Raw genomic sequence first — 96,880 nt, forward strand, 5'->3', positions numbered from 1 at the left:
ATGGCACTGCCGATGCTGAGCGTTATGCGCGAGGGCACGATCATCCTTGGTGACAAAGCTTACGATACCAATGCATTGCGTGCACAAGCCAAGGAAAAGAAGGCCTGGGCCAATATCCCAGCCAAAAGCAATCGCAAGGACAGCTTTTCCTTCAGCCGATGGGTCTATCGGCAAAGAAATCTCGTCGAACGCTTATTCAATAAGCTCAAACAATATCGAGCTATGGCAACACGTTACGACAAGAACCCAGCCAATTTCCTTGCCGCCGCCAAAATCATTGCTACCCGCATCTGGATCAACGCGTTATGAGTCTACGGCCTAGTCTCGACCAGTCCTTCGGCCCCCCATAAGGTGGACAGGGGCTTTGTCATATGCAATTGCCCTGCCCTCAAGGGGGAGATTGCCGCAAGGGCGCATCCCGGACAAAACAGACGTCTTCGAAGGATGCGGCGGCGGCGATCGCGGATGTCAGGTCAGCACGACGATCTTTCCGCCGGAGAGGTTTTGTTCCATGACGCGGTGCGCCTCGACGATTTCATCGATCTTGAATACCCGGCCAATCGGCGGTTTGAACCGTCCGGCTTCGACCTCGCCGATGATGTCTTGCAAAGGCGTAGCGACAAAATCATCGGCTCCGCCGGAGTAAGTGGTCAGGTTGACGGTCGTCGGAATAATCTCCATGGGTGCGAAGCGCTGGTACTCCCAGGCATCTCCGACCATTCCTGCCATGCACACACTGCCGCCCCTGGCGGCACAGTTGAGGCTGTCCGTCAGGGTCGTCGTTCCAACGAGTTCAAATATCTTATGAACTCCGCTTTGGTGAAGGCGGCGCACATCTGCCGCGATTTCTCCTGGATCGATGATGACTTCGTCAGCGCCGTTTTCAAGAAGCATCGACCGACGATCTTGCCTCCGGGTGGTCGCAATCACATGAGCGCCAAGACGCTTGGCCAGGATCGCAGCTGTCAGGCCAACCGATGTCGTCCCGCCGCGTATGAGCAGGATCTCACCTGGCTTCAGGTGGAGCGCCGTTTCCAGGGCGCCCCACGCCGTCTGCACCATTTCGGGCAAAGCACCCAGAACATCCCAGGAGAGATTGGTTCTGAGCTTTTGAACATTCGCGGCTGGAACAAGTGTAAATTCTGCATAGCCGCCGTCGAAGGCACGGCCCATGCCGCCCATCGCAGTCGCCACGATATCGCCCGCGTGGAATTCACCGCCCGGCGCGGAGACCACCGCGCCGACGGCTTCGATTCCCAGGATGCGGGGAAAGACGACGCTGGGAGAATGTCCCTGCCGCGTGAAAAGCTCGGACCTGTTCAAGCCGAATGCATGGACCTGGATCAGCACCCAACCCGACTTCGCGTCCGGCAGGGGTCTATCTTCAAGCTTCAAAACGTCTGCCGGCCCAGGCGCGTGAACGACAACTGCTTTCATGGAATAGATCAACTCCAGTTGGAGAACGAATGCTGCACACAGATGTGATCAAAAACAAATTCGTGATAAATGGCGCTGCCTAATCAACACCTGCAACAGAATGTTTCCAATGGATCGCTTCTCAAGCATGCGTATTTTCGTCAAAGCCGTGGAAATGGGCTCTTTCAGCGCGGCAGCCGAGGCGCTCGGCACCTCGCCGCAGCTCGTGGGAAAGCACGTGCAGGCGCTCGAGAATTATCTGGGTGTCAAGCTTCTCAACCGAACCACACGCCGTCAGCATCTGACGGACATTGGCAAACAGTATTACGAGCGCTCGCAAAATATCCTTGCAGAGGTCGAAGCCGCGGAAGCCCTGGCAGAGGAGACCCGCATCATACCGCGGGGTAGGCTGAGAATAAGTGCCCCCGTCACATTCGGCATCCATCTGCTTGCTCCGAAACTTCCAGGGTTCATGCGCACCTATCCCCAGATTTCGGTTGAACTGTCTTTGTCAAACCGTCTCATCGATTTGATTGACGAGGGCTATGACGCCGTGTTCCGCGTGGGGGACTTGTCCGACAGCGCTTTGATCGCCAAACGACTCAACCCCTATCGCTTGGGTATCTGCGCTTCGCCGGACTATCTGAAACTGCATGGTATCCCGCAAACGCCTGCCGATCTGAGCCAACACGAATGTCTGATTTTCTCGCATACCAGCTTGAGGACGGAATGGACTTTCGACGGACCCGACGGACGAAGCAGCGTCGCCATTGCGGGAAAGTTGATGATGGACAGCGGCGAAGCCCTTTTGAGCGCGGCGCTGTCCGGACAAGGGGTCATTCTTCAGCCGCTTGAGCTGTTGCGCCAAGGAATAGAGACTGGGAAACTTGTCCCTCTATTGCCTGGCTATCAGGTGCCGACGCGTCACTTGCACGTACTTTACGCGCCCGACAGAAGGGTCACACCCAAACTGCGCAGTTTCCTTGATTTCGCGGCAACCGAGTTCGGAAGTGAGAAGGTAAAGTGACTCCGACATGCTGCAGCACGGTCCCGGTATACGATTTCTCGGCGTGACTATCCTGGAATGGCGCCGATTTGCCGCATGAGACCCAAGAAATCAGGTTGACCATATTCCCCAACGATCTGGCCATCACGCAGATAATAGATGTTGATTGCAGTGACCGAAATGGCCTTTCCAGTCGGCGAAACACCAAGGAAGCTTCCGTTGTGGGTGCCATGCATTGTAAAGCGAGCAGCGATCTTGTCTGGACCGAACACTGCATCCTCGAGTGTCCACTGGATATCGGGAAAGCCGCTTCGCATCATGCCTATGATCTGCATGTAACCGGGTGGACCCATCAATGGCTCGATGCGGCCGGGAACGAAAAATGTTGCGCTTGGCGATACGAGGCGGTTGGCCTTGCCTTCGTCAGCAGTGTTGATGAAGTCAACAAACGCGTCCAGGAGCCGTCGGTTAGTGTCGGTCACAGCCGACGGCTGGGTGACGGATGACGCTGCTGAGTGGGAGGATTCAATCAAGGGAGCTTCCTTTTTTCAAATGGGTCCGGCGGGCCAAGGAACCAGCCCGGCCAGTGAAGTCGCCGCGCTGTTGACCGCCGGATAAACAATAGGTTTTTGCAAAAACTCGATAAACTGGCGGTGTTGATCGAGACTAGAAACAAAATTTTTCAAGTACTGGGATTGCGGGCCACTGCGGGGTAATCGGGTAAGGTCCCTTCCCCGCCGCCATTCGCTTCTGGAAGGAAGGTAAGTGTCCGCACCGCGCGTATCAGGCGGGCGGCCTCCTCACCATTGTCGAAGGCGCCCCATCGGGTCGCTCGGTGGTGGCCGAGTATATCGTCAGCGGGCATGCGGTGGCGCAGTGCCGACACTTGTACCGGCAGTTCAACACCTGAACCGGCTTGTGCCGCGGACCGAGGCTTGCTTATGCTACGGCTGGAAGTCCGAACTGAGAGGCAAGAATGTCCGAAATACCACACGTCAGGCTACCGGATGGCCGCGAGGTCGCAGCCCTTGGCCAGGGCACCTGGAACATGGGCGAGCGCAAGGCCGATGCCGCGCGCGAGATCGACAGCCTCAATGCCGGCATCGACCTCGGCATGACGCTGATCGACACCGCCGAAATGTATGCCGAGGGCGGCGCAGAGGAGATCGTCGGCGAGGCGATCCCAGGGCGTCGTCCGGATATCTTCCTGGTCAGCAAGGTCTATCCCTGGAATGCCAGCCGCGACGGCACGATCGCGGCCTGCGAGCGCAGCCTGAAGCGCATGGGTGTCGACACGATCGATCTCTACCTGCTGCATTGGCGCGGCGAGCATCCGCTGGCCGAGACGATCGAGGCCTTCGAGACCCTCAAACAGGCCGGCAAGATCGGCGCCTGGGGCGTGTCGAATTTCGACACCGACGACATGGAGGAACTGTTCGACATTCCGGGCGGCGAACGATGCGCGACCAACCAGATTCTCTACAATCTCTCCCGCCGCGGCCCGGAATATGATCTGCTGCCCTGGTGCCGGCAACGCAATGTGCCCATCATGGCCTATTCGCCGATCGAACAGGGCAAGCTTCTCAGCCACCCCGAACTGATCCGCATCGCCAAAGCCAATCAGGCCACGCCAGCGCAACTCGCGCTGGCTTTCCTGCTCAGGCAAGGCGACATCATCGCCATCCCGAAGACGTCGGAGCGCGCCCGTACCGCCGAGAACCGCGGCGCGGTGGAACTCTCTGTCAGCGACGCCGACTGGAAGGCTCTGGACGAGGCCTTCTCGCCGCCAGCGCGGAAGCGACCGTTGGAGATGTTGTAGAGTTGGGCGCATTGCTGCGCAGGGCAATCATATAAGTGCAACGCTGCTTGTGGCAGGGCGTCAAAGGCAGATTCCCTCTCCCCCCGGGGAGAAGGTCCGCCGTTCCGCGCACCGCCCACCAAATCCATCTGTGGTACCATCCATCATGACGATCCTGATTCTCGGTGCAAACGGCTTCATCGGTTCGGCGGTACTCGCGCGGCTCGCCCGCGCCGGCTGCAATGTCACCGGCCTCGGCCGCGACATCGGCCATGCGCAGAACCGGTTCCCCACCGCGCGCTGGATCAAGGCCGACCTCGCCAGCCTGACCGAACCCGAACGCTGGATGCCGCTGCTCGAAGGCATCGAGGCCGTGGTCAATTGCGCCGGCGCTCTGCAGGATGGCCTGCGCGACAATCTTGCGGCCACCCAGCAAGACGCGATGCTGGCGCTCTACGACGCCTGCAAGGCAGCCGGCGTCGGCCAGGTCGTGCAGATCTCCGCCCGCCTCGACCTCGCCGCCGACCTGCCCTTTCTCGTCACCAAGGCGAGCGCCGACGCAGCGCTGAAGCGGTCCGGCCTCCCCCATGTCATCCTGCGCCCGGCTTTGGTTCTTGGCCGCAATGCGCATGGCGGGTCGGCATTGTTGAGAGCGCTTGCCTCGATGCCGCTCACTATGCCGCTCGTCTATGCCGACCAGGCGGTGCATACCGTGGCGCTCGACGACGTGGTCGAGGCGGTGGCTGCGGCGCTGAGCGGCAGGCTGGCGCCCGGCACCGATACGGAACTTGCCGGCGACGCGCTCGATCTCGCCGCACTTGTCCGGCTGCACCGCGCCTGGCTGGGACTGGCGCCGGCCCGCATCCTGCCGCTGGCGCCGGCGATCGGTGCGGCGATCTCCCGGCTTGCAGATCTTTCCGGCCTGCTCGGCTGGCGCTCGCCGCTGCGCACGACGGCGATGCGGGTGATGTCGGCCGGCATCGAGGCGGCCGAGCCGATGGTCGCCGTTCCGCTTCGCTCGACGCGCGACACGCTCGCCGCCTACCCTGCCGGCGTCCAGGACCTGTGGTTCGCCCGGCTCTATCTGATGAAGCCGGTCATGGTCGTTGCACTGGCGCTGTTCTGGTTCCTGTCCGGTACGATCGCCCTGATCGATATCGCACCGGCGTCGGCGCATTTCCTGCCCTTCATGCCGACGGCCGCTGCCGATGCCGTGACGATCATCACCTCGCTCCTCGATATCGGGCTTGGGCTTGGCGTGCTCTACCGGCCACTGTCGCGCTTGGCGCTGATCGGGCAGATCGCACTGGCCTGCCTCTATCTCATCGGCGGCAGCATTCTCGAAACATCGCTTTGGCTCGATCCGCTCGGCCCATACGTCAAGGTATTGCCGGCGATCATCCTGTCGCTGGCGACACTGGCCATCCTGGATGAACGTTGATGGATCTCGAAGTCATTCTACGCCTACTGCACGTCATCGGCGCGACCGTGCTTTTCGGAACCGGCGCCGGCATTGCCTTTTTCATGGTCATGGCCCGGCGCACCGAAAAGCCTGACCTGATCGCCCATGTCGCCGACACGGTGGTGGTCGCCGACACGCTGTTTACCGCCACCGCCGTCATCGCCCAGCCGATCACCGGCTATTTTCTCGCCCGCAGCGTCGGCTGGTCGCTGTCCGACGGCTGGCTCTTGCTGTCGCTGGCGCTCTATATCCTCACCGGCCTGTTCTGGCTGCCGGTCGTCTGGATCCAGACGCGGCTGAGGGACATGGCGCGCGAGGCGGTCGCACAAAGTACGCCCYTGCCGCCCGAATGGTTCAGGCTCTACCGGATCTGGTTCGCCTGCGGCTTCCCCGCCTTCGCCGCCGTGCTCGCCATTGTCTGGCTGATGCTGGCCAAGCCAGATATCCGGCTCTTCTGAATTTATTATTATTCGCTATGTCATGCGGCATTGCTGGGGTCAGGGCCGTCGCCGCTCCTGCCCCGCGCAACCGCGCGCCGGCCTGAAAAGGCAGCGTGCCAGACGAGCAGAACCGGCTGCAGCAACACCACGCCGAGAATGATACCGAGCAGCCGCTCATAGACCGGATCGATCGCCACGCGGGAATAATTGTCGGGCACGAGCACGACAAGCAGAGCCAGCGTGAACTGAACGCCGGAATAGGCAAACCTGCCCTTGCCGTTTTCGATATGCCGGCCGATCGGCACACCGATCGCCAGGCCGAGCAACAGCAGCGCCAACCCGCCGCCGCCCAGGACGACGAAGACAAAGGCGAAACCCGCGCCTGCCAGGCAACCGGCAACACGCAGGCCCATGCGATAGGTGACTGGCATGAAGCCGCTGACCTCGATCGTACTCAGTGGCAGCAGCATCACCGCCATGATCGTCACCGCCGCCTGCGCCAGGTCCGGCCGCGGCCACAGCCAGCCGATCAACGGCAGGAGCAGCAGTGCCGAGGCACCTTCCGCCGCATGTAGCGCCGCATGCGGATGCCAGCCGGCCTCGCGCGCCGGCGGCCCGGGTACACCAGGCCAGGTGCGGCGCACGGTCACTGTCGAGATAGCGCTCACCAGCACGCAGGCACTGGTGCCGGCAACGATTTCGAGGATACGCGTCCGAGCGAAGCCGCTCAGCATCGCATCCGGATGCTGAGCTTTGTCGAACAGGATCATCACGAAGGTGAGGCCGACAAACAGCCAGGCATAGGAATGCTTGGCGGTCAGGCTGCGATAGAGCGCAAGCCCACCGACGATCCCGGCCGATAGTGCGACCAGGATCGGCTGGCTATAGACGAAGGGAACGACCGCCAGGCCAATCGCCGCACCGACCACAGTGCCGACGATCCTGAGCGCGCCGCGCGGAAAAGTCTCGGATACATGGCCGCGCATGACCATGTATCCGGAAAACGCGGCCCAGGACACATTCCTGGCATCAAGCAGATGGGCAAAGGCGATGGCCAGAAGCACCGAGACGACGCATTCGATCTCATCAATCGTTCGTGTGGTGACTTTCGGCCAGCGCATCGACCAATCACATGCCCTGAGGACCACGGTTCATCGCGGCGACGCCGGTGCGGCAGACCTCGATCAGCCCGAGCGGCTGCATGATGGTGATGAACTGGTCGATCTTCGAGGACTTGCCGGTGATCTCGAAGATGAAATGATCGACCGTCGCGTCAGTCACCTTGGCGTTGAACGCTTCGCCCAGACGCAGTGCTTCACCCCGCGCCTCGCCATGACCGGTGACCTTGACCAGCGCCAGTTCGCGCTCGATCGCCCGATCCTGGCCCATTTCGCGTGCCCGGTTGGTCAGGTCGACGACCCGGTGCACCGGCACGATGCGCTCGAGCTGCGACTTGATCTGCTCGAGCACATGCGGCGTGCCACGCGTGACGATGGTGATGCGCGACAGGTGCGAGCGATGCTCGGTCTCTGAAACCGTGAGGCTCTCGATATTATAGCCGCGGCCGGAGAACAGGCCGATCACCCGCGCGAGTACGCCCGGCTCGTTGGAGACGAGGATGGAAAGCGTGTGGCTTTCCGCAAGCTCGGTCTCCTTGGGGATGAAATAGGCCGACCCGGTCGGCTGAAGATGCGCTGCATTCATGGTGTTTCCTCTGGATCTCTTATTAAACGAGCTGCCGGCCCTTGGCGTCGATGGCGTTGGCCACCGCCTCGTCCGTTGCCTCGTCAGGCAGGAGCATTTCGTTATGCGCCTTGCCCGACGGGATCATCGGGAAGCAATTGGCCAGGTTGGCGACGCGGCAGTCGAACAGGACCGGCTTCTTCACATCGATCATTTCCTGGATCGCATCGTCGAGGTCACCCGGCTTTTCGCAGCGGATGCCATGCGCGCCATAGGCCTCGGCCAGCTTGACGAAGTCCGGCATGGCCTCGGTATAGGAATGCGACAGCCGGTTGCCGTGCAGCAACTGCTGCCACTGGCGTACCATGCCCATATACTGGTTGTTCAAGATGAAGATCTTGATCGGCGCGTCGTGCTGCACCGCACAGGACATTTCCTGCATCGTCATTTGGACCGAGGCGTCGCCGGCAATGTCGATGACCAGCGCATCGCGATGGGCGATCTGCACGCCCAAAGCCGCCGGCAGGCCATAGCCCATCGTGCCGAGGCCGCCCGAGGTCATCCAGCGGTTCGGCTCCTCGAAGTGATAGAACTGCGCCGCCCACATCTGATGCTGGCCGACTTCGGTGGTGATATAGGTGTCGCGGTTCTTGGTGTGTTCATAGAGCCGCTCGATAGCATATTGCGGCATGATCACGTCGTTGGACATGGTATAGGCCAGCGAATTGCGGCCGCGCCAGCGCTTGATCTGTTCCCACCAGTCGCTCATCCGGCTTTTGTCGGCGGTCTTGGCCGAAGACCGCCAGGTGCGCAGCATGTCTTCAAGCACCGAAGTCGCATCGCCGACGATGCGGATATCGGTACGGACATTCTTGTTGATCGAGGACGGATCGATGTCGATATGGATCTTGATCGAATTCGGCGAGAAGGCATTGAGGCGACCGGTGATGCGGTCGTCGAAACGGGCGCCGACGCACAGCATGACATCGCAGTCATGCATCGCCATGTTGGCCTCGTAAGTGCCGTGCATGCCGAGCATGCCGAGCCAGGCCGGACCGGAGGCCGGATAGGCACCGAGGCCCATCAGTGTCGAGGTGATCGGAAAGCCGGTGACTTCGACCAGTTCGCGCAGCAATGTCGAGGCAGCCGTCCCCGAATTGACGACGCCACCGCCGGAATAGATGATGCCCCGCCGCGCCCCGGCCATTGCCTGGACGGCCTTTTCGATCTCGGCAGGATCGCCCTGGATCTTCGGCTGGTAATTGGTCTCGACCGGAACGGCAGACGGCGGCGTATAGGTGCCGGTGGCAAACTGAACATCCTTGGGGATATCGACGAGGACTGGACCCGGCCGGCCTGACTGGGCGATGCGGAAGGCCTCATGGATGATCCGCGCCAGATCGTTGACGTCCTTGACCAGCCAGTTGTGCTTGGTGCAGGGCCGGGTGATGCCGACGGTATCGCATTCCTGGAAGGCGTCGGAGCCGATCAGCGGTGTCGGCACCTGGCCGCTCAGGCAGACGATCGGGATCGAATCCATCAGCGCGTCCTGCAGCGGCGTGACGGCATTCGTCGCGCCGGGACCGGAGGTGACGAGCATGACGCCCACCTTGCCGGTGGAGCGAGCATAGCCTTCGGCGGCATGGCCGGCGCCCTGCTCGTGCCGCACAAGGATATGCTCGACGTCGTCCTGCTGGAAAATCTCGTCATAGATCGGCAGCACAGCGCCGCCCGGATAGCCGAATATATGCTTGACGCCGTTGTCCTTCAGCGCCCTCAGAACGATTTCCGCTCCAGTCATTCGATTGTCGTCGCTCGCCATTGTCCTCAAGTCCTTCCCTTCGTGTATCGCGCGGATTACCAAGTTTGCGGGCATAAAAAAAGGCCCCCGGAGGAGCCTCGTTCAGCGCATGGGTGGCTAACGCCGGATGGTTACACCATCCTGCCCATGCGCCTTCCCACTACAAGAATGTTTGCAATCTTGATCATCATGGCGCTGTGGTAACCGCAAATTCGCCCGCCGTCAATTGGACAATTGCAGAGTCCGGCACCATTTAACCCTTGGATGGGCCGGTTGCCCGCCGAAAGCTTCCTGCTACAATGCGCCGATGACCAAGGTTCACGAACACCATTCCGAAGATTGCCGCCCCGTCGCCCATATCCTTTCCCGGGTCGGCGACAAGTGGACGATCCTGCTCCTGCGGGCGCTGAACGACAAACCCTTGCGCTTCAAGGAATTGCATCGCGCGCTTCCCGGCATTTCGCAGCGCATGCTGACGGTGACGCTGCGCAATCTCGAGCGCGACGGCCTGGTCATCCGCACCGTCTACCCGACGATCCCGCCGCGCGTCGACTACGAGCTTTCCGTTCTTGGTCAATCGCTGAAAGGCGCACTGGAGCCGATCGGCCGGTGGGTCATGGACAATCGTGCCGCCATCGTGCAAGCCCAGGTCAATTTCGATCTGACAAGCAAATCAATCGGCTCGCGCTGATCGCACAGATCCGGGATGAGCCCGCTCTCTAATCCACAAACTCTATGTCCACGGTTGCTCCGTCGGGAAGGTGACCGACCTGACGGTGCAAATCCCGCATGAAGGGCATCCATTCATCCAAGACCGCCACGCAAATATTCTCGATACGATATTCACCGCCAAGTAGGGTTGGCAGTCTAAACCCGTAACATTGTCCTTCCTTCAGACCGAGGCCGGCATGACGACAGGCATCCACCAGTGGCTGAAGCAGCCATCCATCGCGATCGTCGGATATCAAGGATAGAAATTCATCCCGGTCTTCTGCAATTTTTGAAAGCTCCGACAACGAAATATCAAAAAAATAGACCTGCCCAATCTCATCAAGAAGAAAGACGTCGGCAAAGCAGTTGCGCGCGAACGGCACGAAGCCGGAAAGTTCAGGCCAAGGATCGATGTCGAGCGGGAACTGAACGAAAGGGATGAGATATTCGGTTGCGTGGTCCATATGTGGAGCATGGCCGAGATTATTATCGGCCGCAAGCTTTGCATGGTCGTTTTAGAAGTACCGATCGCAGCCGTTTCGCCGGTTCCCAAAAGGTAAGTCACTTCCCAAAAAGTGCCGTCTTGCAGCCTCATTCGGTTACTCCTAATTCATTGCTTACCATTCGTAAGCATAAGGAGCGAACATGGCTACGAAACCCCGGATCGGCATCGTCATCTCCACCACGCGTCAGGGTCGCTTTGCCGACAACCCGACGAACTGGCTGATGGATATTGCCCGTCAGCGCGACGACGCGGATTTCGAAATCGTCGATCTGCGCGACTTCCCCTTGCCGTTTTTCGAGGAAAAGGCGTCGCCGTTGTTCGTGCCGCCGGCAAACGAGGTGGCGCGCAAATGGGGCGAGAAGATCGCCAGCCTCGACGGCTTCGTCTTCATCACCGCCGAATACAATCATTCGATCAGCGGCGTCCTGAAGAACGCGCTCGATTACGCCTACAAGGAATATAACCGCAAGCCGGCGAGCTTCGTCGCCTATGGCGGCTCGGGTGGCGCCCGCGCCGTCGAGCATCTGCGCGGCATCCTCGCCGAATTGCAGGTCGCCTCGCTGAAATACCCGGTCCATATTGGCATGGCCGAGCTGCTCGGCATCATGCGCGAAGGCAAGACCATGGCCGACTATCCCTACCTGATCGATACAGCCAAGACGATGCTGGACGAGCTCCTCTGGTGGACGAATGCGCTGAAGGCTGCGCGCGAAAAATAAGCGCCGCACCAATGGGTTGCCGTCCGAACGAGACGGCGACCCATCCTGCCTGCACCATTTTGGATCAACTGGCCCGAAACAGGATTTTAACCCGCGCTGTATAGGCTTGCGACTTCACACTTCCCCCTGGAGTGACGCCTTGTACAGCAAGGATCTGCAAAATTCACCCAGCGCCGGCGTCCAGGAGCGTCGCGGGCTGGAGCAGCCGACCAGCCGATCGCTCGGGCATGTCATTGCCTGCGATGGCGGCAATGCGACCGTCGCGGCCGATCTTCCGCCCGGCGCGGGCGAAGCGGCCGCGATCTGGGGTGTCGGCAAGCTGATGACCATCGCAGTTGGTGTCAACCGCGTGGTGGCACTGACCCGCTCGATCCAGGCGACATCGCCGGTCTGGTCGGATGAAATCATCAACAGCTTCCAGATCCAGGTGGAGCTCGTCGGCGAGGTCCGCCAGTTTCCCGACGGCTCGGAAAAATTCTCCTCGGGCATCTCGAACTATCCCTATCTCGGCGCCCCGGCGCACCAGATCCGTTCGTCCGACCTCATGCGCATCTATGACCACGGCAAACGCGAGAGCTGCATCGTCGGCAAGCTCAGCCAGGATGACAGCATCGATGCCGCGATCCACATGCCGTCGATGCTGTCAAAACACTTCGCTGTCGTCGGCTCCACCGGTTCGGGCAAATCGACCGCGGTGTCGCTGCTGCTGCGCGAAGCGGTGGCTTCCGATCCCAAGCTCAGAGTGCTGATCCTCGATCCGCACAACGAATTTGCCGCCGCCTTCCCCGACACGGCCGTCGTCATCGAAACGGGCTCGCTCGACCTGCCTTTCTGGCTTTTCCGGCTGGAAGAATTCGCCGAGGTGATTTTCCGCGGCCGCCCGCCGGTTCCGGACGAGCTCGACGTGCTGCGCGACCTGATTCCCGAGGCCAAGCGTGCCTTTCGCGGCCTTGAGCCCGGCCAGGGCCGCCGCGCCTCCGAACGCAACGGCGTTACCGCCGACACGCCCGTCCCTTACCGCATCGCCGATCTGATGGCGTTCATCGACGAACGCATCGGCAAGCTTGAAGGCCGCACGGAAAAGCCGCATCTGCGCTCATTGAAACTTCGCCTTGCCGCAGTGATCAACGATCCGCGCTACCGCTTCATGTTCTCCTCGAACACGATCACCGACACGATCCACGAAACCATCGCCTCGATCTTCCGCATCCCTGGCGGCGACCGGCCGATCACCACGTTCCAGCTTGCCGGCATCCCGTCGGAAGTCGTCAATTCCGTCGCCTCGGTGCTCTGCCGCATGGCCTTTGAAATCGCGCTGTGGAGCAAAGGCGCGATCCATATCCTCGTCGTCTGCGAAGAGGCGCACCGCTATGTGCCCGCCGATCCCAATCTCGGCTTCCTGCCGACACGACAGGCCATCGCCCGGATCGCCAAGGAAGGCCGCAAATACGGCGTATCGCTCGGCATCATCACCCAGCGTCCGGGCGAACTCGACCAGACCATCCTGTCGCAATGCTCGACGATCTTTTCGCTGCGCCTTGCCAATGAGCGCGACCAGGACATTATCGGCAAAGCCTTGCCGGATTCCTCGGCCTCGGCGTTGAGTTTCATTTCCTCGCTCGCCAATGGCGAGGCGATCGCCTTCGGCGAGGCCGTGCCGGTGCCGATGCGGCTGAAGTTCAACCGCGTCAGGGAGGCGATCCTGCCCACGGCACACGGCGCCGACGCGCAGGAAAGCGATCTCGATCCGAACTCGATCAATCTCGGTACGATCGTCGAGCGCCTGCGCTCGACCGCCGGGCCTGACATTTCAGACTTCCAGTCGCGCGTTTCGTCAGCCGAAGCATCCGTCTTCGAAGCTGTAACTGCCGGCATCAGCGATGCGACGCGCGGCACGGACTTTCCGGTCCGCCAGCCGCCCGCCTCGGAATCGCCGCTGGAACCTTACTCGCCCGGCATGCTGCCCGGGCAGGCGCGTGTCGACGCCGAGTTCGGCGGCCGGCCGGACAACCATATCGATCGCTATTCGCGACTTGCCGGGGAAGCGAAAGCGCCACCGCCCGTATCTCCCAGACCGTCGCTTGCCGATCTCCAGGCACGCCGCGAAAGCCTTCTCCGCAAGCCGTTCGACAGTCCTCTGAAGCGTTGATCAGCTTGTCAGTCGTTCCCAATTCTCATCCATCTGGTTGCGGAACCAGGTCATCTGCCGCTTGGCATATTGACGCGTAGCGGCCGACGACTGTGCGATCACTTCTTCCGGCGTCAGTTCGCCCCGCAGCATCCGAGTGATCTGCGGCACACCGATCGCCTTCATCACCGGCATGTCGGCACCAAGCCCGAGCGCCAGAAGCGCCCTCACCTCCTCGACGGCACCCATTTCGAACATTTTACCGAAGCGCCGATTGATGCGGTCGTGCAGCACAGCCCGATCCGGCAGAACGATAATTTTCTTGGCACGATCGGCGTCGACCACTGGATGACCGGACTGCTCCTGGAAGTCGCCGATCGAGCGCCCGCTGGCGTCGAGCACTTCCAGCGCACGGACAATACGCTGCCCGTCGGCGAGGTTGAGTGTGGCGGCAACGGACGAATCCCGCCTTGCCAGTTCCGCATGCAGCGCGTCCGGCCCCTCGTTCCGCAGCCGCTCACGCCAATGTTCGCGGACATCAGGTGGAATGACGGGCATGTCCGAAAGACCGCCTGTCAGCGCCTTGAAATAAAGCCCGGTGCCGCCGACAAAGATCGGCATCTTGCCGCGTGCAACGATCTCGGCAACGACCTGTTCTGCATTGCGCAGCCAGTCCCCAGTCGAATAGGCCCGACCCGCCGGCACTGTGCCATAGAGATGGTGCGGAACGCCGCCCATCTCTGCCTCGAACGGCCGCGCGGTCAGGACCTGCAGCGTGTCGTAGACCTGCATGCTATCGGCATTGACGATCTCGCCATCGTGCCGGCGTGCCAGTTCAACGGCGAGCGCGGACTTGCCGCTGGCGGTCGGCCCGGTTATCAGGATTGCATCATTTGCCCTATCCAAGGAATTCTCCATGGCCCTCGTCGCCACGCTCATCGCCAGCCCCGCCCATCCTCTACTTGTTCCGTCGCTGGCTGAAAAGGCGGCCGAGGCGATTTCCGCCGCCGGACTCTACTGGCTGGCCGACGGCATCGCTGCCGACATCCCCGTCCGCGACGGTATGAGCGCATCGGAGGCCGAGGTCCTGCTCCGCGACGCGGTGGCCGGCCAACCGATCGACGTCGTGATCCAGGAAGCCGAGACGCGACGCAAGAAGCTGCTGCTTGCCGACATGGATTCGACCATGATCGGCCAGGAATGCATCGATGAACTGGCGGCCGAGGTCGGGCTCAAGGAGATGGTCGCGGCAATCACCGCCCGCGCCATGAACGGCGAGATCGCCTTCGAGCCGGCACTGCGCGAACGCGTCGCTCTGCTCAAGGACCTGCCGCTTTCGGTCGTCGGCGAAGTGATCACCAAGCGCATCACGCTCACCCCCGGCGGCATTGAGCTCGTCGGTACGATGAAGGCCAAGGGCTTTTACACTGCCCTCGTTTCCGGCGGTTTCACCGTCTTCACCGGACCGATCGCGCAAAAGATCGGCTTCGACGAAAACCGCGCCAATATCCTGCTCGAGCGCAGCGGCAAGCTGATCGGCGAGGTCGCCGAACCAATCCTCGGCAAGCAGGCCAAGGTCGACGCGCTGATCGACATCACGAAGGGGCTCGGCATTACCCCCGACGACGCCATCGTCGTTGGCGACGGCGCCAACGACCTCGGCATGATCAAGCTCGCTGGTTCTGGCGTGGCGCTGCATGCCAAACCGGTCGTTGCCGCCGAGGCGAAGATGCGTATCGATCACGGTGATCTGACCGCACTTCTCTACATCCAGGGCTACCGAAAGACGGACTTCGTCATCGCAGAATAACCGTCGATATATTTACCCTACACCACAGGATCGGTGGACAGAGCCTCCAATTTAAGTGAAATTGCTGAAACGGATGGTATCGCGTCCGAATAATGCTGAAGGTCAATTCGTCACTTCTTCAGGCGCGAAGAGGGAGTTGTTCGCGCCCATTTCAAAAATGGAGGCTGGAATGAAGAAGAATTGGAAATTCGCAATCATTGGTCTCATGGGTCTCGGTTTTGCTGCTTCGCTTCAGACGGAGGCATTTGCCTGGAGCTGCCTCGCCGGCGCCCGCGATGGCGCGTCTGGCTGGAGCTACAACTATCCGAACCGTCGCTCGGCGATGCGGCGGGCACTTTACGAATGCGCCATCCGCACCGGATACCGGTGCTATATCCGCTATTGCAATCCGAACGGCTGACCCCGATCATCATCGCTGAAATGGTGAGGCAGGCGGCGTGTCCGCCTGCCTCTCTTTATGTGGTCCCGAGCGCTTTCTGCTTGTAATTACATTTTTGTATGTACATTTGCGAGGATGTGGTAATATTCAATGCGTTTCGAATGGGATGACAACAAGAACAGGATCAACAAGAGCAAGCACGGCATCTCCTTCGAGACGGCGATAAAAGTCTGGGAAGACCCGTTCCACTGGACCTATTTCGATCGGATCGACAATGGCGAGAGGCGAATGCATTGCATCGGCACCGTTGGTGCAGCCACGCTTTTGTTGGTCGTCTACACGGAAAGAGACAGCAGTGGCGAAGAAATCATCCGCATCATTGGCGCGAGACGCGCAACACGACATGAAAAATATGCCTACGAGAATGGCTGAGTTGACCAGGAAAATGGAAGCCGAGCTTGAATTCGTCAATCGCCTCCCTGAGGACGAGATTGATACCAACGACATCCCCGAGGCGCCGCGAGACAATATGCTGGCCGGGGAGCGCGGCCGCTATTTCCGCCCCACCAAGACATCCGTGACCATCCGCCTCGATTCCGACCTGCTCGACTGGTTCAAGACACGGGCCGAAGCCGGCGGCTACCAGACGGAGATCAACCGCGTCCTGCGCCGGCACATGATCGAGGCGATCAAAAACAGCGGCTGAAACGTCTCCCTGGCAATCAACTCGCCAATCGAGGACACTATGACTGCGCGCCTGCCTACTCTTTTGCTTGTCGCCCTCATGGGTTCGACATCGCTCTCCGCACATGCCTTCGCCACCGTTGCGGCCGCCGACGCCATTACCGAATGCGACCAGCTCGCCGCCGATCCCGAGGATACGACCCGGCCGAAATCACTGGCCGGCGTCAATCTCGACGATATCGACACGGATGCGGCGATCGCCGCCTGCTCCGACGCACTGAAGGCAAAACCCGGCAATGCCCGCCTGCAACATCAGCTCGGCCGAGTCTATGACCACGCGGAAAAATACGGCCAGGCGATGGATCTCTATCGTAAGGCCGCAGCGCAGAACCATGCCGAGGCGGCAGATGCCATCGGCCTTCTCTATGACGACGGCGACGGGGTCAGTGTCGACCTCAAGGAAGCGGCGCGCTGGTACCTTGAGGCCGCGAAACTCGGCAGCCGCGAGGCGATGTACAATCTCGGCCTGTTGAGCGACGACGGCGAACACCATGTCATCGACTATGCCGCGGCAATGAACTGGTACCAGAAATCGGCGGCACTCGGCTATCCAGACGCGATGACCAATGCCGGCTTCCTTTATGAGAAGGGCCATGGTGTGCCGCAGGATTTTGCCTCCGCCGTTATCTGGTACAAGAAGGGCGCCGACGCCGGGAGCGTGGTCGGCACCAACAATCTCGCCGTCATGTATGAGGACGGCCGTGGCGACCTGCCGAAAGACATGGAGGAGGCCTACCGTCTCCACCGGAAAGCCGCCGACATGGGCGATGTCAGCGGCATGCACGACACCGGCGCCATGTTCGAAGACGGCCTCGGCGTCGACCGCAACTACGCACAGGCGGTCCACTACTACCAGCTGGCGGCCGACCAGAACGATGGCGATTCAATCAGCGATCTCGGCCGGATGTACGAGCGCGGCTTCGGCGTCGCCCAGGACTACAAAAAGGCTCTGGAACTCTATCTCCGCGCCGCCGATCTCGGTGTCGCCGATGCAAACTACAATATCGGCCATCTCTATGAACATGGCCTGGGCGTCGACAAGAACAACGAAGAGGCACTGCACTACTACCGATACGCCGCCGATCACGGCTCCGCTCCGGGCATGAACGCCCTGGGGACGTTTTACGCGCGTGGCATCGTCGTGGCGAAGAATTACGAAAAGGCAGCCGAGTGGCTGAACAATGCGGCCAACGCCGACAACGACGATGCCGCCTACAGCCTTGGTCACATGTATGAGAATGGTCTTGGCGTCCCGAAGGATGCCGAGACGGCGCTGTTCTGGTATCGCAAGGCCTCCGACAATGGCAACGATACGGCCACCCTGAAACTAGCCGAGCTTCTCGATCACGGCGCAGGCATCAAGCACGACCCGAACAATGCTGCCGCAAATATGCTGACGGCCCTGAAAGACGGCGAGCCGTCGGCAATGGAGGCCCTGCTCGGCAACTGGAACACATGGTCGCCCGCCTTCCGCTCCGGCCTGCAGCAAAGCCTGAAGGGCCTGGGCTACTACAAGGGCGACGCGTCAGGCGCGATGACGGCAGACTTTACCGATGCGCTGAAGAAGGTCTATGGCGTGGAGGAGTAGTGCGGCAGGCAATTGCTTGTGGCGCGAAGCCCCTCCCCAACTTACAGGGGCGAGCCACTGGTCTCGACCCGTCCTTCGAACCCCCACGAGGGGCCGGGCTTAAGCTGCGGCTCCGCTGCACCCCAATTGAGGCAAGGAGCGTGCCGCGAGCTTTCTCCCCCTTGTGCGGAGCGGGGGATGGCCGGCAGGCCAGAGAGGGTCTTTGCGGCATATTCGACGGCGCCCCGTTACACGGCAAACACCCCTTTGCCGCGTCATCACTCCAGCGGCACCGCCACGAGCCTGAGCTCGCCCTTGGCATTGGCGACCATCAGATAGGCGTTGCGGCGGTCGTTCTGCTTGAGCTCGACGAGCTTGCGCGCCACATCCTCGGCCGTCTGGACGACGTCCTGCGCCACTTCGACGATGACATCGCCCGGGCGCAGGCCCTTCTCATACGACGCCGTGTTCTCCGGCACCTTGGTGACCAGAACGCCTTCGACATTGCTCTGGATGCCGAACTGCTTGCGGTTGGCGACGGTGAGCTGCGAGAGCGTCAGGCCCAGCGTATCGGACGGGGCATCCGGCACGGTGGCTTCCGGCTGGTTGGGATTATCCGGCGTCTGATCGTCGTCCGGATTGTCCTCGTCGTCATTGTTGTCGCTCTGCTGCGGCTGGGCGGCCGTATCGGCAGGCTTCTTCGGCTCTTCCGGCTGGCGGCCGAGCGTCACCGATACGGTGATCTCCTTGCCATCGCGCAGGATCACCGCTTCCAGCGGCTTGCCGATCGGGCTTTCGGCGACCACGCGTGTCAGGTCACGCATCTCGCCGATATCGACGCCGTCGAGCTTGAGGATGATGTCGCCGGATTTGATCGAGCCGTTGTCGACCGGTCCGCCCTTGATCACGCCGGAGACCAGAGCGCCCTTCGGCGCGTCCATCTTGAGATCGGCGATCATGTCATCCGTCACCGGCTGGACGCGCACGCCGAGCCAGCCGCGGCGCGTCTCGCCATATTCCCTGAGTTGGGCGACGACCGTGCTGGCAATCTCGGTCGGCACGGCAAAGCCGATACCGATCGAACCGCCCGACGGCGAAATGATCGCCGTGTTGATGCCGATCACCTCGCCATACATGTTGAACAGCGGACCGCCGGAATTGCCGCGATTAATCGCCGCGTCGGTCTGGATGAAATTGTCATAGGGGCCGGCATTGATATTGCGATTGCGGGCCGAGACGATGCCGACCGAGACCGAGCCGCCTAGGCCGAACGGATTGCCGATCGCCATCACCCAGTCGCCGATGCGCATTTTGCGGGAATCGCCCAGACGCACGAATTTCAGCGGCTTCTTCGATTCGACCTTCAAGAGTGCGATATCGGTCTTGGTGTCGGTGCCGATCAGCTTGGCCTTGAGCTTCATGCCATTGGCGAAGTTGACCTCGATATCGGAGGCGCCTTCGATGACGTGGTTGTTGGTGACGATATAGCCAGCCGGATCGATGACGAAGCCCGACCCCAGCGAGCTCACCTTGCGGGCCGTGTTGGCGCCGTTATTGCCCTTGTCCTTGAAATAATCGTCGAACAGGTCCTTGAACGGTGCGTCATTCGGCAGATTGGGCGAAGGATTGCCCTCGTCGCCTTCCGGCTTGACGTTCTGGGTAATGGCGATGTTGACGACTGCGTCAATGAGGCCCTCGGCGAGATCGGCGACCGATTCCGGCCCATGCTGGGTGCGGTGCTCCGTGGCGACTTCTTCCGCCGCCAGGATCGGCTGGGCCGACAACGAGGCTGCGACAAGCACGGCAAGCCCCGTCTTCAGGGTGGCCCCGCTCGCCAATCGATGCAATCTCATTTTAGCCTCCACAGACCGACCTTAGCCAGTCACTTCGAAATTCATCACGCCAGCCTGAGGTACCAGACGCCGGCAACGCCGATCGCCATGGCCACGAGACCGGACAATCGCAACTGCTCTTCCGGAATCGTGGGCAATAAAGCCGCCAGATTTTTGACGAAAGAAGGGACTGCTGCATAGAGCAGTCCCTCAATTACCAGGAAAAAAGCGATTCCGGTGAGGAAATCGGTCATTTGCTGGCGGGTGTCGTCGTCTGGGCCGGGTTCTTCGGCAGCTCACTGTTGAAATATTGGAAGAACTCCGAATCCGGCGGCAGCACCAGAGTCGTGTTCGGTGTGCTGAACGCGTCCGCATAGGCGGTCATCGACCGGTAAAATGCGTAGAATTCCGGATCCTGGGAGAAAGCCTCGCCAAAAACCCGGTTGCGCTCGGCGTCGCCTTGGCCGCGCAGGATCTGCGCGTCCTTTTCTGCGGCGGCAATGATTTCCACCTTGCCGCGGTCGGCGACGGCCTGACGGCGTTGCGCGCCTTCATTGCCGCGGGCGCGGATCGCTTCGGCTTCGGCGAGACGCTCGGCCTTCATGCGGTCATAGGTCTGCTGCGACACTTCCTTGGTGAGGTCGGTGCGGCGGATGCGGACATCGGTGATCGTCAGGCCAAGGGACTGGGCGTCCTTGGTGATGTCGTTGCGCACTTCCTTCATCATCGAGGCGCGCTCGTTGGAAAGCGCCGCTTCGAAGCCGCGCAGACCGTAGACGCGGCGCAGCGCCGAATCGAGGCGGGTGCGCAGCCGCGATTCCGCCTGGTCGACATCGCCGCCGGCGATCTCGCGGAAGAGCCGCGGATTGGAGATCTTGTAGACCACGAAGGCGTCGACCTCGTAGAACTTGCCGCCCGAAACCTGAACGCGCATGTTGTCGAGGTCGAGCCTCAGTTCCTGGTTCGAGACGAACTGGACACGGTCGGCATCGAGGAAGGCGAAGGGCAGCTTGAAATAGACGCCCGGCTCGGTCTTGACGTCGGTGATCTGACCGAAGCGGATGACGATCGCCTGCTGGCGGGCATTGACCACGAAGAAGGACGAGAAGGCGCCGATGATCACGAGAACCATGATGACAGCGCCAATGGCGAGGCGATTGGTGTTGATCATTTCTGAGCTCCCTTGTCTTCGGGCTTGGCAGGGAGGTCGTTGAGCGGCAACAGCGGCAGCACGCCGGTGGTGCCCGGCTTGGTGTCGGTGATCACCTTCTTGGAATTCTCGAACACTTTTTCCATCGTCTCGAGATAGATCCGCTTGCGGGTGATCTCGGGCGCCTTCTTGTACTGTTCATAGACCGCGAGGAAGCGGGCCGCTTCACCTTCGGCTTCCTTGACGATCCGGTTCTTGTAGGCCGCCGCGTCTTCGCGGATCTTGGCCGCTTCACCATTGGCCTGACCGCGCACCTTGTTGGCGTACTGGTTGGCCTGCTCGATCATCTTGTCTTCGTCCTGCTCGGCGCGCTGGACTTCATCGAAGGCGCTTGAAACTTCCTTCGGCGGGGAGACGTCCTCGATCGACACGGTGTTGACGGCAATGCCGGCATGATAGTTGTCGATCGTCTTCTGGATCTGGTCTTTGACCTCCTGGGCGATCGCCTGGCGATTGTCGCGGAAAATGTCCTGCGCCGGACGGCGGCCGACGACTTCTCGCATCACCGAATCCGCCACCTGCGCCAGCGTCTTGCCGGGCTCGGCAACGTTATAGAGATAGGAGCGCGGATCGGTGACGGAGAACAGCACCGAGAACTGCACGTTGACGATATTCTGGTCGCCGGTCAGCATCAGCCCTTCGCCTTGCTCGCCGGTGCCACTGCCGATCTTGAGCTGCTGCTCGGTGACGTTGACCAGTTCGACGGTCTCGATCGGCCAGAGCATGAAGTGCAGGCCGGGACCGGCAACCTCTTCCTTCGGCCGACCGAAGACGGATTCGACACCGCGCTCGTCGGGCTGGACGGTGTAGATCGACTGCATCAGCCAGACGGCGATCACGAGGATCACGACGATGAGGCCGATGCCCCCGTTGAAACCGCCCGGCAGAATGGCCTTGAGCCGATCCTGGCTGCGGCGGATGATCTCATCGAGATCGGGGGGAGTATTGCCTCCGCGCGGCCGGTTCGGCCCCTGGTTCCAGGGGCCCTGGTTCTTGCCGCCACCGCCCCCCCAGGGGCCGCCGCCATTCTGATTGCTCCAGGGCATTCACACCTCTTCTTGACAAACCGATATCCGCCGGAAGCCCGGCGGGATTCCCGAACCCGTTATAGGTATCCGAATTGCGGGATTCAACGTGGACGCTGAGAGATCAGCCGTTTTTGATGAAAATATGTCTAACCTTGGGGACGGCGCCGCCAAGTCGTGAAGCGAGTCGGATAATCATCCTTCTCGCCCTTCGGCACGTCTTCCTGGTGCGAGATTTCCCAGACATTCCCGTCGATATCGGGAAACAGGGTATCACCTTCGACCTTTGCGGGGATGGTCGTGACATGCAGAATATCTGTGCGATCCATCGCCTGCCGGTAGATTTCGCCGCCGCCGATGACACAGACCTCGGCCACGCCAAGCATTCGCGCTTCATCCTCCGCCAGATCCAGCGCAGCGTCGAGCGAATGGGCGACCATCACGCCCTCGGCGGCAAAATCCGGATTACGGGTGATGACGATGTTCGGCCGGCCCGGCAGCGGCTTGCCGATCGACTCGAAGCATTTGCGGCCCATGACCACGGGTTTGCCGATGGTCAGCGCCTTGAACCGCTTGAGGTCGGACGACAATTTCCACGGCAGGCCATTGTCTCGTCCGATCACGTGGTTTTCCGCCATGGCGACGACTTGCGAGACGATCATTCCGCAGCTTCTTTCTTGCCGTGCAGCCCGGCGATCTCACCCGCGACCAGGTGCTGCAATGTCCAGAGATTGCGGTCGTGTATGCCGAGTTCCTCGAGATGATGCACCGTGTTGTAAAGGTATTCCGCACCCGATCCGACATGGCCGCAGGCCCGCGCCAAAATCCAGGCCACCTCCGGCAGCGGCAGTTTCGAGGCAATCCGCTGCCCTGAGGGGCCGATCCAGAAGCCAAGCGCCTCGACCGGGCCATCCGGCGTCATCATCTTGACCCAGCGCACGGCCGCCGCATTGTCGCGATAGGTCATTTCCCGCCGCAGCAATCGCTCGATCCTTTGAGCGGTATCGCCAGGCGGCATCCGATAGACGACGCCGTCACAACGTCCGCCACGCTCCAGCGCCATCATCAGCCCCGGCTGCGCGGGCGTGCCGCGCCAGGAATTGAGTTTGAGGCAAAAGGAGCGATGCCAGCCGAAGGCGGTCGCCCGCCGGCTTTCGACGAATTCGAAGGCGGGCTTCCAGATCAGCGAGCCATAGGCGAAGAGCCAGAGGTCGGCGCCCTCGTGCCGGCTGGCCAGGCGCCTGGACATATCGGCAAAATCGTCATCGGTCAGCACTTCGAACGAGGGATCGTGCGGCGTCTCGACTTCGACACGGTGGCAAAGCGCCACCATTTCCGCCGTCAACGTCATTTTCCGCACAGCCGGCATTCCGCCCGTCACCCTCTATACCGCGATCGGCGCCTTGATATTGGCATCCGCTTCATAGCCGACAAGCGCGAAATCCTCGTAGTGGAAGCCGAAAATATCCTTCACATCGGCATTGATCCGCATGACCGGCAATGTCTTCGGCTTGCGCTCAAGCTGCAACCGCGCCTGCTCGAAATGATTGGAATAGAGATGCGCGTCGCCGAGCGTCAGGATGAATTCACCTGGCTGCAGCCCGACGACCTGCGCCACCATCATGGTGAGAAGCGCGTAGGAGGCAATGTTGAAGGGAATCCCGAGAAAAATGTCCGCCGAGCGCTGGTAGAGTTGGCAGGACAGCTTGCCGCCCGCGACATAGAACTGGAACAGGCAATGGCACGGCGGCAGCGCCATCTCGTCGACCTCGGCGGGGTTCCAGGCGCTGACGATGTGCCGGCGCGACAGCGGATTGGTCTTCAGTCCCTCGATCAGGTTGGCGATCTGGTCGATATGGCGGCCATCCGGCGCAGGCCAGGAGCGCCATTGCGAACCGTAGACCGGGCCGAGATTGCCATTCTCGTCAGCCCATTCGTCCCAGATAGTGACGCCGTTCTCCTGCAGATAGCGGATATTGGTGTCGCCCTTCAGGAACCACAGGAGTTCATGGATGATTGAGCGGAGATGCAGCTTCTTGGTGGTGGTCACCGGAAAGCCGTTCGCGAGGTCGAAACGCATCTGGTAGCCGAACACCGAGCGCGTACCCGTACCCGTGCGGTCGCCGCGGTCATTGCCATGATCGAGCACATGGGAGAGCAGGTCGAGATATTGCTTCATGGTGTCCTCGTGATTCCGGAGCGCCCAATATAAGCGGTTGCGCGCTATCCTCCAAAGGAAAGGAACCATTCTCGACAGATTTATTGCCGGTCGCAGCAACCTCCCGCCTCGCCCTTTCTGACAATTCGCTGACACCAGCTCTCAGGTTCCTGTCAGCAAGTGGTGATATACTCCGCGAGGTTGTGCGGCATGGGAACGGGAGAGAGCCATGGCGAAGATCATCAAGGGAACACCGGGGCACGATGTCCTGACGGGCGGCAATAGTCCGGACATCATTCTTGGCCTCGATGGCAACGACGCGCTGTCCGGCAATGACGGCGGCGATACGCTCTCGGGCGGCAGCGGCAACGATGTCCTCAATGGCGGCGCAGGCGCCGATTTCATGGCCGGCGGCGATGGCAACGACACCTATTATGTCGATTCCCCGCACGACACCGTCTCCGAACGCAACAACCAAGGCAACGACCTGGTCTATGCGACAGTCCCCTACACACTCACCGCCCATGTGGAGCGCCTGGTGCTCGACGGCTCCGCCGACATCTACGGCACGGGAAATGAAGCCGACAACACGCTTGTCGGCAATCGCGGCGACAATATCCTCGATGGCGGCAAGGGTGCCGACCGGATGGTGGGCGGCGCCGGCGACGACACCTATTATATCAATCAAGCCGGCGACAAGGTTGTCGAAGCGTCGAACGGCGGCACGGATACGGTCATTTCGGACATCAGCTTCACGCTCGGGCACAATGTCGAAAATCTGACGCTCGCCGGCAATGACGATCTCAGCGCCACCGGCAATACGCTCAGGAACATCCTGACTGGCAATGACGGCAACAACACGCTCGATGGCGGCACCAATATCGACTGGATGCGCGGCGGGAAAGGCGACGACACCTACATGGTCGACAATTCGGCCGACAAGATCACCGAACTCGCCAATGGCGGCACCGATAGCGTCACCTCCTCCGCAAACTATGTGTTGAGCGCCAATGTCGAAAACCTGACGCTCACCGGAAACGGCGCCATCGACGGCCAGGGCAATGCGAGCGCCAACACCATCACCGGCAATGATGCGGCCAACAAGCTCTATGCCGATGACACGGTCGGCGACGGCCATGGCGGCGGCGACCAGCTGAACGGCGCCGGCGGCGATGACACCCTCTATTCCGGCGACGGCTCCAACACGCTCGACGGTGGCGACGGTACGTCCGACAGCGCCGACTATTCGCATTTCTCGACGTCGATCTCGGTGACCATGGACTCGTTCACCGCATCCGTGGTGAAGACCGGCGGCGGCACCGATAGCCTTGTCAATATCGAGAATGTCCGCGGCTCGTCCGCCGCCGATACGTTCAATGTCAGTAGTGCCGGCAGCTTTTACGGCGGCTCGGGCGACGACACGATGAGCGATAGCCTGACCGATGCCGTTGCACCCAAGCTCTACGGCGAAAGCGGCAATGACACGCTCACCCTCGTCGGCGATGGCGGCACGATGGACGGGGGCGCCAACGACGATGTGCTGATCGCCGCCGCCAGCTCGAAAAATGTCAAGATGACCGGCGGCACGGGCGCAGACCAGTTCTATATCCCTGTCCACACCAATGGCTCGGGAGGCAGCCTCGCCGACGGCACGCTCTCCGCCCCGCTGAACATCACCGATTTCGAGGATGGCGTCGACCACCTCGTCTTGCCGGCCTTTGGATCAATCCAGACCGCAACCGACTGGTTCAACCTGTTGAATTCCGCCAACGAAATCACCCAGGAAGGCAATTCGATCCATATCGATATCGACCACGGCGTGGGCGAAAGCTCGATCCGCGGTCTGACACTGGCGACCTTCAGCGCCGACGACATTCTCGTCATCTGAACCTGCCAGCAGGTAGTCGGTCACCCTGAATATGTCGATGCCCTGGCCGCGAACCAGGGCATCGGGCATTCGCGAACGTAGCGATCGACGCGGATCAGATGGTGACGAAATCGTTATAGTCGATCTTGCCGATATTGATGTGATCGATCGTCAGCGTGTCACCGCCACCGAAATTGATCACCACGTCTGCGCCGACCTGCTTGACGCTTAGCGCATCGAAGTCCGCCTGGCTTTTGACCATATCGGAATGGATGTAGTCGACATTGTCGGTGAAGCCTTGGATATGGTCCTTGCCGCCGCCATGGTTGAAGACGAAAGTGTCGAAGCCGTCGCCGCCGCGCAATGTGTCATTGCCATGGGCCCCGTCGAGCGTGTCATTCCCGGCGCCCCCGGAAAGCACGTTGTTGCCCTTGTTGCCGGTGATGACGTTGCCGTCATCATTGCCGGTGCCGTTGATGTCCTTCTTGCCGAGCAGGGTGAGATTTTCGATATTGGCGCCGAGCGTATAGGTCACGGTGCTCTCGACCGTATCGGTGCCGTGATTGGCGGTTTCGACGATCTTCTGTGCCGCATTGGAGATGATGAACGTATCGTCGCCGTCACCGCCGAAAATCTTGCCGCTGACCGTGCCATGGCGCGTATCGATCTGGTCGTCGCCGGCGCCGAGCTGTACCGCACCCTTGAGCGTGCCGGTATTGGTCAGGATGAGATTGTCCAGACCATCGGAGATCGCGATCTTGCCCGCATCTATGAGGCCCGCATTGTCGATCGTGGCTTTATCGCCATCCATGCCGCTGAGGGCGATGCCGATCTTGGCATGAATCTGGCCATGCACATCATTGACGATCAGGGTGTCGTCCGCGCCGCTGCTGATGCCTGTGTTCGTGACATCGATCGACTTTGAATTGGTGATGTCGGAACCGGCATCTTGGAACATCATGCCATTGTCGCCGGTGAGGCTGCCATTGTTCTTCACCACGGCCGAGATCGCGCCGTAGACGGCGGCATCGCCGCCCTTGACCAAGCCGTCGATGTTGATCTGGCCGCCGTTGCCTTCGTAGTAGATGCCATACGCGGCGTTGACGGCATTGATGACCGAGTCGACGCCGATATTCAGCACGGAGGTCGCGCCTTGGAAGCGGACGCCCGAGTTGGAATCGCCGGTGACATTAACGTCGCCCAGCACATTGATCGTGTTGCCGTCGCCCGATTCGAGCATGCCGGGCGAGCCTGCAACGGTGATCTTTGCGTTTTTGACCAAGGTCCAGATATCGTCGTTGGTATTGACCTGAATGGTCGTCGTCTGCTTGCCGCTGATAGTGTGGAGCATGATGGAGCCTCTGCGCTGTCCGAGATGTTTCAATTGATGTTCATCCGGGAACCGCGGCAGGTGTACCGCCCCCTATGCATCGACATAGAAGGCGGGTTTTTGGCGGTTGCGCAGTTCCCCCACGCAAGAGACGTTTCAAGCTGCGCCGAAATTCTCAGGCCGCTTTCGGCAGCGACGTCATGTCGATGACGAAGCGATATTTCACGTCGCTCTTCAGCATCCGCTCATAGGCTTCGTTGATCTTCTGGATCGGGATGATCTCGATTTCCGACAGCACGTTGTGCTCGGCGCAGAAATCCAGCATCTCCTGGGTCTCCGCAATACCGCCAATGCCGGAGCCGGCAAAGCTGCGGCGCTTGGCGAGCAGCGTGAAGGCGGCAATCGACAGCGGGTTTTCCGGCGCGCCGACCAGCACGATCGTGCCATCGCGCTTGAGAAGCCGCCCATAGGCGTCCATCGAATGATCGGCCGAGATGCAGTCTATGATCAGGTCGAGGTTGTTGGCGTTCGCCGACATGTCGTCGGTGCTCGTCGACAGGATCACCTCGTCGGCACCGAGCGCCTTGGCGTCCGCGATCTTGGACTGCGACGTGGTGATCATGGTGACATGTGCGCCCATGGCATGCGCGAGCTTGACGCCCATATGACCGAGGCCGCCGAGACCGGCAATGCCGACTTTCTTGCCGGGGCCGGCACCCCAGTGGCGCAGCGGCGAATAGGTGGTGATGCCGGCACAGAGCAGCGGTGCCGCGGCCGCCAGATCGAGGTTGTCGGGTATCCTGAGGACAAAATCCTGCTCGACGACGATATGGCTGGAATAGCCGCCTAAGGTATGGCCGAATTCCGCATCGGGACTGTTATAGGTGCCGGTATTGCCGACCTCGCAATATTGCTCGAGCCCTTCGACGCAGCTCGCGCAGCTGCGGCAGGAATCGACCATGCAGCCGACACCGACTTTGTCGCCGACCTTGTACTTGGTCACACTGCTTCCAACCTCGACGACACGGCCGACGATCTCATGGCCGGGAACGGCAGGGTAGACGGTGAAGTGCCATTCGTTGCGCGCGGTGTGCAGGTCGGAATGGCAGACGCCGCAAAAGAGGATTTCGATGCGCACATCGGTCGGCCCGGTGTCACGGCGGTGGAAGGAAAACGGCGCAAGTTGCGCGCTGGCGGCCTCGGCCGCATAGCCGGTGCAAGAGAACATGGTTAGCTCCTGACATGTCTGGTGAAAATTTGGGAGGAAGTGTTTGCGGAGACGACTATATCGCCTCCGCTTGACGTTTGTCTACCCGCCATGCCGGCATGAGGACGGTCAACCCGCCACCAACAGCCCATAAGGCCGTGTCATCGGCGGTGAAATGCGCTTGCCCCGATGTCGATGTCATTGTTGGCACCGGTAATCTTGAAGGCGTCGCCAGAATCGCTGGCGAGAGTGCCGAGCAGCGAATAGGTGTTCGCAGTGCCAAGGACATTGAGCGCCGTTCCGCTGGCGACGTGGACGGAAGACGCCTTGATGAATTCCCAGGTCTGGTTGTCGTTGGTCTGGTCGACTCCGACGGTCGTCACATCATCGAACACATGCTTTGCCATTCCGTCCTCCCTGCGGCGCGGAAACGCCTTGTAGCTTTGCTAGATACGGATTCCTACCGCGACCGCCTATATTAGCCAAGGACAAAATGCGCGTTCCCCGAGCGGGTGATGCCACTCGGGGAACGCGATATTCAGGAAGGCTTTGGGCGATGCTTCTATGCCGGAACAGAAGCCTTCAGTTCGACGAAACTTTCACCAGCACCGGATCGTCGCGATAATCTTTGGGGAACAGGTGCTTGAGATTCTCGATCTTCGGCAGGTCGTTATAGACGATATAAGGATAGGTCGGGTTCAGCGTCAGGAAGTTCTGGTGATAATCCTCGGCCGGGTAGAAGGTCTTGCCCGGCTCGACGGTGGTGGCGAGCTTGGTGCCAAACGTATTGGCCTTGTCGAGTTCGGCGATATAGGCCTTGGCGACCTTGGCCTGGTCCTCGCTCATCGGGAAGACTGTCGAGCGGTATTGCGTGCCGCCGTCCGGCCCCTGCCGGTTGAGTTCGGTCGGGTCATGGGCGACGGAGAAATAGATCTGCAGCAGATGGCCGTAGCTGATCTTCTTCGGGTCGAAGGTGACCTTGACCGACTCGGCATGCCCCGTGTCACCAGTGCCGACCACTTCATAGACCGCATCTTTCTCGGCGCCGCCGGTATAGCCGGATATCGCCTCGGTAACGCCGTTGACATGCTGGAACACGCCCTGCACGCCCCAGAAACAGCCACCGGCGAACACCGCCGTCTCCACGCTCTTGGTGGCCTTTTCGTCGACGCTCGGCGGCGGAATGGAAATGCCCTCTTCGGCAGCAGCCGTGCGGGAATAAAATGTGGCACCAGCGGCAATCAGGGCCGCGGCGAGAACGCCGCGCGAAACCCACGCGGACTTGGAAATTGTCTTGCTCATCGTTCTGTCCTTTCTGCCGGGGCTCACGAGGCCGCTGCGGCAATGAATTTCAGCGCCACGCCGTTCATGCAATAACGCAGGCCGGTCGGCTTCGGGCCGTCGTCGAAGACATGGCCGAGATGGCCTTCGCAGCGGCGGCATTCAACCTCGGTGCGGACCATGCCGAAGGAATCGTCTCCCTTATTGATCACCGCATTGTCGAGCGGCTGCCAGAAGCTCGGCCAACCGGTGCCGCTATCGAACTTGGTCTTGGACGAGAACAGCGGCAGGTTGCAGCCGGCGCAGGCGAACGTGCCGGTCCGGTGCTCATCGAGCAGCGGGCTGGTGAACGGCCGCTCGGTGCCGGCATGCCGGAGCACCTCGTACTGGTCCGGGGTGAGCAGCTTCTGCCATTCCGCATCGCTATGCGTGACCTTGTCGCTATCGGCGGCGAGCGCATTGTCGACCGCGGCAAACAGCATCGACGGAAACGCACCGGCCACGGCGAGCGCCGTACCGGTCTTGAGAATGTGTCTGCGTGTGAACATGGTGTTTCCTCCATTCATGGAACATCACACCAATTACGCAGTTGGTCATTCCATAGTTACAGGCCCGCTGTAAAATCACTTGCATTTGATCGGGTGTGAAGTCGCAGGCTTTCCGCCATCTGGCGCCAGGGCAGCGGGCTCCAGGCGCCACTTGCGGCACCCGAGGTCGACGGCAGAACCCAGATTGCCGTCTGATCGATCGCCGGCTGTGGGCCATAGTCGATCGCGGTGCGGCCATAAAACATCTGCGCTGCCTTCTTGCCGTTGAAGGCAAGCGCCACGGGCCGGAACTGCGCAATCACGCCACGCAGCCGCGCAGCATCGAAGGCATGCGCCGGCAGGTCGGCATCGCTGCCGAAATGCGCCTTCGCCATATCGGTAAAGCCGATGCCGTAGCGGCCGATCTCGCGCCAGTCGAGCGGCGCGAGCCGCTCCGGCGTCAGGCCGATCTCATGCATGATACGCCAGAACTTGTTGCCCGGCCCTGCATAATAAGACTTGAGCTCGGCTGAGCGCTTCCCGGCGGCGGTGCCGCAGATCACCAGCTTGAGACCCGGACGCAGCAGATCTTCGAGGATATCGCTATTCATATATGCCGACATCCCCTCGCCCGGCATTGGCCCCGACACCGCGCCATGCTATCGCTCCAATCACAACCCGAGGAGACTATTCATGAAAATCAGCGCCCGCAACCGCCTCAAGGGCCGCATCGTCGAAGTGACGCTCGGCGCCACCACCGCCCATGTCCGCATCGATGTCGGCGGCTCGATCGTCACCGCCTCGATCACCAACGAGGCTGTCGACGAGCTCGGCCTCGCCGTCGGCCATGAAGCCTACGCTGTCGTCAAAGCCTCCGACGTCATGGTCGCCGTCGACGATTAGACCTTTGTTTGCGCAGGTCTCTATCCCGAAGCCGGCAACCGTTTTCGGGAGACATGCGCCTTATGCCTTCTGGCAATAAGGCGCCGTTTCAGTCTGGAAATCGTCCGGCTGCGGCGGCGCGATCGGTTTGAACAGCGTTCGGTCCGGTTTGAGGTCGAGGAGCGGCGAGCCATCGAGGCAATCCATGCCGCGGACAAACAGACGATTGCCCTCAACGCGTTCCAGAAGCACGATCGACGTGCCGATCGGATTGGGCCTGACCGGCGAGCGCAGCGAAAACGTGCCGCGCACTTCGCCATTGCTGGCAGGGCTCTGCAACACGAGATCGCGCCGCGACCGGTCGAACCAATAGAGCACTTCCAGCCGCTCGAACGCTTCAACGCCCCGGAGCGCCGCCACCCAGGGCTCGAAGATTTCGATCGTGCAGAGCGGCCCGTCGTGCCGGCCCTGGCGCGGCGTCTCCATCCGCGACGTCCACGGCGTCAGGATACGGCCGATGAAGGTCAGGCCGGCATCCTGGGCTTCGGGCGGCGTCACCGCCACTTCATTCATCCGCAGTTCGTTTTCACGGACCATTAAATTCCCTTCCGCTCACGGCTCAATGCTGCTGCAGGCTGGTGTCCTGGAACATCTCGTCGATCTGCTCGTCGATCAGGTCGACCTGGTAGAACTCGTTGTAGAACTGGCGCAGTTTCGGCAGGATATCGCTATCGAACTTTTTCGGATAGAGCACGGCTTCCAACCACAGAATGCCCATCATCCGGTTGACGCCCGGCGGCCCGTCCAGCCAGCCATAGGGCGCCGACGGCACGATATAGACGCGCTTGTCCTTGACCGCCTTGATCCCCGCCCAGGCCGGATCCTTGGCCACCGAGGCAAAAAAGGCCGGGTCTTCAGCGATGATGATATCCGGGTTCCAGTCGACCACCTGCTTGACGGTGACATCGACGAGACCGTCCTCGCCTGCCTTGGCCGCCACGTTGACGGCGCCGACCGCGTCGATGAATTCGGTGTTGATCGAACCTTCCGGCCCGGTCTGCAGGCCATTCTTGCCACGGCCGTAATAGATACGCGCCCTATCTTTCAGCGGCAGCTTGGCGAATGTCGACGCAACCTCGTCCATCTCGTCCTTGACGGCGCCGGCCAGGCTGTCCTGGCGCATGTTGAGGCCAAGCAGGTCGCCGACCTGCTGCAGCGCTTTGCCGGTATTGGCGAGCCGGCCATCGATCAAGATATAGGGGATGCCGATCTCCTTCTGCATCTTGTCGGCAAGCGCCTTGTATTTTGGATTGACGTCGCCGACATCGATGATCAGGTCCGGCTTGGCCTTCTTGATCGCGGCAATCGCGGCATCGGCGTCCTTGCCGGTCAGCCGGCCCAGCACAGGCAGGCCGGTCGCCGAATCCGGCATGAAATCCTTTTGCTTGTCGGTCTTCGGACTGACCCAGCCCACCAGCTTGTCCGGCGCCAGCACGAAAAGCAGCGCCTCGGCCGGCGGCCCGGCGGCGGCCACCTTGTTGATCGTGTCAGGCACGGTGACCACCCTGCCGGCGGCGTCGGTGAACTTCGCGGCATCCGCCACGCCATGAGCGAAAAGAGCAATGAAAAGGGCTGACCAGATTAGGTTTCTCGGCATTCGATACACTCCCGAAGGCGACGAATTGGCAATACCGGGAGGACTTATAACCACGGCCTGCAACAGTTTCGAGGGAAAATCTGTCGCGGCCAATTTTCAAAAAAACGCCAATATTTTGTATAAACGGCGCCTATTTTCCGACTCCGGCAATGGACGGCCGCTCAATATCGTGTTCGGTCCATCACTCGTCAAACGGTTGCGGCATATGGAACCCCTCGGGCAATGGCCCGAAGGATTGCGGTTCCTCGGCAGGCCGCTTCGTCGCTTCCCGTTTGACAGCGCACCCAGCCAACACGGCTTTCAAGGCAAGCGGCTTGTAATTCTTGAGCAGCGGATCGGGCTCCGGCTCGCGGTCAGGAGATTTCATCATCTTGCTCTCGTTTGCGTCATGCGGCCGCGCGATCCTGCCGCGCGGCCGGCCTGATCTCAGCCGATCGTCATCAGGCTTGCATTGCCGCCGGCAGCAGCGGTGTTGATGGAGGTCGACACTTCCTCCAAGAGCCAGTTCAGGCAATAGGCCTCCTGATCGCTGGCAAGCTCTTCCGATGTGGCCGACTGTACCAGGACGAGCGGCCCCTTGAGCGTCGCGATCCGCTTGTTCACCGCAGCCACGCGGCTGGCGTCACCTTCGACCAGAGCGCCCGAGAATGGACCATCCGCATCCCAGTCGGATGTCCACGAAATCCGCGCCGACACCGATGCCGGAAGCCCAGCCAAGACGCTTTCGAGGTTCGCGGCGCGGTCGATCACGATCTCGTTTCCGGTCGCCAGCGCCGCCGCCACCTGGCGGAACAGGCCTTCGGCAGTCGCCGGGACCAGCAGGATGCGGCCGCGGGGATGCAGCGCATAGAGATTGCGCTCGCCCACCGGTCCATCCAGTTCCCGTTCGAGGCCGAGCGCTGACGTGCCGGCAAAATCGCGGGCTGCCTGTGCCGCAGCATTATGGCCCCTGCGGCCGAGCCAGGTCGCGAACTCGCGCACCGCCGGGTCGGTATGGACAGAACTATGCTGCGGCGGCACCGGTGCGCGCTGCACAAGGCGGCCGACATAGAGCGGCCCGCCCGCCTTCGGTCCGGTGCCGGACAGTCCGCGACCACCGAACGGCTGCACGCCGACCACCGCGCCGATGATGTTGCGGTTGACATAGAGATTGCCGGCCTTCACCCGTCCGGTCACATGCTCGATGGTTTCATCGAGGCGCGTGTGCAGGCCGAAGGTCAGGCCGTAGCCCGAATTGTTGATGTCATCGATCAGCCGGTCGAGATCGTCGCGACGGTAGCGGATGACATGCAGGACCGGGCCGAACACTTCGCGCGTCAAATCCGACATCTGCTTGAGTTCAACAATCGTCGGCGGCACGAACGTGCCGAGCTTGGCGCTATCAGGCAGCGGCAGTTGCTCCACCTTGCAGCCGAGCGCGCGCATCCGCTCGATATGCTTGTCGATCTCGGACTGGGCGGGTTCGTTGATCACCGGGCCGATATCGATGTTGAGACGGTCCGTGCGGCCGATGGTCAATTCCTTGAGCGCCCCCTTGAGCATGGCCAGCGTCCGGTCGGCAATGTCTTCCTGCAGGCAGAGCACGCGCAGCGCCGAGCAGCGCTGTCCGGCGCTGTCGAAAGCCGAGGCGATGACGTCGAACACGACCTGTTCGGCCAGCGCCGAGGAGTCGACGATCATGCCATTCTGGCCGCCGGTCTCGGCGATCAGCGGAATGGGCTTGCCGGCCGGAGACAGGCGCTCGCTGAGCTGCGCCTGGATCTGCCGCGCGACTTCAGTCGATCCGGTGAACATGACGCCCGCGGTCTCGGGCGCGGCGACAAGCGCCGCACCGACACGGCCGCTGCCCGGCACGAATTGCAGTGCCGCGCGCGGAACGCCCGCCTCATGCAGGATCCTGACGCTCTCATAGGCGATGATCGGCGTGACGCCCGCGGGCTTGGCCATCACCGAATTGCCCGCGACAAGGGCGGCGGCGACCTGGCCGGTAAAAATCGCCAGCGGGAAATTCCATGGGCTGATGCACAGCACTGCGCCGAGCGGCGCATGCGACACCCCGAGCGTCTTGCGCGCCTGCAGCGCATAATAGCGGAGGAAATCGATCGCCTCGCGCACTTCGCCGATCGCGTTCTGCGCGGATTTGCCGGCTTCGCGCATTGCAATCGCCATCAGAGTTTCGAGGCGCTCCTGCATCAGGTCGGCGGCGCGTTCGAGACAGGCGGCCCGTTCGGACGGCGGTTTTGCGGACCATTCGGCAACACCCTGAGCCGCCATGCGGGCGATCCGTGCGGCGTCATCAAGGCGAACCTCGGTCACCGAACCGACAGTGTCGCCATGATCGGCCGGGTTCAGGATCGGTCTTGTGTCGCCATCCTCATTGCCGTCGGCAAGCAGCGGCTTGGCATGCCAGTTCTGCGATAGCGTCGCTTCGAGATTGCCGGCAAGTTCCTTCAAGGTCGTTTCGTTGGAAAGATCGAGACCTCTGGAGTTCAGCCGTTCCCGGCCATAGAGTGCGGCGGGAAGCGCGATCTGGTCGTGCGGCATGCCGACGATCGGCATGGCCCGGACCACATCGCCCGGATCGGCGACGAGATCGTCGACCGACACATTGGGGTCGGAGATGCGATTGACGAAGGACGAATTCGCCCCGTTCTCCAGAAGGCGCCGGACGAGATAGGCGAGCAGCGTCTCGTGCGTGCCGACGGGTGCATAGATGCGGCAGGGACGATCGAGCTTATCCTTGCCTACGACTTCGTCATAGAGCGGCTCGCCCATGCCGTGCAGACATTGGAACTCGTATTTGCCGACCTRGAAATCGCTTCCCGCCAGATGGTAGATGGCCGCCAGCGTCTGGGCGTTGTGGGTGGCGAATTGCGGAAACACCGCGTCCGGAGCTGCCAGGAGCTTGCGAGCACAGGCGATATAGGCGACATCGGTGTGAATCTTGCGGGTGTAGACCGGGAAGCCTTCGAGGCCATCGAGCTGGGCACGCTTGATCTCGGCGTCCCAATAGGCACCCTTCACCAGGCGCACCATGATGCGGCGGCCTGAACGGCGGGCGAGATCGATGATGTAATCGAGCACAAAGGGGCAGCGCTTGCCATAGGCCTGGACAACGAAACCGAGGCCATTCCAGCCTTCCAGGTCCTTGTCGAGGCTGAGCTCCTCGAGCAGGTCGAGCGAAAGCTCCAGCCTGTCGGCCTCCTCGGCGTCGATATTGAGGCCGATATCGTATTTCTTGGACAGCAGAGCGAGTTGCTTAACCCGTGGCAGCAGTTCGCCCATCACCCGGTCGGCCTGGGCGCGGCTGTAGCGCGGATGCAGCGCCGAGAGCTTGATCGAGATGCCGGGGCCTTCATAGACGCCGCGTCCGTTCGATGCCTTGCCGATGGCGTTGATGGCGTTTTCATAGTCGCGCAGGTAGCGCTGAGCGTCCGCCGCCGTGGTCGCCGCCTCGCCTAGCATGTCGTAGGAATAGCGGAAACCGCGCGCTTCGAGCGATCTGGAGCGCTTGAGCGCCTCCTCGATCGTCTCGCCGGTGACGAACTGCTCGCCCATCATGCGCATGGCCATATCGACACCGCGCCGGATCACCGGTTCGCCGGCGCGCGCGATCAGCCTGGTTAGAGCGGCGCCGAGGCTGCGGTCGCTGACGGTCGACGTCAGCTTGCCGGTCACCACGAGGCCCCAGGTCGCAGCGTTGACGAACATGGATTTCGTGCCCCCGAGATGCGACCGCCAGTCGCCTTCCGAAATCTTGTCGCGGATCAGTGCGTCACGGGTTTCGTCGTCGGGGATGCGCAGCAGCGCCTCGGCAAGGCACATCAGCGCCACGCCTTCCTGGCTCGACAGAGAATATTCATGCACGAGGCCCTCGACGCCCGTGCCCTTGTGCTTGGCACGCAATGTCTCGATCAGGATACGGGCCGTATTGGCCACGTCAGCTTTCATCTTTTCCGGCAGTCTGGCGGCTTCGACCAGGGGCGGCAGGGCCTCCGGCTCCGGCCGGCGATAGGCGGCGGTGATTGCTTGCCTGAGCGGCGATTGGGCATGGATCGGCGGCGCAAAATCAGCAAACGGCTGGCCGGCCTCGGTGTCTTCGTTCATCTTCAATGAGGTCGGCATGGTCATACCTTTCGTGTGAAATCAGATGCCGAAGGCTTTGTCAGCCTCGGCGATGCTTTTGGGCGCCGTGCGGCAGGCAAGTGTTCGAAAATCGGTGATCTCTTAATGCCACAGGCACCGTCGCCATGGCTCTCCGCGCCCTCGAAGCCGAGCACGCTTTCGGTCGCAAGCGGGTGTTTTTTCACCGCATCCACGTCAAGACCATCCCTGTTGCAGATGTATCCATTGCACTCGACGATTGGGATCACCTTAACACGATCACCTGCTGCGGTATTCACGGGATTGGGCCTCTTGGAAACGTGAAATGAGGATATCACATTCGCGAAATCCGGACAGACTTGATTTGGTAGAAAATTGGTCTATTTGATTTTAAATCTCGGCAAAAGGAGAGCGAAATGGCCTACGATTCGACAAAGAATAGTGAAATTGACCATTTCGATCGGAAAATCCTCGAAGCGCTCTCGGAAGATGGCCGCATGTCGGTCACCGAATTGGCAGCGAAGGTCGGCCTGTCCAAAACACCTTGCCAGCTTCGGCTGAAACGCCTGACCTCCGACGGTTACATCGAGGGCTTCAGGGCAGTGATCAATCCCTCGAAGCTCGACCTCGAACATATTGCCTTTGCCGAGGTGAAGCTGTCGAACACTCAGGAAGACGCTCTTCGCGCCTTCAACGCGGCGGTCAAGAAGATCAAGGAAGTCGAAGAGTGCCACATGATCGCCGGCCGGTTCGATTACCTGCTCAAAATCAGGACGAAGGACATCCGCCGCTATCGCCAGGTCCTCGGCGAACGCATCTCCAACCTGCCCTACGTGTCGAGCACCTCGACCAATGTCGCGATGGAGACCGTCAAGGAAGCGTGGAGCGGCGCGGCGGCAGGCATCTGGTAGGGCGGCCCACCGAGCAACGCACCACATGGCATGGTTAATGCCGACGTTAATTCAAATGCCCTCGCGCGAAACTCATTAGACGCTTGAAAAGCTGCCGAAAATCCTTACATTGGTGTGGCTCCGCAAGGAGTCTATGGCGCTAAACCTCTTGTGCAATAGGTGTACAGGACGCGGCTTCGRAGCCGCCGCCTCCACCAAGAACCATCGGTTGACGATGGCTGTTGATGGGGGCGAAATGGGATCGACTGGCATTGAAAGACATGAGCTGTGCTCGGCATGATACCACCGTTATCGGGTCAAAAATGTAGTTGCAAACGACAACTATGCTGAAGYTCGTCTCGCTGCTTAATCGCAGTGCGACACTTCAAATCAAGCCCTTGCGGGTAGCACCGTAAGGCGGGGTTCGAAGGCACCTGGCAACAGAAGCCTTCACTTCCACCCCATTTTCGACACGCCCGTCTGATTTTCTGCCAAGCAGGTTCCGGAAAAGTGTCCCACGGTTTTCCGACCAGAACCTGCGACAAAACAAAGGACTAAGCGGATGAATCCTCGGCTTGCCAACGAAAGTCTGGTTAGCCGCCGAAAAACGAAAAGCTTTGCCAATTCAGCGAAAAATGGCATAGTCGGGGAAAAGAGTAAGTGAACACAGGAATCAACATGGGGCAGGATCACATCCGCTACGACATTCTGGCACAGGACGCGCTTCGCGGCGTGATCCGCAAAGTTCTGTCGGAAGTGGCGGCAACGGGTAGCCTGCCGGGCGACCATCATTTCTTCATCACTTTCCTCACCCAGGCGCCTGGCGTCCGCATCTCCCAGCACCTCAAGGCCAAATATCCGGAGCAGATGACGATCGTCGTCCAGCACCAGTTCTGGGAGCTCAAGATCCAGGAGACCTATTTCGAGATCGGCCTCTCCTTCTCCGACAAGCCGGAAAAGCTGACCGTTCCGTTCAGCGCGGTCCGCGGCTTCTATGACCCCTCCGTGAATTTTGAACTGGAATTCGACGTCGCCACGGCCGAGGAGGAGGACCAGGGCGCCGAGATCACCGCCATTCCCATCTCGACCGGCGACGAGGCGACGACCGACAAAGAAGAGCGCAAGGAAGGCGAGGCCAAGCCCGCCGGCTCGGTCGTGTCCCTCGACGCCTTCCGCAAAAAGAATTGACCGGAGAGCGGAACATGGGCGACGTCATCAACCTCCGCCAGTTCCGCAAGAAAAAAGAGCGTGCCGAAAAGCAGAAAGCGGCCGAGCAAAACCGCATCTCCTTCGGCCGCACCAAGACCGACAAGAACCTGACGCAAGCCCGCAACGAAAAGGCCGAAAAGCAGCTCGACCAGAGCAAGCTGGATAAGCCGGAACCGCCGAAGAAGCCGAAATAACGCTGGTGGTTCAGGGGTTTATGGGGTTTTTTGGATTCGGGTTCGTGACTGACTGAAACATTTTCTCAGGGCGCCAGGTGTTCAGAGCGGTCTTGGTCGCGAGTGTTGGCGCTTGCAGCTTGTTTCAGCGTCAAATGCTGATCGTCTCCGCTTGCTAACAGTTATCACTACATGTCATAAGGGCATGAGGAGCAAATGACATGGCAAGCAGCGCAAATCTAGGCGATAAACTTGAAGCCTACGTAGATGACTTGGTGAAGACAGGCCGCTACAATTCGCGCAGCGAAGTGCTGCGCGAGGGGGTGCGCCTGGTTGAAGAACGCGAAAAACGCTTGGCTGCTCTAGATGCGGCGATTGCGCGGGGCCTAGCCGACGCCGGACGGGGCAAACCCGTTGACCAAGTGGAGCGCGAACTGGTCGCCAAATTTGAACGCATGGCGGAAGAACGCGGCCTGTGATTGTCATTATCACCGACGAGGCCCAAGCCGACCTCCTCAGGATTGGCGAATATGTCGCAATGGATAACCCTCGCCGCTCCGTGACCTTCGCGCAGGAGTTGCTTGGCCGTTGCCGCGCCCTGGCCGAAATGTCCCGCGCCTACCCTTTGGTCCCGCGCTACGAGCATATCCGCGTCCGCCGCCGCCCCTATGGTGATTATCTTATTTTTTTGTCGTGTCGGCCCCGACATCGTGGACGTGCTTCATGTTCTCCACGGTGCCCAGAACTACGAGGCAATTCTGTTTCCCGAAGAGTAGGCCGGTCAAGTGCATCCCCGAGCAGCACTTGGTCAATCTTTATCGCAGCCAGTAACCCAAGAGCGTTCGAAGCCCTATTTCTCGCCGCGCCAATCAGAAGCCTTCCTTGGCTAGCTTCTTCGCCTTGGCATCGAGCGCCGCATCCAATTCGCTCTCACTGACATCGCCACCAGCCGCAATCGACGCGTTGAGGGTTTCGCGTAGCGCGGCCAACCTGCTCACCCGCCTTAACCCCATCACCCGCCCCACATATTTCGGCTTCGGCAAAACCTGATGCTCCCGCAGCATCGCCTGCACCGCCGCCCCGATCTCCACCGGAAACGCCACCACTTTCGGCCCCTCCAGATCCACATGCAGATAGATGCTCTCCGACGTCGCGGCCAGCCAGCCTTCGCGGTGATGGAGTTCCTGGTAGACGTGCATCCGCTTCGCATCGGCGTCGAGCAATTGGAACGTGGCGCGCACCACGGCGTCCGGCTTCAGTTCGCGCAGATAGGTGACATGCGTCTCGGCATTCATCAGCGTCCGGTCCGTCGTCCGGCGATAGGCTTCGCCGAGGGCCAGCAGTTCCACCGCCGTCTCCGCCGACCGATCGAACAGCACATTGTAATAAGCCATATTGAGATGGTCGTTGTAATCGATCCATTGCGGCTCGATCCGCATTTCGGGTGCGAAGATCGGCGTGCCGAATTTCTTGGAATCGTTGGGCAAGGCGGCTCTCAAGGCTGGACTTTGGCAAGTGCTTGGCACATTACTCGGGCGATTTCCAAACACAAGGTATTGGAATCGCTCCCGGTCTCGACGCACGGTTACTCCCATGGGCATTTCTCATATCCATCCCGGCCTTCGTAACGACGAAGGCATTGACGCCATGGCTGCCGCCCTTGCGGCACGCTTCGGCAACCGTTTCCAGACCGGTGAGGCGATCCGCGCCCAGCATGCCCACACCACCACCTGGGTGCCGGCGCAATTGCCCGACGGCGTGGTCTTCGTCGAGAGCGCTGGGGATGTACAGGCCGTCGTCCGGCTGGCCTCCGAGCACACGGTTCCACTGATCCCGTTCGGCACCGGCTCGTCGCTGGAAGGTCAGGTGAATGCTCCATCCGGTGGCTTCTCGCTGGATTTCTCGGGCATGAACAAGGTGCTCGAGGTCAATCCGGATGATCTCGACTGCACCGTCGAGCCCGGCATCACCCGCGAAGAACTCAACACCTATCTGCGCGACACCGGCCTGTTCTTCCCGATCGATCCCGGCGCCAATGCCTCGATCGGCGGCATGGCCTCGACGCGCGCCTCCGGCACCAATGCGGTGCGCTACGGCACGATGAAGGACAATGTGCTGGCGCTGACCGCCGTCATGGCCAATGGCGAGGAAATCCGCACCGCCCGCCGGGCGCGAAAATCTTCGGCCGGCTACGATCTCACCCGGCTTCTCGTCGGGGCCGAGGGTACGCTCGGCGTGCTGACCTCGGTGACGCTGCGCCTGCAGGGCATTCCGGAAGAAATCGCCGGCGGCTATTGCAACTTTCCGAGCCTCAGGCAGGCTTGCGAAACCGTGATCATGACCATCCAGCTCGGCATTCCCGTGGCGCGCATCGAACTGATGAACGCCGACCAAGTGCGGGCCTCCAACGCCTATTCCGGCCTCAGCCTGCCGGAAATGCCGTCGCTGTTTCTCGAATTCCACGGCTCGCCGGCCTCGGTGGCGCTGCAGTCGGAAGCGTTTCGCGACGTGGCACGTGAAAACGGTGCCGACGATTTCGTCTGGACCCGCGACAGCGCCGAACGCGCCAAGATCTGGAAGGCCCGGCATGATGTCTATTGGTCGGCCAAGGCGCTGAAACCCGGCTGGTCGGCGATCGCCACCGATGTTTGCCTGCCGATCTCGCGGCTCGCCGAATGCGTCACCGAAACCGAGGACGATATCCGCGCGCACGGCCTGATCGGCCCGATCGTCGGACATGCCGGCGACGGCAATTTCCACGTCTCGCTGGTCATCGACGATAAGGACCCGGCCGAGATCACCAAGGCCGAAGCCTTCATCGACCGTCTCAGCGCGCGGGCGCTCGCCATGGACGGCACCTGCACCGGCGAGCACGGCATCGGCCAGGGCAAGCAGGAATTCCTCAAGGCCGAACTCGGCGCCTCGGTCGATATCATGCGCAAGATCAAGCGCTCGCTCGACCCAAAGAACATCTTCAATCCGGGAAAAATTTTCGCCCTGGATTGAAAACTTCACCGCCGAATCTTCGTTCTGGATTAATGTCGCGCCGCCGCTTTCACGCTTGCGTCGGGGCCTAAATGCCCTAACCTAGTCCGTGCTTTGAGAGATGACGATGAGATTTGAGACCTTCGATACCGGAGCAGCCCGCTCCCCCGAATTGCCTTTGATTTCCGTATCTTCGGAGGTTGGCCGGTGCTAAGCCGCATCTTCGTCGTTGTCGGCGGCCTCCTGGTGATCGCGCTGTTTGCAGCGCTGTTCGCACCCTATTTCATCGACTGGACAGATTTCCGCCACGATTTCGAACAGCAGGCGAGCCGCATCATCGGCAAGAAGGTGGTGGTGCATGGCCGCGTCGACGCACGCCTGCTCCCCTTCCCCAGCGTGACGATGACCGACGTCCGCGTCGGCGAGGACGAGACCGGCGACGCGATCGTCGTTGCCGACAAGTTCTCGATGGAATCGGAGCTAGCGCCCTTCCTCAGCGGCGAAGCGCTGATCTACAACATGCATCTCGATCATCCGAAAGTGAAGCTGAGGTTGACCGAGGATGGCTCGCTCGACTGGGTCAAGACCGGCAATCCGCAGATCCCCGCTTCGACCGTGGTGCTGGAAAATGTCTCGATCACCAATGGCGAAGTGCTGTTCATCGACGACCAGACGGGTCACAACCGGCATGTCACCAACCTGAACCTGAAGCTTTCGGCCAAGACGCTGGCCGGCCCCTGGAAGGTCAATGGCCGCGGCGTCATCGATGGCCTGACCGGCGGCTTTGTCATGACCACCTCGGTGCCGGACCAGGGCAAGCTGTTCCTCAAGCTTCGCCTCCTGCCCGACGATCCCGGCATCGTCGCCGAGATGGATGGCTCGCTTGGTCTCAACGGCTTGCGCCCGGAATATGCCGGCAGCTTCCGTCTGCGCGAAAAATATCGCTCCGAGACCGCACTGGAGGAAGGCGAGGTCAACGAGGGCCAGAAATCGCCGGCACCGCGCATATCCGGCGAGTTCGCGCTCAGCAACGAGAAGCTGCGGATCAAAAAGTATGAATTCCAGATGGGCAATCCCGCCGACCCCTATGTGGTGACCGGCGAAGCAACCATCGATGCCGGCCGCAAGCCGGATTTCCTGTTGACCGCCGTCGGCCAGCAGATCGACATGAGCCGCTTCGGCCCGCAGGCCGACGACGGGAAATCGGCGATTTCGGTGCGCGACCGCCTCAAGGCGCTGATGACGCTGGCGCGTGACATCCCCATCCCACCCATGCCCGGCAAGGCGACGATCTCGCTGCCCGGGCTGGTGGCCGAGGACACGGTGATCCGTGACATCACCCTCAACATGCATCCGGCCGGCAATGGCTGGCAGATCGACAAGGCCGAAGCCCAGCTTCCCGGCCGCACGACCTTGTCGGCCAAAGGCAAGCTCACCGTGCTGGGCGATCCCTCCTTCGATGGCGAACTCATCCTCGCGTCCAACCAGCCCTCCGGCTTTGCCGAATGGGTGACGGGCAAGGTGCCGGAATCGGTGCGGCGGCTGAAGACCGCAGGCTTTGCCGCCGATGTCAGCATCACGCCGGACCTGCAGCGCTTCGAAAACCTCGAAATCGGCTTCGGCGGCGCCAGCCTCAAGGGACGGCTGGAGCACACATTGTCCGACAGTGCCCCACCGACACTGTCGGCCGAGCTGACCGGCAACGAGTTCGATCTCGATACGGTGATGGCGCTCGGCGGATTGCTGACCGGCGAGGCTTCGATCAACTCGATCTTCAATCACCAGATCGCCGCACGACTGAAATTCGACCATTTCAGCGCCTACGGGCTGAAGGCCGACGGCATCGACACGACCTTTTCGCTCGCCGATGGCGGCATCACCAATGCCCGCCTGTCAGCGAAGAACTTTTATGGCGCCGAAATCGGCCTGACGGGCAACTTCCCCCATCTCAGCGGCCAGCCCGTCGGGGACGCGAAGATCAAGATAAAATCCGCCGATCCGACGGCACTCTTCAACCTCGTGGCCGGCGCGCTGCCGGTGCATCCGGCGATCCGGCGGCTTGCGGCCAGCGCCAAATATTACCAAGGCAGCGATCTCTCCCTCAATCTCAAGCTGGGCGAAGGCGATTGGCCGATCGAGGCCGCCATGAGCGGCATTGCCCATGGCAGCCGGTTGAATGCCAGGCTCGCCGCACAATCGCTCGACCTGGTCAATTCCGGCGGCCTGTCGCTGGATGCCACGATCGAGAACCCGGATGCCTGGGTGATGCTCGGCCAGGCCGGCTTGCCCACCATCCCTGTCGACGCCGACCAGGACGGCATCCTGACGCTGCATGTCGAGCAGCCGGCCGACAGCGATCCGCAGGTCAATTTCTCCTTCGCCTCAGGCACGACCAATGTGAAGATTGCCGGCCAGACGGCGCTCGACACCGCCCATTTCCTCAACGGCTCCTATTCGCTGTCAGTCGATAGCGGCGATCTCGCCCCCTACCTGATCATGACCGGCGTGTCGCTGCCGCGCCTGGGCGAAGGCCTGCCGTTCACGGCCGCCGCCAATATCTACACCACGGCGGAAGCGATCGGCATCGAGAACATTGCCGGCGATACCGATGGCAACAAGTTCGGCGGCATCCTCAATCTCGACCGCCGCCAGCAGGCGCCGATCTTTGGCGGCGAACTGCATTTCGACAGCGCCGACCTGATGTGGCTCGCCGAAGCGATCTACGGCAATGTCTCCAATCCGTCCTCCCCTGGCCTGTCGCGCCTGCCGGTGCCGAAGAACACCGGCCTGCCTGCTTCTGCCACGGTAGCGCTCACCGTCAACCAGTTCCACCTCGGCGCGCTTGGCGCGGTCGAGCAATTCAAGGGCAAGCTGACCTCGGAGCCGGGCCGCATCGCGATCAGCGATGCCAGCGGCGCCTTCTTCCCACCCGGCCGGTTCACCGGCAATGTCGAGATGGGCGATACTGACGGCAATGCTTTCTTCCGCGCCCGGCTCGGCGTCACCGACGCGGCGATGAAAACCGCCTTCTGGCAGCATGCCGGCCTGCCGGTCGCCAGCGCCCGGTCCAACCTGTCGCTGGTGATCGATACGACCGGCACCAGCCCGCAGGCCATGCTCGATACGGCCACCGGTTCAGGCAGGCTCGAACTTTCGGATCTCCGCATCAGCGGCCTCAACAGCAAGGCGCTGGCACCGATCCTCAAGGCCGTCGACGCGGTGCCCACCGATGTCAACGACGCCATGGTGGCGCCGACCGTGCAGGCCTCGCTGTTCGACGGCACGCTCGATTTCGACAAGCTGAACATTCCCTTCGCCATCACCGGCGCAAAGCTGCGCGCCGACAAGGTCGAGGGTAAAAACGACGACATCCAGCTCGACGCCGAAGGCACGCTGGCGCTTGCCGATGCGACGCTCGACGCCACCGTTCAGACCACCTTCAACCCCGGCGAACAGGCCGTCACCGGTGCCGATCCGACCGTACGCCTGCTCTGGCAAGGCCCGTTCATCGCGCCGACCCGCACCGTCGATGTCGCGCAGATGACCAGCTTCCTGTCGCTGCGCCGCTTCGATCAGGAGCGCCGCCGCGTCGAGATCCTGCAAGCCAAGATGGCCGAGCAGCAGCGGCTGCGACGTGAATCGATGCTCTACCGCACCCGCGACGCCGAGCGCGAACAGCTGAAGCAAAAGGCCGCCGACGACGCCCGCCTGCTCGAACAGCAGCAGGAAGCGCTGAAGGCGCTGGCGCGCCAGGAGGAAGAGCAGCGTCGCGCGCAACAGGACGGCACCGTCAATCCCGAAGACGTGCCGGCACAATAGGCAGGGCGCGCTGGTATGCACAAGCCGATCCTCAGCGCCCCATTCCTGCGCCGCATCTGGATGAATCCGGAGAAACCGTTCGACGCCTCCGCCTATCCCTTCTTCCTGCCGCTTTACCGCAAAGGCGATTTCGAATTCCATTTCGAAAATGCCGTGACGATCTTCGTCGGCGAAAACGGCAGCGGTAAATCCACCCTGCTGGAGGCCATTGCCGGCCTGATCGGCTTCGACCAGGCCGGCGGCGGCAATGGCTATCGGCCGACGGATCACGCACGGGCGGTTGAGACATCCGGCGACCGGCTGTCGGCGCATCTGCGGGCCAGTTGGCTGCCAAAGGTCACCCATGGCTGGTTCTTCAAGGCCGAGACCTTCTTTACCGTGGCGCGCTATCTCGACGTCGCAGCCCTCGACTCCGACGCGCCGCCGCCGGACTTCCTGTCGCATTCGCATGGCGAAAGTTTCCTGCGCTTTTTCGAAGAACGCTGCCAATCCCGCGGCATCTATGTTTTCGACGAACCGGAATCCGCCCTCTCCCCCTCCCGCCAGGTCGAACTGCTGAAGCTCATCGCGCGCATCAAGAAGAGCGGCCAGGGCCAGGTGATCATGGCCACTCACTCGCCGCTGCTGATGGCGCTGCCGGGCGCTGCCCTGTTTTCGATGACGCGCGGCGACATCGTGCCGACGGCGCTACGCGAAACCAGTCATTTCGCCATCTACCGCGAATTCGCCGAGGCACCGGAAGCATTCATTGAAGAACAGCTGGATATAAGAGAGTGACAATACTCCAAAACCCTGCATCGCACGAAGCAAAGACTTCAACCAAAACAATGCGAACACCTTGTTAACCACCTTCATTTACTACGTTCCTCAACTCATCCCGTTCGTGGATGATATTTGCCAGCGAGGGGAACATGGGCATTTTCGGCAAGCATTCCAGCAAGGAATTCGAGGCATTGGCAGCGCGTCTGAAAGACGTGACCGAGCGGTCTGAGCTTCTTGACGAGGCCTGCGGCATCGGTCTCTGGGAAGCCGTGCTGCACAATGGCGACGCCATGCACCCCGAAAGCCGCTGGACCTGGTCTGCCGAGTTCCGCCGGCTGATCGGCTACAGCAACGCCAATGAATATCCCAATGTCGTGCAATCCTGGTCCGACCGCCTGCATCCCGATGATGTGGCGCCGACCTTCGCCGCCTTTGGCGGCCACCTGCAGGACAAGTCGGGCAAGAGTCGCTACGACGTCACCTATCGCCTCAAGGTCCGCGACGGCTCCTACCGCTGGTTCCGCGCCACGGGCGGCTGCAAGTTTCAATCCGATGGCGTCACTGTACGCGCTTGTGGTTCGCTGACCGACATCCACGAACAGGTCATGCTGCAGCAGGAAGGCAAGAAGAGCGCCGAGGAAAGCAAGGTTGCGATCAGCGCCATGCTGCAAGCCATTGCGGCCTTGGCCAATGGCGACCTCACCCACCGCATCACCGGCACGCTGCCGGAGTCGGCCGACGTGCTGAAGCGCGACTTCAACACCGCCACCGAAAAGCTGCAGAACATCCTCGCTCAAGTCGCCTCGACCATCGGCAGTATGCTCAACGGCGCCAACAATATCAGCCACGCCACAGACGATCTCGCCAAGCGCACCGAACAGCAGGCAAGCTCGCTGGAAGAGACAGCCGCAGCCCTCGAAGAGATCACCGCCACCGGACAGAAAACCGCGTCGAGCGCCAAGGAATTGACCGGCTTCACCTCCAAGGCGCGCTCCGCCGCCGAGGAATCCGGCGCCGTCGTCGGCAATGCCGTTCAGGCCATGTCGGAAATCGAAAAATCCTCCGGCCAGATCGGCCAGATCATCGGCGTCATCGACGAGATCGCCTTCCAGACCAACCTCTTGGCGCTCAATGCCGGCGTCGAGGCCGCGCGTGCCGGTGAAGCCGGCAAGGGCTTTGCCGTCGTCGCCCAGGAAGTGCGCGAACTGGCACAGCGTTCCGCCACCGCCGCCAAGGAAATCAAGGCGCTGGTCAGCACGTCTTCCCAGCATGTCGAGCGCGGCGTGGCCCTGGTCGATCGCACCGGCACAGCCTTGGAAAGCATCATCGTCGAAATCAACAACATCGCCCAGCTGATCGACAATATCGCCCATTCCGCCCAGGAACAGTCGACCGGCATCAACGAGATCAACAGCGCCGTCAGCCAGATGGACCGGATGACGCAGCAGAACACGACCATGGTGCAGGAGACCGCCAATTCCAGCGTCACCCTCTCCGACCAGGCCGCACAGCTTTCACAGCTTGTCGGCCTGTTCAAGCTGTCGTCTGCCGCGCCGGGCTATGCGCCGGCACGTCGCGCCGCTTAAAGCACAAGGACGCCGCCTCCACGACCGGAAGCGGCGTCCAACTTCAAACTTGCGGCTGTCAGGTCAGCCGGTCAGTGGCATTTCTTGAGATTGTAGTGGGTAGTTTCGGTGTCGCCGTCGCGGCTGGTAGTTCCCATGGAAATGTCGCAGGTGAAGCGGCGTCCGGCAAGGCGCGCGATCCTGTTATAGCCCGCGCGATCATCCTTCTCCCACACCAGGTTGCGGATCACGAAGTCCCCTGGACGATCCGACTTGTCGCATTTCAGCACCGCATATTTCTTGCCACCATGTGCGGAAGCCTCGATCATGCATCTGGCCGTCATCGTCTCAGCATGCGCCGCGCCGCTGAAAATGAAGGCACCGACCGTAACGGCGACACCAAACAGAAATTTCCGATACATATTCGCCCCTTAAGATATTGTCCCATGGCGAGATGTACTTGAAATGGTTGTGCTGTCAACCGCGGGTCATGTCTGGAAACCGCTGCAACCTGCGACAATATTACACAGGAACGACCGCCCTCACTGCCGAGGGAATGGTCCGAATTGCCTGGTTCACAGCGATCGCCGACCGCATCTAACCCGCAACGCGCTCACCAAAAAACAGCAGACAGCCGTCCGGGTCCTTCACATGGAATTCGCGCATGCCGTAGGACTGGTCGAAAGGCGGCCGCACCCTGCCCTCCGGCAGTTCTCCCAGCGCCGGCCTGAGCACGTCGAACAGCCGGTCGACCCCGTCGACCGTCAGATAGATCGAAATGTTGTTGGCCGTGGCGTTCAGCACGTCCGGATTGTCGGTGTGAATGAACTGGATCATCGCCTGGTCGCGTGAGACCCGCGCGAAGCTGCCATCGCCGGCGAGGAAGCACAGCTCGAAGCCGAGCACGTTGACATAAAAATCCGCGCTGCGACGGATATCGCTCACCGGCACGATCGTCGCCGCACTTTCAATGACGGTCTTGTCCACCCCGCCCATCCTCATGCAATTCCTCAGCACATGCACCCTAAGTGCCGAGGACAGGTTGTCGCGTTCGTCGCGCGTCTCGTCGACTTCGGCTATGACGGCCGCCAGAGAGCGCCCGCGCGCGGCCGCGAGCGCCCTGAGTTCGTTGTGGAACTCCTCCTCGAGCGAGAAGGAGGTTCTGTGTCCATGCAGCGTGATCGAATATTTCCGGATCATCGTGATTTATCTCGGACCTACTCGGATCATTCGGCGGCCTCGGCGAGCGGCGGCGGCAGGTCGCGCGCTTTCTCGTCCTCGCGGTCGAGCGCCTGCGCCTCCTCCATTTCCTGCGCCAGCCGACCTTCCTCATGTGCTTGCGGCTTGGTCAGGCCGGCGATCAGGAGATAGGCAACGGGCGTGATATAGAGCGTCACCAGCGTCGCCAGCCCAAGGCCGCCGACGATCACCCAGCCGAGCGCCACGCGCGCTTCCGCACCGGCGCCGGCCGCCAGCGTCAACGGCACGCCGCCAAGCACGGTGGCGATCATCGTCATCATCACAGGCCTCAGACGGATGCGGCAGGCATTGCCGATCGCATCCCGCACACTCTGGCCCTCGTCGCGCAGCTGGTTGGCGAAYTCSACGATCAGGATRCCGTTCTTAGCCATGATGCCGACCAGCATGACGAGGCCGATCTGGCTGTAGATGTTGATCGTCTGGCCGGTGAGCATCATCGCAAACACCGCACAGGCAAGCCCGAGCGGCACGGTCGACATGATGATCAGCGCCGAAAGGAAGCTTTCGAACTGCGCGGCCAGCACCAGAAGGATAATCACCAGCGCAAAGCCGAACACGCCGGTCATGCCCGACGAATTCTCATGGAGCGTCGCTGCTTCGCCGAGCGGCAGGATATGCACGCCCTGCGGCAGGATCGTCGCACCGGTGGTCTCCGCCAGCGCCAGCGCGTCACCCAAGCCAAAACCATCCTTCGGCACGGCGGTGATCGACACGGCCCGCGTCTGCTGCTCGCGCGCCAGCTGCGGCGGGATCGACCGTTCAGTAAGCGAGGCGACCGTCGACATCGGCACGAACTTGCCGTCCTTGGTCTTCAGGAAGATGTTTTGCAGGTCCTGCGGGTCATCGATCGGATTGTTGGTCGACACCAGCATGATGTCGACGGAACGGCCATCGAGATAGACGGTGCCGATCGAGGTGCCGGCAAGCAGCGCCTGCAGTGCATCCGCCAGGCCGGCAATGTTGATGCCGACATCGGCCGCGCGCTCGCGGTCGATATTGATCGAGATCTGCGCCTGCGTCGGGTCGGCGTCGAGCCGCACGAGGTCGAACTTGCCGCTGGCGTTCAGCGCATCGATCATCTTCGCCGCATTGGTATAGAGCAGGTCATAGTCATTGCCGAGAAGCGCAAAGTTGAGGCCGCTGCCGGCGCCGCGAATGCCGAGGCTGTTGGGCTGGACGATATTGGCCTGCAGCGCCGGTGCCACCAGCAGCGCCTTGCGCACATCGGCCGAAATGTCTGCCTGCGAACGGACGCGCTTTTCCCATGGCGCAAGGGTCAGGATGATCATGCCCTGGTTGGCCTGGCCGTTCTGGCCGCTGATGGTGAAGATGTTCTGGATCTCGCCGCCGTCGATCAGCGGCTGCAACTGCTCTTCGACCTTGGCGAGCTGGTCCTGGGTATATTCGAGGCTGGAGCCCTGCGCCGATTGCGCCCGGATCATGATCGTGGCGCGATCTTCCCGAGGCGTCAGTTCCTGGCCGAGCGAGAAGAACACCACGACCGCGGCAAACGAGATCAGCACAGCCGCGGCAACCACCATGCCCGGCACCGCGAGCACGACGGCGAGCGTCTTTTCATAAAGCTTGGCAAAACCGGTGCCGAATAGTCCGAGCAGCCCACCATGCTCCTCGACATCATGCCGGCCGAGCATGCGCGAGGCGAGCATCGGGCAGAGCGTCAGCGCCACCAGGCCCGAAAGCAGCACGGAGACAGCCAGAGTAAAGCCGAATTCGCGAAACAGACCGCCGGCCTGGCCGGGCAGGAAGGCAAGCGGCACGAACACGGCCGCAAGCGTGATCGTCGTCGCCACCACGGCGAAGAACACCTGCGTCGTGCCGAGCACGGCCGCTGCTCGCGGCCCCATGCCTTCGGCGCGATGGCGGACGATGTTTTCGAGCACGACGATGGCATCGTCGACAACCATGCCTGTCGCCAGCACAATAGCGAGCAATGTCAGGATATTGACCGAAAAGCCGGCGAGATAGATGGCCGCCAGCGCACCGATCAGTGCCACCGGCATGGTGATCGTCGGGATCAGGGTCGCGGTGAAACTCCTGAGAAACAGGAAGATGACCGCCACCACGATGATGACGGCAAGGATCAGCGACGCCACCACTTCCTCGATCGCGCCGCGGATGAAATTGGCATCGTCGCTGGTGACGCGGATTTCCATGCCCTTCGGCATGGTTTTCTGCAATTCGGCGACCATGGCGCGGACGCCGCGCGAAATGTCGAGCGTGTTGGATTGCGCCTGGCGGATAATGCCCAAGCCCACGCCGGCAATGCTGTTGGAGCGCATCGTCGACGTGCCCTCCTCCGCGCCGAGCGACACGGTGGCGACATCGCCGAGCCTGACCTTGCCATTGATGATCATCGCCGCAAACTGCTCGGGCGTCGTCAGGTCCGATGTGGCGCGCACGACGATATTGGTCTGTGGGCTTTCGATCGAGCCGGCCGGCACGTCGAGGGCTGCGGTGGAAAGCGCGTCCTTCAGGTCGGCAATGGTCAGCCCGCGGCTGGCAAGCTTGGCCTGGTCGATATCGACGCGAAACGCCTTCTTCTTGTCGCCGAAATACTGCACGTCGGCGACGCCATCGACGGAGGCCAGCCGTGACTCGATACTGTCCTGGATATAGGCCGTCAGGTCCTCGGCCTTCATCACGGTCGACGTCACCGCGAGCCGGATCACCGGGTCCGAGTCCGCGTCGGCCTTGACGATCTGCGGCGCGTCCATGTTGAGGGGCAGATTGTTGCTGACGCGGCTCAGCGCATCGCGCACATCGGCGGCGGCGGTGGCAAGATCGGTGGAATCGGAAAATTCGAGCGTCACCTTGCTGGTGCCGAAAGCCGAGGTCGAATGCATCGCCTTGAGGCCGGTGACGCGCGCCACGCCGCCCTCGATCACATCCGTCACCTCACGGTCCATGGTCTCGGGCGAGGCGCCGGTCAGCAGGCTGCGGACTGTGACGATCGGCCGGTCGACGGAGGGCAGTTCGCGCACCTCGATGCCGCGGAAAGCGGCAAGGCCGGCGACAACGATCAACGCGTTGAGCACGAAGGCGAGGATCGGCCGGCGCACGAACAGCGAGGCGGAAAACGCCCTCTGGACCGTGGAGGCAGCTTTCATGGGCTCGCCGCCTTGGTCTGGTCCGCCTCTGCGACCTTGTTGGGATCGTTCTTGCCGTCCTTTTCGTCGTAGAGCTTGACCTCGAGCCCGTTGCGCAGCCGCTGCAGCCCCTCGGTGACGATCCGGTCGCCCGGATTGATCTTGCCCTGCACGAGCACGCTGTCGGAATTCCGCTGGATGACGACAGCCGGCACTTTCTCGACCTTGCTGTCCTTGCCGACGCGCCAGACGAAGGACCCGTTGCTGTCCCACTGGATGGCGAGCGGATCGACCGACGGCCAGGTGTCGCCGGGCATCTGCATCACCATTTCGAAGGATTGGCCGGCACGCAGCTCGTCATTCTCATTCGGCACTTCGGCCCTGAGATGTAGGGTGCGGCTCGCCACGTCTATGCGGTTGTCGATCGCCTGGATCTTGCCGGCATAGGTCTTCTGGCTGGCGATCGGATCGGCCTCGACCGCCTGGCCGATCTTGACCAGACCGGTAAACCGTTCCGGCACCCAGAAGTCGACCAGCAGCGTCGAACGGTCGTCGATGGTGACAACAGGCGTCGACACCGTCACATAGGCGCCGACGTCGATATTGACGATGCCGGCAATGCCTGACACCGGCGAGCGGATGTCGCGGCGATAGAGATTGAGCTCAGCCATCGACAGATTGAGCCGCGCCGTCTGCACCGCCGTCTGCGCATCCTGGAGATTGGCGCGCGAAATGATCTTCTCGACATTCTGGTTGCGGCTGAGCGTATTCTGCGCCGCTTCAAGCGCCACTTTGGCCGATTGCACGGCGATCTTCTCGATATCGTCATCGAGCTTGGCGATGACATCGCCGGCATTGACCTTCTGGCCCGGCTTGACCAGCACCTCGGCGACCTGACCCGGCACCAGCGGCGTCACTGCCACCGAGCGTACCGCAACCCCATCGCCAATGGCATTCAGCCGGTCGGCGACCTCGCCGGTCCTGGATGGCTTGACCACGACCGTCAACTGGCCGTTCAGTCCGCCGCGGTGGCTCTTGTCGCCCGGCTTAGCGGTCGGCGCCTCGCGGCCCACCAACGCTACGATGTTTTCCGGTACGCCGAGCTTGCGGGCAAAAGGCGCCGAACCCGGCATGTAGTGCATGAGGATGAGCGCGCCGACGACGAAGAAAACCAGGCCGGTCAAGAGTTGGGTCAGGATGCGCATCAAGGGTCTCCGGGCGCGCCATGGATTCTCCCCCATCAATGCTTATCTTTGATTAGTTTGCATGGGGCAAGTTGGCATTTGTCACATGGACGAATTGTAATGTAGTTGTGAACGTGCTCTGTGAACAAATCGTGACCGGCCTTTGCCAAAAATCGCCGAATCGGGCATGGGAGGCAAGATGAGCGGCTTTGATGACATCCCCTTCTTCGACGAGGAGCCTGCGCCCAAAGCAGCGCATGCGCCACGAAAGCCGGAGAAGCCGACAGCGACGGACAAGCCCGGCGGCGGCCTGGCCGCCCGTGCGCTCGCCGTGCGTCAAGGCTCCGTCCAAAAGCCATCCTATCTCGAGGGCCTGAACCCGGAACAGCTGCGCGCCGTCGAAACGCTCGATGGCCCCGTCCTGGTGCTGGCCGGCGCCGGCACCGGCAAGACGCGCGTGCTGACCACCCGCATCGCCCATATCCTCGCCACCGGCCGCGCCTACCCCAGCCAGATCCTCGCCGTCACCTTCACCAACAAGGCGGCGCGCGAAATGCGCGAGCGCATCGGCAAGCTGGCCGGCGAAGCCGTCGAGGGCATGCCATGGCTCGGCACCTTCCATTCGATCGGCGTCAAATTCCTACGCCGGCATGCCGAGCTCGTGTCGCTGAGGTCGGATTTCACCATTCTCGACACCGACGATGTCAACCGACTGCTCAAGCAGTTGATCCAGGCCGAAGGCCTCGACGACAAGCGCTGGCCGGCGCGGCAATTCGCGCTGATGATCGACAACTGGAAGAACAAGGGTTTTGACCCGAGCCAGATCCCGGAAGGCGACGCCCGCTCCTTCGGCAACGGCAAGGGCCGCGAACTCTACGCCGCCTACCAGAACCGCCTGCTGACACTCAACGCCTGCGATTTCGGCGACCTGCTGCTGCACCCGATCCGCATTCTCCGCAACAATCCGGATATTTTGGCGGACTATCAGGGCCGTTTCCGCTACATTCTCGTCGATGAGTATCAGGACACCAACACGGCGCAGTATCTGTGGCTGCGGTTGCTGGCCCAGCGGCCGAAGCGGAAAGACCAGCCTGTAGGTAAGGCACAGCCGGCCGAAGGCCGAGCCAGCGGTAGCTGGCCGGGCGACGTTTCGCCCGCCCCCGCGGAGCGCAGCCGCGATAGCGGCGACAGCGTGAGCGCAAAAGAATCGCAACAAATTAATATTTGTTGCGTCGGCGATGACGATCAGGCGATCTACGGCTGGCGCGGCGCCGACGTCGACAATATCCTGCGCTTCGAAAAGGATTTTCCGGGCGCCACCGTCGTTCGCCTGGAGCGCAACTATCGCTCCACCGCCCATATCCTCGGCGCCTCCGGCCACCTGATCGCCCACAATGAAGGCCGGCTCGGCAAGACGCTGTTCACCGACTCCGCCGATCCCGACGACGACAAGGTGCAGGTGCACGCCTCCTGGGATTCAGAGGAAGAAGCCCGCGCCATCGGCGAGGAGATCGAGCAGCTCCAGCGCAAGGGTTTCAAGCTCAACGACATGTCGATCCTGGTGCGCGCCTCCTTCCAGATGCGCGAATTCGAAGACCGCTTCGTCACGCTCGGCCTCAATTACCGCGTCGTCGGCGGCCCGCGCTTCTATGAGCGGATGGAAATCCGCGATGCGCTCGCCTATTTCCGCCTCGTCTGCCAGCCGGCCGACGATCTTGCCTTCGAGCGCATCGTCAACACGCCGAAACGCGGCCTGGGCGACACGACGATCCGCTTCCTCAACGACTATGCAAGGCGCGAAAACATCCCCGTCTTCGAAGCCTCTGCCCGACTGATCGAGACCGAGGACTTGAAACCCAMGACGCGCAAGTCGCTGTTCGACCTCGTCACGAACTTCAAACGCTGGCAGCAAGCGCTTGAATCGACTCCGCATACCGAGCTCGCTGAACAGATACTTGAGGAATCCGGCTATACCGACATGTGGAAGGCCGACAAGACCGCCGAAGCGCCGGGCCGGCTGGAAAACCTCAAAGAGCTGATCCGTTCGATGGACAGTTTCGAATCCATGCGCGGCTTCCTCGAGCATGTGTCGCTGGTCATGGAAGTCGACCAGAACGAGAGCATGGACGCCGTCTCGATCATGACGCTGCACTCCGCCAAGGGCCTGGAATTCGACACCGTCTTCCTGCCCGGCTGGGAGGAAGGCCTGTTCCCGCACCAGCGCTCGCTCGACGAAGGCGGCCGCAACGGCCTGGAGGAAGAACGCCGCCTCGCCTATGTCGGCATCACCCGCGCCAAGAAGCGCCTGCACATCTGGTTCGTCTCCAACCGCCGCATCCACGGCCTCTGGCAATCGACCATCCCGTCGCGCTTCCTCGACGAACTGCCGGAAGATCATGTCGAGGTCGCCGAAGTCGAACAGAACTACGGTGGCTACGGCCGCAACCCCTACGGCCAATCCCGCTTCGACCGCCAGGAACCTTTCTCCTCCGGCTACAATTCGCCGGGCTGGCAGCGCGCCCAGCAAAACAAGACCGACGCCACCCGCAACAACTGGGGCAGCCGCTCAGGCATGGCAGTCGAGCGCGTCGGCTATGGCGAGGCGGGACCGACGGGGAAGGTCATCCAGGGGGAACTGGTGGCGAAATCGAAGGTGGATACGCCCTCGGCTTTTGCGATCGGGGATCGGGTGTTCCACATCAAGTTCGGCAATGGGAATGTCAGCGGGATTGAGGGGAATAAGCTGACGATCGATTTTGATCGGGCGGGGCAGAAACGGGTGCTGGACGGGTTTGTGGAGAGGGTGTGATGGAGCGGTGCGGGCAGCTTGTGACCCAAACCGGGCATGCAACAAAGAAGTTGTGTAGTTACGCACTACACATATGCCTGCTGATGCGGGACGCCGCGATCTCGCCGTTGAGTTGAGGATTTCGATCAGCGTGCGGCACACCGATTAGACCTGGCTTCAGGCAGCTGTCGCGACGGGCGTAAGGGAGTAATGAGTTCGGTTGGTCATGTCTCAGTGATGAGCCTAGCCGTGAAACCGGTCTGACGGTCACTGGGAGGATCGGGCCAATCGTTCACGCGAAGCCCGGTCCCCAAGAAGCCTCTCGTAGCTCGACCTGACGATCGTCGCCAAAGTACCGAGGTCGTATGGCTTGACCACGAGTGCAAACGGCTCGGGCTTGGATGCAGATAGAAGCTTCTCCGGAAACGCCGTGACGAAAACCACTGATGCGTCGGCGAACGTCATTATTCTGTTGGCAGCGCTGAGACCGGAGCTGCCATCGGCGAGGATGATCTCAGCCGTGATCAAATCAGGTTTCGTGCGCGTGGCCATATCCACTGCGTCTCGCTCGGTTCGCGCGACGCCGGCGACAAAGAAACCTTGCCGATCGAGGAGGCTCGACAAGTCTTCGGCAATCCTCGGCTCGCTCTCGATCACCAGCGCCACTGGACGAAGCTCTTGAAGTGCTGTCAGCTTCCGTTCGATCAACGACTTATCGGCTTTGATGGTGGTCAGTTGACTTTGAAGAGATCGGTTCTCAGTTTCGATCCTGTCGTAATCGCCACGGGCGACCTTCGGCGAGACTGCCAATTTGCTAAGGGCGTTTGGCAAATCGCTTTCCCAACGCTTTCGTTTGCGGTCGAAGATGTGGTTGTCGTGCCCCTCAATCCCAAGCACTTCGACAACGGTCTGTCGGACACCTTGGAGCATCTCTGTGTTGGTGATGTCCCAGCCCTGCTTGAGTCCGATCGTCTTGGTGACGTCATTGAACGACATTGGTGGCACGACGATCGGGAGGGGTCTCAAAGACCTTGCCCACGTGGCACCCACCTCCATGAGGCAGAAGGCGCTGTCCATATATGACGGTGTCATGAGTAGGATGACCAGCTTCGGATCTTGAATTTGCTTCCACATGTCAACGTTGAAGTCATATGTCAGCTCGACACCGAAGCCAGGCAGACTGGAACAGAAGATCGACTTCGGCGAGACACCGATGGCATCGACGAGGAATTCGACCAACAGCTCGGCAAGATGTCGATCGGCCACAGCGTGGCTAACGAATATTTCGCGCATTCATTGATTCCCAAGAAATTCGAAGACGACATCAGACGCGCCAAACGCGAATGTTTCAAGTCTGATCAGAATCCAGATCATTCGGCGCAGAGCAAATCATATCAGCGCTTGAGCCATTTCCTTGATCCACGAGGAAAAAGCGACTTGGATTAGCATTTCGACTTGAAGGAACCCCTGGGAGGGTCAGATGATCCGAAAAATCTTCACCTCGACCAGTCACGAACATATGCCTGAAACGTTCGGTCACTCAACAATCTGACCCCTCACATGCGGCAACAGGCGGACTCACTGCCTGTGAGGATACAACAGCATCCGCCTCCTCATCAACAATTTGTGCGTGTGCACTTATAAGTGCGTCTACACCGAATTCTTTGGTGAGAGACTCGCCAACCGGACGTGCACCAACTGCAGATTGACGGCCGTCTGGTCTGCTTATTGCGCAAAGCGCGCCCCCTACTGACATATGCGCTCCCAACGCCGTCCCAAGATCCGCAATCAGATCCGCTGTCGTTTCCAATCCCACCGACAGCCTCAGCAGATCGCTCGGGCACGGCGTCCCCGGCCCTTCGATCGAAGCGCGATGCTCGATCAGTGACTCCACCGCGCCAAGCGAGGTCGCGCGCTTCCAGAGTTTCACATTCGCCGCGATCCGCATCGCCGCCTCTTCGCCGAACCGCCGCGATCGACGGGGAAGTGTGGGGCGATGACTGTGGTGAGGCGCTCATCGCCCTTACCTCAGATCAGACGCGTACTCGCCACGCAACCGGAGAAAGCTTTAAATGGCACGTCAGAGCTTGACTCAGCGGACTTATCGAAGCGCTGCTGACCCGAAGTTGCGTTTGGCGGCATCTCGACCACCCCTCCCCCACAACACCAATCACCCTTGCCCCAACACTCCGCATGACATAAAGAAATCCTTATATCTCCCCCACAGGAGCCGGATTTGCCCCTACCCCTGTTCGCCCTATTTCTGGCCGCATTCGCATTCGGCACCACCGAATTCGTCATCGCCGGCATCCTCCCGGATGTCGCTACGGGGCTGAGCGTCTCGATCCCGTTCGCCGGCTATCTGGTGTCCGGTTATGCACTGGGTATTGCCATCGGCGGACCGCTATTGACCATGGCGACACGACGTGTCTCACGCCGCACCATTCTCATCGTCCTGACGATCGCCTTCTGCCTGGGGCAAATCGCCTGTGCACTCGCGCCCAGCTTCGCCGCCATGCTGCTTTTCCGGATTGCCACGGCCATCGCGCATGGCGCCTATTTCGGCATTGCCATGGTGGTTGCGATCAGCCTCGTGCCGCAGGCATTTCGGGGTCGTGCCGTCTCCGTAATCCTCGCGGGCCTAACCGTCTCCAACATCATCGGCGTGCCTGCGGGCGCGGCGATCGGTGGACTCTGGGGATGGCGGGCGACATTCTGGGCAATGACGGTGGTCGGCGTCCTGGCATTGGCCGCCATCTGGGCCTTGATCCCGCAGACGCAAGCCGAACCTCAGCATGCCAGCCATCTGAGCCGCGAGGTGCGCGTGCTCGGCCGCCAGCAGGTCTGGACCTCGCTCATCATCATGCTGGCGCTGATGATCGGGCAAATGGTGCCTTTCACCTATATCACGCCACTGCTCAGGCAAGTCACGGGCCTTGATGCCATGGTCATTCCCTGGATACTGCTGCTCAATGGCGTCGGGGCAACACTGGGTGTCCTGATCGGCGGGCGGCTTTCGGATTGGAAACTGATGCCGGCGCTGATCGTCATGCTTGCCGTTCAGGCCGGCGTGCTCGTTATGCTCTATCTGGTCAGCCCCTATCCATTGCCTATGGCCGCGACGATTTTCGTCTGGGGTGCTCTCAATTTCGCAATTGGTACCCCGGTTCAGGCTCGTATCCTGATGTGGACGGCCGATGCACCGACTTTGGCCTCTTCGCTCATCCCATCGGGTTTCAATATCGGCATTGCCATCGCAGCGATGGTCGGCGCCGGCCTGCTCGACGGCGGATATGGCTATCGCAGCTTGCCGGTGCTGGGCGCCATAACCCTTGCACTGGCCTGCGTGGTCGCCATGCTTTCCGCTGCGCAAGAAAGGCGTAGCGGTGCTGCCGCCCCACGTCCGCTCCTGACGTAACCACCCTCGCGCCCACCTTCGGCGCGAAGCGATCCCGCCATCTTGGCCACCATCTGCCAGGCGGCCGGTTGGGGGCAAGATGGCGGTGCCTCCGCGCCCTGGCGCAGGCCTTGCCCGATTGACACGAAGGAACCTTTGGCGGGCCGAACACTTTTGACTCTCGAAGACCCGACCGTGTCAATCGGCCACGACGGGTATGGAAGACGTAGTGATTTTGCCGATTTCTCGCTGCGGGCAACGAAACGCCAGGCGTGTCCCGTTCCGTCCAACCGAGCGCTTCACCCGAACTCCCGCAATGTTTGAAAGCTTCACGGCGGGAAGATGGCCGGTTTCCGCGGACACGTCGGTCTGAAACGGACGGGCCTACGCTTCGGTGACTTTCTCCATGCTTACCCCCATGGCGACATGGCATAATGCCGGATAGCACTCATTTCACCCTGCCAAGCCATGATCTTGCCTCTTCCGGGTAAAACTTCGGAACTAAGCGACTCCGCGATCGTTCCCAAATGAAAGGAACAGGCATGAACGGATCGATACGCATTCCCCTGGCGGAAGAAAAAATCAGCATCGGCGTCGAAGAGCGGATCACCGGACGTGTGCGGGTGCAGACCGTCACCCAGGAAATCGTGGAGCATGCCACTGCTGATCTCGAACACTGCGACGTCGAGGTAAAGAGGGTGCCGATAGACAAAATCGTGACCACTGCCCCCGAGGTTCGTGTCGAAGGCGATACGACGATCATTCCCGTTATTGAAGAAGTCCTCGTGGTCGAGAAGAGGCTGGTGCTGCGGGAAGAGCTGCACGTGATGCGAAGGCGCGACCAGCAGACCGTACGAGTGCCCGTCACAGTGCGCAAACAGCAGGCGATCGTCGAACGGGAAGTGATTTACCCAGAGAAAAACCAACAGGAGAGTTAAATGGAAACCCAAAATGCGCGTACACTGACAGCCTTCTTCCGAGATCGCTCCGACGCCGAAGAGGCAACGCGTGAGCTCGTCGCCGCAGGGATTGCGCAGAGCGATGTCCGGCTCGTTCCCGGCAACGAATCCGACAATGTCGCTGCCACCGACGTCGGCGAAAGCCGCGGCTTTTGGGCTGCACTCGGCGATTTCTTTTTCCCCGATGACGACCGCGCCGTCTATGCGGAAGGTCTGCGCCGGGGCGGTTATCTCGTGACCGTCAGCAATGTCACAGAAACGCAGCACGGCCAGGCGCTCGATATTCTCGATGACGAAGGCACGATCGACGTCGACGAATGGGCCGACAGCTGGCGCGCCGAAGGATGGACGCCGAGCAATCCCGGCTTCGATCGCTCAGCGTCGTCCCTTCGCGCCGACCAGGCGTCACGCACCACGGAAGATGCTTTCGCGGTCGATCGCTCCACCGCGGGCGAGGACGTCATTCCGGTCGTCAAGGAGGACCTCAAGATCGGCAAGCGCGACGTCGACAGCGGCAGCGTGCGCGTGCGTTCTTACGTCGTCGACACGCCGGTTTCCGAAGCAGTGACGCTCCGCGACCAGAACGTCTCTGTCGAGCGGCGCAATGTCGACCGCCCAATCACCGACGCCGACACGGCTTTCCGCGACCGGACCATCGAAGCGGAAGAGCGTCACGAACAGCCCGTAGTCCGGAAGGACGCCCGGGTCACCGAGGAAGTGGTGCTGAAGAAATCCGAGAGCCAGCGGACTGAAACCGTCGACGACAGTGTCCGCCATACCGAGGTCGAGGTCGAGGATCAACGCAACACGCAGAGCCAGGGTCTCCAGGGCCAGCGTCAGCCCGGCCAGAACCAGACCTGGAAGAAGTGAAGCTGCAGACGGGGCCGCAATGCGGCCCCACCCTGCCCATCCTCTACGACGCCATCCGGCGCACGGTTCCCGACTGGTCCGTCGAGGATTTTGCCGCGGCAAACAAGGCGCGGCAGATCGCCTGTTCGAACTGGACGTTCCTGCGCAGACTGCGGGCGAAGAGCGGCATTTGAATTTTCAACTGCGCAATCACGTCCATCACACCCCGTTCCGCCATGTCTGCTATCAACGACGCGATCCGCTCTGCTTCCGCACGGTCTTCAGCGTGGTGGGCTCGAAAAATCGATAGCACGCCGCCGATCTGTGACGAGCTTGCCTCGAGCCGCGGAAACAATTCGCCCTCCTCGTAAGCGTGAGCCGACGAAAGTGTCGACAGCATTTTCGAAACGACTTCCGCGCACGCCTGGACCTCGAACAGCGGCAGACGCTCGGCCATCTGGTCAAGGGCATCACAAAGCCGGAACTGCTCCCTTTGGCGATTGGTCCATTGCGCGACATGTTCTGTTATCATTTGTTTCTCCGGTTCGTGTCGTCGCATTGTCGCTCGCGAAGCATTCGCAAGACTTGCACGAAGCTTCATTCGATCTGGCAATTTAGGGCGAACCGGTGGCGAAGTCGAAGGTGCATGCCTTCGGCCTTTGTGATCGTTGACCGGGTGTTCCACCGCGAGATCGGCAATCGAGGGAAATAAGCTGACGATCGATTTTGACCGGGTCGGATAGGGTAGTGTTGGACGGGCCTGTGGAGAAGGAGTGATGCAGGCGGCACGAAGGGCTGCTTTCCGTCTCATTGGGGCGCCAGTCGCTGGGAATACAGAGTTGCCGTCCTCAAAAGCGTGAGGTCGCTTGGCTCCAAGCCGTATCTCTGTCGCTGGACGACAAATGGCATTATGTGTCAAAAGAAGCCCATCGCATTCAGCGTGGAGAAAATCTTGGGACTCCGGGAAGACAAGAAGGATCGCACGCGAACGCAGTTGCTTGAGGCCGGGCTGGACCTGATCCACAAGCGCGGTTTCGAGGAGACGACCGTCGCCGATATCGCTGCTGCCGTCAGCGTTTCGCCCCGTACGCTGCTGCGTTATTTCCCGACAAAGGAGGATGTGATCGTCAGCTGGGTGCAGGACGGCATGACGATCATCCGGGAAGAGCTGAAGGAGCGGCTCAAGTCGGAGCCGCCGGTGGCAGCCCTTCTTGCCGCTGCGCGGGCGATGCTGATGGCCTTCGAGGAGAAATCGCGCTTCTTCCTTACCATCGAGACGGCAATCCGTTCCAACAGGAGCATTTCCGCGCGAAAGGAACAGATGATTGCCGAGCTGATCGACGAAGTCGCCCATATCCTCGCCTCCCCGGACAGACCGTCTCCGCTCCCGGACATTGTCGCCTATACGATCGCGGGAACAGTTTTCGCGCTCATTCGGGCATCGATCAGCAGTTGGGTGGAGGGAGGAGCTGCAATGTCGCTGCCCGATTTCTTCGACCGGGCGGCCAGCATCGTCCAATTCCAACAAAATGTCACCTAGTGACATTTGTCATTGACAGACATAATTTTCCGTGCAATTTCACAATGCGTTGCTGAGCAACGTCATTGCAAACAGCGTCGCCCAGCAAGGCGCGCCTGCCCGGAGAAAATGAATGCCCACACATCAAAAGATCGCACTCGTCACCGGCGCGACCCGCGGCCTCGGTTTTGAAACGGCTCGCCAGCTCGGCCGTGAGGGCGTGTTCATCCTTCTCGGCGCACGCGATCTGGCAAGCGGAAAGGAGAAGGCCGACACCCTACGCGCCGAGGGGCTGGCGGTCGAGGCAATCGAAATCGATCTCAATCGGCCTGATACGATTGACGCTGCCGCGTCTTCGATCGGCGAGCGTTTTGGCAGGCTCGACATCCTGATCAACAATGCGGGCATCCTGCTGCTCGACACCGACGATTTTCCGGGTGTCGTGGCGACGGACGCCATGCGGGAAACACTCGAGGTCAATTTCATCAGCACCGTGATCGTGACGCAGAAAATGCTGCCTCTGATCCGCCAGGCCGCCAGCGGACGCATCGTCAACCTGTCGAGCAGTGTGGGATCGCTCTGGTGGAACGGCGACCCGGGTAACCCGAACCCCAATGTCAAATGGCTCGGTTATGCCGCCTCCAAGGCCGCAGTCAACATGCTGACCGTGCAGCTTGCTTTCGAATTGCGCGACACGCCGATCAAGGTCAACTCCATTTGCCCCGGCTATGTCATGACCGATTTGAACAGGGGCGGCGGCTACGTCACCATCGAGGACGGCGTCAAGGCATCGGTCAAATATGCCTTGCTGGACGACGCCGGACCGAGCGGCCGGTTTTTCAACACGCAGGGCCCGATCAACTGGTGATCGCTTTCAGCTGGGCACTTTGTGGGCCCGGCATTCACAAGAACGATCAGTGAGGCGGGGATATTGGCGTCCCGGAAGGACGCTGCATCCGACGTCCAGCATGGCAGCGAAATTGCACGCCATCCCCTTTCAAGGACCATGAGAAATGAAACCAACCACGGACGACATCGTCGAGATCAACCAAATCCTCTCGCTCTGGGCACACCTCGTGGACAACCATGCGTGGGACCGGTTCGGTGAAGTCTTTACCGAAGATGCCTTTTTTGACTCGAGCGTTTTTGGGTTTCCCCCGGTCACAGGCATTGCAGCGATCCGCCACATGGCGAGCCAGGAGGGTCACGCAAGCGCGCATCACACCACGAACGTGTTCGTTCACGAAGGCCCCAACGACGAGATCCTGGCCGAGTCAAAGGGCCTCGGCCTGTTGTCGAACGGCGCGGTGGCGAGCGTAACTTACACCGACGAGCTGCGGCGAACACCGCAAGGCTGGCGCCTGGCGAGCCGCAGGCTCGCTCTTCAAGCGCCGTCGCGTTGAGATTGCCCGTGCTCTTCCCGTCAACCTGTCCCGATCGGGATTCGAGAAGAAAGCCTCCTTCATGCCCGGATTTCACCCAGGAAACGTCCTTGTCTGGCTGCTTGGAGGCTTCTTCGTCATAGGGGCCTATGGCAACACCTTCGTCAGTCCCGAAATTGCCGCGGATTACGCCCGGTGGGGCTATCCGCAAGGCTTTCATTATCTGACCGCCATCTGCGAGCTCACGACCGCGGTCATGCTCATCTTCAAACCACTGCGCCTTTACGGCTCACTGCTCGGGAGTACCGTCATGCTGGCGGCTGCGGCTACGGTTATGTTCCATGGCGAGTATGTGCATGCGATACCTCCTCTCATTGTCCTGGGTCTTTGTGGTCTCGTCGCTCGCCTGACAGCAAGGCGGAGACGATGGCTGTAGCTTCCATCCTCGCTTCGATTCAAGGTTCGAACATCCGCATCGGCTTCGGGCGCAAAGTGCTTGAAAAATTCACGCGATTTCGTCCCCGGCTCTTCGCACCCGCATGACAATCCCTGAGGGCCACAGCGCAACCCACAAAGCGCGGCCGCAGCCTCCATTCACATATTTGCTCTTAACGCAGCCCCAAGATCCTCGATCAAATCCCCCGGCGTCTCCAGCCCCACCGACAGCCTGAGCAGATCGCTCGGGCACGGCGTCCCCAGCCCCTCGATCGACGCGCGATGCTCGATCAGCGATTCAACCCCGCCGAGCGAGGTCGCGCGCTTCCAGAGTTTTACATTCGCCGCGGTCCGGATCGCTGCCTCCTCGCCGGCCCGCACGCGGATCGACAGCATGCCGCCAAAACCGCCCTGCATTTGCCGCGCCGCGACCGCATGGCCGGGATGCGTGTTGAGGCCTGGATAGAGCACGTCCAGCACCCGCGGATCAGCGGCAAAATGCGTGGCGACCGCTATGGCCGAGGCGCTCATCGCCCGCACCCGAAGATCGAGCGTGCGCATGCCGCGCAGCAACAGGAAGGCTTCGAACGGCCCGAGGATCTGGCCGAGCATCGAGCGCACGCGCTTGATCCGCGCCCAGAAATCGTCCTCGCGCGCCGTGCACAGCACGCCGGCGATGATATCGGAATGGCCGTTGAGATATTTGGTCGCCGAATGCATGACGATATCGGCGCCGAGCGACAGCGGCTGGCTGAGGATCGGCGTCGCAACTGTCGAGTCCACGGCAAGCCGGGCGCCGGCGCCATGCGCGATCGAAGCTGCGCCGGCAATGTCGGTCACCGACCACATCGGATTGGACGGCGTCTCGATCCAGACGAGCTTGGTTTCGCCCTGCCGGACGGCGGCGCTTAGCGCATCGAGATCGCTCGTGTCGACGAAATCGACCTTCAGCCCCCAGGCGGTGGCATCGTTCTTCAGCCAATTGCGCAGGCCCCAATACATGACAGTCGGCGCCACGACATGGTCGCCGGGCTGAAGCGCCAGGAACACCGCCGTGGCCGCCGACATGCCGGAGCCGAGCAGCATCGACGCAGCCGCACCTTCGAGCATGGTCAGCACGCTTTCGGCTTCGCGCACGGTTTCATTGTCGGGCCGGCCATAGATATTTCCCGACCGGTACTGATTGTCCGGATCGCGGATGAAGGTCGAACTGACATGGATCGGCGGCGTCACCGCGCGCGTTGCCTCGTCGATCCTGCCCATCGCCTGCGCCAGCAGGCTCGCCTTCGACCATTCCATCACCATCTCCTCTTCCTCCCGCCGGCGCAATCGCCATCGGATGCTGTCGGCTTCAGCCTATAACGGCAGGCTCGGGAAAATCCAACGCTCCGTGGTCACGCACTGATCGCTGTCGTGAGACCGGTTCCGCATGTCCGGCAAAATCGGCGGGAGCCGAGGTGCACGCCGCAATTGACCTCCTGTCACAATTAAACTATCGTATGAGTTGCAGGCCATTGCCCAAAACCCGGCTCCAACAGCGTTGTGCCGGGAGAGGCCTGTGATGGAGGGGGCGATGAAAGAGCGCGAAATAAGCCGTGCATTGGCGATCCTTGGCGCGGTCGCACTGATTATCTGCATCAGCCTTACTGCTTTTTACCTTCAGCCAAGCAGCGACGACGCTGTCAGCGCTGAAACATGCGGCGTTGAAGCCGAGAAGGCAGGCGTCTACAAAGACGCCCGCAAGGCTGCTGTCAACAAAGACACCGAAAAGGCTGCTGTCGACGACACGACGTGGTTCTGGGGCAATGCCTCCGACAAGCTGACCCTCCACTTCGCCTGGCCAAAGCGAACCTCCTTCGAGCACACGCTCTGCCTGATCGTTTCGGGTGCTTCAGCCGCCATGGAGAAGAACCCGGATCCGTCAGCCACCATTGCTCTGTCCATATTTCTCAACAATCTTCGGGCGGATCATCTCGAGCAGAAAGCCAAGCCGATCGCGACGCCACAGACGATCCTGATCACACTGACGGCGCAGGAGGATGCGTCCAAGGAATCGGCAGAATTCTGGCGGGACCTGCTGCATTCCGACTCCGGCTTTTCTGAAAAATCGATCGCGGTCGGTCTATCCCGGTCGCGAACGGACACGCCGGAAGTTGTGATGAAACGGGCGACCGTTCTCATCGTTTTCTATAAGGGCGTCACCATTGCAGGTGCCATGGCGCTCAGCCTCCTAATCATCAGCTTCATTCTTTACGTCCGCCAATCGTCGATCCTGCGCGATGGCGTCCAGACCTGGACCGGCGCGGAGCTGGACGATCAACGGACAAAGGCCCAGGCGCTTCGTGACGCTGCCCCAGCTGGCGAAACCGATGACGCAAAAAAGACGAGGATCTCCGGTGCGGATGCAGAGATCATGCGGCTGGACAGATCTCTTGCGAGGCTAGCCGGTCCAAACGCGGCGGCGAGCGTCCTGCGCGGCACCTACAGTCTGGCGAAAAGCCAGATGGCCTTCTGGCTGATCCTGTCCAGCGTTGGCTTCGTGTTCATCTGGCTATCCACCGGCCAATATCAGAACCTTGTGACACCGGGCATATTGGTGCTCCTGGGCATCAGCGGCGCAACGGGACTGGCGGCCGTCCAACTCACCGACGAGTCGGCCGCGAAGCGCCCTTCCGGCGGTTTCCTGTTCGATATCCTGTCGGACGAGCACGGACCGCAGCTCTATCGGTTGCAGGCGTTTATGTGGACGCTGATCCTCGGCGCGATCTTCATCTGGCATGTGGTCTATAATTTTCGCTTTGTCGATTTCGACAACAATCTCCTGATCCTCATGGGGATCAGCCATTCCGTCTATCTCGGCTTCAAGGCGCGCAACGCACTCAGTTGAACGCGCGAATGGTCGTAGAGCGTGCCGGCTGACAGGCCCGGGCAAGCGTTTGCCGATAGTCAACAGCTGATCCTGTTTGACCGGAAAGCGCTCATGTCGACCATGCCTGCCCCCTGGCCCATCACCATCAAGAACGGCGTGCGCGTCTGCGTCAGCCCGACGATCCAACTGATGACCGGCTATATCCTGCTCGAACAGGAGGACTGGTTCGAGGACGAGATGGACTTCATCCGCGCGCTCGTGACGCCCGAGATGAATACCTTCGACATTGGCGCCAACCATGGCGTCTACGGGCTCAGCATCGCGTCTGCCCTGACATCCGGCCATGTATGGGCGTTCGAGCCAACGGTGGCACCCGGCCGGATGATGGCGCAGAGCATCGCGCTCAACGGTCTCGCCGACCGCATGCGCTGGGTCCATGCCGGCCTGTCCGACCATGACGGCTCGGCCGAGATTTCCGTCTCCGGCAACAGCGAGACCAATTCGCTCTATGGCGCAGGCGGCGAGCGCGAGCGAATCGAACTCTATGCGCTGGACGCTTTCCTCAAACGCGAGGGCATCCACGCGGGAATCGACTTCGTCAAGCTCGATGCCGAAGGCGAGGAAGTCAAAATCCTCTCGGGCGGCGCAAAATTCTTCAGCCGCCAATCGCCGCTGGTCATGTTCGAACTCAAGCATGGCGCCGAGGTCAATCACGGCCTGATCGAGGCCTTCCAGGCGCTCGGCTACGGCATCTATCGGCTGGCGCCGGGCCTTGGCGCACTGGTGCCTTTCGATCCCGCATCGGCCGACGGCTTCCTGCTCAATCTCTTCGCCTGCAAGCCCGAGCGGGCGGAGGTGCTGGCGGCGCGCAACCTGCTGGTCACCCCACAGGCGGCCGCAACACCCCTCCCCGTTGCGGCGTGGCAGGAGCAGCTCTTCGCCCTGCCCTTCGCCCAAAAATATGAAAGCGCCTGGCGCAATGCCGCCTCGCCGAGCCCGGAGCATGACCTGGCGCTTTCGGCCGGACTGATCGCGCGCGATCCATCGCGGCCGGCAGCACAGCGCTTCATCCTGGCGCGCGAGGCGCTGGCGCGGGTGACAGCCATGGCCAATTCCGGCAAGGGCGACGTGGCGCTCTGGCTGTTGCGCCTCAATCTCTGCCATCTGCTTGGCGAGCGCGGTGTCAGCATCGGTGTCGCCCGCAAACTCGCCGGCCTGCCGCCGACAACGCTGGCGACGCTCAAATCGCCCTTCCTGCCGCCGGCGCCGGAATTCTACCACCGCGACCTCGGCCAGGCGTTCGAACACCTGCCCGATATCCTGCGCGAACTTATCGAAATCCGCCAATCCTATTCCGGCTATTTCGCAAACGATCCGATCGAGCCGCTCGCCGCCCTTGCCAGCCGCCCGGGCCACGACCCGGCCATCGACCGCCGGCTGGCGCTGACCGCCCGCCGCCGCGGACTGCCACTCAATATTGGCCCGGACCATCCGCTGCTGCAGCCGGACACTTCGATGAACTGGCAGATCTGGCGGGAGATCGTTGGCCTTTAGAACGGGGTTGAAGTCAGGCGGAAAGCCTACGGCGGTCGTGCTATCGTGTGATGATCAAATTCATCGGCACGCATGCCGAATGTGACAGGATCGATGCGAGGACAGTGTGATGAATGATATCCGCCCTCTCAAAACCGAAGCCGACTATGATTGGGCTCTTGTCGAAATCGAGCACTATTTCGACCATCTGCCGGAACCGGGTACTGCTGAGGCTGACCGCTTCGACGTGCTGACCGATCTGGTAAATGCCTACGAGGCCCGGCATTGGCCGATCGATGACATCGATCCCATCGAATTCCTGACCGGTTTCATGCAGAATAAGGGCTATGGTCAGAGTGATCTCGCCGACCTACTCGGCTCAGCGTCCCGCGCCTCCGGGATATTGTCGAAGCATCGTCCTCTGACGCTTGGCATGATCCGTAAGCTGGTCAACGGATGGCAGATTCCCGGCGATATCCTGGTAAAGCCCTATCCGATAATCAGCTCGAAACTTTCCGCCTGACTTACCGCTGCGCCGTCTGCCCCAGCACTTCCGGCTGGTTGCGTAGCAAGACGAAATGGTAGCCGCGCTTCTGCAGCGCCAGGATACCAGCCACCACGCCCTCGCCGGCGTCATGTGTGGGCTGGTTGATGTGCGAGATGATCACGTCGCCGTCCTTGGCCCGCGCATAATTGCGCTCGGTGGCGACCCTGCCGAGCAGGGAGCCGCCATCGCCGTTGACGGAATAGCCGGCGATCTTGTAGCCCAAAGCCTCGATCTGCTTGATCGACGATGCCGTGTATTTTGCCGTCGCACCACGGAAGAATGTCGGTTTGGGCGCACCGGCCTTGACGATCGCGTCCGTGCCGCCCTCGACCTCCAGCGCCACCGCCTCAGGCGAACCCGCCGACTTGATGCCATAGATGCTGGCCGGGCGATCGACGGCCGGGATGTGGTTGAGGCCATGATCCTCGATCTCGAACAGATCGGGATGCGCCTGCATGATGGCAAAGGCCTCGGCATTGTGCTTCAGCCAGCGGGCAGTGACGAAAATGGTCGCCGGAATATGGTTGTCGACCAGCGCATCGAGGATGCGGTGATCGGCCTTGCCCATGCAGGCGTCGAAGGTCAGTGCCACAGTCGTCTGGCCCGGCATGTTGCTGCTGAGCTTCAGGGTGGGCTCCAGCAGACGGTTGGCATGGGCATGGGGCTTCGGCAGGATCGGCGTCGTCGTCGGCACTGCGGCACCCGAAAGGCATGCCACCGAAACTGCGAGCGCTGCGAAGCCGGCCAGAAGTCTAGATATCGTCATTCCATCATCCACGCATTTCACCGGCGCGCTCATAGGCCAATTCCTCATCGAGCGCCAGCCGCCTTGAAGTCGCAGCATCAGCCCTTTATGTCTGGCGGACAAGAGCATCTCCTGAGAGAGTATAACGTGGCCCTTTTCAACAATCTTCCCTCACCTCCGAAAGCCGAAAAGAAACCCGCGACCGACACCCGCCATGGCATCACCCGGACGGATGATTATGCCTGGCTGCGGGCCGACAATTGGCAGGACGTGTTCCGCGACACATCCGTGCTCGACCCGGACATCCGCCGCTACCTGGAGGCCGAGAATACCTACCAGGACGCCGCCATGGCCGACACGGAGGAACTGCGCAAGACGCTGTTCAAGGAAATGCGCGGCCGCATCAAGGAGGACGATTCCTCCGTGCCGATGAAGGACGGCCCCTATGCCTATGGCTCGCTGTTCGTCACCGGCGGCGAGCAGGCGCATTATTTCCGCATCGAGCGCGATGGCGGCGACGGCATCAAGGAAATCCTGCTCAATGGCGATCGCGAGGCCGAGGGCAAGGATTATTTCCGCATGTCGGGCATCAATCACACGTCCGGTCACGACAAGGGCCTCTGGGGCTATGACGACAAGGGCTCGGAATTCTTTACCGTCAAGGTCCGCGATTTCGCCACAGGTGTGGATCTGCCCGACGTGATTGAGAGCACCGGCGGCGGCGGCACCTGGGCGCCGGACGGCAAGAGCTTCTTCTATACGATGCTCGATGACAACCACCGGCCCTCGAAAGTCTTCCATCATCTCCTCGGCACGCCGCAATCGGCCGACCGGCTGGTCTATGAGGAAGAGGATCCGGGCTTCTTCATGGGCGTTGGCGGCTCGTCGCTGGATGACTATATCTTCATCGACATCCATGACCACGAGACCTCGGAACACCGCATCCTGTCGACCAAGGACCTGACGGGGGAGCCGAAGCTGATCGCGGTGCGCGACACCGGCATCGAATATGAGATGGCCGAGGGCGGCGACGTCTTCTTCATCCTGACCAATGACGGAGATGCCAAGGATTTCAAGATCATGCAGGCGCCCGTTGAATCGCCTCGCAAGGAGAACTGGACCGAGGTCGTGCCGCACCGGTCCGGCACGCTGATCCTCTCCGTCGATGCCTATAAGGGCCATCTCGTCTGGATGGAACGCCACGAGGGCCTGCCGCGCATCCTCATCCGCGACCGCGCCACCGGCGAGCAGCATGCCATCGGCTTCGACGAAGAGGCCTATTCGCTCGGCTTCGGCGGCGCGCTGGAATATGACACCGACTGGGTCCGCTTCAGCTATTCGTCGATGACCACGCCGACCCAGCTCTTCGACTATAATATGCGGACCCGCGAGCGCGTGCTGCTCAAGACCCAGGAAGTGCCGTCCGGCCACACGATCGAGGACTATGTCACCCGGCGGATCTTTGCCACCGCCACGGACGGCCAGAAAGTGCCGGTGTCGCTGCTCTACCGCAAGAATACGCCGCTTGACGGCTCGGCGCCCTGCCTGCTCTACGGCTACGGCGCCTATGGCATCACCATTCCCGCCGGCTTCAACGCCAATGCACTGTCGCTGGTCGATCGCGGCTTCGTCTATGCCATCGCCCATATCCGCGGCGGCAAGGAAAAGGGCTTTGCCTGGTACGAAAACGGCAAAATGGGCCACAAGACCAACACGTTCACCGATTTCATCGCCGCAGCCGACCACCTGGTGGCCGAGACATTCACCGCCTATGACCGGATCGTCGCCGAGGGCGGCTCGGCCGGCGGCATGCTGATGGGCGCCATCGCCAACCTGGCGCCGGAGAAATTCGGCGGCATCATCGCCGCCGTGCCCTTCGTCGACGTGCTCAACACGATGCTTGATGACACTTTGCCGCTGACCCCGCCGGAATGGCCGGAATGGGGCAATCCGATCGAAAGCATCACGGACTACAAGAACATCGCCTCCTATTCGCCCTATGACAATGTCGGCGCGAAACCCTATCCGCCGATCCTGGCGCTGTCGGGCCTGACCGACCCGCGCGTCACCTATTGGGAGCCGACCAAGTGGGTGGCGAAGCTCCGGGAATTCTCCACCAGCGGCAACGCCATCCTGCTCAAGACCAATATGGGTGCGGGCCATGGCGGCGCCTCCGGCCGTTTCCAGCGGCTGGAGGAAATCGCCTACGAATATGCCTTCGCGCTGAAAGTGTGCGGAAAACGGACATGACATTGCCGGCCGGCGCCGAAAGCTAAGAGGCGCCGGCCGCACTCCATGCAGGCCTTCCCAGGCAATCTACGTCGGCTGATCCGATAGTCAGCGCTTCGGAATGACCTTCAAATAAGCTGCGATGGCTGCGCGGTCTTCCTTGGGCAGCTTGGCCATGTTCTTCTGCACCTCGACCATCGAGCCGCCGACCGTGTCGAAATCCGGCGTCATGCCGTTTTCGAGATAGCCGGCAATGTCGTCCTCGCTCCACGAGGCGATCGCGCCGCCGGGCGTGATATCCGGTATCTTGCCCTTGCCTTCCGGGTTGGGGGCGCCGGCCAGCCACATATTGGCTTTGAAGCCGCCGAACTGATCGCGCGGCGTATGGCATTCGCCACAGTGGCCGGGTCCCTCGACGATATACTGGCCGCGCTTCACCTGTTCATCGGCGGTCGCCATCTGGATGCGCGGCTGATCGTCGAGATAGAGGAACTTCCAGCCTCCGAGCAGCAGCCTTATATTGAAGGGGAAATTGATCTCGTGCGCCGGGGCGACATTGCTGCTCTTCGGCAGCGTCTTGATATAGGCGAAGAGGTCGCCGACATCCTTGGGCGTCATGCGGATATAGGAACTGTAAGGCAAAGCCGGATAGAGATGACTGCCATCAGGGCCGACGCCGCGCGTGATGGCGTTGCCGAATTCGGCGAGCGTCCATTTGCCGATGCCGGCATTGTCGTCAGGCGAGATGTTGGGCACGTGGAACGTGCCGAATGGGCTATTCAGCGCCAGCCCTCCCGACAAGGTCAATTCCTGCCCCGGCTTGGCGTCCGGCGCCTTGTGACAGGAGACGCAGCCGCCCATCGAGAACACCAGTTCGCCATTCTTGACGTCGGGCGTGCCATCCTGGGCCCAATAGGAATCCGGCATCGGCTGCGGCCGGGTGATGTAGAGGAATGCGCCAGCGCCGATCACGCCAAGCACGATCAAACCGCCGATCGCCTTCACCACTTTGCCGGCCATATGCTTTCTCTCCCGCTTTGGTTTGGGCGAATTTGCCATGGCCTACGGATGCAGACCAGAGGCACTCTCATACGAAAAGCCGCCGCAGCCACGTCCGAAGGCCGTGGCTGCGGCGGACAGGAGAGAACCTTACTTCTTCAGGCGATAGGTCTGGTGGCAGGCGCCGCAATCGTTGCCCAGCGTGTTGAGCGCGTTACCGACGGCAGCCTGGTCGGCCGGAAGCTGCGCCAGCAGCATATCGGCATCCGAACCAAGCTTGGCGGCATGCGCCTTGAAGTCATCCATGTTGGCCCAGATCTTCGGGCTGGCAACATCATCATCGGTTTCGGAGCCGGTCGGGAAATGGGTCGGGAAGACCTTGATCGTCTCGCTGATCTTCGTCAGCGACGCCTTCACGGCGCCGGCATCATAGGGCTTCTGGCCCTTGGCGATTGCGACAAGCCCGCCCACGGCGCCACCAATCGTCTTCATCGCTTGCGAGCGGGCATCATGCATGTTCTCGGCGGAAAGAACGGCGGTCGTGCCGAACAGACAGAGGATGCTGGCCGCCAGTATTATCTTCATCATATTGGTGATCTCCAGTTGCGTTTGAGCCCAGACATATCAGGCCACTGATTCAAACAGTTAGACATTACAAATTGGGCGGAAAAGCAAAATAACTTTTTGGTGAGATTATGTTGAAGTGCGACCTCTCCCCCCAGAAAATCTCGAGGAAACTGGTGTCACGTCGCTAAAAAGTGATCGTTCACCACCCGGCAACGATCCATCGGCTATAAGGATACGACCCGAAATGGGCTCCAGCGGATCATTCGATGCAGCAGCGGCAATCCTTGCGCCCCCTGATTCTCATCCTCACCGTCGTCATAATTGCGGCGGCCGCAGCGATGGCGCTGACGTTTTCGAGTCCGCCGGTCGACCTGCTGCCGTTTCAAGTGAAGAACAAGGATTTCGCCAATTACTGGATGGCCGGACATTTGATGCTCGACGGCCATGGCTCTGTTATATTCGGTAAGCCGGACAACTATTTCGCGGCGATGAAGACCGTGTTCGGCGCCGATTATCCACCGCATAACTGGAGCTATCCGCCGCATGCGGTACTGTTCCTGCTGCCGCTTGGCCTATTCGGATATATGCCGGCCATGGCGCTGTTCCTGGGCTTCACGCTGTCACTTTACCTGCTCGCGGTGCAAAGCCTGCGGCCGAGCTGGACGCTAGTTGCCGCCATCCTGCTGACGCCATTCATCGTCGGCAATCTTGTTGCTACGCAGAACGGCTTCCTGACGGCTGCGCTGATGGTCGGCGGGCTAGCCCTCAGAGACCGCAAGCCGGTGATGGCGGGTATTCTCTTCGGGCTGCTGACGTTCAAGCCGCAGCTCGGCCTCCTCCTACCGCTGCTGCTGATATACGAGCGGCGCTGGGCCGTGATTGCCGCGACCGCAGCGACGACGATCGTCCTTGTCGTGCTCTCGATCCTCGCCTTCGGCCCGCAGAGCTGGTCCGACTATGTTCGATATATTGTGCCCAAACAGACCGACATCATGAACACGTTCGGCGGCGATTTTCCGCATATGATCGGCTCGGCCTTCGGCTCGGCGCGCAGTCTTGGGCTCGATGCCGCGAGCGCGATGCGTATCCACCTGCCGTTTGCCCTGGTCGGTTTCGCCCTGTTCCTCCTGAGCCTCTGGCGGCTCAGCAGTCCCCAGTCCCGCGCATTTGCAATGCTGATCGCCAATATGCTGGTGGTACCCTATTCCGTCGCCTATGATTTCGGCGCACTCGCGACATTTGCCGYGCTCTGGCCGCTGGATCGTCAGCAGCCGCTGCCGGCGCTGCCACTCAGGCTGTCGCTAATTCTCGTCGCCATCCTGCCGATTGGCATGCTGCCACTGGGCCAGGCGGGTCTGCCGCTCACCCCGCTTATCCTGCTCGCGGCCTTCGCCACACTGCTGTCCGACGAGGGCAAGCGGCAGGTTAATGGAACATCCTCCATGCCTCCCAGGCCGTCCAAACTGCTGCCAGAATGATCAGGCCGCCGGCGGCGCGGCCGGTATAGATCGTTGCCGATTGATTTGTCAGCAGCACCTGACGGCTCGCAGCCGCCGAGACCGCGATTGCGCCATAGATCACGAACTGCATCACAATCGTCAGCGCCCCCATCACCACCGCCTGCTGCCAGAACGGACCATAGTTCGGCTTCATGAACTGCGGATAGACCGCCATGATAAACAGATAGGCCTTCGGGTTGGAAAGGCAGGTCAGAAGCCCTTGCCGGAATATGGTGGGAAAACTCCTGACGCGTGCGCCATCGACCTTGTCCACCGTGATGGTGCTGCGGATCAGCCCAAAACCGACCCAGACCATATAGGCCGCACCGACGAAGATCAGCGGCTGGCGCAGCCACGGCATGACGAAGGCAAGCACCGTGGCGCCGAGAGTTCCGGTCAATGTATGCACCATGCCGCCGAGCATGATGCCGGACACCGCCGCGAACCCGGCCCCTCGCCCGCCCGTCAGCGCATTGGTAAGCACCAACAACATGTCCATGCCCGGCACGATGATGATGCCGAACAGTAGTGCCGTGAAGAGCCAGAGATTTTCCGCGTAATTCATGTCAGGAGGCCTTTGTTGATCATCCGGGATAGTTTCCAGAAATTCCATCATTTCAGGTGTTTGTACGGATGAGGTAGCGCAAGCCAATTGACAGCGTTGTGTCAGGAGTGTTCCCTGCGACCGAGCTTTTTTGGTGGAGATTGGCATGCGCAAGGCATCGCGGCTGTTCGAGATCATCCAGATCCTGAAACTCGCCGGCAGGCCGGTGACGGCCCAGTCGATCGCAGACCGGCTGGAGGTCACGGTCCGTTCGATCTATCGCGACATTGCCGCGCTTCAGGCGATGCGCGTGCCGATCGAGGGCGGCCGCGGCATCGGCTATATCCTGCGCGCCGGCTTCGACCTGCCACCGCTGATGTTTTCCATCGAGGAGACCGAGGCGATCGTTCTTGCACTGGCACTGCTGCAGCGCACCGGCGACCGTCAACTGAAAGATGCTGCCGAACGCGTCACCGGCAAGATCGCCGCCGCCGTGCCGCCACCGCTCAGGCAAGTGGTGATGGGCAATGCGCTCTATGCCTGGGGCACGGTGGCGCCGGAACCGCCAGGCGTGGATCTCAGCATGATCCGCCAGGCGATCCGCGACGAGCAGAAGCTGGAGATCGGCTATCGCGACGAGCAGGGCCGAGACACCAATCGCGTGGTCAGGCCGATCGCGCTGATCTACTATTCCGCCTATACCAATCTGGTCGGCTGGTGCGAATTGCGCACGGCGCTGAGAAACTTCCGCTCCGACCGCATCACGACAAGCCGCACGGTCGAGGCCTTCTTCACCGGCGAAGGCGATCGGCTGCGGACCGATTGGATCGCCGGCTGGCAGATCAACCAGCCTGCCGCCTGAAGACCCTTCTCAGGCGGCTTCCAGATTGTGCCGCAACGCCTTCACGCCGCTCAACAATTGGCCAAAAGTCTCGAGGTCGCAGCCGGTCGCCTTGGCGATCCCCTCGCCGACCTGGAGACCGAGCTTGTGCGCTGCCAGACCCTCGGGCGTCAGATGGATGGCGACCTGCCGCTCGTCCTCGCGGCTGCGCTCGCGGCGAATGAAGCCGGTCTTTTCCAGCCGCTTCAACAGCGGTGACAGCGTCCCCGTATCGAGGCCGAGCGCCGCGGCGATCTCGGTGACCAGCGCCACCTTCTTTTCCCAGAGGAACAGCATCACCAGATATTGCGGATAGGTCAGGCCCAGATCGGCGAGCAGCCGCTTGTAGACCTTGGTGAAGGCATGCGAGGCGGCATAGACCGCGAAACAAAGCTGGTTGTCGAGCTTCAGCATGGCGTCGTTCATCGGTTCGGCATTCTCCTTTCTGCCCAATATAGCCGAACGAAAATATTTTGCAAAATTATATTGTGCACAATATAAAATGGCGCTATATCGCTTTTGTCAATTTCAAACGGAGAGACCTCCCATGCCCATCCTCTACACCACCCGCGCAACATCCACCGGCGGCCGCGTCGGCTCCTCGAAGTCGGAAGACGGCAATCTGCAGGTGACGCTGACCTCGCCGAAGGAGCTCGGCGGCGACGGCGCAGCCGGCACCAATCCAGAACAGCTCTTCGCTGCCGGCTACTCGGCCTGCTTCCTCGGTGCGTTGAAATTCGTCGCCGGTCAGGCCAAGGTGAAGATCCCGGCGGAAACCACGGTCACCGCAACGGTCGGCCTCGGCCCGCGCGAGGATGGCGGCGGCTTCGGCATCGAAGTGGCGCTGACCGTCAATATTCCCGGCGTCGACCACGCCGTGGCGGAAGACCTCGCCGCCAAGGCCCACATCGTCTGCCCGTACAGCCACGCCATGCGCACCTCCACCGAAGTGCCGGTGACGGTCGCCGCCTAATCGAGGGCCGCGAGCAGATTCAATCCATGCCGCAGGCGATCCCCCTCGCCCTGCGGCATTTTTCGTTCTATCTCTCCATGGGTCTCGCGCCAGACGTCAACGGCCGGCGCAAGCACCGACAGCCCCTGATCGGTCAGCGTCAGATATTTCTCCCGCCGATCCTGCGCCCCCTTGGCGACTTTGATCCAGCCCCTGCCCTCCAGCACTTTGATTGCAGCCGTGAGCGTGGTACGGTCCATGCCGAGCAATGTGGCGACCGAAGCCAATGGCGCCGGTTCAGGCCGGTTCAGCGACATCATCAGCGAAAACTGGCCGTTGGTCATGCCGAACGGCTTCAGCACCCGGTCGAAATGCCGGGCCAGGGTGCGCGCCGCCCGTTGCGCATGCAGACAGAGACAGCAGTCCCGGATGAGGATTGTCGTGGAAAAAGGAATCAGCAGTTGGTTTGACATGCCCAGAATATGTTGATATCAACGGAAATAGTCAAGCACCACATGAGGATAGCGGTGCGGACGCCAGATATTCTACCCAACGGAGGAGATGATCATGAGCGACTTGCACGGCAAGTTCGTCTGGCACGAACTGATGACCACCGATACTGCGGCAGCCGAGACATTCTACGGCTCCGTTGTCGGCTGGACGACCAGGCCGATGTCGATGGGTGAAGGCATGACCTACACCATCTTCAACGTCGCCGGTACCGAGCGCGGCGTCGGCGGCATGATGCCGCTTCCTGACGAACTGAAGTCGATGGGCGTGCCGTCGAACTGGACCGGCTATGTCTATGTCGACGACGTCGATGCCGCAGCCAAAAAGGTCACGGAACTGGGCGGCTCGATCCGCCGTCCGCCGGACGATATTCCAACTGTCGGCCGCTTCGCGGTGATTGCCGATCCGCAGGGCGCAGTGATCTGCATCTTCAAGCCGATCCCGCCGGAAACCATGCCACCGGAACTCGACCCGATGACGCCCGGTCTCGTCGGCTGGAACGAACTCTATGCCGGCGAATGGAAATCCGCCTTCGACTTCTATTCCAAACTGTTCGGCTGGACCAAGAACCAGGAAATGGACATGGGGGAGATGGGGACCTATCTCGTTTTCGACCATAACGGCAAGATGGCCGGCGGCATGATGACCAAGACGCCGAATATACCGATGCCGTGCTGGGGCTTTTATTTCATGGTCGCGGGGATCGACACCGCCATCGACAAGGTCAAGGCCGGCGGCGGCATGCTCTTGAACGGCCCCACGGAAGTGCCCGGCGGCGGCTTCATCGCACAATGCACCGATCCGCAGGGCGCTTATTTCGCCGTCACCGGCCCACGCGGATAACTAATCCAGGAGTCGGGTGATCAGCGCCACAAGCTCCGCCTGGCGGCTGATGCCGATCTTGTCATAGACATATTTCAGATAAGTCCGGGCGGTGTCCGGGCTTATTTTCAGCAGAACAGCAATGGCCGCAAATTCCAGGCCCTCGGCGCGCAGGCAAGCGACCTCAGCCTCCCGCTCGGTGAGACCGAAGACCGGCGCAATATTGTGTGCCGAGGCGAGCGAATAACCCGCCGGCTTATCCCTCTCGATCAGTACCGCCACAGCCGACGCCGCCAGGAACAGGTCGCGGGCGCGATCCGGAAGGGGATGCACCTGCAGGATATAGCGGCGGCTGTCGGCGCCGCTGAGGGCTGCAAGCGCGCTTCGGCCGGAATCCGGCCGCAATGCTGCGGCAATCGCCCGGTCGAGCCCAGCCTGGGACGATCGATCGACAGCTGTCAGCCGCTGGTGGACGACATCGACCGGCAGCCCTTCGACGCCGCGCTCGTGCACCGCAATCACCCTGCCCCAGCGATCGATCTCGAAGGTCGCGAGCCCCCGGTTCTTCAGCATGCGCACGACGCCTCGCGCTTCGGCATCGAGCATCTGCCGGGTGATGCGGCTTGCGGCGCGAAGATCTGGAAGGATGATGTCGAGCGCCTCGGCATCGCCGCGGCTATAGGGTCCCGCGGCCTTGCGGCGCTTGAAGCTCAGCTCGACATGCTCGCCGCGGCTCTCATGCAAGACGGCGTTGGCATGCCAGAAGACGCCGGCCGGCTGCAGGAACTCCTGGTAGAACGGATCGCGCCGCAGTTCATCTTCGCTGTAATCGTCATAGTCGACGCGAAAGCCATGCTGCGGCCCGATGCGGACCCGCGCATAGCGCGAATTGGGCGGCGCCTTGCCGGCGGCAAATGCCGCCACGCCTTCGGCCGCCTGCTCCGTCACCACCGCCGTCACCATGCGGCTTTCGGTGTTGCGCATCAGCACGGCATCGCGTGCGCCTGCGGCCATGGCCAGGCCGGCGAGTGGCGCGGACCAGTCCTCGCCGAGCAGTGCCGCCGCGACAATGGCCTCCGTTGCAGTGCGTATGCGATCCTGGTCAATCATGCCTCAACCCGAACACGCGACATTTAAGGTAATCTGGCATCGGCGCGGATTTGCTGGCGCCACTACAGTATCCCCGCCTCACGCGGACATGTAGCATTTGCTTAACTATGTCTAAAACGATTGCACTTGGCAAGATATTCACGGCTTTGCCATGCGATCTACCCTGATCAGGGGGGGCGGCTTGTAAGAAAACTTCTATCTTCACCCGTGAGCCACCTTGCCAGACCCCGTGGAGTGACAGAACATGACCGTGAAATTTACCTACGAAGGCCTGCTCAGCGAGCAGGCGCTGTTCCAGACATTCGGCTTCATGGCCCTGGTGCCCGCCGTCCAGATCGACAAAAAGCACGGCGTCATCACCTATTCCGACCCGAACAATCACAAGAACCAGGTCGTCGTCGACGTCGATCATCTGGCGGTCAAGAACGGGGTCGCCACCGGCGGCACCATCACTTCGGTAGAGTTGATCACCAACGGCAAGCATGCCGTCGACGTCACAGGCCTGCATATCGACTACAGCGGCCAGACGATCGCCATCAACAACAATCTCGACCAGGTCTATTTCCTGCTCGCCGACAACTTGACCGGCACAGTGATCAGCACCGGCGACAAAGATGACAACAATCTCGAAGTCGGCGGCGGCGGCAAGGGGACGGTGGACGCGGGCGCCGGCAACGACACCATTTATGTCTGGCACCATCAGAATGCCGTTATCGATGGTGGCGCCGGCATCGACCTGATCGACTTCGACTCGATCACCGACGCTCCTTCGACGATCGGCGGCGTCGCCAAGATCGACCTCGCCAAGGGAACGGGCACCAATCCTTGGGGCGGCACGCTGACGATGAAGAATGTCGAGGGTGTCGACTGTTTTGCGATCACCTCCTGCATCCTCAAGGGCGACAATCATGACAATGCCCTGATCGGCAGCCACGGTGCCGACACGCTGATGGGCCGGGGTGGCAACGACTTTATCAGAATTTGGGCCACCCATTCGCTGGACCCGCGTGCCATCCACGCAGATGGCGGCGCCGGCAGCGACACGCTCTACACGGAGCTGACCGACAATGCCCAAGGCGCGCCGATGACCGGCTCGGGCGATACGCTGGAGTTCCACAATCGCCTCGACCTGGAAAATTCGTCGCTCAACACCGGCAGCTTCCACGGCGGCACGTTCAAGAATTTTGAGATCTACCAGGTCAGCGCCTACCAGCAGGACACGTTCGAATTCGCGGGTTCGGAGAACGGCGAAACCGCGGAAGGCTCGATCGGCAAGGACGATCTCAACGGCCGCGGCGGCGACGACGTGCTCTTTGGCTTCCTCGGCGCCGACACGCTGACCGGCGGCGCCGGCGCCGACCATTTCCAGTACCAGGGCCTCGACAATTCGACGGTCGATGCCAGCGGCCAGGACACGATCAAGGATTTCAAGCATTCCCAGCACGACAAGATCGACCTGTCGCCGATGTTCGCCAGTCAGAATTTCGGCGGCGCTTATGACTTCATCGGCGGCAAAGCTTTCGACGGCAAGTCGAGCGAAGTGCGCTTCGAACACGACGGCGGCAATACGTTCGTGCTGGTGGACGACAATGGCGACAAGACCGCCGACATGGAGATCAAGCTGGTCGGCAACCTCGATCTGGTGAAGGGCGATTTCATGCTTTGAAACGAGTGGGCAGAGGAGCAAACGACCTCCGCCCCTCGCAGCAACTGTTGCAGCCTTCACGCCGCACCAAACGACGTAAAGAAAGCCTCGGGATCATCGACCTCGACGATCCTGCGACGGTCGATCTGCCAGAAACGGTTGCCGACATTGCGGATGAAGCTGCGGTCGTGCGACACGATCAGGCAACTGGTCTGCCGTTCAAGCAATTCGCTTTCAAGCGCCGACTGACCGTCGATGTCGAGATGGTTGGTCGGCTCGTCGAGCAGATAGAAGTTCGGCTCGGCCAGCCTCAGAACCAGAAGACCGAGACGCGCTTTCTGCCCGCCCGACAGTTTCCCCACCGCTTTCGCCTGCATGTCGACGCTGATGCCGGCGCCGGCAAGCAGACTGCGCGCCCGCTGCTCGCCAAGTTCGAAACGCCGGCTCAGAATGGCGAACGGCGTCTCGTCGTCGGCAAGATCGGCGAGCCCCTGGTCACCATAACCGAGCACCAGCGACGGCGTCGCCCGGATGCCAGCGCTGTCGATCTCCGGAACCTCGATGGCCGCGCGCAGCATGGCGACGAGCCGCGTCTTTCCTGCCCCGTTCGGCGCTAGCAGCACGATCCGGTCACCCTGGCAGATGAAGCGCTTGCCGGTCTCGAACAACAGCCTGCCGTCCGGCGTCGTGACCGCCGCATTGTCGAGCGTCACCAGCACCTTGGCGTGCAAGCCCCTATCGGCAAGCCGGATTGCGCCGGCCGAACGCTCCTTGTGTGCTGGCCTGACGGCGTCTTCCAGCTTTTCCGCGCGTGCCTTCAACTGCTTGGTCTTGACCACCAGCAGGTCGCTGCCGGAATTGATGCCGATATTGTTGAGCTTGGCCGCCTGCCGTCGAAGCTGGTCTGCCGTTTTCATGTCGCGCTCATAACGTCGCGCATCGGACTGATCCGCTTCGTCGAGCGCCGCCCTCGCCCGCGTATACGGCAAGGAAAACACCGGCGACTGCTCTGTTCGCAAGAAAAGCGTCCGATTGGTGACCGCATCGAGAAAGGCGCGGTCATGGCTGGCGATGATAGCAGGCATGTCGCGCGGCAGCATGGCGAACCAGGCTTCCAGCTGGCCGATCTTGGCAAGGTCGAGATGGTTGGTCGGCTCGTCGAGCAGCAGCAGATCGGGTTCGGTCACGGCAATACGGGCCAGCATGGCAAGCCGCTGCCAGCCGCCGCTGAGGGCGCCGAGCGGCTTTGCCCTCAACTCTTCATCGACGCCGAGTGCATCGAGCGCGATATCGACCCGCCAGCCCTCGCTGGTCGCCTGGTCATGTGACAATGCGGAGCGCACAAAGGCATCGAATGCCTGTCCAAGCGATCCCTGCGGCACGTTCTGTTCGACGAAGCCAATCGTCAGGCCGCGTGCGCGGACCACATCGCCGGTCGTCGGCTCTGCCATGCCGGCGATGAGCCTGAGCAGCGTGGACTTACCACGGCCATTGGCGGCAACCACACCAATCCGGTCACCGGCATTGACGGCAAGATTGAGGTTGGAAAACAGCGGCGCGGCGAGCGTTACGCTAAGATTGCGGATATTGATCAGGGTCATGATGATGGTCTCGGTCTACCGAGCGGCCTCGCCTACGGGCGAATGCAAGCCGTCAATGCTCGGAAAATACGGGAGCGGCTGGGGCCAAATGGCACGCACCGCGGTTCCGCAAAGGCAGACCGGAGAAGGGGACAGTCCCTGGTCAGCCCTGCAAACGCATCTGCAGGGCCGGATTGGGGCCACACTGACGATGGCGGTCGAAACGGTCGATCACGATGCAGCCCTCCTTTCTTGAACTGGCATGACGTTAGCATCAGTTGGCAAAGCCGGCAACCACGGCTCAAACCTTGCCATGCACGCTGCGCACCATGGAACCTACAGCCAGCGCCGCACACGGCGGCAGTAACTGCGATAGGTCTCGCCAAACTTCACCGCCAGCATGTGCTCTTCGGGAGCGATCTGGAAGCGGGTCGTATAGGCGACGAAGACGGCAGGACCGATCAATGTCCACAGGCAGCCAAGGAAAAAGGCCCAAGCGCAGAGCACCAGCGTCACCCCCACATACATCGGGTTGCGGGTAATGCCGTAAATCCCGCTGGTCACAAGGCTCGACGCTTCTTCGATCTTGACCGGATTGAGCGTCGTCTTGGCACGGCGGAAGGACGTGACGCCCGACGCCGAGAAGAAAATGCCCGCAATCAGGAACACTGCCGCAATGGCATAGGTCACGCCGCTTATCAGGGGCGTGGCGGGCAGCCATCGCGCCGCGAGCCACATCAGCACCGCAAGAATCAGCGCGACGAGCGGCGGTGGAATGCGATGATCGAGACTATTCACGACTCTGTCCTCCTCCTTGCAGGTCGCGCCGGAGCGCGCCTTTACCGTCTTAAGCTACCCAGCACGCCGCGCACGATTGCGCCCGTCACCGCCGTCGCCAATGTCCGGGCCGCCGACTTCATCGCCGCTTCCACGATCGTCTCGCGCTGGTAGCCGGAACGTTTTTGCTGCTGCTGCTGCGGCGCGGCATTGTCATTGGTGCCGAAGCCGGGCAGCGTCCAGCCGCCGATCGTGCCTGTCGTCTTCGGCTGTTCCGGCGCTGGGGCCTGTGCCTGGGCGGCGTCTTCGGCCTTTTTCGTCAGGATTTCGAAGGCCGATTCGCGGTCGATGTCCTGGTCGTAGACAGTGCCGACGGGGCTCACCGAGATCACCTCTTTGCGCTCGGCATCGGTCACTGGTCCGACGCGCGACGACGGCGGCCGGATCAGCGTGCGCTGGACGATAGACGGCGCGCCCTTGTCCTCGATGGTCGAGACCAGCGCCTCGCCGGTGCCGAGCGTGGTGATCACCGTGGCGCAATCGAAATCCGGATTGGGCCTGAACGTGTCGGCCGCCGTCTTCACCGCCTTCTGCTCGATCGGCGTATAGGCGCGCAGCGCATGCTGCACCCGGTTGCCGAGCTGGGCGAGCACCGTCTGCGGCACGTCCATCGGGTTCTGGGTGACAAAATAGACGCCGACACCCTTGGAGCGGATCAGCCGCACCACCTGCTCGACCCGCTGGATCAAGACCGGCGGCGCATCGTTGAAGAGCAGATGCGCCTCGTCGAAGAAAAACACCAGCTTCGGCTTGTCCGGGTCGCCAACCTCGGGCAGCTGCTCGAACAGTTCCGACATCAGCCAGAGCAGGAAGGTGGCGTAGAGCCTGGGATTCATCATCAGCTTCTCGGCCGCCAGCACCGAGATCGCGCCGCGCCCGTCATTGGTGGTGCGCATGATGTCGGAAATTTTCAGCGCCGGCTCGGAGAAGAAATTCGCCGCGCCCTGCTGTTCGAGAATGAGCAGCGCCCGCTGGATCGAGCCGACCGAGGCCTTGGTAATGAACCCGAACTTGGTCGACAATTCCTGGGCATTGTCGCCCATATAGTTGAGCATCGCCTGCAGGTCTTTCAGGTCGAGCAGCGGCAGACCGCCTTCATCGGCGATCTTGAAGGCAATGGCGATCACGCCTTCCTGCGCCTCGCTGGCATTGATCAGCCGCGACAGCAAGAGCGGCCCCATTTCGGTGATCGTGGTGCGGACGCGATGGCCCTTCTCGCCATAAATGTCCCAGAAAATCACCGGGAATTGCTGGAAATCATAGTCCGCAAAGCCAATGTCCTTGGCCCGCTTCATCAAAAAATCCTTCTCCTCGCCCATGGCGGCAATACCGGAGAGGTCTCCCTTGATATCGGCGCAGAATACCGGCACGCCGGCATTGGAAAAGCCCTCGGCGAGCACCTGCAGCGTCACCGTCTTGCCGGTGCCGGTGGCGCCGGTCACCAGACCGTGGCGGTTGCCATAGCGGAGGTCGAGATATTCCGACTTATTGATCGTATCATCCGGTTTCCGGCTGGTCCCCAGATAGATCTTGCCTTGTTCGAGCATGCTTTTCTCCCACGCCGCGGCGATGCGAACGATCCGCATTGCCGTGTTGAATCCGTCCGGGCTTGTTATAAGGTGCGACCGATCGTCGGACAACCTTGCAAGCATCTGCAATGTCAGCCAATAATTGGAAGAATGAAAAAGAATGGAATCGGAGGACGCCATGACTATACTCGTCGCTGAAATCGCATCCGCAACCGGGCTCGATACCTTAACGGCGCAGAAGTCCATTGGCATGATGCTGGGCTTTTTGGAGCGCGAGGCCGATGACGACGCCGTCCACAAGATGATCGCCGCCATTCCCGGCGCCCGCGACCTGATCTCCGAATGGGGTGGCGAAGGTTCGGGCGGCTTCCTCGCCGGCCTGGCCGGCGGCGGCATCATGGGTCTCGGCCAGCAGTTGATGAGCGTCGGCCTTGGCATGGGCCAGATCACCGCGCTGGCACGCGAGACAGTGGCTGTCGCGAGAAAATATGCCGGCGATGAGCTGGTCGACAAGGTTGTCGCCTCGGTGCCGGGGCTCAGCCAGTTCGTCTGAGGCGGCGCTGACGGCGCGATCTGATCCGGGTCGCGCCCGCACGGCAGGGAAATCGAGGTTAACCGGCCTTGATCTGGAGCAGTCTTTGGAGGGTGTTTGATCCCGTCCAGCCGCCCTGGGTGCTGCAGCAGCTCCCGCAGCGCAAAATGGATCGCGGTGCCGATCAGCAGGCCCTCCAGTGTGCCCGGCACCGCCGACAATGATGATGAACAGGATGCGTATCTGCCAGTCGACGTCGAAGGCGCCCACCGGATCGACGCCGAGGGCCGCGATATAGTAGATGGCGCCGGCCAACCCGCAGATTACCGGCCGAGGCGACGAACGCGGCGATCCTCGACCGGACCGGCGCGATGCTGTCGCTTGCCGCCGCTGCCTCATTGTCGCCGATGGCCATCAGGCCCAGCCCGAACGGCATCCGCAGCAGGCCGAAGACCGAAGACTGCGTCGCGAGAGCGAGTGCCGCCCGGAACACGGTGTCACCAAAGTTGGAGGGATCGATGTCGGGCGTATTGGCGCGCGTTGCATGACCCGTTCCAGCCGATCTCGGCCATGTCATGCCGTGCGGCGGCCCCGAACCATGCTTGAGAATTTCCAGCACGCGCCTCGACTATATCTTGACTTATGATATATATCGGCAAAGTGGCTAGTTCGCGGAGGAACGGATGGCGGAAATACGGCTGGACAGCGTATCGAAGAGCTACGGCAGCGTTAACGTTATCCAAGACGTATCGCTTGTCGTGGAAGCCGGGGAGCTGATGGTATTTCTGGGCCCTTCAGGGTCCGGCAAATCCACCCTGCTGCGCATGATCGCAGGCCTGGAGAAAATCGACAGGGGAAGCCTGACCATCGACGGCAGGCGCAGCGAAGAGTTGGCGCCCGGCCAGCGTAACGTCGCCATGGTGTTTCAGAACTATGCGCTTTATCCGCATATGACCGTGCGCGAAAACATGGCATTCGGGCTGCGCAATATCGGCATGGCCTCAGTCGATATCGAGGCGCGCGTCAGAGATGCAGCGCGGATGCTGGAAATGGAGGCGCTGCTGGAGCGGCGGCCGGGACAATTGTCCGGCGGTCAGCGTCAACGCGTTGCCATCGGGCGCGCCATCGTCAAGGAACCAAAGGCATTCCTGTTCGACGAACCGCTATCGAACCTGGACGCGGCGTTGCGCGTCCGCACGCGGGTCGAACTCGCCCAGCTGCACAACCGCATCAAATCGACGATGATCTACGTCACCCACGACCAGATCGAAGCGATGACGCTGGCCGACCGGATCGTGGTGCTCAACAATTGCAAGATCGAGCAGATCGGCACGCCGATGGAAGTCTATCTTCGGCCCGCCTCCCGGTTCGTTGCCGGCTTCATCGGCAGCCCGGGGATGAATTTTATTCGCGTCGACGTGCAAGGCGAGCCTCCCCGCCGCGTGAGGCTCGCCGGCGGAGCCGAATTCGACATCGATCTCGATCCTCCAGGGCCGGGCGCGTACGAATTGGGAATTCGTCCTGAATCCGTCCACATCGTGCAGGGTGATCGCTCTTTTGCAGCCACTGCCGCGGCACGGGTCGGTGTCGTCGAGCGACTTGGCGAGCGCACGCTCATCTATTGCACGCTCGAAGACGGAACGGAATTGATCGCGCAGGCCGAGGGAAATTCCGCTGTCCAGACCGCGGATGTGGTCCAGCTGGGCTTCGATATCGCCGCGATGCATCTCTTCGACCAGCAGGGCAAGGCCTATCACGCACATTGACGGTGACGGCACGCGGTATCCGGGCGGCCAGGCGGCCGCCTCGCCTCAGCCTTTGATCCCCGCCGATAGCGTGATCGCTTCGGTAACCCGCCTCTGGAAGATCAGGTAGGCAAGTGCGACCGGGAACCCGGCGAGCACGGCGGCCGCCAGTTGCCGCGCATAGTAGACCCCGAACGCGTCGCTGACCTGGGTAATGCCCACCGTGATCGTCATCATTTCATTGCGCGTGACCGCCAGGAACGGCCAGAGGAAGGCGTTCCACGACCAGATGAAAGTCACGATCGACAGCGCCGTGGTGACACCCCAGTTCATCGGGATGTAGACCCGCGTCAGGATGCGCCATTCGGAGGCATTGTCCATGACAGCCGCTTCGCGAAATTCCTTCGGCACGCCGTCGAAGAACTGCTTGTAGACGATCACGATGACCGGATTGATCAGCTGCGGCAGGATGATGCCGGCCCAGGTGTTGACCAGGCCGAGGCCGGCGATCAGCTCGAAATGATTGACGATCAGGGCCGACAGCGGCACCATGAAACTCGCCAGGATCAGCCACCAGAGCGGCCGACGGAAGGGAAAGTGCAGCTGCGAAATCGCATATCCGCAAAGCAGCGATGTCGAGACGGTCAGGAAGGTGACGCTGAGCGCGACGATGATAGAATTCAGATACCAGCGGCCGATATCGGTTTGCGTCAAGGCAAAATAATAGTGCGATACGGTGAACGTATCCGGCCAAAGCTCGATATAGGGCCGGATAACCTCTTCTTCGGGCTTCAGTGACGAAATCACGCCCCAATAGATCGGGAAAGCCCAGAGAATCGAGATGATGACAGTGCCCAGCGTGATCGCCAGCCCGACAAGATTGAGCCGCCTCGCAGTCTTCACATTCATCGGGACCCTCCTTTCGAGAGCCGGGTCAGTTGGAAGTTCAGCACCGAGACGATGATGACGATGGCGAAAAGCACGACAGCCACCGCTGCCGCCCTGCCGCCCTGGTCGGATTGGAAGGCGCGCTGGAAGACGTAGTAGACGAGTACCAGATTGTCGTTCGGACGCCCGCCGGTGGAGAACAGGTATACTTGGTCGAAAATCTTCAGCTGCAGGATCAACTGGATGGTGATCACCAGCGCCGTGATCGGCCACATCAGCGGCCAGGTGACGCTGCGAAACGTCGCCCAGCGGCCGGCATTGTCCAGCGCCGCCGCCTCGTAGATCTCGCCCGGAATTGCCCGTAGCCCGGCAAGGAACAACAGGATGGAAAAGCCCGCAGTCCACCAGATGGTCACGAAGCCGACCGCGGGCATGAACCAGGCCGTCGTCTTGAAGATCGGCACGCGGGCGATGCCAATGAGATCGAAGACATACATGGCAATGCCGAACTGATAGTTCAGCGTCCAGTCCCAAATGAGATAGACCACGGAAACGGGCAGTATGTAGGGCAGGAAGAACAGCGCCAGCACAAGCGCCTGCAGCCGGCCTGCAAGACGGCTGACGCTCAGTGCGATGGCGAAGGCGACAGCCGTGCCCGGAAGGACCGTGAGCGCAACAAAATATGCAGTGTTCCAGAATGCCGTGTTGAAATGGCCATCGTTCAGGAGACGCGTATAGTTCTGCAAACCGACATACTGGCCCGGGCCGATCAGCGGCGCGTCCGTGAAGCTGATCATGAACAGCTTCACGGTTGGGTATACGAAAACAAGGCCATAGATTGCCACGAAGGGCGCAATCAGCGCGAAGGCAACGAGAGCCTCGCCGTGCTTGTTTCTGAGCATGCTCTCTCCCGAACCTACAGCATATCGCCCGAAAGCGGTCTCCGGTTTCTGATGCGACATGCGCAAAACAAACAGTCAAAGCACGTCACATCGATCCGCAAATAGGCGACGCGCTTTCAGACGCCGATGCCGGGTCGCCCTGTTGGACGGCCCGGCCTGCAAGCTCAGAGATCGTCGAGGCCGGCCTTGATCTTTTCCACCGCCTGCGCCGGGTCCATTTCGCCATTGAGCGTCGGCACGAAATAGGTGGACATGACGTCGAAGATCGGTCCTGCAACGCCGGCAAGCGGTGACTTCGGATCGTAGATCATATGCGCGGTCAAAGGCGAATAGGTCGCATTGGGCTGCATCGCCTTGTAGGCGGCGCTGTCAGTCACCGGCTTATAGGCGGGGATGTGGCCCGCTGTCGCCCAGAACAGGGAATGCTTGTCTATCCAGGACATGATCTCGAGCACGGCCGCACGCTTTTCGGGGCTCATGTCCTTGCCCTTGTTGGCGGGAATGGCGAAGGTATGGCTGTCCGCATAGGTCGATGGGTGATTGAAAATCACCGGCAGTTCCACCGCGCCCCATTCGAACAACTTGCCCTTCTTATGAAGGTCGACCATGGTCGGCACTTCCCAGACGCCGTTGATCATCATCGCCGCCTTGCCGGAGGTGAAAAGAGCGACCGTCGCCGGATAATCGGTATAGGTCGACTGCAGCCCCTCCTTCGTCCAGCCCTGTAGCACCGTCAGCGCATTTTCGAGCTTCTTGGCGTTGTCCCCGACCAGGAACTTGCCATCGGTCATCAACTCCCCGTCCTGCTGTCCCATGAACGAGTAGATGGTCCGGAACATGAAATTGCCGTCGGCGGTCACCGAACCAAGCGGGAATTTCACGCCCGCCGCCTTCAGCGCCTCCAGCGTCTGCTTGAAATGCTCGCCGGAATCCATGCCTTTCGGCTTGCCGTCGTCCGTCAGCAGACCCGCTTTCTTGAGAATGTCCTTGTTGTAATAGAGCACGATCGGATGGGTATCGAGCGGCACTGCATATTGCTTGCCGTCGATCGTCACCGCATTCCAGATTGCCGGCGCGTAGTCGGCTTGCGACAGGCCCATCGCCTTCATGTCATCAGCCGTGATCTCCTGCAGCAGACCCTGCTTGACGGCAAGCGGAATGCGGCTTGCGTGATAGGTCATGATGTCAGGCGCTTCGCCGACGGCAACGGACGTCTGCACTTTCGAATAAAACGGCGTTCCCCACTGCAGCGTGGTCGCGTCGATCTTGATCTTGTCCTTGTGGGCGTCGTTGAAATCGGAGATCAACTGCTTCATACGCACGCCGTCGCCGCCGCCGAGGAAATCCCACCACACGACGGTCTGTTGTTCCGCATGCGCCGCGGTTGCAAACAACCCCGCGGCCATGACAGCGGTTCTCACCAAAGTCGAAATTCTAGGCATCGCTTCTCTCCTCCTACCTGCCGATTGGCCTCCCGCCGCCGGCAATTGCAAACCTATAGCTGAACTCTGATCATCGAATAGGAATAGGGCGGAACGGTCACGTGCACCGCGTTGCCGCTCAATGTCGCATCGTCGGTTTGGCGCGGCGCGACATTGTTCGGTTTGTCGCTGGTGTTGGTGGCCTCAAGGTCGTCGTGCTTGATCAGCGTGTGCGTCACCGATCGCGCATTGCCGAAACCTTCGAGCGGCAGGTCGATGGTCATCGCTTCGCTACCATGCCGGTTGACCGCAAAGAATGTCAGCGTTCCCGCATCCCCGTCATGAACGCCGGCAATGTCCAGATAGGACACGTTGGCGGCGACATTGGACGTATAGCCGGCACAATCGACATCGAGCTGAAGCGCAGTACCGCGTCCGTAGACCGAGGCAAACTTGAACGGATGATAGATCGTCTGCCGCCACGCAGCACCATCGGGCGCGGTCATGATTGGCGCAATCACGTTGACAAGCTGGGCAATGCAAGCGATGCGGACGACGTCGGAGCGCCGGATGAAGGTGTTGATGATGCAGCCGACCTGGAGAACGTCTTCGAAATTGTAGATGTCTTCCAGCAGCACCGGTGCATGCGGCCAATTCCATTCCTTCATCCGCCGGGCGTCACTGCGTCTTTCGTGATACCAGACATTCCACTCGTCGAAGGAAATCTTGACGTCGCGCTGCGACCGCTTCTTTGCCTTCACGTAATCGATAACGCCGCCGACCGTGTTGATATAACGGTCCAGCTTCTCCGGGAGCGCCAGGAATTCCGCAGCGTTCTTCTCATAGTTCTCGAAATACATGTGCAGCGAAATATAATCGACCTGGTCGTAGGTCTCCTCCAGAACCGTGGCTTCCCACTGCGGATAGGTCGGCATGTCGGAATGCGACGAGCCGCAGACGACGAGCTCAAGCTTGTCGTCGAAGGCGCGCAACGCCTTTGCCGTCTCATTTGCCAGATGGCCGTATTCGGCGGCATTCTTGTGCCCGACCTGCCAAGGGCCGTCCATTTCATTGCCAAGACACCAGAGCCGTACATCCCAGGGTGCCGCACGACCGTTCTTGCGCCGCAAATCCGACCAGTAGGAGCCGCCGGGATGGTTGACATATTCGACGAAACTGCGTGCGGCATCGAGGCCGCGCGAGCCGAGGTTGACGGCCAGCATCATCTCCGTGCCTGCGGCCTCGGCCCAGCTGGCAAACTCATGGATGCCGACGTGATTGGATTCCGACGTACGCCAGGCGAGATCGAGGCGAGTCGGTCTGTCTTCCTTGGGGCCGATGCCATCTTCCCAATTGTAGGCGGATACGAAATTGCCACCCGGATATCGGCAGACCGGCGTCTGAAGCTCACGCACGAGGTCGAGAACGTCGCCGCGCATGCCCTCGGCATTCGCCGTCGGGTGACCCGGCTCGTAAATACCCGTGTAGACGGCGCGACCAAGATGTTCGAGGAACGAGCCATAAAGCCGTTTATCGATGTCGGCAATCGTATAGCGCGCATGCGCTGTGACCTTCGCCTTCATATTCCTCCCCATCAAACATTCATACCTGAAATTCAGGTAAATATCCTGCTGCCGGGAACAGTAAAGCGAACGCCGCTGAAACGTCAAGCAGCAGGTGACGTTTTTTCAGATCTGAATGCGCAGCACGATGTCCTGATCGTAATTGCCGAAGCCACGCCCGAAGATGTTGATGCCTCCGGGATGATCGGCATGTTCATTGACGCCGATGCGCATGCGGACCGAGCGATGCCGGTCGATGCCGAGATCATCGAGCTTGACGTTGGAGATCTTGACGCCGTCGATGAAGCTGCCTTCGCCGTTGACGCGCCAGTTCTTGAGCTTGCCATACTGAGAACCGGCAAGCTTCCACCAGCCGGGAGTGTAAAGACCGCGCTTGTCACCGAAATCCCCAGGCGACGTCCAGGTGCCGACGTCGACCCCGTTGATCTGGATGAAGATGTCGGAGGGCCAGTTAGCGGCCGTGCCCGGAACTTCGGAACTCAACTCCATCGAAAATTCGAGCGCTTTCGGCCTGGTTTTCTTGAGCATTGTGTTGTTGGGAAACTGATATTCGATAAAGCCGTGGGTGAACCACAAAAGGCTGGCCTTCATGCGATCCGGCTCGAGAAATGTATCGGGCACATCCAGTAACCCGATGACGCCATCCCGCGAGCACAGGCCACAGGGGGACGTCACCTCGAACTGGGTATAGAGCCCGAGCGGCATCGACACTTCGATGAGATCGTCTCGTCGCCCGACCACATCATCATGAAAAGCGATAAGAATTTCGTGGAAGGCGGAATGGCAGATTTTCTGGCTGCCTTTCTTCGCCTTGACGCTTTCGGTGGTAATCAGACCGACATCCTCCAGAATCTGCAGGTTGGAGGAGACGGTAGACTGCGGCAGCGCCAATTCCTCGGCAATCTGGTTGACGTTTTTCGGTCCGCCGATGCGGAGCAGCTTGAGCATCGAGATGCGCACATCGCTCGCCAAGCCCTTGACGATATCCTGGCGCTCTGAAGGGTCTATTACGAGTACTTTGCCTGTCATGGTCATTCAGATGATGAAAAAAATCTGAATATCAGCATATCCGATACTTTGAAAGTCTCGATCGCCGCAAATCACCCCTGCCCTGAAACCTTTATGGCGATCATATGACAATCCCGCCGATTTCAAACGTTCGGTGCTGAAGCATCACCGTGAATAGACATCATCGGGTATCGCAGGATCACCGACGGCCAGACGGCTGACGGAGTTGATCTGCCCGATGCTGGCCCGCCGTCCGCAAACCGGTGACAACTTCCGCTAGTTGACCGCGATGAGGGCCACGAGCGTTGCGACCAGCGTTGGGAGCATGACCACCAATCCCAGCTTGAAGAATTGTAGCCCGCTGACGGTGACACCTTCGCGCTGCAGCGCCGTCAGCCAGAGTATCGTTGCCAGCGAGCCGCTTATGGAGAGGTTTGGCCCGAGATCTATGCCGACCAGAATAGCCCCGGAGATCGTAATCGATGCGTGTGCCGCCTGTGCGACATTGCCGGCGACCAGGCCGGCCGGAAGATTGTTCACCGCATTCGAGACCACACCTGTCGCCATGCCGACGATCATTGCAGCATAAGACGGGGCGGATGCAGCATGAGTTGCCAGCGCCTTTCCGAGCTCTGCAATCAGCCCGGTCCCGGCGAGAGCCTGGACGATGATGAACAGACCGGCGACCAATGGCAGGACAGCCCACGAAACGCCTTTGAGCACGTCAAGCGGCGCCTCCCGGTTCAAGACGGAGACCAGAACGAGGGTAGCGACGCCGGCAATGAAGGTCGGCAGTCCGAGATCCGCACCGAAAGCCGAGGCGCCGACGAGCCCCAAGGCTGTTGCGATCAGACCTGCACCTGCGACTTTTGCGGCATGGGGCAGTGGCGGCGTGGGGACGCTGGCGGCGATTTTTTCGTCGTTCAATTGCCGGGATTGCGTCCATCGCAACAGCATATAGGTCAGCACGATCGAGACCATTGAAGGCAGCGTAAAAACCCGCAGCCACTGCAAAAGCGGCGGCATCCGCCCGCCATTGAAGATCACCAGATTGGCGGGATTGGAGATCGGCAGCACAAAACTCGCGGCATTTGCAATGAAGGCGCAGATGAAGAGATAAGGCAAAGGATCCTTCACCTTGGCCGCGCGACAGGCCGCGTAGACTGCCGGAGTGAGCACGACCGCCGTGGCGTCGTTGGAGAGGAACACGGTGACGACCGTGCCGACGCCGTAGATCAGGATGAACAGGCGACCGGGCGAGCCATTTGCGTGACCGGTGGCGACGGCAGCAAGCCAATCGAACAGCCCTTCCTTGCGGGCGAGCTCCGAGAGCAGCATCATGCCGATGAGAAACAAATAGACATCAAGGCCCTTGCGCGCACCTGCAAACGCTTCGGAGGGCGCGAGGAGCCCGGTGGATACGAGAATGACAGCCGCAAGCATCGCCCATACGGCTTCGGGCAGACGAAAAGGCCGCATGATCAGACACAACGCAGTTGCGGCCGCGACGGCAATGACCGCCGGCGTGGCATAAGTGGAGGAAAACATCGAGATCGCCCGATCCATGAATTGCGCCCTGCCCGTTTAGTTCGGCCAGGCGCCGTCCGCAATGAGAGAAACGCCACTGTCCTTATCGATCCGGAAAAATGCCGCGTCCCTCCCGGCGAGACGTTTAGGGGATCCTTCATGCGAGCCGCGCGGCGGCATCGAAGCCGCGCCATTTGTTGGCGGGAGATCAACCGGTTTCCTATGCCCTCGCTCATCCGCTAAGATGCGCAGAGGTCCTTGCTATGACGCCAATAACCATCATCGCAGCGATGTAGCGCACCGACTACGGACATACAAAGCACACTTTGGCAATGACTGTTGTAA

General features: G+C 61.1%; 92 protein-coding genes, 1 other RNA gene and 2 pseudogenes. 46 read left to right on the plus strand and 49 right to left on the minus strand.

Features of this window, described 5'->3' with window-relative positions; genetic code table 11:
• A partial coding sequence (locus AC1D06_RS16435; protein ID WP_477987040.1) for a transposase occupies positions 1–309 on the plus strand: 309 nt, incomplete at its 5' end.
• Positions 310–468: 159 nt separating this feature from the next.
• Here AC1D06_RS16435 and AC1D06_RS16440 read toward each other — a convergent pair.
• Entirely contained in the window at positions 469–1,437 is a 969-nt protein-coding gene (locus AC1D06_RS16440) for a zinc-binding alcohol dehydrogenase family protein (RefSeq protein ID WP_477987041.1), read from the minus strand.
• Between the two features lie 109 nt (positions 1,438–1,546).
• Between AC1D06_RS16440 and AC1D06_RS16445 the strand changes: the two genes are divergently transcribed.
• Positions 1,547–2,443, plus strand: a complete 897-nt coding sequence (locus tag AC1D06_RS16445; protein WP_477987042.1) for a LysR family transcriptional regulator — start codon at positions 1,547–1,549, stop codon at positions 2,441–2,443.
• 47 nt (positions 2,444–2,490) lie between these two features.
• Here AC1D06_RS16445 and AC1D06_RS16450 read toward each other — a convergent pair whose 3' ends face one another.
• Complete coding sequence (locus AC1D06_RS16450) at positions 2,491–2,955, minus strand: ester cyclase (RefSeq protein WP_477987043.1); 465 nt, start codon at positions 2,953–2,955, stop codon at positions 2,491–2,493.
• A gap of 443 nt (positions 2,956–3,398) precedes the next feature.
• On the opposite strand from AC1D06_RS16450, the gene AC1D06_RS16455 reads away from it, so the two are divergent.
• From AC1D06_RS16455 to AC1D06_RS16465, 3 genes are all read left to right on the plus strand, one after another.
• Positions 3,399–4,241 carry an aldo/keto reductase gene (locus tag AC1D06_RS16455; RefSeq protein ID WP_477987045.1) on the plus strand — a complete coding sequence of 281 codons (843 nt, stop codon included), beginning with the start codon at positions 3,399–3,401 and terminating at the stop codon, positions 4,239–4,241.
• Positions 4,242–4,386: 145 nt separating this feature from the next.
• Positions 4,387–5,661, plus strand: a complete 1,275-nt coding sequence (locus AC1D06_RS16460; protein ID WP_477987046.1) for an SDR family oxidoreductase — start codon at positions 4,387–4,389, stop codon at positions 5,659–5,661.
• Positions 5,661–6,140 carry a DUF2269 family protein gene (locus tag AC1D06_RS16465; protein ID WP_477987047.1) on the plus strand — a complete coding sequence of 160 codons (480 nt, stop codon included), beginning with the start codon at positions 5,661–5,663 and terminating at the stop codon, positions 6,138–6,140. Before AC1D06_RS16460 ends, AC1D06_RS16465 begins: the two co-directional genes overlap by 1 nt.
• A gap of 20 nt (positions 6,141–6,160) precedes the next feature.
• Here the strand turns inward: AC1D06_RS16465 and AC1D06_RS16470 are convergent, their stop codons facing one another.
• Genes AC1D06_RS16470 through AC1D06_RS16480 form a run of 3 tightly spaced genes read right to left on the minus strand, consistent with a single transcriptional unit; the run spans position 6,161 to position 9,627 of the window.
• Entirely contained in the window at positions 6,161–7,243 is a 1,083-nt protein-coding gene (locus tag AC1D06_RS16470; RefSeq protein ID WP_477987049.1) for an FUSC family protein, read from the minus strand.
• A 7-nt stretch (positions 7,244–7,250) separates the two neighbouring features.
• Positions 7,251–7,826 carry an acetolactate synthase small subunit gene (ilvN, locus tag AC1D06_RS16475; protein WP_477876860.1) on the minus strand — a complete coding sequence of 192 codons (576 nt, stop codon included), beginning with the start codon at positions 7,824–7,826 and terminating at the stop codon, positions 7,251–7,253.
• A 22-nt stretch (positions 7,827–7,848) separates the two neighbouring features.
• Entirely contained in the window at positions 7,849–9,627 is a 1,779-nt protein-coding gene (locus tag AC1D06_RS16480; RefSeq protein ID WP_477987050.1) for an acetolactate synthase 3 large subunit, read from the minus strand.
• 286 nt (positions 9,628–9,913) lie between these two features.
• Here AC1D06_RS16480 and AC1D06_RS16485 point away from each other — a divergent pair, with 286 nt between their 5' ends.
• Positions 9,914–10,297: a winged helix-turn-helix transcriptional regulator gene (locus AC1D06_RS16485; RefSeq protein WP_477987051.1), complete on the plus strand. Its 384-nt coding sequence runs from the start codon at positions 9,914–9,916 to the stop codon at positions 10,295–10,297.
• A gap of 28 nt (positions 10,298–10,325) precedes the next feature.
• Here the strand turns inward: AC1D06_RS16485 and AC1D06_RS16490 are convergent, their stop codons facing one another.
• A complete protein-coding gene (locus tag AC1D06_RS16490; RefSeq protein ID WP_477987052.1) occupies positions 10,326–10,781 on the minus strand; it encodes a T6SS immunity protein Tdi1 domain-containing protein in 456 nt (151 codons plus the stop codon).
• A 181-nt stretch (positions 10,782–10,962) separates the two neighbouring features.
• Between AC1D06_RS16490 and AC1D06_RS16495 the strand changes: the two genes are divergently transcribed.
• Together AC1D06_RS16495 and AC1D06_RS16500 are read left to right on the plus strand one after the other, a co-directional pair.
• A complete protein-coding gene (locus tag AC1D06_RS16495) occupies positions 10,963–11,541 on the plus strand; it encodes an NADPH-dependent FMN reductase (RefSeq protein WP_477876855.1) in 579 nt (192 codons plus the stop codon).
• 139 nt (positions 11,542–11,680) lie between these two features.
• A complete protein-coding gene (locus tag AC1D06_RS16500) occupies positions 11,681–13,690 on the plus strand; it encodes an ATP-binding protein (protein WP_477987053.1) in 2,010 nt (669 codons plus the stop codon).
• On the opposite strand, the gene miaA is transcribed toward AC1D06_RS16500, so the two are convergent.
• Complete coding sequence (gene miaA, locus AC1D06_RS16505; protein WP_477987054.1) at positions 13,691–14,587, minus strand: tRNA (adenosine(37)-N6)-dimethylallyltransferase MiaA; 897 nt, start codon at positions 14,585–14,587, stop codon at positions 13,691–13,693.
• Here miaA and serB point away from each other — a divergent pair.
• The 5 genes from serB to AC1D06_RS16530 all read left to right on the plus strand — a co-directional run bounded on the left by serB (position 14,586) and on the right by AC1D06_RS16530 (position 18,190).
• On the plus strand, positions 14,586–15,479 hold the full coding sequence (gene serB / locus AC1D06_RS16510; RefSeq protein WP_477987056.1) for a phosphoserine phosphatase SerB: 894 nt from the start codon (positions 14,586–14,588) through the stop codon (positions 15,477–15,479). The genes miaA and serB overlap by 2 nt on opposite strands.
• Before the next feature lie 169 nt (positions 15,480–15,648).
• The gene (locus tag AC1D06_RS16515) at positions 15,649–15,879 is read left to right on the plus strand and encodes a hypothetical protein (protein ID WP_477876851.1); all 231 of its coding nucleotides are present in this window, start codon (positions 15,649–15,651) and stop codon (positions 15,877–15,879) included.
• Positions 15,880–16,008: 129 nt separating this feature from the next.
• Positions 16,009–16,290: a BrnT family toxin gene (locus AC1D06_RS16520; RefSeq protein WP_477876850.1), complete on the plus strand. Its 282-nt coding sequence runs from the start codon at positions 16,009–16,011 to the stop codon at positions 16,288–16,290.
• A gap of 1 nt (position 16,291) precedes the next feature.
• Entirely contained in the window at positions 16,292–16,564 is a 273-nt protein-coding gene (locus AC1D06_RS16525) for a BrnA antitoxin family protein (RefSeq protein WP_477987057.1), read from the plus strand.
• A gap of 39 nt (positions 16,565–16,603) precedes the next feature.
• Positions 16,604–18,190 carry a tetratricopeptide repeat protein gene (locus tag AC1D06_RS16530; protein ID WP_477876848.1) on the plus strand — a complete coding sequence of 529 codons (1,587 nt, stop codon included), beginning with the start codon at positions 16,604–16,606 and terminating at the stop codon, positions 18,188–18,190.
• Positions 18,191–18,447: 257 nt separating this feature from the next.
• Here the strand turns inward: AC1D06_RS16530 and AC1D06_RS16535 are convergent, their stop codons facing one another.
• The 7 genes from AC1D06_RS16535 to AC1D06_RS16565 all read right to left on the minus strand — a co-directional run bounded on the left by AC1D06_RS16535 (position 18,448) and on the right by AC1D06_RS16565 (position 24,415).
• A complete protein-coding gene (locus AC1D06_RS16535; RefSeq protein WP_477876847.1) occupies positions 18,448–20,022 on the minus strand; it encodes a Do family serine endopeptidase in 1,575 nt (524 codons plus the stop codon).
• A 44-nt stretch (positions 20,023–20,066) separates the two neighbouring features.
• On the minus strand, positions 20,067–20,255 hold the full coding sequence (locus tag AC1D06_RS16540) for a DUF2065 domain-containing protein (protein WP_477876846.1): 189 nt from the start codon (positions 20,253–20,255) through the stop codon (positions 20,067–20,069).
• Positions 20,252–21,172 carry a protease modulator HflC gene (gene hflC, locus AC1D06_RS16545; RefSeq protein WP_477876845.1) on the minus strand — a complete coding sequence of 307 codons (921 nt, stop codon included), beginning with the start codon at positions 21,170–21,172 and terminating at the stop codon, positions 20,252–20,254. The genes AC1D06_RS16540 and hflC overlap by 4 nt, the downstream gene beginning before the upstream one ends.
• Complete coding sequence (gene hflK / locus AC1D06_RS16550) at positions 21,169–22,257, minus strand: FtsH protease activity modulator HflK (protein WP_477876844.1); 1,089 nt, start codon at positions 22,255–22,257, stop codon at positions 21,169–21,171. Before hflK ends, hflC begins: the two co-directional genes overlap by 4 nt.
• 128 nt (positions 22,258–22,385) lie before the next feature.
• Positions 22,386–22,898 (minus strand): dihydrofolate reductase, encoded by a 513-nt coding sequence (locus AC1D06_RS16555; protein ID WP_477876843.1) that lies wholly within the window; start codon positions 22,896–22,898, stop codon positions 22,386–22,388.
• Positions 22,895–23,587: a gamma-glutamylcyclotransferase gene (locus AC1D06_RS16560; protein WP_477987111.1), complete on the minus strand. Its 693-nt coding sequence runs from the start codon at positions 23,585–23,587 to the stop codon at positions 22,895–22,897. The genes AC1D06_RS16555 and AC1D06_RS16560 overlap by 4 nt, the downstream gene beginning before the upstream one ends.
• Positions 23,588–23,620: 33 nt before the next feature.
• Entirely contained in the window at positions 23,621–24,415 is a 795-nt protein-coding gene (locus AC1D06_RS16565; protein WP_477987058.1) for a thymidylate synthase, read from the minus strand.
• A gap of 208 nt (positions 24,416–24,623) precedes the next feature.
• Between AC1D06_RS16565 and AC1D06_RS16570 the strand changes: the two genes are divergently transcribed.
• Positions 24,624–26,282, plus strand: a complete 1,659-nt coding sequence (locus AC1D06_RS16570; protein WP_477987060.1) for a calcium-binding protein — start codon at positions 24,624–24,626, stop codon at positions 26,280–26,282.
• 94 nt (positions 26,283–26,376) lie between these two features.
• Here the strand turns inward: AC1D06_RS16570 and AC1D06_RS16575 are convergent, their stop codons facing one another.
• From AC1D06_RS16575 to AC1D06_RS16600, 6 genes are all read right to left on the minus strand, one after another.
• Positions 26,377–27,612, minus strand: a complete 1,236-nt coding sequence (locus AC1D06_RS16575) for a calcium-binding protein (protein WP_477987061.1) — start codon at positions 27,610–27,612, stop codon at positions 26,377–26,379.
• Between the two features lie 154 nt (positions 27,613–27,766).
• On the minus strand, positions 27,767–28,819 hold the full coding sequence (locus tag AC1D06_RS16580) for an NAD(P)-dependent alcohol dehydrogenase (RefSeq protein ID WP_477876839.1): 1,053 nt from the start codon (positions 28,817–28,819) through the stop codon (positions 27,767–27,769).
• A gap of 140 nt (positions 28,820–28,959) precedes the next feature.
• The gene (locus AC1D06_RS16585) at positions 28,960–29,205 is read right to left on the minus strand and encodes a hypothetical protein (RefSeq protein ID WP_477987063.1); all 246 of its coding nucleotides are present in this window, start codon (positions 29,203–29,205) and stop codon (positions 28,960–28,962) included.
• Between the two features lie 175 nt (positions 29,206–29,380).
• Positions 29,381–30,100 carry a peptide-methionine (S)-S-oxide reductase MsrA gene (gene msrA, locus AC1D06_RS16590; RefSeq protein WP_477987064.1) on the minus strand — a complete coding sequence of 240 codons (720 nt, stop codon included), beginning with the start codon at positions 30,098–30,100 and terminating at the stop codon, positions 29,381–29,383.
• Positions 30,101–30,123: 23 nt separating this feature from the next.
• Positions 30,124–30,627, minus strand: a complete 504-nt coding sequence (msrB, locus tag AC1D06_RS16595) for a peptide-methionine (R)-S-oxide reductase MsrB (protein ID WP_477987066.1) — start codon at positions 30,625–30,627, stop codon at positions 30,124–30,126.
• Positions 30,628–30,683: 56 nt separating this feature from the next.
• Positions 30,684–31,217 carry a mismatch-specific DNA-glycosylase gene (locus AC1D06_RS16600; protein ID WP_477987067.1) on the minus strand — a complete coding sequence of 178 codons (534 nt, stop codon included), beginning with the start codon at positions 31,215–31,217 and terminating at the stop codon, positions 30,684–30,686.
• An 82-nt stretch (positions 31,218–31,299) separates the two neighbouring features.
• Here AC1D06_RS16600 and AC1D06_RS16605 point away from each other — a divergent pair, with 82 nt between their 5' ends.
• On the plus strand, positions 31,300–31,509 hold the full coding sequence (locus AC1D06_RS16605) for a TOBE domain-containing protein (RefSeq protein ID WP_477876834.1): 210 nt from the start codon (positions 31,300–31,302) through the stop codon (positions 31,507–31,509).
• A 60-nt stretch (positions 31,510–31,569) separates the two neighbouring features.
• Here the strand turns inward: AC1D06_RS16605 and tsaA are convergent, their stop codons facing one another.
• Together tsaA and AC1D06_RS16615 are read right to left on the minus strand one after the other, a co-directional pair.
• Positions 31,570–32,085, minus strand: coding sequence for a tRNA (N6-threonylcarbamoyladenosine(37)-N6)-methyltransferase TrmO (gene tsaA, locus AC1D06_RS16610; RefSeq protein WP_477987068.1), 516 nt, complete (start codon positions 32,083–32,085; stop codon positions 31,570–31,572).
• A gap of 22 nt (positions 32,086–32,107) precedes the next feature.
• Positions 32,108–33,145: an ABC transporter substrate-binding protein gene (locus AC1D06_RS16615; RefSeq protein WP_477987069.1), complete on the minus strand. Its 1,038-nt coding sequence runs from the start codon at positions 33,143–33,145 to the stop codon at positions 32,108–32,110.
• On the opposite strand from AC1D06_RS16615, the gene AC1D06_RS16620 reads away from it, so the two are divergent.
• Positions 33,111–33,569, plus strand: a complete 459-nt coding sequence (locus AC1D06_RS16620; RefSeq protein WP_477987070.1) for a hypothetical protein — start codon at positions 33,111–33,113, stop codon at positions 33,567–33,569. The genes AC1D06_RS16615 and AC1D06_RS16620 overlap by 35 nt on opposite strands.
• Positions 33,570–33,571: 2 nt before the next feature.
• Here the strand turns inward: AC1D06_RS16620 and putA are convergent, their stop codons facing one another.
• A complete protein-coding gene (putA, locus tag AC1D06_RS16625) occupies positions 33,572–37,270 on the minus strand; it encodes a trifunctional transcriptional regulator/proline dehydrogenase/L-glutamate gamma-semialdehyde dehydrogenase (protein WP_477987071.1) in 3,699 nt (1,232 codons plus the stop codon).
• A 125-nt stretch (positions 37,271–37,395) separates the two neighbouring features.
• On the opposite strand from putA, the gene AC1D06_RS16630 reads away from it, so the two are divergent.
• From AC1D06_RS16630 to AC1D06_RS16660, 7 genes are all read left to right on the plus strand, one after another.
• Positions 37,396–37,578 carry a hypothetical protein gene (locus tag AC1D06_RS16630; RefSeq protein WP_477987072.1) on the plus strand — a complete coding sequence of 61 codons (183 nt, stop codon included), beginning with the start codon at positions 37,396–37,398 and terminating at the stop codon, positions 37,576–37,578.
• Positions 37,579–37,665: 87 nt separating this feature from the next.
• Entirely contained in the window at positions 37,666–38,160 is a 495-nt protein-coding gene (locus AC1D06_RS16635) for an Lrp/AsnC family transcriptional regulator (RefSeq protein WP_477876829.1), read from the plus strand.
• Between the two features lie 79 nt (positions 38,161–38,239).
• Positions 38,240–38,594, plus strand: a transfer-messenger RNA (tmRNA) gene (gene ssrA / locus AC1D06_RS16640).
• A gap of 223 nt (positions 38,595–38,817) precedes the next feature.
• Entirely contained in the window at positions 38,818–39,327 is a 510-nt protein-coding gene (locus AC1D06_RS16645) for an SspB family protein (RefSeq protein WP_477876904.1), read from the plus strand.
• A gap of 14 nt (positions 39,328–39,341) precedes the next feature.
• On the plus strand, positions 39,342–39,542 hold the full coding sequence (locus AC1D06_RS16650; protein WP_477876828.1) for a DUF4169 family protein: 201 nt from the start codon (positions 39,342–39,344) through the stop codon (positions 39,540–39,542).
• 200 nt (positions 39,543–39,742) lie between these two features.
• Positions 39,743–40,000, plus strand: a complete 258-nt coding sequence (locus AC1D06_RS16655; protein WP_477987074.1) for a type II toxin-antitoxin system ParD family antitoxin — start codon at positions 39,743–39,745, stop codon at positions 39,998–40,000.
• Between the two features lie 59 nt (positions 40,001–40,059).
• Complete coding sequence (locus tag AC1D06_RS16660) at positions 40,060–40,458, plus strand: type II toxin-antitoxin system RelE/ParE family toxin (protein ID WP_477987112.1); 399 nt, start codon at positions 40,060–40,062, stop codon at positions 40,456–40,458.
• Here the strand turns inward: AC1D06_RS16660 and AC1D06_RS16665 are convergent.
• Positions 40,391–41,008, minus strand: coding sequence for a thioesterase family protein (locus tag AC1D06_RS16665; protein WP_477987076.1), 618 nt, complete (start codon positions 41,006–41,008; stop codon positions 40,391–40,393). The two genes, AC1D06_RS16660 and AC1D06_RS16665, sit on opposite strands and share 68 nt — an antisense overlap.
• Positions 41,009–41,114: 106 nt before the next feature.
• Here AC1D06_RS16665 and AC1D06_RS16670 point away from each other — a divergent pair, with 106 nt between their 5' ends.
• The 4 genes from AC1D06_RS16670 (at position 41,115) to AC1D06_RS16685 (ending at position 48,673) form a co-directional block, all read left to right on the plus strand.
• A complete protein-coding gene (locus AC1D06_RS16670; protein ID WP_477987077.1) occupies positions 41,115–42,527 on the plus strand; it encodes an FAD-binding oxidoreductase in 1,413 nt (470 codons plus the stop codon).
• Positions 42,528–42,713: 186 nt separating this feature from the next.
• Positions 42,714–46,325, plus strand: a complete 3,612-nt coding sequence (locus AC1D06_RS16675; protein WP_477876824.1) for an AsmA family protein — start codon at positions 42,714–42,716, stop codon at positions 46,323–46,325.
• Between the two features lie 15 nt (positions 46,326–46,340).
• Positions 46,341–47,102 carry an AAA family ATPase gene (locus AC1D06_RS16680; protein WP_477987078.1) on the plus strand — a complete coding sequence of 254 codons (762 nt, stop codon included), beginning with the start codon at positions 46,341–46,343 and terminating at the stop codon, positions 47,100–47,102.
• A gap of 134 nt (positions 47,103–47,236) precedes the next feature.
• The gene (locus AC1D06_RS16685; RefSeq protein WP_477876822.1) at positions 47,237–48,673 is read left to right on the plus strand and encodes a methyl-accepting chemotaxis protein; all 1,437 of its coding nucleotides are present in this window, start codon (positions 47,237–47,239) and stop codon (positions 48,671–48,673) included.
• A gap of 71 nt (positions 48,674–48,744) precedes the next feature.
• Here AC1D06_RS16685 and AC1D06_RS16690 read toward each other — a convergent pair whose 3' ends face one another.
• The 5 genes and pseudogenes from AC1D06_RS16690 to AC1D06_RS16710 form a co-directional block, all read right to left on the minus strand.
• On the minus strand, positions 48,745–49,074 hold the full coding sequence (locus AC1D06_RS16690) for a hypothetical protein (protein WP_477876821.1): 330 nt from the start codon (positions 49,072–49,074) through the stop codon (positions 48,745–48,747).
• Between the two features lie 175 nt (positions 49,075–49,249).
• On the minus strand, positions 49,250–49,654 hold the full coding sequence (locus AC1D06_RS16695; protein ID WP_477876902.1) for a bleomycin resistance protein: 405 nt from the start codon (positions 49,652–49,654) through the stop codon (positions 49,250–49,252).
• Between the two features lie 9 nt (positions 49,655–49,663).
• Positions 49,664–49,852: pseudogene (locus AC1D06_RS16700) on the minus strand (ribbon-helix-helix domain-containing protein); the annotation flags it as partial.
• Between the two features lie 26 nt (positions 49,853–49,878).
• Entirely contained in the window at positions 49,879–53,040 is a 3,162-nt protein-coding gene (locus AC1D06_RS16705) for an efflux RND transporter permease subunit (RefSeq protein WP_477987079.1), read from the minus strand.
• Complete coding sequence (locus tag AC1D06_RS16710) at positions 53,037–54,224, minus strand: efflux RND transporter periplasmic adaptor subunit (RefSeq protein ID WP_477987080.1); 1,188 nt, start codon at positions 54,222–54,224, stop codon at positions 53,037–53,039. The genes AC1D06_RS16705 and AC1D06_RS16710 overlap by 4 nt, the downstream gene beginning before the upstream one ends.
• Before the next feature lie 178 nt (positions 54,225–54,402).
• Here AC1D06_RS16710 and AC1D06_RS16715 point away from each other — a divergent pair, with 178 nt between their 5' ends.
• The gene (locus tag AC1D06_RS16715) at positions 54,403–57,012 is read left to right on the plus strand and encodes an ATP-dependent helicase (protein ID WP_477987081.1); all 2,610 of its coding nucleotides are present in this window, start codon (positions 54,403–54,405) and stop codon (positions 57,010–57,012) included.
• 246 nt (positions 57,013–57,258) lie between these two features.
• Here the strand turns inward: AC1D06_RS16715 and AC1D06_RS16720 are convergent, their stop codons facing one another.
• Together AC1D06_RS16720 and AC1D06_RS16725 are read right to left on the minus strand one after the other, a co-directional pair.
• Positions 57,259–58,284: a response regulator gene (locus tag AC1D06_RS16720; protein WP_477987082.1), complete on the minus strand. Its 1,026-nt coding sequence runs from the start codon at positions 58,282–58,284 to the stop codon at positions 57,259–57,261.
• Positions 58,285–58,747: 463 nt separating this feature from the next.
• Positions 58,748–58,954: pseudogene (locus tag AC1D06_RS16725) on the minus strand (PLP-dependent transferase); the annotation flags it as partial.
• Between the two features lie 273 nt (positions 58,955–59,227).
• On the opposite strand from AC1D06_RS16725, the gene AC1D06_RS16730 reads away from it, so the two are divergent.
• The 3 genes from AC1D06_RS16730 (at position 59,228) to AC1D06_RS16740 (ending at position 62,217) form a co-directional block, all read left to right on the plus strand.
• Positions 59,228–60,409 (plus strand): MFS transporter, encoded by a 1,182-nt coding sequence (locus AC1D06_RS16730; RefSeq protein ID WP_477987084.1) that lies wholly within the window; start codon positions 59,228–59,230, stop codon positions 60,407–60,409.
• A gap of 521 nt (positions 60,410–60,930) precedes the next feature.
• A complete protein-coding gene (locus AC1D06_RS16735; RefSeq protein WP_477987085.1) occupies positions 60,931–61,326 on the plus strand; it encodes a YsnF/AvaK domain-containing protein in 396 nt (131 codons plus the stop codon).
• Positions 61,327–62,217, plus strand: a complete 891-nt coding sequence (locus AC1D06_RS16740; protein ID WP_477987086.1) for a YsnF/AvaK domain-containing protein — start codon at positions 61,327–61,329, stop codon at positions 62,215–62,217.
• Between the two features lie 43 nt (positions 62,218–62,260).
• Here the strand turns inward: AC1D06_RS16740 and AC1D06_RS16745 are convergent, their stop codons facing one another.
• Complete coding sequence (locus AC1D06_RS16745; protein WP_477987087.1) at positions 62,261–63,007, minus strand: hemerythrin domain-containing protein; 747 nt, start codon at positions 63,005–63,007, stop codon at positions 62,261–62,263.
• Between the two features lie 141 nt (positions 63,008–63,148).
• Between AC1D06_RS16745 and AC1D06_RS16750 the strand changes: the two genes are divergently transcribed.
• From AC1D06_RS16750 to AC1D06_RS16765, 4 genes are all read left to right on the plus strand, one after another.
• Positions 63,149–63,736, plus strand: a complete 588-nt coding sequence (locus tag AC1D06_RS16750) for a TetR/AcrR family transcriptional regulator (RefSeq protein WP_477876812.1) — start codon at positions 63,149–63,151, stop codon at positions 63,734–63,736.
• Positions 63,737–63,848: 112 nt separating this feature from the next.
• Complete coding sequence (locus AC1D06_RS16755) at positions 63,849–64,583, plus strand: SDR family oxidoreductase (RefSeq protein ID WP_477987088.1); 735 nt, start codon at positions 63,849–63,851, stop codon at positions 64,581–64,583.
• Positions 64,584–64,728: 145 nt separating this feature from the next.
• On the plus strand, positions 64,729–65,118 hold the full coding sequence (locus tag AC1D06_RS16760; RefSeq protein WP_477876810.1) for a nuclear transport factor 2 family protein: 390 nt from the start codon (positions 64,729–64,731) through the stop codon (positions 65,116–65,118).
• A gap of 61 nt (positions 65,119–65,179) precedes the next feature.
• Positions 65,180–65,533, plus strand: a complete 354-nt coding sequence (locus AC1D06_RS16765) for a DoxX family protein (RefSeq protein ID WP_477987089.1) — start codon at positions 65,180–65,182, stop codon at positions 65,531–65,533.
• Between the two features lie 158 nt (positions 65,534–65,691).
• On the opposite strand, the gene AC1D06_RS16770 is transcribed toward AC1D06_RS16765, so the two are convergent.
• Positions 65,692–66,831 carry a trans-sulfuration enzyme family protein gene (locus AC1D06_RS16770; protein ID WP_477987090.1) on the minus strand — a complete coding sequence of 380 codons (1,140 nt, stop codon included), beginning with the start codon at positions 66,829–66,831 and terminating at the stop codon, positions 65,692–65,694.
• A gap of 274 nt (positions 66,832–67,105) precedes the next feature.
• Between AC1D06_RS16770 and AC1D06_RS16775 the strand changes: the two genes are divergently transcribed.
• The 3 genes from AC1D06_RS16775 to AC1D06_RS16785 all read left to right on the plus strand — a co-directional run bounded on the left by AC1D06_RS16775 (position 67,106) and on the right by AC1D06_RS16785 (position 70,457).
• Positions 67,106–68,419 carry a hypothetical protein gene (locus AC1D06_RS16775; RefSeq protein ID WP_477987091.1) on the plus strand — a complete coding sequence of 438 codons (1,314 nt, stop codon included), beginning with the start codon at positions 67,106–67,108 and terminating at the stop codon, positions 68,417–68,419.
• A gap of 93 nt (positions 68,420–68,512) precedes the next feature.
• Positions 68,513–69,955, plus strand: coding sequence for an FkbM family methyltransferase (locus AC1D06_RS16780; RefSeq protein WP_477987092.1), 1,443 nt, complete (start codon positions 68,513–68,515; stop codon positions 69,953–69,955).
• 109 nt (positions 69,956–70,064) lie between these two features.
• Positions 70,065–70,457, plus strand: a complete 393-nt coding sequence (locus tag AC1D06_RS16785; RefSeq protein WP_477987093.1) for a helix-turn-helix domain-containing protein — start codon at positions 70,065–70,067, stop codon at positions 70,455–70,457.
• Position 70,458: 1 nt separating this feature from the next.
• Here AC1D06_RS16785 and AC1D06_RS16790 read toward each other — a convergent pair whose 3' ends face one another.
• Complete coding sequence (locus AC1D06_RS16790; protein ID WP_477987113.1) at positions 70,459–71,241, minus strand: polysaccharide deacetylase family protein; 783 nt, start codon at positions 71,239–71,241, stop codon at positions 70,459–70,461.
• 132 nt (positions 71,242–71,373) lie between these two features.
• On the opposite strand from AC1D06_RS16790, the gene AC1D06_RS16795 reads away from it, so the two are divergent.
• The gene (locus AC1D06_RS16795) at positions 71,374–73,476 is read left to right on the plus strand and encodes a S9 family peptidase (RefSeq protein ID WP_477987094.1); all 2,103 of its coding nucleotides are present in this window, start codon (positions 71,374–71,376) and stop codon (positions 73,474–73,476) included.
• Positions 73,477–73,563: 87 nt separating this feature from the next.
• Here AC1D06_RS16795 and AC1D06_RS16800 read toward each other — a convergent pair whose 3' ends face one another.
• Positions 73,564–74,475, minus strand: coding sequence for a c-type cytochrome (locus AC1D06_RS16800; RefSeq protein ID WP_477987096.1), 912 nt, complete (start codon positions 74,473–74,475; stop codon positions 73,564–73,566).
• 129 nt (positions 74,476–74,604) lie between these two features.
• Positions 74,605–75,039: a c-type cytochrome gene (locus AC1D06_RS16805; RefSeq protein ID WP_477987114.1), complete on the minus strand. Its 435-nt coding sequence runs from the start codon at positions 75,037–75,039 to the stop codon at positions 74,605–74,607.
• A 248-nt stretch (positions 75,040–75,287) separates the two neighbouring features.
• On the opposite strand from AC1D06_RS16805, the gene AC1D06_RS16810 reads away from it, so the two are divergent.
• On the plus strand, positions 75,288–76,499 hold the full coding sequence (locus AC1D06_RS16810; protein WP_477987098.1) for a glycosyltransferase family 87 protein: 1,212 nt from the start codon (positions 75,288–75,290) through the stop codon (positions 76,497–76,499).
• Here the strand turns inward: AC1D06_RS16810 and AC1D06_RS16815 are convergent.
• On the minus strand, positions 76,447–77,085 hold the full coding sequence (locus tag AC1D06_RS16815; RefSeq protein WP_477987100.1) for a LysE family translocator: 639 nt from the start codon (positions 77,083–77,085) through the stop codon (positions 76,447–76,449). The genes AC1D06_RS16810 and AC1D06_RS16815 overlap by 53 nt on opposite strands.
• Positions 77,086–77,230: 145 nt before the next feature.
• On the opposite strand from AC1D06_RS16815, the gene AC1D06_RS16820 reads away from it, so the two are divergent.
• A complete protein-coding gene (locus AC1D06_RS16820) occupies positions 77,231–77,926 on the plus strand; it encodes a helix-turn-helix transcriptional regulator (RefSeq protein WP_477987101.1) in 696 nt (231 codons plus the stop codon).
• Between the two features lie 9 nt (positions 77,927–77,935).
• Here AC1D06_RS16820 and AC1D06_RS16825 read toward each other — a convergent pair whose 3' ends face one another.
• Positions 77,936–78,370, minus strand: coding sequence for a MarR family winged helix-turn-helix transcriptional regulator (locus tag AC1D06_RS16825; RefSeq protein WP_477876798.1), 435 nt, complete (start codon positions 78,368–78,370; stop codon positions 77,936–77,938).
• Between the two features lie 121 nt (positions 78,371–78,491).
• On the opposite strand from AC1D06_RS16825, the gene AC1D06_RS16830 reads away from it, so the two are divergent.
• On the plus strand, positions 78,492–78,917 hold the full coding sequence (locus AC1D06_RS16830; protein ID WP_477876797.1) for an organic hydroperoxide resistance protein: 426 nt from the start codon (positions 78,492–78,494) through the stop codon (positions 78,915–78,917).
• Here the strand turns inward: AC1D06_RS16830 and AC1D06_RS16835 are convergent.
• Positions 78,914–79,369: a MarR family winged helix-turn-helix transcriptional regulator gene (locus AC1D06_RS16835; protein WP_477987102.1), complete on the minus strand. Its 456-nt coding sequence runs from the start codon at positions 79,367–79,369 to the stop codon at positions 78,914–78,916. The two genes, AC1D06_RS16830 and AC1D06_RS16835, sit on opposite strands and share 4 nt — an antisense overlap.
• Before the next feature lie 94 nt (positions 79,370–79,463).
• On the opposite strand from AC1D06_RS16835, the gene AC1D06_RS16840 reads away from it, so the two are divergent.
• Positions 79,464–80,249 (plus strand): VOC family protein, encoded by a 786-nt coding sequence (locus AC1D06_RS16840; RefSeq protein ID WP_477987103.1) that lies wholly within the window; start codon positions 79,464–79,466, stop codon positions 80,247–80,249.
• Here AC1D06_RS16840 and AC1D06_RS16845 read toward each other — a convergent pair whose 3' ends face one another.
• Complete coding sequence (locus tag AC1D06_RS16845) at positions 80,250–81,338, minus strand: helix-turn-helix transcriptional regulator (protein ID WP_477987105.1); 1,089 nt, start codon at positions 81,336–81,338, stop codon at positions 80,250–80,252. It abuts the gene before it with no gap.
• Between the two features lie 244 nt (positions 81,339–81,582).
• Here AC1D06_RS16845 and AC1D06_RS16850 point away from each other — a divergent pair, with 244 nt between their 5' ends.
• Positions 81,583–83,004 (plus strand): calcium-binding protein, encoded by a 1,422-nt coding sequence (locus AC1D06_RS16850; RefSeq protein ID WP_477987106.1) that lies wholly within the window; start codon positions 81,583–81,585, stop codon positions 83,002–83,004.
• 56 nt (positions 83,005–83,060) lie between these two features.
• On the opposite strand, the gene AC1D06_RS16855 is transcribed toward AC1D06_RS16850, so the two are convergent.
• The 3 genes from AC1D06_RS16855 to AC1D06_RS16865 all read right to left on the minus strand — a co-directional run bounded on the left by AC1D06_RS16855 (position 83,061) and on the right by AC1D06_RS16865 (position 86,947).
• Positions 83,061–84,584: an ABC-F family ATP-binding cassette domain-containing protein gene (locus AC1D06_RS16855; protein ID WP_477987107.1), complete on the minus strand. Its 1,524-nt coding sequence runs from the start codon at positions 84,582–84,584 to the stop codon at positions 83,061–83,063.
• Positions 84,585–84,899: 315 nt separating this feature from the next.
• Positions 84,900–85,361, minus strand: a complete 462-nt coding sequence (locus AC1D06_RS16860; protein ID WP_477987108.1) for a methyltransferase family protein — start codon at positions 85,359–85,361, stop codon at positions 84,900–84,902.
• Between the two features lie 41 nt (positions 85,362–85,402).
• Entirely contained in the window at positions 85,403–86,947 is a 1,545-nt protein-coding gene (locus AC1D06_RS16865) for a helicase HerA-like C-terminal domain-containing protein (RefSeq protein WP_477987109.1), read from the minus strand.
• 160 nt (positions 86,948–87,107) lie between these two features.
• Between AC1D06_RS16865 and AC1D06_RS16870 the strand changes: the two genes are divergently transcribed.
• Together AC1D06_RS16870 and AC1D06_RS16875 are read left to right on the plus strand one after the other, a co-directional pair.
• Positions 87,108–87,482: a hypothetical protein gene (locus AC1D06_RS16870; RefSeq protein WP_477876790.1), complete on the plus strand. Its 375-nt coding sequence runs from the start codon at positions 87,108–87,110 to the stop codon at positions 87,480–87,482.
• 662 nt (positions 87,483–88,144) lie between these two features.
• Positions 88,145–89,227 carry an ABC transporter ATP-binding protein gene (locus AC1D06_RS16875; RefSeq protein WP_477876789.1) on the plus strand — a complete coding sequence of 361 codons (1,083 nt, stop codon included), beginning with the start codon at positions 88,145–88,147 and terminating at the stop codon, positions 89,225–89,227.
• A gap of 45 nt (positions 89,228–89,272) precedes the next feature.
• On the opposite strand, the gene AC1D06_RS16880 is transcribed toward AC1D06_RS16875, so the two are convergent.
• From AC1D06_RS16880 to AC1D06_RS16905, 6 genes are all read right to left on the minus strand, one after another.
• The gene (locus tag AC1D06_RS16880; protein ID WP_477876788.1) at positions 89,273–90,115 is read right to left on the minus strand and encodes a carbohydrate ABC transporter permease; all 843 of its coding nucleotides are present in this window, start codon (positions 90,113–90,115) and stop codon (positions 89,273–89,275) included.
• The gene (locus tag AC1D06_RS16885; RefSeq protein WP_477876787.1) at positions 90,112–90,996 is read right to left on the minus strand and encodes a carbohydrate ABC transporter permease; all 885 of its coding nucleotides are present in this window, start codon (positions 90,994–90,996) and stop codon (positions 90,112–90,114) included. The genes AC1D06_RS16880 and AC1D06_RS16885 overlap by 4 nt, the downstream gene beginning before the upstream one ends.
• A 164-nt stretch (positions 90,997–91,160) precedes the next feature.
• Positions 91,161–92,438 carry an extracellular solute-binding protein gene (locus AC1D06_RS16890; RefSeq protein WP_477876786.1) on the minus strand — a complete coding sequence of 426 codons (1,278 nt, stop codon included), beginning with the start codon at positions 92,436–92,438 and terminating at the stop codon, positions 91,161–91,163.
• 53 nt (positions 92,439–92,491) lie between these two features.
• Entirely contained in the window at positions 92,492–94,000 is a 1,509-nt protein-coding gene (gene arfA, locus AC1D06_RS16895) for an arabinosylfuranosidase ArfA (protein WP_477987110.1), read from the minus strand.
• Between the two features lie 105 nt (positions 94,001–94,105).
• The gene (locus tag AC1D06_RS16900) at positions 94,106–95,029 is read right to left on the minus strand and encodes an ArsR/SmtB family transcription factor (RefSeq protein ID WP_477876784.1); all 924 of its coding nucleotides are present in this window, start codon (positions 95,027–95,029) and stop codon (positions 94,106–94,108) included.
• A gap of 255 nt (positions 95,030–95,284) precedes the next feature.
• Positions 95,285–96,574: an arsenic transporter gene (locus AC1D06_RS16905; RefSeq protein ID WP_477876783.1), complete on the minus strand. Its 1,290-nt coding sequence runs from the start codon at positions 96,572–96,574 to the stop codon at positions 95,285–95,287.
• Between the last annotated feature and the right edge of the window lie 306 nt (positions 96,575–96,880).

Source organism: Rhizobium sp. P2_G2 (genome assembly GCF_056403555.1).

What these genes read in the sequence shown, in the direction of transcription:
- AC1D06_RS16440 (WP_477987041.1), bottom strand. Translation starts at nt 1,437, where the DNA reads ATGAAAGCAGTTGTCGTTCACGCGCCTGGGCCGGCAGACGTTTTGAAG.
- AC1D06_RS16445 (WP_477987042.1), top strand. Translation starts at nt 1,547, where the DNA reads ATGGATCGCTTCTCAAGCATGCGTATTTTCGTCAAAGCCGTGGAAATG.
- AC1D06_RS16455 (WP_477987045.1), top strand. Translation starts at nt 3,399, where the DNA reads ATGTCCGAAATACCACACGTCAGGCTACCGGATGGCCGCGAGGTCGCA.
- AC1D06_RS16460 (WP_477987046.1), top strand. Translation starts at nt 4,387, where the DNA reads ATGACGATCCTGATTCTCGGTGCAAACGGCTTCATCGGTTCGGCGGTA.
- AC1D06_RS16470 (WP_477987049.1), bottom strand. Translation starts at nt 7,243, where the DNA reads ATGCGCTGGCCGAAAGTCACCACACGAACGATTGATGAGATCGAATGC.
- ilvN (WP_477876860.1), bottom strand. Translation starts at nt 7,826, where the DNA reads ATGAATGCAGCGCATCTTCAGCCGACCGGGTCGGCCTATTTCATCCCC.
- AC1D06_RS16480 (WP_477987050.1), bottom strand. Translation starts at nt 9,627, where the DNA reads ATGGCGAGCGACGACAATCGAATGACTGGAGCGGAAATCGTTCTGAGG.
- AC1D06_RS16485 (WP_477987051.1), top strand. Translation starts at nt 9,914, where the DNA reads ATGACCAAGGTTCACGAACACCATTCCGAAGATTGCCGCCCCGTCGCC.
- AC1D06_RS16490 (WP_477987052.1), bottom strand. Translation starts at nt 10,781, where the DNA reads ATGGACCACGCAACCGAATATCTCATCCCTTTCGTTCAGTTCCCGCTC.
- AC1D06_RS16495 (WP_477876855.1), top strand. Translation starts at nt 10,963, where the DNA reads ATGGCTACGAAACCCCGGATCGGCATCGTCATCTCCACCACGCGTCAG.
- serB (WP_477987056.1), top strand. Translation starts at nt 14,586, where the DNA reads ATGGCCCTCGTCGCCACGCTCATCGCCAGCCCCGCCCATCCTCTACTT.
- miaA (WP_477987054.1), bottom strand. Translation starts at nt 14,587, where the DNA reads ATGGAGAATTCCTTGGATAGGGCAAATGATGCAATCCTGATAACCGGG.
- AC1D06_RS16515 (WP_477876851.1), top strand. Translation starts at nt 15,649, where the DNA reads ATGAAGAAGAATTGGAAATTCGCAATCATTGGTCTCATGGGTCTCGGT.
- AC1D06_RS16520 (WP_477876850.1), top strand. Translation starts at nt 16,009, where the DNA reads ATGCGTTTCGAATGGGATGACAACAAGAACAGGATCAACAAGAGCAAG.
- AC1D06_RS16530 (WP_477876848.1), top strand. Translation starts at nt 16,604, where the DNA reads ATGACTGCGCGCCTGCCTACTCTTTTGCTTGTCGCCCTCATGGGTTCG.
- AC1D06_RS16535 (WP_477876847.1), bottom strand. Translation starts at nt 20,022, where the DNA reads ATGAGATTGCATCGATTGGCGAGCGGGGCCACCCTGAAGACGGGGCTT.
- AC1D06_RS16540 (WP_477876846.1), bottom strand. Translation starts at nt 20,255, where the DNA reads ATGACCGATTTCCTCACCGGAATCGCTTTTTTCCTGGTAATTGAGGGA.
- hflC (WP_477876845.1), bottom strand. Translation starts at nt 21,172, where the DNA reads ATGATCAACACCAATCGCCTCGCCATTGGCGCTGTCATCATGGTTCTC.
- hflK (WP_477876844.1), bottom strand. Translation starts at nt 22,257, where the DNA reads ATGCCCTGGAGCAATCAGAATGGCGGCGGCCCCTGGGGGGGCGGTGGC.
- AC1D06_RS16555 (WP_477876843.1), bottom strand. Translation starts at nt 22,898, where the DNA reads ATGATCGTCTCGCAAGTCGTCGCCATGGCGGAAAACCACGTGATCGGA.
- AC1D06_RS16560 (WP_477987111.1), bottom strand. Translation starts at nt 23,587, where the DNA reads ATGACGTTGACGGCGGAAATGGTGGCGCTTTGCCACCGTGTCGAAGTC.
- AC1D06_RS16565 (WP_477987058.1), bottom strand. Translation starts at nt 24,415, where the DNA reads ATGAAGCAATATCTCGACCTGCTCTCCCATGTGCTCGATCATGGCAAT.
- AC1D06_RS16570 (WP_477987060.1), top strand. Translation starts at nt 24,624, where the DNA reads ATGGCGAAGATCATCAAGGGAACACCGGGGCACGATGTCCTGACGGGC.
- AC1D06_RS16575 (WP_477987061.1), bottom strand. Translation starts at nt 27,612, where the DNA reads ATGCTCCACACTATCAGCGGCAAGCAGACGACGACCATTCAGGTCAAT.
- AC1D06_RS16580 (WP_477876839.1), bottom strand. Translation starts at nt 28,819, where the DNA reads ATGTTCTCTTGCACCGGCTATGCGGCCGAGGCCGCCAGCGCGCAACTT.
- AC1D06_RS16585 (WP_477987063.1), bottom strand. Translation starts at nt 29,205, where the DNA reads ATGGCAAAGCATGTGTTCGATGATGTGACGACCGTCGGAGTCGACCAG.
- msrA (WP_477987064.1), bottom strand. Translation starts at nt 30,100, where the DNA reads ATGAGCAAGACAATTTCCAAGTCCGCGTGGGTTTCGCGCGGCGTTCTC.
- msrB (WP_477987066.1), bottom strand. Translation starts at nt 30,627, where the DNA reads ATGTTCACACGCAGACACATTCTCAAGACCGGTACGGCGCTCGCCGTG.
- AC1D06_RS16600 (WP_477987067.1), bottom strand. Translation starts at nt 31,217, where the DNA reads ATGAATAGCGATATCCTCGAAGATCTGCTGCGTCCGGGTCTCAAGCTG.
- AC1D06_RS16605 (WP_477876834.1), top strand. Translation starts at nt 31,300, where the DNA reads ATGAAAATCAGCGCCCGCAACCGCCTCAAGGGCCGCATCGTCGAAGTG.
- tsaA (WP_477987068.1), bottom strand. Translation starts at nt 32,085, where the DNA reads ATGGTCCGTGAAAACGAACTGCGGATGAATGAAGTGGCGGTGACGCCG.
- AC1D06_RS16620 (WP_477987070.1), top strand. Translation starts at nt 33,111, where the DNA reads ATGAAAAGGGCTGACCAGATTAGGTTTCTCGGCATTCGATACACTCCC.
- AC1D06_RS16615 (WP_477987069.1), bottom strand. Translation starts at nt 33,145, where the DNA reads ATGCCGAGAAACCTAATCTGGTCAGCCCTTTTCATTGCTCTTTTCGCT.
- AC1D06_RS16630 (WP_477987072.1), top strand. Translation starts at nt 37,396, where the DNA reads ATGGCTCTCCGCGCCCTCGAAGCCGAGCACGCTTTCGGTCGCAAGCGG.
- AC1D06_RS16635 (WP_477876829.1), top strand. Translation starts at nt 37,666, where the DNA reads ATGGCCTACGATTCGACAAAGAATAGTGAAATTGACCATTTCGATCGG.
- AC1D06_RS16645 (WP_477876904.1), top strand. Translation starts at nt 38,818, where the DNA reads ATGGGGCAGGATCACATCCGCTACGACATTCTGGCACAGGACGCGCTT.
- AC1D06_RS16650 (WP_477876828.1), top strand. Translation starts at nt 39,342, where the DNA reads ATGGGCGACGTCATCAACCTCCGCCAGTTCCGCAAGAAAAAAGAGCGT.
- AC1D06_RS16655 (WP_477987074.1), top strand. Translation starts at nt 39,743, where the DNA reads ATGGCAAGCAGCGCAAATCTAGGCGATAAACTTGAAGCCTACGTAGAT.
- AC1D06_RS16660 (WP_477987112.1), top strand. Translation starts at nt 40,060, where the DNA reads ATGGATAACCCTCGCCGCTCCGTGACCTTCGCGCAGGAGTTGCTTGGC.
- AC1D06_RS16670 (WP_477987077.1), top strand. Translation starts at nt 41,115, where the DNA reads ATGGGCATTTCTCATATCCATCCCGGCCTTCGTAACGACGAAGGCATT.
- AC1D06_RS16680 (WP_477987078.1), top strand. Translation starts at nt 46,341, where the DNA reads ATGCACAAGCCGATCCTCAGCGCCCCATTCCTGCGCCGCATCTGGATG.
- AC1D06_RS16685 (WP_477876822.1), top strand. Translation starts at nt 47,237, where the DNA reads ATGGGCATTTTCGGCAAGCATTCCAGCAAGGAATTCGAGGCATTGGCA.
- AC1D06_RS16690 (WP_477876821.1), bottom strand. Translation starts at nt 49,074, where the DNA reads ATGTATCGGAAATTTCTGTTTGGTGTCGCCGTTACGGTCGGTGCCTTC.
- AC1D06_RS16695 (WP_477876902.1), bottom strand. Translation starts at nt 49,654, where the DNA reads ATGAGGATGGGCGGGGTGGACAAGACCGTCATTGAAAGTGCGGCGACG.
- AC1D06_RS16710 (WP_477987080.1), bottom strand. Translation starts at nt 54,224, where the DNA reads ATGCGCATCCTGACCCAACTCTTGACCGGCCTGGTTTTCTTCGTCGTC.
- AC1D06_RS16720 (WP_477987082.1), bottom strand. Translation starts at nt 58,284, where the DNA reads ATGCGCGAAATATTCGTTAGCCACGCTGTGGCCGATCGACATCTTGCC.
- AC1D06_RS16735 (WP_477987085.1), top strand. Translation starts at nt 60,931, where the DNA reads ATGAACGGATCGATACGCATTCCCCTGGCGGAAGAAAAAATCAGCATC.
- AC1D06_RS16740 (WP_477987086.1), top strand. Translation starts at nt 61,327, where the DNA reads ATGGAAACCCAAAATGCGCGTACACTGACAGCCTTCTTCCGAGATCGC.
- AC1D06_RS16745 (WP_477987087.1), bottom strand. Translation starts at nt 63,007, where the DNA reads ATGAGACGGAAAGCAGCCCTTCGTGCCGCCTGCATCACTCCTTCTCCA.
- AC1D06_RS16755 (WP_477987088.1), top strand. Translation starts at nt 63,849, where the DNA reads ATGCCCACACATCAAAAGATCGCACTCGTCACCGGCGCGACCCGCGGC.
- AC1D06_RS16760 (WP_477876810.1), top strand. Translation starts at nt 64,729, where the DNA reads ATGAAACCAACCACGGACGACATCGTCGAGATCAACCAAATCCTCTCG.
- AC1D06_RS16765 (WP_477987089.1), top strand. Translation starts at nt 65,180, where the DNA reads ATGCCCGGATTTCACCCAGGAAACGTCCTTGTCTGGCTGCTTGGAGGC.
- AC1D06_RS16770 (WP_477987090.1), bottom strand. Translation starts at nt 66,831, where the DNA reads ATGGAATGGTCGAAGGCGAGCCTGCTGGCGCAGGCGATGGGCAGGATC.
- AC1D06_RS16775 (WP_477987091.1), top strand. Translation starts at nt 67,106, where the DNA reads ATGAAAGAGCGCGAAATAAGCCGTGCATTGGCGATCCTTGGCGCGGTC.
- AC1D06_RS16780 (WP_477987092.1), top strand. Translation starts at nt 68,513, where the DNA reads ATGTCGACCATGCCTGCCCCCTGGCCCATCACCATCAAGAACGGCGTG.
- AC1D06_RS16785 (WP_477987093.1), top strand. Translation starts at nt 70,065, where the DNA reads ATGAATGATATCCGCCCTCTCAAAACCGAAGCCGACTATGATTGGGCT.
- AC1D06_RS16800 (WP_477987096.1), bottom strand. Translation starts at nt 74,475, where the DNA reads ATGGCCGGCAAAGTGGTGAAGGCGATCGGCGGTTTGATCGTGCTTGGC.
- AC1D06_RS16805 (WP_477987114.1), bottom strand. Translation starts at nt 75,039, where the DNA reads ATGAAGATAATACTGGCGGCCAGCATCCTCTGTCTGTTCGGCACGACC.
- AC1D06_RS16815 (WP_477987100.1), bottom strand. Translation starts at nt 77,085, where the DNA reads ATGAATTACGCGGAAAATCTCTGGCTCTTCACGGCACTACTGTTCGGC.
- AC1D06_RS16820 (WP_477987101.1), top strand. Translation starts at nt 77,231, where the DNA reads ATGCGCAAGGCATCGCGGCTGTTCGAGATCATCCAGATCCTGAAACTC.
- AC1D06_RS16825 (WP_477876798.1), bottom strand. Translation starts at nt 78,370, where the DNA reads ATGAACGACGCCATGCTGAAGCTCGACAACCAGCTTTGTTTCGCGGTC.
- AC1D06_RS16830 (WP_477876797.1), top strand. Translation starts at nt 78,492, where the DNA reads ATGCCCATCCTCTACACCACCCGCGCAACATCCACCGGCGGCCGCGTC.
- AC1D06_RS16835 (WP_477987102.1), bottom strand. Translation starts at nt 79,369, where the DNA reads ATGTCAAACCAACTGCTGATTCCTTTTTCCACGACAATCCTCATCCGG.
- AC1D06_RS16840 (WP_477987103.1), top strand. Translation starts at nt 79,464, where the DNA reads ATGAGCGACTTGCACGGCAAGTTCGTCTGGCACGAACTGATGACCACC.
- AC1D06_RS16845 (WP_477987105.1), bottom strand. Translation starts at nt 81,338, where the DNA reads ATGATTGACCAGGATCGCATACGCACTGCAACGGAGGCCATTGTCGCG.
- AC1D06_RS16850 (WP_477987106.1), top strand. Translation starts at nt 81,583, where the DNA reads ATGACCGTGAAATTTACCTACGAAGGCCTGCTCAGCGAGCAGGCGCTG.
- AC1D06_RS16855 (WP_477987107.1), bottom strand. Translation starts at nt 84,584, where the DNA reads ATGACCCTGATCAATATCCGCAATCTTAGCGTAACGCTCGCCGCGCCG.
- AC1D06_RS16865 (WP_477987109.1), bottom strand. Translation starts at nt 86,947, where the DNA reads ATGCTCGAACAAGGCAAGATCTATCTGGGGACCAGCCGGAAACCGGAT.
- AC1D06_RS16870 (WP_477876790.1), top strand. Translation starts at nt 87,108, where the DNA reads ATGACTATACTCGTCGCTGAAATCGCATCCGCAACCGGGCTCGATACC.
- AC1D06_RS16875 (WP_477876789.1), top strand. Translation starts at nt 88,145, where the DNA reads ATGGCGGAAATACGGCTGGACAGCGTATCGAAGAGCTACGGCAGCGTT.
- AC1D06_RS16880 (WP_477876788.1), bottom strand. Translation starts at nt 90,115, where the DNA reads ATGAATGTGAAGACTGCGAGGCGGCTCAATCTTGTCGGGCTGGCGATC.
- AC1D06_RS16885 (WP_477876787.1), bottom strand. Translation starts at nt 90,996, where the DNA reads ATGCTCAGAAACAAGCACGGCGAGGCTCTCGTTGCCTTCGCGCTGATT.
- AC1D06_RS16890 (WP_477876786.1), bottom strand. Translation starts at nt 92,438, where the DNA reads ATGCCTAGAATTTCGACTTTGGTGAGAACCGCTGTCATGGCCGCGGGG.
- arfA (WP_477987110.1), bottom strand. Translation starts at nt 94,000, where the DNA reads ATGAAGGCGAAGGTCACAGCGCATGCGCGCTATACGATTGCCGACATC.
- AC1D06_RS16900 (WP_477876784.1), bottom strand. Translation starts at nt 95,029, where the DNA reads ATGACAGGCAAAGTACTCGTAATAGACCCTTCAGAGCGCCAGGATATC.
- AC1D06_RS16905 (WP_477876783.1), bottom strand. Translation starts at nt 96,574, where the DNA reads ATGGATCGGGCGATCTCGATGTTTTCCTCCACTTATGCCACGCCGGCG.